108 protein-coding genes and 2 tRNA genes (1 of these 110 only partly in view) are annotated in these 115,343 nt (G+C 44.5%); 45 read left to right on the top strand and 65 right to left on the bottom strand.

Going from position 1 to position 115,343, the window contains the following annotated elements; all coding sequences use genetic code 11:
* Positions 1-142: 142 nt before the first annotated feature.
* From ABDV94_RS09790 to ABDV94_RS09775, 4 genes are all read left to right on the top strand, one after another.
* Positions 143-1,264, top strand: coding sequence for an N-acetyl sugar amidotransferase (locus ABDV94_RS09790; protein ID WP_343606937.1), 1,122 nt, complete (start codon positions 143-145; stop codon positions 1,262-1,264).
* Positions 1,265-1,266: 2 nt separating this feature from the next.
* Entirely contained in the window at positions 1,267-2,199 is a 933-nt protein-coding gene (locus ABDV94_RS09785) for an NAD-dependent epimerase/dehydratase family protein (RefSeq protein WP_343606935.1), read from the top strand.
* A 12-nt stretch (positions 2,200-2,211) separates the two neighbouring features.
* Positions 2,212-3,429 carry a glycosyltransferase gene (locus tag ABDV94_RS09780; protein WP_343606933.1) on the top strand — a complete coding sequence of 406 codons (1,218 nt, stop codon included), beginning with the start codon at positions 2,212-2,214 and terminating at the stop codon, positions 3,427-3,429.
* 165 nt (positions 3,430-3,594) lie between these two features.
* Entirely contained in the window at positions 3,595-4,671 is a 1,077-nt protein-coding gene (locus tag ABDV94_RS09775) for a glycosyltransferase family 4 protein (protein WP_343606931.1), read from the top strand.
* Between the two features lie 102 nt (positions 4,672-4,773).
* Here ABDV94_RS09775 and ABDV94_RS09770 read toward each other — a convergent pair whose 3' ends face one another.
* Both ABDV94_RS09770 and ABDV94_RS09765 read right to left on the bottom strand, forming a co-directional pair.
* Positions 4,774-4,944: a hypothetical protein gene (locus ABDV94_RS09770; RefSeq protein ID WP_343606930.1), complete on the bottom strand. Its 171-nt coding sequence runs from the start codon at positions 4,942-4,944 to the stop codon at positions 4,774-4,776.
* Between the two features lie 211 nt (positions 4,945-5,155).
* Complete coding sequence (locus ABDV94_RS09765; protein ID WP_343606928.1) at positions 5,156-5,449, bottom strand: GIY-YIG nuclease family protein; 294 nt, start codon at positions 5,447-5,449, stop codon at positions 5,156-5,158.
* Positions 5,450-5,713: 264 nt separating this feature from the next.
* On the opposite strand from ABDV94_RS09765, the gene asnB reads away from it, so the two are divergent.
* From asnB to ABDV94_RS09720, 9 genes are all read left to right on the top strand, one after another.
* Complete coding sequence (gene asnB / locus ABDV94_RS09760; protein WP_343606926.1) at positions 5,714-7,612, top strand: asparagine synthase (glutamine-hydrolyzing); 1,899 nt, start codon at positions 5,714-5,716, stop codon at positions 7,610-7,612.
* A 20-nt stretch (positions 7,613-7,632) separates the two neighbouring features.
* The gene (locus ABDV94_RS09755; RefSeq protein WP_343606924.1) at positions 7,633-8,499 is read left to right on the top strand and encodes an SRPBCC domain-containing protein; all 867 of its coding nucleotides are present in this window, start codon (positions 7,633-7,635) and stop codon (positions 8,497-8,499) included.
* Positions 8,500-8,543: 44 nt separating this feature from the next.
* Positions 8,544-8,840 (top strand): GNAT family N-acetyltransferase, encoded by a 297-nt coding sequence (locus tag ABDV94_RS09750; protein WP_343606922.1) that lies wholly within the window; start codon positions 8,544-8,546, stop codon positions 8,838-8,840.
* Positions 8,841-9,018: 178 nt separating this feature from the next.
* Complete coding sequence (locus tag ABDV94_RS09745) at positions 9,019-9,834, top strand: oxidoreductase (RefSeq protein WP_343606920.1); 816 nt, start codon at positions 9,019-9,021, stop codon at positions 9,832-9,834.
* 100 nt (positions 9,835-9,934) lie between these two features.
* Entirely contained in the window at positions 9,935-10,744 is an 810-nt protein-coding gene (locus ABDV94_RS09740; RefSeq protein WP_343606919.1) for an AraC family transcriptional regulator, read from the top strand.
* 32 nt (positions 10,745-10,776) lie between these two features.
* Positions 10,777-11,358: an RdgB/HAM1 family non-canonical purine NTP pyrophosphatase gene (gene rdgB, locus ABDV94_RS09735; protein WP_343606917.1), complete on the top strand. Its 582-nt coding sequence runs from the start codon at positions 10,777-10,779 to the stop codon at positions 11,356-11,358.
* Between the two features lie 267 nt (positions 11,359-11,625).
* Positions 11,626-13,854: an NADP-dependent isocitrate dehydrogenase gene (locus ABDV94_RS09730; protein WP_343606916.1), complete on the top strand. Its 2,229-nt coding sequence runs from the start codon at positions 11,626-11,628 to the stop codon at positions 13,852-13,854.
* Between the two features lie 361 nt (positions 13,855-14,215).
* Entirely contained in the window at positions 14,216-15,619 is a 1,404-nt protein-coding gene (locus tag ABDV94_RS09725) for a DUF4403 family protein (protein WP_343606915.1), read from the top strand.
* A gap of 97 nt (positions 15,620-15,716) precedes the next feature.
* Positions 15,717-16,901, top strand: coding sequence for an OmpA family protein (locus tag ABDV94_RS09720; protein WP_343606913.1), 1,185 nt, complete (start codon positions 15,717-15,719; stop codon positions 16,899-16,901).
* Positions 16,902-17,038: 137 nt separating this feature from the next.
* Here the strand turns inward: ABDV94_RS09720 and ABDV94_RS09715 are convergent, their stop codons facing one another.
* The 37 genes from ABDV94_RS09715 to rpsL all read right to left on the bottom strand — a co-directional run bounded on the left by ABDV94_RS09715 (position 17,039) and on the right by rpsL (position 42,643).
* Positions 17,039-19,048, bottom strand: coding sequence for a urocanate hydratase (locus ABDV94_RS09715; protein ID WP_343606911.1), 2,010 nt, complete (start codon positions 19,046-19,048; stop codon positions 17,039-17,041).
* A 289-nt stretch (positions 19,049-19,337) separates the two neighbouring features.
* Positions 19,338-21,944: a gliding motility-associated C-terminal domain-containing protein gene (locus tag ABDV94_RS09710; RefSeq protein WP_343606909.1), complete on the bottom strand. Its 2,607-nt coding sequence runs from the start codon at positions 21,942-21,944 to the stop codon at positions 19,338-19,340.
* 5 nt (positions 21,945-21,949) lie between these two features.
* Positions 21,950-22,312, bottom strand: coding sequence for a hypothetical protein (locus ABDV94_RS09705; protein WP_343606908.1), 363 nt, complete (start codon positions 22,310-22,312; stop codon positions 21,950-21,952).
* A 274-nt stretch (positions 22,313-22,586) separates the two neighbouring features.
* Positions 22,587-23,870 (bottom strand): phosphopyruvate hydratase, encoded by a 1,284-nt coding sequence (gene eno, locus ABDV94_RS09700; RefSeq protein WP_343606906.1) that lies wholly within the window; start codon positions 23,868-23,870, stop codon positions 22,587-22,589.
* A 20-nt stretch (positions 23,871-23,890) separates the two neighbouring features.
* Complete coding sequence (gene carA, locus ABDV94_RS09695; protein WP_343606904.1) at positions 23,891-24,994, bottom strand: glutamine-hydrolyzing carbamoyl-phosphate synthase small subunit; 1,104 nt, start codon at positions 24,992-24,994, stop codon at positions 23,891-23,893.
* A gap of 117 nt (positions 24,995-25,111) precedes the next feature.
* Entirely contained in the window at positions 25,112-25,675 is a 564-nt protein-coding gene (rplQ, locus tag ABDV94_RS09690) for a 50S ribosomal protein L17 (RefSeq protein WP_343606901.1), read from the bottom strand.
* 95 nt (positions 25,676-25,770) lie between these two features.
* Entirely contained in the window at positions 25,771-26,763 is a 993-nt protein-coding gene (locus ABDV94_RS09685) for a DNA-directed RNA polymerase subunit alpha (RefSeq protein ID WP_343606899.1), read from the bottom strand.
* A 155-nt stretch (positions 26,764-26,918) separates the two neighbouring features.
* Positions 26,919-27,527, bottom strand: a complete 609-nt coding sequence (gene rpsD / locus ABDV94_RS09680; RefSeq protein ID WP_343606897.1) for a 30S ribosomal protein S4 — start codon at positions 27,525-27,527, stop codon at positions 26,919-26,921.
* Positions 27,528-27,610: 83 nt separating this feature from the next.
* The gene (gene rpsK, locus ABDV94_RS09675) at positions 27,611-27,997 is read right to left on the bottom strand and encodes a 30S ribosomal protein S11 (protein ID WP_343606896.1); all 387 of its coding nucleotides are present in this window, start codon (positions 27,995-27,997) and stop codon (positions 27,611-27,613) included.
* Between the two features lie 59 nt (positions 27,998-28,056).
* The gene (gene rpsM / locus ABDV94_RS09670; protein ID WP_343606894.1) at positions 28,057-28,431 is read right to left on the bottom strand and encodes a 30S ribosomal protein S13; all 375 of its coding nucleotides are present in this window, start codon (positions 28,429-28,431) and stop codon (positions 28,057-28,059) included.
* Between the two features lie 2 nt (positions 28,432-28,433).
* Positions 28,434-28,550, bottom strand: a complete 117-nt coding sequence (rpmJ, locus tag ABDV94_RS09665; RefSeq protein ID WP_090248872.1) for a 50S ribosomal protein L36 — start codon at positions 28,548-28,550, stop codon at positions 28,434-28,436.
* Positions 28,551-28,584: 34 nt separating this feature from the next.
* Positions 28,585-28,803 carry a translation initiation factor IF-1 gene (gene infA, locus ABDV94_RS09660; protein ID WP_343606885.1) on the bottom strand — a complete coding sequence of 73 codons (219 nt, stop codon included), beginning with the start codon at positions 28,801-28,803 and terminating at the stop codon, positions 28,585-28,587.
* A 3-nt stretch (positions 28,804-28,806) separates the two neighbouring features.
* Positions 28,807-30,150 (bottom strand): preprotein translocase subunit SecY, encoded by a 1,344-nt coding sequence (gene secY / locus ABDV94_RS09655; RefSeq protein ID WP_343606883.1) that lies wholly within the window; start codon positions 30,148-30,150, stop codon positions 28,807-28,809.
* Positions 30,151-30,173: 23 nt separating this feature from the next.
* Positions 30,174-30,620 carry a 50S ribosomal protein L15 gene (gene rplO, locus ABDV94_RS09650; RefSeq protein ID WP_343606881.1) on the bottom strand — a complete coding sequence of 149 codons (447 nt, stop codon included), beginning with the start codon at positions 30,618-30,620 and terminating at the stop codon, positions 30,174-30,176.
* 20 nt (positions 30,621-30,640) lie between these two features.
* A complete protein-coding gene (rpmD, locus tag ABDV94_RS09645) occupies positions 30,641-30,817 on the bottom strand; it encodes a 50S ribosomal protein L30 (RefSeq protein ID WP_343606879.1) in 177 nt (58 codons plus the stop codon).
* 13 nt (positions 30,818-30,830) lie between these two features.
* Complete coding sequence (rpsE, locus tag ABDV94_RS09640) at positions 30,831-31,349, bottom strand: 30S ribosomal protein S5 (RefSeq protein ID WP_343606877.1); 519 nt, start codon at positions 31,347-31,349, stop codon at positions 30,831-30,833.
* 5 nt (positions 31,350-31,354) lie between these two features.
* Positions 31,355-31,708: a 50S ribosomal protein L18 gene (rplR, locus tag ABDV94_RS09635; RefSeq protein ID WP_343606875.1), complete on the bottom strand. Its 354-nt coding sequence runs from the start codon at positions 31,706-31,708 to the stop codon at positions 31,355-31,357.
* A 12-nt stretch (positions 31,709-31,720) separates the two neighbouring features.
* A complete protein-coding gene (rplF, locus tag ABDV94_RS09630; RefSeq protein ID WP_343606873.1) occupies positions 31,721-32,278 on the bottom strand; it encodes a 50S ribosomal protein L6 in 558 nt (185 codons plus the stop codon).
* Between the two features lie 208 nt (positions 32,279-32,486).
* Positions 32,487-32,885 (bottom strand): 30S ribosomal protein S8, encoded by a 399-nt coding sequence (gene rpsH, locus ABDV94_RS09625; RefSeq protein ID WP_343606871.1) that lies wholly within the window; start codon positions 32,883-32,885, stop codon positions 32,487-32,489.
* 81 nt (positions 32,886-32,966) lie between these two features.
* Positions 32,967-33,236: a 30S ribosomal protein S14 gene (rpsN, locus tag ABDV94_RS09620; RefSeq protein WP_309282391.1), complete on the bottom strand. Its 270-nt coding sequence runs from the start codon at positions 33,234-33,236 to the stop codon at positions 32,967-32,969.
* Positions 33,237-33,240: 4 nt separating this feature from the next.
* A complete protein-coding gene (gene rplE / locus ABDV94_RS09615) occupies positions 33,241-33,792 on the bottom strand; it encodes a 50S ribosomal protein L5 (protein WP_343606870.1) in 552 nt (183 codons plus the stop codon).
* Positions 33,792-34,109 (bottom strand): 50S ribosomal protein L24, encoded by a 318-nt coding sequence (gene rplX / locus ABDV94_RS09610; protein ID WP_343606868.1) that lies wholly within the window; start codon positions 34,107-34,109, stop codon positions 33,792-33,794. Before rplX ends, rplE begins: the two co-directional genes overlap by 1 nt.
* A 13-nt stretch (positions 34,110-34,122) precedes the next feature.
* Positions 34,123-34,491 (bottom strand): 50S ribosomal protein L14, encoded by a 369-nt coding sequence (gene rplN, locus ABDV94_RS09605; protein WP_013685545.1) that lies wholly within the window; start codon positions 34,489-34,491, stop codon positions 34,123-34,125.
* A gap of 12 nt (positions 34,492-34,503) precedes the next feature.
* A complete protein-coding gene (gene rpsQ, locus ABDV94_RS09600) occupies positions 34,504-34,761 on the bottom strand; it encodes a 30S ribosomal protein S17 (protein ID WP_124747812.1) in 258 nt (85 codons plus the stop codon).
* Between the two features lie 25 nt (positions 34,762-34,786).
* Complete coding sequence (rpmC, locus tag ABDV94_RS09595; RefSeq protein WP_343606864.1) at positions 34,787-34,981, bottom strand: 50S ribosomal protein L29; 195 nt, start codon at positions 34,979-34,981, stop codon at positions 34,787-34,789.
* Positions 34,982-34,988: 7 nt separating this feature from the next.
* Positions 34,989-35,417 carry a 50S ribosomal protein L16 gene (gene rplP, locus ABDV94_RS09590; protein ID WP_124744427.1) on the bottom strand — a complete coding sequence of 143 codons (429 nt, stop codon included), beginning with the start codon at positions 35,415-35,417 and terminating at the stop codon, positions 34,989-34,991.
* 23 nt (positions 35,418-35,440) lie between these two features.
* Positions 35,441-36,190, bottom strand: coding sequence for a 30S ribosomal protein S3 (gene rpsC / locus ABDV94_RS09585; RefSeq protein WP_343606862.1), 750 nt, complete (start codon positions 36,188-36,190; stop codon positions 35,441-35,443).
* Positions 36,191-36,202: 12 nt separating this feature from the next.
* Positions 36,203-36,598 (bottom strand): 50S ribosomal protein L22, encoded by a 396-nt coding sequence (rplV, locus tag ABDV94_RS09580; protein WP_343606860.1) that lies wholly within the window; start codon positions 36,596-36,598, stop codon positions 36,203-36,205.
* 17 nt (positions 36,599-36,615) lie between these two features.
* Positions 36,616-36,894 (bottom strand): 30S ribosomal protein S19, encoded by a 279-nt coding sequence (gene rpsS / locus ABDV94_RS09575; protein WP_309282384.1) that lies wholly within the window; start codon positions 36,892-36,894, stop codon positions 36,616-36,618.
* Positions 36,895-36,897: 3 nt separating this feature from the next.
* Positions 36,898-37,722 (bottom strand): 50S ribosomal protein L2, encoded by an 825-nt coding sequence (rplB, locus tag ABDV94_RS09570; protein ID WP_343606858.1) that lies wholly within the window; start codon positions 37,720-37,722, stop codon positions 36,898-36,900.
* A 10-nt stretch (positions 37,723-37,732) separates the two neighbouring features.
* Positions 37,733-38,026, bottom strand: a complete 294-nt coding sequence (rplW, locus tag ABDV94_RS09565; RefSeq protein WP_343606856.1) for a 50S ribosomal protein L23 — start codon at positions 38,024-38,026, stop codon at positions 37,733-37,735.
* A 6-nt stretch (positions 38,027-38,032) separates the two neighbouring features.
* Complete coding sequence (gene rplD / locus ABDV94_RS09560) at positions 38,033-38,659, bottom strand: 50S ribosomal protein L4 (protein WP_343606854.1); 627 nt, start codon at positions 38,657-38,659, stop codon at positions 38,033-38,035.
* Complete coding sequence (gene rplC, locus ABDV94_RS09555; protein ID WP_343606852.1) at positions 38,659-39,273, bottom strand: 50S ribosomal protein L3; 615 nt, start codon at positions 39,271-39,273, stop codon at positions 38,659-38,661. The genes rplD and rplC overlap by 1 nt, the downstream gene beginning before the upstream one ends.
* 73 nt (positions 39,274-39,346) lie before the next feature.
* Complete coding sequence (rpsJ, locus tag ABDV94_RS09550) at positions 39,347-39,652, bottom strand: 30S ribosomal protein S10 (protein ID WP_013685556.1); 306 nt, start codon at positions 39,650-39,652, stop codon at positions 39,347-39,349.
* Between the two features lie 12 nt (positions 39,653-39,664).
* Positions 39,665-41,770: an elongation factor G gene (fusA, locus tag ABDV94_RS09545; RefSeq protein ID WP_343606849.1), complete on the bottom strand. Its 2,106-nt coding sequence runs from the start codon at positions 41,768-41,770 to the stop codon at positions 39,665-39,667.
* A gap of 6 nt (positions 41,771-41,776) precedes the next feature.
* Positions 41,777-42,247: a 30S ribosomal protein S7 gene (gene rpsG, locus ABDV94_RS09540; protein ID WP_343606848.1), complete on the bottom strand. Its 471-nt coding sequence runs from the start codon at positions 42,245-42,247 to the stop codon at positions 41,777-41,779.
* A 15-nt stretch (positions 42,248-42,262) separates the two neighbouring features.
* Positions 42,263-42,643 carry a 30S ribosomal protein S12 gene (gene rpsL / locus ABDV94_RS09535; protein ID WP_124744417.1) on the bottom strand — a complete coding sequence of 127 codons (381 nt, stop codon included), beginning with the start codon at positions 42,641-42,643 and terminating at the stop codon, positions 42,263-42,265.
* Between the two features lie 120 nt (positions 42,644-42,763).
* On the opposite strand from rpsL, the gene ABDV94_RS09530 reads away from it, so the two are divergent.
* Entirely contained in the window at positions 42,764-43,870 is a 1,107-nt protein-coding gene (locus ABDV94_RS09530; protein ID WP_343606841.1) for a transglutaminase domain-containing protein, read from the top strand.
* Between the two features lie 38 nt (positions 43,871-43,908).
* Here ABDV94_RS09530 and ABDV94_RS09525 read toward each other — a convergent pair whose 3' ends face one another.
* A complete protein-coding gene (locus ABDV94_RS09525; protein WP_343606839.1) occupies positions 43,909-44,376 on the bottom strand; it encodes a hypothetical protein in 468 nt (155 codons plus the stop codon).
* A 375-nt stretch (positions 44,377-44,751) separates the two neighbouring features.
* On the opposite strand from ABDV94_RS09525, the gene ABDV94_RS09520 reads away from it, so the two are divergent.
* Complete coding sequence (locus ABDV94_RS09520; protein ID WP_343606837.1) at positions 44,752-46,857, top strand: hypothetical protein; 2,106 nt, start codon at positions 44,752-44,754, stop codon at positions 46,855-46,857.
* An 83-nt stretch (positions 46,858-46,940) separates the two neighbouring features.
* Here ABDV94_RS09520 and ABDV94_RS09515 read toward each other — a convergent pair whose 3' ends face one another.
* The 3 genes from ABDV94_RS09515 to ABDV94_RS09505 form a co-directional block, all read right to left on the bottom strand.
* Positions 46,941-47,870 carry a T9SS type A sorting domain-containing protein gene (locus tag ABDV94_RS09515; protein ID WP_343606835.1) on the bottom strand — a complete coding sequence of 310 codons (930 nt, stop codon included), beginning with the start codon at positions 47,868-47,870 and terminating at the stop codon, positions 46,941-46,943.
* Positions 47,871-48,024: 154 nt separating this feature from the next.
* Positions 48,025-48,945 carry a T9SS type A sorting domain-containing protein gene (locus ABDV94_RS09510; RefSeq protein ID WP_343606833.1) on the bottom strand — a complete coding sequence of 307 codons (921 nt, stop codon included), beginning with the start codon at positions 48,943-48,945 and terminating at the stop codon, positions 48,025-48,027.
* A 93-nt stretch (positions 48,946-49,038) separates the two neighbouring features.
* Positions 49,039-50,100, bottom strand: coding sequence for a ketoacyl-ACP synthase III (locus ABDV94_RS09505; protein WP_343606831.1), 1,062 nt, complete (start codon positions 50,098-50,100; stop codon positions 49,039-49,041).
* A 215-nt stretch (positions 50,101-50,315) separates the two neighbouring features.
* Between ABDV94_RS09505 and ABDV94_RS09500 the strand changes: the two genes are divergently transcribed.
* Positions 50,316-52,946 (top strand): glycoside hydrolase family 3 N-terminal domain-containing protein, encoded by a 2,631-nt coding sequence (locus ABDV94_RS09500; RefSeq protein ID WP_343606993.1) that lies wholly within the window; start codon positions 50,316-50,318, stop codon positions 52,944-52,946.
* 118 nt (positions 52,947-53,064) lie between these two features.
* Here the strand turns inward: ABDV94_RS09500 and ABDV94_RS09495 are convergent, their stop codons facing one another.
* On the bottom strand, positions 53,065-54,498 hold the full coding sequence (locus ABDV94_RS09495; RefSeq protein ID WP_343606829.1) for an alpha-L-fucosidase: 1,434 nt from the start codon (positions 54,496-54,498) through the stop codon (positions 53,065-53,067).
* Between the two features lie 186 nt (positions 54,499-54,684).
* On the opposite strand from ABDV94_RS09495, the gene ABDV94_RS09490 reads away from it, so the two are divergent.
* From ABDV94_RS09490 to ABDV94_RS09460, 7 genes are all read left to right on the top strand, one after another.
* Entirely contained in the window at positions 54,685-56,004 is a 1,320-nt protein-coding gene (locus ABDV94_RS09490; protein ID WP_343606828.1) for a TolC family protein, read from the top strand.
* A 7-nt stretch (positions 56,005-56,011) separates the two neighbouring features.
* Positions 56,012-57,217, top strand: a complete 1,206-nt coding sequence (locus tag ABDV94_RS09485; RefSeq protein WP_343606826.1) for an efflux RND transporter periplasmic adaptor subunit — start codon at positions 56,012-56,014, stop codon at positions 57,215-57,217.
* 2 nt (positions 57,218-57,219) lie between these two features.
* A complete protein-coding gene (locus ABDV94_RS09480) occupies positions 57,220-57,966 on the top strand; it encodes an ABC transporter ATP-binding protein (RefSeq protein WP_343606824.1) in 747 nt (248 codons plus the stop codon).
* Complete coding sequence (locus tag ABDV94_RS09475) at positions 57,963-59,183, top strand: ABC transporter permease (RefSeq protein WP_343606822.1); 1,221 nt, start codon at positions 57,963-57,965, stop codon at positions 59,181-59,183. The genes ABDV94_RS09480 and ABDV94_RS09475 overlap by 4 nt, the downstream gene beginning before the upstream one ends.
* 1 nt (position 59,184) lies before the next feature.
* Positions 59,185-60,234, top strand: coding sequence for a histidine kinase (locus ABDV94_RS09470; protein WP_343606820.1), 1,050 nt, complete (start codon positions 59,185-59,187; stop codon positions 60,232-60,234).
* Complete coding sequence (locus ABDV94_RS09465; protein ID WP_343606818.1) at positions 60,224-60,973, top strand: LytTR family DNA-binding domain-containing protein; 750 nt, start codon at positions 60,224-60,226, stop codon at positions 60,971-60,973. The genes ABDV94_RS09470 and ABDV94_RS09465 overlap by 11 nt, the downstream gene beginning before the upstream one ends.
* A gap of 78 nt (positions 60,974-61,051) precedes the next feature.
* Positions 61,052-63,379 (top strand): UvrD-helicase domain-containing protein, encoded by a 2,328-nt coding sequence (locus ABDV94_RS09460; protein ID WP_343606817.1) that lies wholly within the window; start codon positions 61,052-61,054, stop codon positions 63,377-63,379.
* 55 nt (positions 63,380-63,434) lie between these two features.
* On the opposite strand, the gene ABDV94_RS09455 is transcribed toward ABDV94_RS09460, so the two are convergent.
* The 5 genes from ABDV94_RS09455 to ssb (ABDV94_RS09435) all read right to left on the bottom strand — a co-directional run bounded on the left by ABDV94_RS09455 (position 63,435) and on the right by ssb (ABDV94_RS09435) (position 68,101).
* Positions 63,435-64,163: a GLPGLI family protein gene (locus ABDV94_RS09455; protein ID WP_343606815.1), complete on the bottom strand. Its 729-nt coding sequence runs from the start codon at positions 64,161-64,163 to the stop codon at positions 63,435-63,437.
* Complete coding sequence (locus ABDV94_RS09450; RefSeq protein ID WP_343606813.1) at positions 64,144-66,900, bottom strand: outer membrane beta-barrel protein; 2,757 nt, start codon at positions 66,898-66,900, stop codon at positions 64,144-64,146. Before ABDV94_RS09450 ends, ABDV94_RS09455 begins: the two co-directional genes overlap by 20 nt.
* Before the next feature lie 178 nt (positions 66,901-67,078).
* Positions 67,079-67,387, bottom strand: coding sequence for a single-stranded DNA-binding protein (locus ABDV94_RS09445; RefSeq protein ID WP_343606811.1), 309 nt, complete (start codon positions 67,385-67,387; stop codon positions 67,079-67,081).
* Positions 67,388-67,390: 3 nt separating this feature from the next.
* Positions 67,391-67,705, bottom strand: a complete 315-nt coding sequence (gene ssb / locus ABDV94_RS09440) for a single-stranded DNA-binding protein (RefSeq protein ID WP_343606990.1) — start codon at positions 67,703-67,705, stop codon at positions 67,391-67,393.
* A 39-nt stretch (positions 67,706-67,744) separates the two neighbouring features.
* Positions 67,745-68,101 carry a single-stranded DNA-binding protein gene (gene ssb, locus ABDV94_RS09435; RefSeq protein ID WP_343606809.1) on the bottom strand — a complete coding sequence of 119 codons (357 nt, stop codon included), beginning with the start codon at positions 68,099-68,101 and terminating at the stop codon, positions 67,745-67,747.
* 239 nt (positions 68,102-68,340) lie between these two features.
* On the opposite strand from ssb (ABDV94_RS09435), the gene ABDV94_RS09430 reads away from it, so the two are divergent.
* The 4 genes from ABDV94_RS09430 (at position 68,341) to ABDV94_RS09415 (ending at position 73,217) form a co-directional block, all read left to right on the top strand.
* Positions 68,341-68,802 (top strand): GyrI-like domain-containing protein, encoded by a 462-nt coding sequence (locus ABDV94_RS09430; protein ID WP_343606807.1) that lies wholly within the window; start codon positions 68,341-68,343, stop codon positions 68,800-68,802.
* 5 nt (positions 68,803-68,807) lie between these two features.
* Complete coding sequence (locus ABDV94_RS09425) at positions 68,808-69,431, top strand: NAD(P)H-binding protein (protein ID WP_343606805.1); 624 nt, start codon at positions 68,808-68,810, stop codon at positions 69,429-69,431.
* A 267-nt stretch (positions 69,432-69,698) separates the two neighbouring features.
* Positions 69,699-72,464, top strand: a complete 2,766-nt coding sequence (locus ABDV94_RS09420) for a histidine kinase (RefSeq protein WP_343606804.1) — start codon at positions 69,699-69,701, stop codon at positions 72,462-72,464.
* A 21-nt stretch (positions 72,465-72,485) separates the two neighbouring features.
* On the top strand, positions 72,486-73,217 hold the full coding sequence (locus ABDV94_RS09415; RefSeq protein WP_343606802.1) for a LytTR family DNA-binding domain-containing protein: 732 nt from the start codon (positions 72,486-72,488) through the stop codon (positions 73,215-73,217).
* On the opposite strand, the gene ABDV94_RS09410 is transcribed toward ABDV94_RS09415, so the two are convergent.
* The 11 genes from ABDV94_RS09410 to ABDV94_RS09360 all read right to left on the bottom strand — a co-directional run bounded on the left by ABDV94_RS09410 (position 73,214) and on the right by ABDV94_RS09360 (position 85,033).
* Positions 73,214-75,337, bottom strand: coding sequence for a DNA topoisomerase 3 (locus ABDV94_RS09410; protein WP_343606800.1), 2,124 nt, complete (start codon positions 75,335-75,337; stop codon positions 73,214-73,216). The genes ABDV94_RS09415 and ABDV94_RS09410 overlap by 4 nt on opposite strands.
* Positions 75,338-75,502: 165 nt before the next feature.
* Complete coding sequence (locus ABDV94_RS09405) at positions 75,503-76,012, bottom strand: dihydrofolate reductase (RefSeq protein ID WP_343606798.1); 510 nt, start codon at positions 76,010-76,012, stop codon at positions 75,503-75,505.
* The gene (locus tag ABDV94_RS09400; RefSeq protein WP_343606796.1) at positions 76,009-77,376 is read right to left on the bottom strand and encodes a CapA family protein; all 1,368 of its coding nucleotides are present in this window, start codon (positions 77,374-77,376) and stop codon (positions 76,009-76,011) included. Before ABDV94_RS09400 ends, ABDV94_RS09405 begins: the two co-directional genes overlap by 4 nt.
* The gene (locus ABDV94_RS09395) at positions 77,377-78,006 is read right to left on the bottom strand and encodes a DUF4230 domain-containing protein (protein WP_343606794.1); all 630 of its coding nucleotides are present in this window, start codon (positions 78,004-78,006) and stop codon (positions 77,377-77,379) included.
* On the bottom strand, positions 77,996-78,571 hold the full coding sequence (locus tag ABDV94_RS09390; protein WP_343606793.1) for a DUF4230 domain-containing protein: 576 nt from the start codon (positions 78,569-78,571) through the stop codon (positions 77,996-77,998). Before ABDV94_RS09390 ends, ABDV94_RS09395 begins: the two co-directional genes overlap by 11 nt.
* Positions 78,572-78,574: 3 nt before the next feature.
* Complete coding sequence (locus ABDV94_RS09385) at positions 78,575-79,768, bottom strand: M20 family metallopeptidase (protein WP_343606791.1); 1,194 nt, start codon at positions 79,766-79,768, stop codon at positions 78,575-78,577.
* Between the two features lie 267 nt (positions 79,769-80,035).
* Complete coding sequence (locus tag ABDV94_RS09380; protein ID WP_343606790.1) at positions 80,036-81,010, bottom strand: acyl transferase; 975 nt, start codon at positions 81,008-81,010, stop codon at positions 80,036-80,038.
* A 147-nt stretch (positions 81,011-81,157) separates the two neighbouring features.
* Positions 81,158-82,501, bottom strand: coding sequence for a HAMP domain-containing sensor histidine kinase (locus tag ABDV94_RS09375; protein WP_343606788.1), 1,344 nt, complete (start codon positions 82,499-82,501; stop codon positions 81,158-81,160).
* A 104-nt stretch (positions 82,502-82,605) separates the two neighbouring features.
* On the bottom strand, positions 82,606-82,923 hold the full coding sequence (locus tag ABDV94_RS09370) for a rhodanese-like domain-containing protein (RefSeq protein WP_343606787.1): 318 nt from the start codon (positions 82,921-82,923) through the stop codon (positions 82,606-82,608).
* A gap of 207 nt (positions 82,924-83,130) precedes the next feature.
* Positions 83,131-83,862: a DUF4197 domain-containing protein gene (locus tag ABDV94_RS09365; RefSeq protein ID WP_343606785.1), complete on the bottom strand. Its 732-nt coding sequence runs from the start codon at positions 83,860-83,862 to the stop codon at positions 83,131-83,133.
* A gap of 160 nt (positions 83,863-84,022) precedes the next feature.
* Entirely contained in the window at positions 84,023-85,033 is a 1,011-nt protein-coding gene (locus ABDV94_RS09360) for an NAD(P)/FAD-dependent oxidoreductase (RefSeq protein WP_343606783.1), read from the bottom strand.
* 296 nt (positions 85,034-85,329) lie between these two features.
* On the opposite strand from ABDV94_RS09360, the gene ABDV94_RS09355 reads away from it, so the two are divergent.
* Positions 85,330-87,264, top strand: coding sequence for a hypothetical protein (locus ABDV94_RS09355; protein ID WP_343606781.1), 1,935 nt, complete (start codon positions 85,330-85,332; stop codon positions 87,262-87,264).
* Here the strand turns inward: ABDV94_RS09355 and ABDV94_RS09350 are convergent.
* The gene (locus tag ABDV94_RS09350; RefSeq protein WP_343606779.1) at positions 87,261-87,791 is read right to left on the bottom strand and encodes an RNA methyltransferase; all 531 of its coding nucleotides are present in this window, start codon (positions 87,789-87,791) and stop codon (positions 87,261-87,263) included. The two genes, ABDV94_RS09355 and ABDV94_RS09350, sit on opposite strands and share 4 nt — an antisense overlap.
* A gap of 131 nt (positions 87,792-87,922) precedes the next feature.
* On the opposite strand from ABDV94_RS09350, the gene ABDV94_RS09345 reads away from it, so the two are divergent.
* From ABDV94_RS09345 to ABDV94_RS09335, 3 genes are all read left to right on the top strand, one after another.
* Positions 87,923-88,633 (top strand): hypothetical protein, encoded by a 711-nt coding sequence (locus ABDV94_RS09345; RefSeq protein ID WP_343606778.1) that lies wholly within the window; start codon positions 87,923-87,925, stop codon positions 88,631-88,633.
* Positions 88,634-88,737: 104 nt separating this feature from the next.
* Positions 88,738-91,362 carry a DNA mismatch repair protein MutS gene (gene mutS, locus ABDV94_RS09340; protein WP_343606776.1) on the top strand — a complete coding sequence of 875 codons (2,625 nt, stop codon included), beginning with the start codon at positions 88,738-88,740 and terminating at the stop codon, positions 91,360-91,362.
* Positions 91,363-91,469: 107 nt separating this feature from the next.
* Positions 91,470-92,888, top strand: a complete 1,419-nt coding sequence (locus ABDV94_RS09335) for an alpha-L-fucosidase (RefSeq protein ID WP_343606774.1) — start codon at positions 91,470-91,472, stop codon at positions 92,886-92,888.
* A gap of 102 nt (positions 92,889-92,990) precedes the next feature.
* Here the strand turns inward: ABDV94_RS09335 and ABDV94_RS09330 are convergent, their stop codons facing one another.
* The gene (locus ABDV94_RS09330; protein ID WP_343606772.1) at positions 92,991-94,889 is read right to left on the bottom strand and encodes an SBBP repeat-containing protein; all 1,899 of its coding nucleotides are present in this window, start codon (positions 94,887-94,889) and stop codon (positions 92,991-92,993) included.
* A 330-nt stretch (positions 94,890-95,219) separates the two neighbouring features.
* Here ABDV94_RS09330 and ABDV94_RS09325 point away from each other — a divergent pair.
* The 6 genes from ABDV94_RS09325 to fabD all read left to right on the top strand — a co-directional run bounded on the left by ABDV94_RS09325 (position 95,220) and on the right by fabD (position 101,421).
* A tRNA-Gly gene (locus ABDV94_RS09325) sits at positions 95,220-95,295 on the top strand.
* A gap of 71 nt (positions 95,296-95,366) precedes the next feature.
* Positions 95,367-95,450 (top strand) — tRNA-Leu (locus ABDV94_RS09320).
* A gap of 74 nt (positions 95,451-95,524) precedes the next feature.
* Positions 95,525-95,824, top strand: coding sequence for a GIY-YIG nuclease family protein (locus ABDV94_RS09315; protein ID WP_343606770.1), 300 nt, complete (start codon positions 95,525-95,527; stop codon positions 95,822-95,824).
* 616 nt (positions 95,825-96,440) lie between these two features.
* Positions 96,441-98,189: a T9SS type A sorting domain-containing protein gene (locus ABDV94_RS09310; RefSeq protein WP_343606769.1), complete on the top strand. Its 1,749-nt coding sequence runs from the start codon at positions 96,441-96,443 to the stop codon at positions 98,187-98,189.
* A gap of 319 nt (positions 98,190-98,508) precedes the next feature.
* On the top strand, positions 98,509-100,356 hold the full coding sequence (locus ABDV94_RS09305; protein ID WP_343606768.1) for a T9SS type A sorting domain-containing protein: 1,848 nt from the start codon (positions 98,509-98,511) through the stop codon (positions 100,354-100,356).
* 180 nt (positions 100,357-100,536) lie between these two features.
* Positions 100,537-101,421, top strand: coding sequence for an ACP S-malonyltransferase (gene fabD, locus ABDV94_RS09300; protein WP_343606766.1), 885 nt, complete (start codon positions 100,537-100,539; stop codon positions 101,419-101,421).
* A 102-nt stretch (positions 101,422-101,523) separates the two neighbouring features.
* Here the strand turns inward: fabD and ABDV94_RS09295 are convergent, their stop codons facing one another.
* A complete protein-coding gene (locus ABDV94_RS09295; RefSeq protein ID WP_343606764.1) occupies positions 101,524-102,504 on the bottom strand; it encodes a pyruvate dehydrogenase complex E1 component subunit beta in 981 nt (326 codons plus the stop codon).
* A gap of 260 nt (positions 102,505-102,764) precedes the next feature.
* On the opposite strand from ABDV94_RS09295, the gene ABDV94_RS09290 reads away from it, so the two are divergent.
* The 5 genes from ABDV94_RS09290 to ABDV94_RS09270 all read left to right on the top strand — a co-directional run bounded on the left by ABDV94_RS09290 (position 102,765) and on the right by ABDV94_RS09270 (position 108,543).
* On the top strand, positions 102,765-103,505 hold the full coding sequence (locus ABDV94_RS09290) for an electron transfer flavoprotein subunit beta/FixA family protein (protein WP_343606762.1): 741 nt from the start codon (positions 102,765-102,767) through the stop codon (positions 103,503-103,505).
* 20 nt (positions 103,506-103,525) lie between these two features.
* Positions 103,526-104,476 carry an electron transfer flavoprotein subunit alpha/FixB family protein gene (locus ABDV94_RS09285; protein WP_343606760.1) on the top strand — a complete coding sequence of 317 codons (951 nt, stop codon included), beginning with the start codon at positions 103,526-103,528 and terminating at the stop codon, positions 104,474-104,476.
* Positions 104,477-104,575: 99 nt separating this feature from the next.
* The gene (locus ABDV94_RS09280) at positions 104,576-105,151 is read left to right on the top strand and encodes a bifunctional nuclease family protein (RefSeq protein ID WP_343606758.1); all 576 of its coding nucleotides are present in this window, start codon (positions 104,576-104,578) and stop codon (positions 105,149-105,151) included.
* 26 nt (positions 105,152-105,177) lie between these two features.
* Positions 105,178-106,437, top strand: coding sequence for a nucleoside permease (locus ABDV94_RS09275; RefSeq protein ID WP_343606756.1), 1,260 nt, complete (start codon positions 105,178-105,180; stop codon positions 106,435-106,437).
* A gap of 48 nt (positions 106,438-106,485) precedes the next feature.
* A complete protein-coding gene (locus ABDV94_RS09270; protein WP_343606754.1) occupies positions 106,486-108,543 on the top strand; it encodes a CotH kinase family protein in 2,058 nt (685 codons plus the stop codon).
* A gap of 155 nt (positions 108,544-108,698) precedes the next feature.
* On the opposite strand, the gene ABDV94_RS09265 is transcribed toward ABDV94_RS09270, so the two are convergent.
* Positions 108,699-109,076, bottom strand: coding sequence for a hypothetical protein (locus tag ABDV94_RS09265; RefSeq protein WP_343606752.1), 378 nt, complete (start codon positions 109,074-109,076; stop codon positions 108,699-108,701).
* A gap of 129 nt (positions 109,077-109,205) precedes the next feature.
* Here ABDV94_RS09265 and ABDV94_RS09260 point away from each other — a divergent pair, with 129 nt between their 5' ends.
* A complete protein-coding gene (locus ABDV94_RS09260) occupies positions 109,206-110,000 on the top strand; it encodes a thymidylate synthase (RefSeq protein WP_343606750.1) in 795 nt (264 codons plus the stop codon).
* Positions 110,001-110,131: 131 nt separating this feature from the next.
* On the opposite strand, the gene recQ is transcribed toward ABDV94_RS09260, so the two are convergent.
* The gene (recQ, locus tag ABDV94_RS09255) at positions 110,132-112,312 is read right to left on the bottom strand and encodes a DNA helicase RecQ (protein WP_343606749.1); all 2,181 of its coding nucleotides are present in this window, start codon (positions 112,310-112,312) and stop codon (positions 110,132-110,134) included.
* 197 nt (positions 112,313-112,509) lie between these two features.
* Here recQ and tatC point away from each other — a divergent pair, with 197 nt between their 5' ends.
* Positions 112,510-113,280, top strand: coding sequence for a twin-arginine translocase subunit TatC (tatC, locus tag ABDV94_RS09250; RefSeq protein ID WP_343606748.1), 771 nt, complete (start codon positions 112,510-112,512; stop codon positions 113,278-113,280).
* Between the two features lie 54 nt (positions 113,281-113,334).
* Positions 113,335-115,343: the 5' portion of a DUF5686 family protein gene (locus ABDV94_RS09245; protein ID WP_343606746.1), read on the top strand. The gene runs 451 nt beyond the window's last position; only the first 2,009 of its 2,460 coding nucleotides appear in the window; it begins with the start codon at positions 113,335-113,337; the stop codon falls past the right edge of the window.

The following is a 115,343-nucleotide window of genomic DNA, read 5'->3' as shown; positions in this document are numbered from 1 at the left end:
GCCATTGATCCTGTTTTTAAGAAATCTAAACTCCGATTTAAAACGTTCGTATAATTACACTAAATACTCGCTCAGTAGATGTACTTATTTTTTAGGACGGAAAAAATAGTGATTTCCTTCATGGTTCTGTTAATTTTGTAATATGCTCGGTTCTCAATATCAACAATGCACCAGATGCGTCATGGACACCAGTGATCCTGACATCCTCTTCAACCCGGATGGAACCTGCAATCATTGTACGGATTACTTACTGAGAATCAGCCCGCTTTACAACGACCCCCTAAAGAACGAAACCGCTGTACGCCACCTGATTGATAAAATTAAAAGCAAAGGAGCCGGAAAAGCATACGATTCCATTATCGGTATCAGTGGTGGCGTGGACAGTTGCTACACGGCATATTTCGCAAAAATCAACGGATTAAATCCCTTATTGGTGCACCTGGACAACGGCTGGAACACCGAAGTTGCGGTTGAGAATATCCGGAAAGTGGCTTCCAAACTGGATCTCGACCTGGAAACTGTGGTTCTAGACTGGTCTGAATTCCGGGAAATCCAACTGGCCTTTCTCCGTTCTTCGGTGGTCGATATTGAAATCCCGACAGATTTGGCGATTCCGGCAGCACTGCATCAAATGGCAGAAAAACATCGGATCAAAACCATTCTTTCGGGTGGAAATTATTCTTCCGAAGGAATTTTGCCGCTGCAATGGGGATATCACGTGATGAAGGACATGAAGTTGTACCGCCACATTGTGCGTACCTTCAGCAAGGTACAACGAAAAAAAACACCGGATTTCGGACTTTGGAAAGAGTTCCAGTACAAAATACTCAAAGGTATCAAAACGTACTATCCGCTCAACCTGATCAATTACAACAAGGATGAAGCGAGGTTGCTGCTGGAAAAAGAACTGGGCTGTCAATTCCCGGTGAGGAAACACCACGAATCCCGCTATACCAGCTTCTGGCAGTCGTACATTATGCCGGTCAAATACGGTTTTGACTACCGCCGGGCTACTTTTTCAACGCAAATCTGTTCCGGACAGATTACCCGGGAAGAAGCACTCGAACACTTAAAAACGCTTCCATACAACCCGGAAACCATTGAGAATGAGAAAGGGTTCATCTGCAAAAAACTACAAATCTCTCCGGCAGAATTTGATCAGATCCTGCAAAAAAAGCCTTTGACGTATAAAGACTTTCCAAATTCAAAAAAGGCCATTAAATTCGTGTACAGGACTTATCGCTTTTTATTTCCAAAAAAATAAGCATGACACCAACCAAAACAAACATATTGATCACCGGAGGAGCCGGATTTATCCCGTCTTCCCTGGCTGACAAACTGCTTCAGAATCCGAACTATTTCGTGGTGCTGGTAGACAATTTCCTGACGGGAAGAAAAGAAAATATTCCCCAGCACGAAAACTGCAAGTTCATTCACGGCGATGTCAATAATTTCGATGACATCTCCCCGATTTTCAGTTTGTATAATTTCGACTATGTGTTCCATTACGCGGCAGTGGTTGGAGTGAAACGCACACTGGAAAACCCGATCATGGTTCTGGACGATATTTACGGTATCCGGAATATCCTTGACCTGTCTAAACGTACCGGGGTGAAACGCGTGTTCTACGCCTCTTCCTCGGAAGTATACGGCGAACCGGTTCACCTGCCGCAACACGAAACCATTACGCCGTTGAACTCGCGGCTTCCGTATGCGGTTGTGAAGAATGTGGGAGAATCTTATTTCCGTTCCTATCAGCAGGAATACGGCCTGGATTATACTCTTTTCCGTTTTTTCAATACCTACGGACCAAAGCAAAGTACCGATTTCGTGATGTCGCGCTTTATCAAGCTGGCATTGGCGAATCAAGATATCCCGGTTTACGGCGACGGTTCCCAAACCCGCACATTCTGTTACATCGATGACAACCTGGATGCCTGCATCAAAGCCATGGAATCGGGGCAATTGATCAACGACGTGGCGAATATCGGAAACGGGAATATCGTCACGATCCTGGAATTGGCACAGACCATTATCCATCTCACGAATTCCCAATCGAAGATCGTGCATTTACCGCCATTGGAAGAAGGCGACATGACCCGCAGACAACCCGATATTTCTAAAATGAATACGCTGCTGGGGCGACCTTTTACCGAACTGGAACAAGGAATCAGCATTATTTTGAAGCAGCTTCACTAACATTCCCACCGGATGAAGAACGTTCTTTACTTGTCATACGACGGAATGACGGATCCACTGGGACAAAGTCAGGTGCTTCCCTACCTCATCGGTCTGAGCCAGAAAGGATTTTATTTCACTTTGATCAGCTTCGAAAAACCGGAGCGTTTTGAACAGGAACGGGCAAAAATCCAGGCGCTTTGTGATGAACACCATATCGACTGGAAACCCCAGGTATATACTAAACGACCTCCGGTTTTGTCTACATTACTTGATGTCCGGAAAATGAGCAAGATTGCATTTGCACTACACCGGGAGAAACATTTCCAGTTGGTGCATTGCCGGAGTTACATCAGCGCTCTGGTCGGAATGAAACTCAAGCAGAAAAAGGGAGTCAGGCTGCTTTTTGATATGCGCGGTTTTTGGGCGGATGAGCGTATTGAAGGTGGAATCTGGAGCATTCAAAATCCGGTATTCAAAGCCATTTATTCGTATTTCAAGAAACAGGAAAAACGCTTTTTTGAGGAAAGCGATGCAATCGTGAGCCTAACGGAAGCCGGAAAAGAAGAAATTCTGAACTGGAAACTTTCGTCCGTTACCTCTGAAAAGATCACGGTAATTCCCTGCTGCGTTGACCTGAAATTATTCGATCCGAAAAAAACAGACGAAGACCTCTTACATCAGAAAAGAAATGAATTCCAACTCAAAGGTAAATATGTAGTAGGCTATGTCGGTTCAATCGGAACCTGGTATCAATTGCCGGAAATGCTCTTGGCGTTCAAACGGATCAAGCACCTGAAACCGGATGCTGTTTTCCTGTTTGTAACCAAAGAAGTTCCTTCGTCCATCTTGCTGGAAGCCAAAAAACTGGAAATTGACCCAGCATCGATCCGGGTTGTTTCGGCACAGCACCAGCGCGTTCCGCTGTTCATTTCCCTGTTCGACTGCTCCATTTTCTTCATCCGTCCCACGTTTTCCAAAAAAGCCTCTTCTCCTACCAAACAGGGCGAGATCATGGCAATGGGAATTCCGCTGATCTGCAATGCAGGAGTTGGAGACACGGATGGAATCGTGAACCACTATCACGCGGGATTGGTACTGAAAGATACCAAAGACGAAACCATTTCGGGTTTCGAACTCGATTTTTCCGGTTTCAACAGGGAAACCACCATGGAAGGTGCTAAAACGTATTTCGGGCTGGAACGTGGGATTGATGCTTACTTTTCGATTTATGATCGATTTGTCGGATAAGATAAGACACTTTGTCGATGACCTGAACCCTGCACTGCAACCGGGCAAATCCCGCACGTGCGGGATCCATCCTTTTTAAGTTACAAGGTGAATCAGGATGAAAAAAATCGCATCACTTGTTTTAATTAGCGAAATGTCTTCAAAAAAAAGCCCACTTTTGCTCCTGTGAATCCGAAGAAGATCCATATCATTGCCCCTTATCCGAAAGGTGAAGCTCCCTCTCAGCGTTTCCGCTTTGAACAGTACCTCGGATTCCTGGAAGAACATGCCTGTGAAATTCATTATCACGCTTTTCACACGCAAAAAAGCTGGGATCGTCTGTATCAGAAAGGACAATTTTTCCGGAAATTCCTGGATCTGAATTACAATTTTCTGCGCCGCTGGGCACTCCTCTTCAAACTGGCCGGAGCAAAACACATTTTCATGCACCGCGAAATGGCACATGTCGGCCCACCCGTATTTGAATGGTTCCTGGTGAAAGTCATGCGCAAAAAATACACCTACGATTTCGACGATGCCATCTGGATTCCGAACTACAGCTCAGTCAACGCGCGTTTTCAGAAACTGAAATGCTACTGGAAAGTACCCTATCTGATCCGCTGGGCAGAGCAAATCAGTACCGGAAACGAATTCCTGGCAAATTATGCCCGACAGTTCAATCCGAATGTGCAGGTCATTCCAACGACAATTGATACCCGAAACCAGCATTCCAAACTGGTCGATCATCACCGGAAACCTATTGTGATCGGCTGGACAGGAACGCACTCTACGATGCATTACCTGGATTTTATAGTTCCCATTTTGCGGAAACTGGAACAGGAATACACCTTTGTGTTCAAGGTCATTTCGAATAAAAAACCGGATTACCAGCTCCAATCGCTCGTTTACCAGGATTGGAAAGAAGAAACAGAAATTGAAGACCTGGCCGAAATTCAGATCGGTGTCATGCCACTGGTACTCGATGCCTGGTCGGAAGGAAAATGCGGATTCAAGGCACTGCAATACATGAGTCTCGGAATGGCGAGTATTGTTTCTCCGGTTGGTGTGAATACCAAAATTGTTGAGCAGCAGGAAAACGGACTGATTGCAGATTCTGCCGAAGAATGGGAAGCAGCCTTGAGGCAATTACTCCGGGATGAAACACTCCGAAGCAAATTGGGGGAAAAAGCCCGGAAATCAATCATTGAAAACTGGAGCGTGGAAGCCTGGAAAGAAAACTACCTCAAGTTACTGAGAGTATAACATATTCCGCTGCCCGTTTAAAAACGCCTTCTGAAAACTAAAAAAGGTGTCTTTCACCTTTTCGGATCCGGACACCTTTGCTTTTGTGTGATGTAAATTCAGTTACGAACCACAGCCTACGCATTCGATGTAACTGTCCATCGGACGTACACCTTCCAGCTTCATTTTCAGGTTATGGATTTGATCTTTGATGTCCATATCTGCAAACATGTCACCCGTCAACTGTGCTTCCAGCACTGCGATTTCTTCTGTCAATTGTTGTTTGTTTTCCATTATTTGAAGGGTTTAAAATGATTCATGCAAGTTACGAAATTAACCCTTTTCAACAACGGCGGGGAGTTCCGAATTTATGAAGAGAGTTTTGAACAATGTTCTTTATTCCACGAAGCCCCTACTTCGACTCCGCTCAGTAAACGGGGCAGTTTCATCATAGAACAATCCGTAGCGGGTTTACTGAGCGGAGTCGAAGGCAACATTCAACATGTCATTCTTTGTATTTAAAATGGCTCAAATTCTGACATTCGGCAAATTGTTTCAAATCAACTGGTCTGCTATTGATTAAAGCTTCCTTTTTTCGCCGGCTCCATCCCTGAACCTGTTTTTCCCGATAAAATGCCCAATCAATCCGTGTAAATTCTTCGTAATAGATCAATTCAACCGGTCCGAATTTCCGCGTATGATTTGCTCCTTTCCCGGATTGATGCTGTTCTAATCTCCGTAAGAGGTTTCTGGTACTTCCAGTGTAGTAGCTGTCGTCTGCACAGCGTAAAATATACATATACGCATTCATCCCAAATCAGTTATTCTATTTAAGTTACAAATCAATTTGATCACTACCAAATCTGATTTAACACCCTAATCCGACTGTTGATCAAACGATCTGTTTTAAGTTGACTGAACGACTTGTACTCTGTTGACTGAGCGGAGTCGAAGGCAACACTCTACTAATTTCTTCTTTTTATAACACTTCGATCAAACGAAGAGCCCGCTTTTTCGTTATCTTTACTATTTACGACCAAATTGTTCGAAACGGGATAACTATATGTGCGGAATTACGGGTTTTATTGATTTCAACGGGGCATCTTCAGAACACGACCTGGAGCAGATGACCCATTCACTGGAGCACCGCGGGCCGGATGGCTTCGGGACATTTATTCATGGAACCGCACACTATAAAATCGGACTTGGACACCGCAGATTATCTATTCTGGAACTTTCCGAACTGGGGAAACAACCCATGAACTGGAACCAGTACACGATTGTCTTTAACGGCGAGATTTACAACTTCTCAGAGATCAAATCCGACCTCCAAAAACGGGGACACCAGTTCCTTTCCGAATCGGATACGGAAATGATTCTGCATGCTTATGGAGAATGGGGCGAAAAGTGCCTGGATCGTTTTATCGGGATGTTTGCTTTCGTGATCTACGATGCCGACAAGGAAGCCATTTTCATTGCCCGCGACCGTGCCGGCGTGAAACCGCTTTTCCTGTATCAAAACAACGGTTTGTTCCTGTTTGCCTCCGAGTTGAAGGCATTTCACCAACACCCGGATTTCGAAAAACACATCAGTATTCCGGCTGTTCAGGCGTTTTTACAATACGGAAGCGTTCCAACGCCGCATTGCATTTTTGAGCATTGCCGGAAACTGGAACCCGGACATTTCATGCGCTCTTCTTTGAAGAATTTCCAGCCCGAAACCGTTCAATACTGGAACGTATACGATTATTACAATCAACCGAAACTGGATCTTTCGGTAGAAGAAGCTAAAAATCAAACGGAAGAACTGCTCAAATCGGCCTGTGAATACCGCATGGTATCAGATGTTCCGGTGGGCGTTTTTCTAAGCGGAGGTTATGATAGCACCTGCGTAACGGCATTGTTGCAGAAAGAGCGCACGGAAGCATTACGAACCTTTACGATCTCTGTTCCCGACATCGGGTTGAACGAAGCTCCTTATGCGAAAACTATTGCGGAAGTATTGCAAACCAATCATACGGAAACGGAGTGCAGCGCGCGCGAAGCCATCGACCTCATTTCCGAATTGCCTTATTTTTACGACGAGCCTTTTGCGGATTCGAGTGCTATTCCGACTACCCTGGTGTCGAAAATTGCACGTCAGCATGTAACCGTTGCACTGAGCGCAGATGGCGGAGACGAGGTTTTTGCCGGTTACAACCGCTATGAGATGATCCTCAAATACGGCGAAAAACTCAATAAAATTCCGGCATTTGCCCGCAAAAGTATGGCTGGAGTCATGGACCGGATTCCTGCTGATTCGATTCCTGTGCTCAAAAACAAGTACAACTTTGCACAGCGCTACGAAAAGACCAAAGCTATTTTACGCAATACCAGCGACCGGAATATCATGCTCAGCGTAAGCCAGTTGTTCACCGATGAACAAATCGAAAAACTGAGCACGCATTCGTTTGAAAAACTGTCCAGTTACTTCGATAGTACCGAGCTCACGAATTACAGTCCGCTGGCTTTTGCCCAGGCAATGGATTACCAGACCTACCTGCTGGACGATATCCTGCAAAAGGTAGACCGCGCATCCATGACGGTGAGTCTCGAAAGCCGGGAACCGCTTCTCGACCATCGTTTGATCGAATTTGCGGCGCAGCTTCCCGATGATTTCAAATTCCGGGACGGCTCCAAAAAATGGTTGTTGAAAGAAATTGTACACCGCTATATTCCAAAATCGGTCATGGACAGACCCAAAATGGGCTTTGCCATTCCGATTGAATCCTGGTTGAGAAATGAACTCCGGGATCTGCTCGAAACTTACTTATCCAGGGAACGCATCACTGAAACCGGGCTTTTCCACTGGTCCGAAATTGACCGGCTGAAAACGGCTTTCCTTTCCGGAAGGACTGAATTCGGGGTGAAGATCTGGTACCTCCTGTCTTTCATGATGTGGTATGAAAAGTGGGGAAAATAAATAGAACCAAAACAACGATTATGACAAATACGGCAATTGAAACTGTAATGGATTTTGACGTTCCCGCAAGAGACCTTTGGGAAGCAATTACGAATCCTTCCAATTTTAAGAAATGGTATTTTCATATACCACATTTCACAACAACGGTTGGCGAAAGCTTTGATTTCTATGAATCCGAAGCACGTAAATTTCTGCACCACTGCACGGTTCTGGAATTTGAAAAGGGAACAAAATTCGTTCATACCTGGGAACATCCGCAACAGTCGAAAGGTTCATCCGTTGTGAGTTGGCTGGTAGAACCGATCGACGATCACCATTCCCGGTTGACCCTGCGCCACGAAGGATTGGAAGCCTTTGCAGACGCCGGACCGGAATTTACTCCTTCCAATTACCAAATGGGCTGGGATGCAATCATCAAGACCTCCCTGCGCAATTACCTGTACCTCATCGAAAAACTGCATTTCTCCATCAATATCAACTCGCCGCAAAACCACGTTTGGCAGACACTTTGGGGAAAAGAAAGCTATACCGAATGGACTACTCCTTTTTGCGAAGGCTCTTATTACGAAGGTGAAATCAAACCCAACGGACGCATTCATTTTTTGATGCCTGGCGGAAGTGGCATGTACAGTGATATTGTATTCTTTAAAGAAAATGAACTGGTGATCTTCAAACACATCGGAGAGGTGCTTGATTTCAAAGAACAGGAACTCAATGAAGAAACAAAGCACTGGACCGGTTGTTTCGAAATTTACCGCTTAATGGAAATCAATGCGAACACGACCGAACTGGAAGTAGAGGTCGACGTGACGGATGCACATATCGAATTCATGAAAAAGAAGTTTCCGCTCGGACTGGAAAAACTCAAGGCTCTGTGTGAAGGTTAACCCCGGTTCAAACTGAAAATTGATTCCTTCTAAAACAAACAAGTATGAGCGAACCTCTGAAAATTACACATAACGAAGAACTACAGCAATTTGAATACCGGGAAGGGGATGTTCTCGCAACACTGACCTACAAGTTTTACAAAAAAGACATTGCGTTTATGCACACGGATGTTCCCGAATCACTGGCAGGAAAAGGAGTTGCAAGTGCGCTTGCATCGGCAGCTTTTGAATATGCCCGGAAAATCAAAAAGCTGGTGATGGTGTATTGTCCGTTTGTGGCATCTTATGTCAAACGGCATCCGGAATTGAAAGACCAGATTGACAAGCAATACCTGGGATAACAGCTGTTTTTCAATGGAAAAGTTAATTTTGGTGGATAAGTGTACACTTACCCACCATTTACCCGGGTAGATACCGAAAAGCCATCCTTTCGTGAGCCTGTGAGCAAACTATTTTGAACTTCTGAGCAAAATCAGTAACTTGTGAATGAACCAACTTTGCTGTATCAAATTCACAACGATGAAACACGTTATTTTAATTACAGGCGCTTCTTCCGGGATGGGAAAAGTATTCGCCAGAGACCTCGCGAAAGAAGGTCATATTGTTTACGGCGCTGCCAGAAGAACTGATTTACTGAAATCCCTGGAAAAAGACGGAGTCAAAACCATTGCGCTGGACGTAACCGATGATGCTTCCATGCGATCCTGCGTGCAGACCATTCTCGAACAAGAAGGCCGGATCGATGTATTGGTCAACAATGCCGGATACGGTTCCTACGGTACAGTTGAAGACGTTCCAATGGAAGAAGCAAAACGCCAGTTTGAGGTAAATGTCTTCGGATTGGCGCGGATGACTCAGCTCGTACTTCCTGCCATGCGCAAACAGAAAAGCGGGAAAATTATCAATATTTCTTCCATTGGAGGGAAAATTGCCACACCATTCGGAGCCTGGTACCATGCCAGCAAATTTGCAGTAGAAGGTATGAGCGACAGCCTCAGATCAGAAGTCAAACCTTTCGGCATTGATGTAGTTGTAATCGAACCGGGAGGAGTGAAATCCGAATGGGCAGAAATTGCACAGGAAAACTTCGTGAAGCAGACTAAAAATACGGCTTACGGCGAAATGGCCAAACGCTTCAAAAAAGCATTCGAAACGACGCTTTCTAAAAATGCGGAACCGGAAGTTATTTCCCGGTTGGTTTCAAAAGCCATTGCTTCTTCCCGTCCGAAGACACGTTATTCAGGTGGGTACATGGCCAAACCCGCACTATTTCTTCGCCGCTGGACAGGAGACCGCACGATGGATAAAATATTGTTGAGCCAACTTCCAAAGTGAGAACAAACGTTCAAATCGTATAAACGCAACATTGAACTATTGAACTATTGAACTATTGAACTATTGAACTATTGAACTCTCCAAATAAAAAAACAACTCCATGAGTGATATTCTTCAGCAAAACATCCTGCTTTCTTGTGTACACAACCAACATTACGGTACCGAACAACTCGTTCCGCACCACGTTCTCGGGATCATCATTTCAGGAGTGATGGAAGTCTTCACTTCCGAAGGAACCATTTTCCTGGAACCCGGCAGTATCGGTGTAATGCGAAAAAACACGTTACTAAAAACGAAAAAGCATCCGTCGGCAGACGGGAAACCTTTCAAGTCCATTTCTCTTTTTCTGACGGAAGACGAATTGAAATCATTTGCGTTGAAGAACAACATTCCGGGCCAGGAACGCTTTACCGAAAATCCCCTGTTTGAAATCCCCAAAAAAGGGCTCTTTGCCGGTTTCTTCCAATCCGTGATTCCCTATTTTGATCAGCCAGATTATTTCACTCCCAGCATCGCGGCGTTAAAAACCAACGAAGCCATTGAATTACTGCTTCAGCTCAATCGTTCCTTTTTCCTTCCCTATTTGTTCGACTTCAGCCAACCGTATAAAATCGATCTGGAAGGCTTCATGCGGAAGAACTTCCTGTTCAACATCCCCTTATCGGAATTCGCCCGGCTTTCGGGCCGCAGTCTTTCGACTTTCAAGCGGGATTTTTCCAGGATTTTCCGCGAAACACCTGAAAAATGGCTCAAGCAACAACGCCTGCAGGAAGCCAAAAGTCTCCTGCAATCAACCGAACTGAGACCATCCGACGTGTACCTGCTGGTGGGCTTTGAGAACTTTTCGCACTTTTCAAACGCTTTCAAAAATTATTTCGGTTACAACGCCTCGCTTGTCCCCAATTCGTAGAAAAAAACGTACATTAACGCAAAATTCGATGCATGAAACTACTTTTTGCCTCTTCCAACGAGCATAAAATTGCTGAAATCAAAGCTATCCTGCCACCCGGTTTCCAGTTGATTTCGCTGAAAGAGATCCAGTTTCACGACGAAATTCCCGAAACCTCCGATACCATTGAAGGAAACGCGATCCAAAAGGCCACGTTTCTGGCGGATAAAATGCACATTCCCTGCTTTGCAGATGATACCGGTTTGGTCATTCCAAGTCTAAACGGAGAACCCGGAGTGTATTCTGCCCGCTATGCAGGAACACAGCGCGATGCAGATGACAACATGAACCTGGTGCTTGAAAAACTGAAAGATCAAGAAAACCGCCACGCGTACTTCACAACGGTCATTGCGCTTTACATCAATCACAAAGTACATGTGTTTGAAGGGCGCATCGACGGAACGATTATCAACGAAAAGCGCGGACAGAACGGTTTCGGTTACGATCCTATTTTTATACCTGAAGGAAGCGAAAAGACCTTTGCGGAAATGTCTGCCGACGAAAAGAACGGGATGAGCCACCGCGGAAGATCACTCGCCAAAATGACGGAGTATCTCAAATTGGTAACACACTAAACAAGTCAGACTCCAGGTACTTTTTTGTTTTAACGGGCACGTATTTCACTTGCCGGAAAAAGCTGTTTTTATTCGAAAATGAACAGATCGAAGCGCCATAAACCGCTATTTCACAGCCGGTGTATACCAACTTTGCACAAATATCCCGAAAGAGGGAAAATTAAGCTTCTGATTTGTTGATATTCCAAACCTCAACCATTAAATTTGCCATCGTTCGTTAAGAATCTTTCTTAGCGGTAATAACTCAATAATTAGAATCAAAAAATTATGGCAGACTCACATTCAACCATTCTGTATACACTTACCGATGAAGCACCGGCATTGGCAACGTATTCGTTTTTACCGATCGTTAAAGCGTTTGCGGCAACTGCGGGCATCGATGTAGAATCAAGAGATATTTCCCTGGCAGGGCGTATTCTTGCAACATTCCCGGAATGCCTCACAGAGGAACAGCGTATTCCCGACGCATTGTCTGAATTGGGTCGATTGGCCACTACACCTGAAGCAAACATTATCAAGCTTCCGAATATTTCCGCTTCTATTCCCCAGTTGAAAGATGCCATCGCTGAATTGCAGGCTTTGGGGTTCAAGGTTCCGGATTACACGGAAACACCTGCTACTGAAGAGGAAAAAGCAGCAAAAGCAAAATACGATAAAATCAAGGGAAGTGCTGTAAACCCGGTACTTCGCGAAGGAAACTCTGATCGTCGTGCTCCGAAAGCGGTGAAAAATTATGCAAAGAAACACCCGCATTCCATGGGGGCATGGAGTGCTGATTCCCAAACCAACGTAGCAAGCATGCCGGAAGGTGATTTCTACGGAAGTGAGAAATCCGTGGTTGTTCCTGCTGCTACCGACGTGAAAATCGAATTGGTCGAAAACAACGGAACCACACAGGTTCTGAAAGAAAAAACTTCATTGAAAGACGGGGAAATCATCGATGCATCGGTGATGAGCCAAAGAGCACTTCGCGCTTACATTGCAACAGAAATTGAAGAAGCAAAAGCGAAAAACCTCCTGCTTTCCGTTCACCTGAAAGCAACCATGATGAAAGTTTCCGACCCGATTATTTTTGGAAATGTGGTTTCGGTTTACTTCCGGGATGTCTTTGAAAAACACGCTGCTGAATTTGCGCAATTGGGAATCAACCCGAATAATGGTTTGGGAGATTTGTATGCAAAAATCGAAGCACTTCCTGCTGATCAGAAGGCAGCTATTGAAGCAGATATCCAGGCGGTTTATGCAAAGAATCCTGCTTTAGCAATGGTGAATTCCGATAAAGGAATTACCAACCTGCACGTACCAAGTGATGTGATCGTAGATGCATCCGTACCGGCTGCAATCCGTACTTCCGGAAAAATGTGGAACAAAGAAGGTCAGTTGCAGGACACCCTGATGATCATCCCGGATCGTTCTTATGCAGGAGTTTACCAAACAGTGATCGACTTCTGTAAAAAACACGGTGCATTGGATCCAACAACGATGGGTTCTGTTCCGAACGTAGGTTTGATGGCTCAGGCTGCTGAAGAATACGGTTCTCACGACAAAACATTCCAGATTCCGGCTGACGGAAAAGTACGTGTTACAGACGCTGCCGGAAACGTATTGCTGGAGCACAATGTAGAAGCTGGTGATATCTGGAGAATGTGCCAGACCAAAGATGCTCCGGTTCGCGACTGGGTGAAACTGGCTGTAACAAGAGCGCGTTTGAGCAACACTCCTGCTGTATTCTGGCTGGATAAAAACCGTGCTCACGACCGTCAATTGATCGAAAAAGTAGAATTATACCTGAAAGATTACGATCTGACAGGATTGGATATCCGTATTCTTTCTCCTTCCGAAGCAACCCAGTTCTCACTGGAGCGCATTGTGAAAGGTTTGGATACGATTTCCGTTTCAGGAAACGTATTGCGCGATTACCTGACAGATTTATTCCCGATCCTGGAAGTGGGAACTTCAGCGAAAATGCTTTCCATCGTGCCGTTAATGAACGGAGGAGGATTGTTCGAAACAGGTGCAGGTGGTTCTGCTCCGAAACACGTAGAGCAATTCCTGGAAGAAGGCTACCTGCGTTGGGACTCTTTGGGAGAATTCCTGGCACTGGCGGTTTCTTTTGAGCACTTGTTCAACACAACCGGAAATGCAAAAGCAAAAGTATTGGCTGAAACATTGGATGCCGCTACTGAAAAATTCCTGGAAAACGATAAATCTCCTGCTCGTAAGGTTGGGGAAATCGATAACCGTGGAAGTCACTTCTTCCTGACATTGTACTGGGCACAAGCTTTAGCGGCGCAGAACAATGATGCGGAATTGAAAGCGAAATTCACACCTGTTGCAGAAGCATTGACCAACAGCGAAGAAAAGATCAATGCTGAACTGATCGGAGCGCAGGGACACAAAGTAACTATCGGCGGGTACTACAAACCAAACGCAGCAGAAGTTTCCAAAGCCATGAGACCGAGTGAAACTTTCAACCACATCATTGATGCAATTTGAGAATAAATCCTTTTGACTCATAAAAACAAGTCGGGGCGAAAAATTTTTCGCCCCGACTTGATTATTTATAATCAGAATTCAGCGCCACGAATAAATACTTTTGATTCGGGAAAGCCTTCAATAAAAACGTGGTTAATTCGCAGCCTCGCAAGTAACCGTTTCGGTCGTATACTTACTACATGCTTCCTTCAGTGTTTTCTTAGATGTGTCAACACTGAAACTATGTCCGTCACTGCATTTGCAGGTTGTCGATTTCTGGCAGGACAAAACTCCGAATAAAGGAATAACAAAATAAAAAATCCGCTTCATGATTTGAAGTTAATACTAATTTTGAAATGTCCATCATGAAATTTTCGTTGCTGTGCGTATTCTACAACTGAAATCCGGGTTCATCGCATTGTTGGTGCTTGTCTCCTCCTGCCGTTCCATTCAGCCGGAAGCGCCGGTTACCGGAAATTTGGCAGAAACACCACCTCCTGTCAATTCCTTAACGAACAGTATTGTCGTTCCGATCGAGATCAATCTTGCCGGTTATTTCAAACAAGCCGACAAGTCCGTTCCAACCGTTACGACCGGCTCCGACAATCCGTGCAGCGGCATCCGCTACCAGTTCCGGTTTCAGAAAGACTCATTCGGGATTGCAACGATTAACAATCAATTACTGGCGGAACTGATCGGGTCTTACTGGATCAAAATGGAATACTGTGCCGGCTGTTCGGACATGTTCACCGCAAAACCGGTCTGTGTTTCTCCTTTGGTTCCTTTTTCCTGCGGAATCAACGAACCGATGCCTTCGCTGAAAATCCGTTTTGCAACCGACCTCACAATCAATGAAAATTATGGTTTGGAAACCAAAACCCGGGTTCAGGAATTGAAACCACTGAATCCGTGCGAGGTGACGATTTTCCGGTTTGATGCGACCGGTGAAGTGATTAAAGAAGTACGCAAAACACTGAAAAAACAGTGCGAGGAAACCGACAAACAGCTTGCTTCTATTTCCTTTCAGAAAGATGCGGCGGAACTCTGGAAAAACATGAATCAGACAATGCTGGTTCCCTATCTCGGGTACATCCACTTCGAACCCTTGTCTCTTTCCTTGGTGAAACCACGACTGGCAGATAATAAACTCTATACGACTCTGGTTTTGAACTGCAGAACCTACCTCAACCAGGATGCAGCAAAAACCACCCTTCCGGAACTTCCCAAACTTTCGGTCATTCCCAAAGCTCCGAAGGACACCTTTGAACTGATGACGGATTTTGAACTCAACTACGATTCGATCTCCCAGCTCTTCACCAGTCAGGTCAAAGGGAAATCGGTTCAGATCGATAAAAACCACTTCGACTTTGAAACCGTCACAGTAAGCGGACTGGATCAGAAACGAATCTCACTCGAAATCACGTTTGGCGGAACAAAGAAAGGAACGCTTTACCTCGTTGGAGTTCCTGTATTCGACAATGAAACCAAAACATTGGAGCTAAGCGGTCTTGCATACGATCTGAAAACCAAAAGTCTGCTTCTCAAAAGTGCCAAATGGCTTTTTTCAGACCGGATTTACAACGAACTTCAAAAATCGACCCGGATCGACTTTTCCAAGGAATTCAACGATTTGAAAAAATCGATCGATAAAAACATGCAGCAAAAAAACGGGGATTTCTACCTTGCCGGAAAAACGCACGAAATAAACGTTGTCCATATTTTTCCAACAATCGAGAAATTATACCTCAGAACCTGTTTGAATGCACAACTAAATGTTAAACAGTAACTAAGAAATACAGTTAGTCTGCTCATTTAATCCGTTCAGAAAGAAGAAAATCTGGTTATTTTTAGTTAATTCGCGAAAAACCTATATTTGCTGAATAATGAAATTTAAGCTCCTATTGTTTCTTCTGTCCGTGATTTGCATGGACGCATCCGGGCAGCAAACAGCTGAAAGTTCGGAAGCGATATCAGATTGCACAGGAGCTGTCACTATTTTAAAAAACGGAGATTACAAACTGCAATTTCCGGGAAAAGGCGGAAGTGTAAATGATTTTCAGGCATACGCTACTCTGAAAGACATTCCCGACAAAAACACCGTATTCTGCTCTTTCAAAGCATCCTCCGACGGCAGGTTTACGCTCCATGCCAAATGCGAGCAACCTATCCAGATGATTATTTTCGAAGGAGAAACCAAATATCCGTGCGAAGAAATCCGAAAAGGAGCCGCAGAGATCAAGCGTATCATTTCAAAACCATCTCCCGAACTGGGACTCGGTCTCATTGTTTCCGACAAAGCACTTTACCCGATTGATCTGAAAGCAGGACAGGAATTGATCGTCTGTTTTATTGCTCCTCCAAAAACGAAAGAATACCTGGATGTGAACTTTGTATTGGAGCCGACCAACGGCGAATTACAGGAAGCATCGGACGGAGGAAAATTGATCGATGCCAGAACGACACGTGAACCAGGCTTAAAAATCATGATCCGGGATTACGAAACCGGAAAACCGGTCATTTCAAACATGACCATCACGGGAATAAAAGGCATTAAAGGAATCACAGCGGCTTACCAGGGATCAGATTTCCTGATTTCCATAGACCACTCCGGACGGGTACAGCTCAAAGTCGATGCGGAAGGTTATTTCTTCACCGATCGCGAAGAACCGGTTTCTGCCAATACGGAAACGGAAATCGTTGTGTGGATTGAACCGCTGGGCGAAGGAAAAAGCATGCAGATCGATGAAATAGAATTCCTTCCGGGAACCTCTGATTTTCTACAAAGTGCGGAACCGAAACTCCGGAGACTCCGCGACTTTTTAGCACTGAATGCCGGGGTAAAAATTGAAATCCAGGGACACGTACATTCCAACGGAGACAATACGTTTGAAGCTCAAAAACTATCTGAAGCACGCGCCAAACGCGTATACAATTACTTAGTAGATAACGGAATCGATAAAAACAGGATGACGACCGTCGGGTTCGGAAACACCAGGCCGATTTTTCCCAATGCCAAGTTTGCTTCCGAAGAACAGGCCAACCGGAGGGTAGAAATCAAAGTTTTATAAAATTGAAAAGATTCTGAGCATATCAAAACCTTTTCAATTCTCCATTATTTCAAGTCGACTTCGATTACTTTATCAGCTTGATTTACTTTAAGAATCATTGAAAATGGGCATTGAGCTGAGTCGAAATGCCTTTTCAATTATCCATTTTTAATTTTCAATTGTTTTAACAGCGTTTCATCAACCAATTCAGGAATTGTTACCTTCAGTTTCGGTTCAGCTTCCATGGCGCGTTTGATTGCGAAAATTGCTCCTTCGTTACGTGCCCAGTTACGGCGTGCAATTCCGTTATTCACATCCCAGTGAAGCATGGATTTCAGTCTGCGGGATGCGTCGTCAGAACCGTCAAGCAACATTCCGAAACCACCGTTAATTACTTCTCCCCAGCCAACGCCACCACCGTTGTGAATCGAAACCCAGGTTGCCCCGCGGAATGAATCTCCGATCACGTTTTGAATCGCCATATCAGCTGTGAAACGGGAACCATCGTAAATATTCGACGTTTCGCGGTATGGTGAATCTGTTCCGGAAACATCGTGATGATCTCTTCCGAGAACTACCGGCCCGATTTCACCGTTTTTAATGGCTTCATTGAACGCAGAAGCAATCTTGGTACGTCCTTCGGCATCTGCATACAGAATACGCGCCTGAGAGCCTACCACGAGCTTGTTTTGCTGCGCTCCTTTGATCCATTGAATATTATCTGCCATTTGCTGCTGGATTTCATCCGGACTGTTCTTCCGCATTTCTTCCAAAACAGCACAGGCAATCTCATCTGTTTTTTGCAAATCTTCCGGATTTCCGGAGGTACATACCCATCTGAACGGACCAAAACCATAATCGAAACACATCGGTCCCATGATGTCCTGAACATAAGACGGATATTTGAAATCAATTCCGTTTTCAGCCATCACATCCGCTCCCGCCCGGGAAGCTTCCAGCAAAAAGGCATTTCCATAATCGAAGAAATAAGTTCCTTTCGCGGTGTGCGCATTGATCGCAGCAGCATGTTCAATCAATGATCGGCGAACCAATTCTTTGAACAGTTCCGGATTGTTAGACATCAGTTCGTTCGCCTCCTCAAACGTTATACTTACAGGATAATAACCACCTGCCCACGGGTTGTGAAGCGAAGTTTGGTCTGATCCCAAATCAATGTGTACATTTTCCTGATCGAACTTCTTCCATACATCGACTACATTGCCTAAATAGGCAATCGATACCGCTTCTTTGTTTGCCTGAGCTTCACGAACACGTTTTACCAATTCATCCAGGTCTTCAATCACTTCATGAACCCATCCCTGCTCGTGACGGATTTTAGTGATCTTCGGGTTTACTTCCGCACAGACCGTCACACAACCTGCAATCGTTCCTGCTTTTGGCTGCGCTCCACTCATTCCCCCCAAACCGGAAGTCACAAAGAGCGACCCTTTCGGATCTTTTTTAATTTTCCGGAATCCGTTCAATACCGTAATCGTTGTTCCGTGAACAATTCCCTGCGGACCGATATACATGTACGAACCTGCTGTCATCTGGCCGTACTGCGTTACTCCCAGTGCATTGAATTTCTCCCAATCATCCGGCTTGGAGTAATTCGGGATCATCATACCGTTTGTTACAACCACACGCGGCGCATCTTTATGAGACGGGAACAATCCCATCGGGTGTCCGGAATACATCGCCAGCGTTTGGTCGTCTTCCATTTCGGACAAGTATTTCATCGTCAAACGGTACTGGATCCAATTCTGGAAAACCGCTCCGTTTCCACCATAAGTAATCAATTCATGCGGGTGTTGCGCAACAGCGTAATCCAGGTTGTTCTGAATCATCAGCATAATCGCTTTTGCCTGCTGAGATTTTCCGGGATATTCATCAATCGGACGAGCATACATGCGATAGTCCGGTCGAAAACGATACATGTAAATACGTCCGTATTTTTCCAGTTCCTCAGCGAACTCCACAACCAGTTCCGCATGATGTTCTTTCGGGAAATAGCGCAGAGCATTTCTCAAAGCCAGCACCTTTTCCTCTTCCGAAAGAATTTCTTTTCGTTTCGGGGCATGATTAATCGCCGTTTCATAGGCTTTCTTCGGAGGTAAAACTGCAGGAATTCCTGTTCTTATATCGTTTTGAAAATCTTCTAAATTCATAAATATCCGGTTATGCTGCGAAATTAAGAAGAAAAAGCATAGCTTTTGAAGACCAAATTATGACAAACGTCGGTGCGAAAATAATTTGGGAGTATCGCTTTTGAAACCCAAATGATTTCCGATCGTTCGCGATACGCTTCGCACTCGAACAGACCGGAGATTTTCCGCTTTTGTCGGTTCGAGAATCGGAGTGAAACGGAGCTATATCGAGAACTGACACAGCGGTTAAAAACAATAAGGGGCTGTTTGAAATTCAAACGGCCCCTTATCATTCGGATCAATTATCTACTTAATAAATAATCGTTACTGTTCCATTCCAGACATACTTCTTGTCGGAAATAACTTCCCGCGTACGGATTACCCAGGTATAAGCTCCCTGAGGCACCGGTACTCCATTGTACGTTCCATCCCAGGATGCATTGGAATCATGTGATTCCCACACAATTTCTCCCCAGCGGTTGTATACATGCAATGAAAAATCATATTCATCGATCCCTTCGATGTGAACTCTCCAGCTTTGGTTGAATTCATCTCCGTCAGGTGTAAAGGCATTCGGAGCATACAGAATCACTTCCGGAAGAATCACCACCTGCTTGGTCACCGTATCGGTACATCCCAGGTAGGATTTCGCAATCAACGTGACGTAATATGTTCCCGTTTCGCCATCAGGGTAAAGCACCATCTGATCGTTATTCGTAGACGTAGACGGAGTAGCTCCCGGGAAGCTCCATTCGTAGCTGTCCGCGTACAAGGCGTACTCAGAGAAAAGCACTTCGGTATTGAACATCGTGATCGGATCCGGACTCCATTTGAAATCTGCAATCGGAGTCTGCATCACGGTCAGGAATGCCGGCCAGGTGGTTGAATCGATACATCCGTCAGGAGAAGTAACAATCAATTGCACATCGTAACTTCCATTCATTGTTGAGGAAGTCAGGAAGGAGTTTGCATCGATAAATTCATCCCCATTGCTGATTCTCCAAATCGAACTCATCGTATTCAGGGAATCCGGGTTATACATTTCAAAAATTGCCGGCTCACATTTGGTTGCCTGATCCACCGCTATCTGCGGAACAGGAAGCGCGTATGCATTGATCACTCCTGTTAAGGTAATCGGTGTGGTTTCACATGCATCGTCGATAGTCACTGTATACGTAGTTGTCTGCTGCGGATTATCTCTCAGTGTACTGACAGATCCGACATCCGTTTGCCCGGTCGACCAGGTAATCGTATACGGAGCTCCGATACCACCCGAAGCTGCAACCATAATCGAATCCATGTATCCCGGACAGGTATAGGCATCCGGCGACATGATTCCGGACAACACCGGGTTCATCATCACGTAAATGGAATCTCTGTTGGACCAGCACCCCAAATTACTTTCAGCTTGTACCGGATAATAGGTATTTACCGTTGGGTTCACCTGTGTTACCGCAACCAAAGTAGGGCTGTGATCCCAATGATAGGAATACGTTGAACCCCCTGTTGCAGAAGCCCAGATGGTTGCCGTTCCGTTTTGACAGATGACCGTATCATTCGAAACCGTCATAACAATTTGTGCCGGATTCGTTAAAGTCGCAGTAGCACACTTCTGACATCCCAATGCGTTTTTAGCACATACAGTATAGGTTCCTGCTGCAAAACCTCCCTGTGTATTGGAAGCCTGCCAGCTTACTCCGTTATCAAAGCTATACTGAGTTGCCCCAGTACTGTTGATGGTAATGGTTCCGTCTGCAGCACCGTAACATAACGGGTTTGTTGTAGCGGCAGTCAATGTCAACTGTGAGACAGTCACAACAACTGTATCTCTGATCACACCACACACCGCGCTGGTTTCTCTCAAAACAAACTTATAGGTTCCGGGCTGATTCACATTCACCGTAGGTGTCAATGTAGAAAAGTTAGGTGAAAAAGTTGCTGCAGCCGGCGGTGTCATCCCGGTTGGAACAATTGCCTGCCAGTTGGAGGTATTTCCCGCACTTCCGATGGATCCTGACAAGGAAATCGGCTGTCCCAGACACACTGTTTGATCCGGTCCTGCATTCGGTGCAGGAGGGTTTGCTACGGTAATCGTAAATGTTGCGGTATCCTGAAGCGGCGGAGACGCCTGTGTCACTACTACCGAATAAGTGGTCGTTACTGTTGGAGTCACAGTCACATTCGATCCTCCCGTAGGGTTCGAAACACCTGTTGTTACCAACCAGTTGAAAGTCGGGTTCACATATCCCGGAGTTGCAATCGTTACGTTTGCGGAGTTTCCTAAACAAATGGTCTGATCAGCTGCCGATACTCCACAAACAACCGCTGCGGTACCGAAGAAGTTCAGGTTTACGTTTTGGTTCGTGAAACTGTAGTTCGACAAACACAAGATGAATGATTGTCCTGCCGTTACTGTTAAAGGCGGTTGATAACTGGAGCTGGAAGCACTCGGCGGGTAATTTGCCGGTGATGACATTCCTGTATTTCCGTTACATGACCCGTTCCAGTTACAGGAAACAGGCGGCAAGGTATTTCCGTTGATTCCCGCACAACCGTTGTTGTTGACATTCGGCCACATGATCCAGTCAAAACAACCGGAACCGGAAGGGCTGCCTGAAGCATTCAATCCGATCAGGGACCACTCCAGTGTTCCGTTGGATACCACGTTGATCGTAATGAATGTGGAAACCGTTTCACCGGAAAGCAAACAACCACTGTTTACCCCTTGTGGATTGGAACTCGGATTGGAAATGGTTCCTGTTCCGAAATCCTGTGTATTGTATGACGGGTTTGATCCTACAATTGGAAACTGGGGTGTCGAACATCCGGATACTGCCAGGTTACAGTTTACCGGAAGCTGTTGTGACCAAACTCCGAATGAGCTAAACGCCAATAATGTATATAAAAGCTTTTTCATCGGTTCTAGTTTTCTGGACAGTTAGTAAATGGATACGGGTTGATCGGGTCAACTCCCTGCAAACCTATTTGAAGACAGCTGTAAGCTGAAGCGTATGTTCCCATCCAGGAAATGAATTCCGTTTCAGAAAAGGAAGAGATGTCTTTTGTAATCAGGAACAACCGATGTGTTGGAATATCCACCCGAACTACCTGAACATAAGGGATCGTGCGTAGTTGGTTTTCCAAAGTTGTCAATTCCGTCTGATTCCCCACATTGACCATACATTGAGCAAAAAAAGCCGGTGCGTTTGCCTGATTGTTGCCCGTTTGAGCCATTCCTAAAAAGGAACCCAATACAAAAGCGAAACTTAGTAATAATGTCTTCATAATTATAGCTTTGATTTTTAAACGCTTTGAAAACAATAAGGTTGCCTACTGATAATAAAAACAACCAATTATGAACAATTTGTTAAAAAAGTGTTTTACGCTTAATTCCTTAGGTGATCCGTTTTTACTCTTCATGGGAAGCAAACACCAGCAAATACGTACGTCGAGGTCTGCAATCTGATGTAAAAGGTTCCGAATCATCCACTGGAAACCACAATATACGAAAAACAAAAAAGGGAGCCAAAGGCTCCCTTCCATTTCTATAAAGATAAGATTACAAGAATCGGAATGATTTTCCCGGGTAATATGCTGTTTCCCCCAATTCTTCTTCGATGCGCAATAATTGGTTGTATTTCGCCATACGGTCGCTTCGGGAAGCAGAACCGGTTTTGATCTGACCACAGTTCAAAGCCACTGCCAGGTCAGCAATCGTATTGTCTTCCGTTTCACCACTTCTGTGCGACATCACGGATGTATAGCTGTTACGTGTTGCCATCTGAACCGCTTCAATCGTTTCGCTCAATGAACCGATCTGGTTCACTTTCACCAAAATGGAGTTTGCAATTCCCTGCTCAATTCCCTGAGCCAGACGCTTGGTGTTTGTTACGAACAAGTCGTCACCTACCAGCTGTACTTTGTTCCCCAGCTTTTCAGTTGCTGTTTTCCAACCAGCCCAGTCGTCTTCCGCCAAACCATCTTCGATGGAAACGATCGGGTATTTCTGACACCAGTCGGCCCAGAAATCTACCATTTCAGAAGAAGTGCGTGATTCTCCGGTTGACTCGAACAGGTACAATCCTTTTTCAGCGTTGTAAAACTCGGAAGATGCTGCATCCAATGCGATGTGTACATCATGTCCCGGTTTGAATCCTGCTTTTTCAACTGCCTGCAATACAACCTGGATTGCTTCTTCATTAGATCCCAAATTCGGTGCAAAACCTCCTTCGTCTCCAACGTTTGTAGACAAGCCTTTGTCTTTCAAAACGGATTTCAGATGGTGGAAAATTTCCGTTCCCCAACGCAATCCTTCAGAGAAAGAAGACGCACCGAACGGCATCACCATGAATTCCTGGATATCGATTAAGTTATCCGCATGTGAGCCTCCGTTCAGGATGTTCATCATCGGAACCGGCATCGTAGTTGCGCCCACTCCGCCAACGTATTTAAACAAGCTCAAACCTGCCTCCTGTGCCGCTGCTTTCGCTACTGCCAGAGAAGTACCCAGGATCGCATTTGCCCCCAGCTTGGATTTGTTCGGAGTACCGTCCAATTCCTGCAATACACGGTCGATCAGTTTTTGATCGAAAATATCCATCCCGATCAGCTCTTCAGCGATAACTGTATTGACATTTTCTACCGCTTTCAAAACTCCTTTACCCAGGTAAACGGATTGATCACCATCACGTAATTCAACAGCTTCGTGGATTCCGGTTGAAGCTCCCGAAGGAACTGCCGCTCTTCCAACTGCACCGTTAGTGGTGTAAACATCTACTTCTACCGTAGGGTTACCTCTTGAATCTAAAACTTGTCTTCCGACAATGCGTGCGATATAACTCATGTGTTGTTTTATTTAGAAGCTTAATGCTTCGCCTGTTTCATATTAGAAATAAACTGATCGAACAAATAACGGGAATCATGTGGTCCTGCAGATGCTTCCGGGTGGTATTGTACCGAAAATACCGGTTTGTCCGTCAACATAATTCCGGCAATGGTCTGATCGTTCAAATGCTCATGTGTCACTTTGATTCTCGGATTAGACTGTACGCTGTCCTTTGCAATCACAAATCCGTGGTTTTGAGACGTGATCTCTCCTTTTCCGGTCAGCAGGTTCATCACCGGGTGGTTAATCCCTCTGTGACCGTTAAACATCTTCTCGGTTTTCAATCCCTGGCTCAATCCCAGGATCTGGTGTCCGAGGCAGATTCCGAAGATCGGTGTTCCGAGTTCTACCAGTTCTTTCACCAACGCAATTTCTGTCGGCATCGCTGACGGATCACCGGGACCATTAGACAACATGTATCCGTCCGGGTTGAATGCTTTCAATTCATCCAGCGTGGTATTCAGCGGGAATACTTTCACGAAGCATCCTCTTTCTACCAGACAACGGATGATGTTTTTCTTCACACCGAAATCCAGCAGGGCCACTTTCCATTCAGCGTCCGGGTTTCCGGATTCGTAAGCTTCTTTGGTTGCAACTTTGGATGACAGCTCCAGTCCGTCCATTGAAGGAACGTCTTTTACTTGTTTCAGCAATTCTTTCTCATCCAGCAATTCGGAGGAAATAATCGCATTCATCGCTCCTTTGTGGCGGATGTGACGAACCAGGGCCCGTGTATCGATATCCGTGATTCCCACTTTTTCATTCTCTTCCAGGTAATCCTGCAATCCGGACGTTGCCGAAGTTCTTGAGAAATTAGTTGCGAATTTTTTGGTTACCAATCCGGCGATCTTAACAGATTCGGATTCTACTTCTTCCGGGGTCACACCGTAATTCCCGATGTGGGATGTCGTCATGACTAGTATTTGTCCGTAATATGAAGGATCTGTGAACACTTCCTGATAACCGGTCATTCCGGTGTTAAAGGCGATCTCTCCGGTTGTTGTACCTATCTTACCGGTAGCTTTGCCGTAAAAAACTGTTCCATCCTCCAGGACCAGGAGCGCAGGCTTGCGTTCTTCCATATACTAAAATGTTTTTGCAAAATTAGGATTTCTCTTTCAACTTCAAAAATATCGTGCATAAAAAAGGGTAACCGTTTATAACCGGCTACCCTTTTTCTATTTTAAAAACGAAAATGTTTACTCTTCATCTTTCTTTTCTTCAGTAGAATCTGCTTCTTCAGAAGGCGTTTCTGTTGCCTCTTCAGTTGCTTCAACAGCTGGTGTTTCTTCAACAACCTCTGCTACTTCTACAGCTTCAACAGCCTCTGCTTTCTTCGTTGCTGAGCTTCCTCCGCGACGGGAACGACGAGTTGTTGTTTTCTTCTCTCCTGAAGTGTATACTTCGTTGAAATCAACCAACTCGATCAAACACATTTCAGCGTTGTCACCTAAACGGTAACCTGTACGGATGATACGTGTGTAACCTCCCGGGCGATCTGCAATCTTAGGAGCGATTGTTCTGAACAATTCAGATACAGCCTCTTTGCTTTTCAGGTAAGAGAATGTAGTACGACGATTGTGAGTTGTATCGTCTTTGGATTTTGTCAAGATAGGCTCAACATATACACGCAAAGCTTTCGCTTTTGCCAAGGTAGTTGAAATACGCTTGTGTTCAATTAATGAACAAGCCATATTCGACAACATTGCTTGTCTGTGTGCAGATTTTCTGCCTAAATGATTTACTTTTTTTCCGTGTCTCATGATATTAAATTTCGTAAGTAACGGTTAGCCGGAATTTGTATCGCTTCCTTCCGGCCACCTATTACGACATTGTATTTAAAAACTATTCCGCGATCCTAGTCTTTGTCTAATTTATACTTCGCAACGTTCATTCCGAAGTTCAATCCTTTGGAGTCAACCAGATCTTCCAACTCTGTCAATGATTTCTTACCGAAGTTACGGAACTTCAATAAGTCATTTTTGTTGTAAGAAACCAGGTCACCCAATGTTTCAACGTCTGCTGCTTTCAAACAGTTCAGTGCACGAACCGAAAGATCCATGTCTACCAATTTTGTTTTCAGCAATTGACGCATGTGCAATGATGTTTCATCGAACTCTTCTGTCTCAGATTTCACTTCACTATCCAACGTGATGCGCTCATCGGAGAAGAGCATAAAGTGATGAATCAAGATTTTTGCTGCTTCCTTCAAGGCATCTTTCGGGTGAATAGACCCGTCAGTTGTCAATTCCAAAACCAATTTCTCGTAATCCGTTTTTTGCTCTACACGGTAGTTTTCGATCGTGTATTTTACGTTTACGATTGGCGTAAAGATGGAATCGATGAAGATTGTTCCGAACGGTGAGTTACCGGTTTTGTTCTCTTCAGCAGGAAGGTATCCGCGTCCTTTGATGATTGTCAGCTCCATCTCCAGTTTAACGGAAGATTCCATGTTACAAATCACCAAGTCCGGGTTCAACACCTGGAATCCTGAAGTGAATTTACCTAAATCACCAGCAGTCAGTTTATCCTGTCCGGAAACAGAAACCACTACTGTTTCGTTGTCAGTTCCTTCGATTTGTTGCTTGAAACGAACTTGTTTCAGGTTCAACACGATCTCAGTTACATCTTCAACAACACCTTTCAACGTTGCGAACTCGTGGTCTACACCTTCGATACGCACGGAAGAAATAGCATAACCCTCCAATGATGATAGTAAGATACGACGCAATGCGTTTCCTACCGTAATCCCGTAACCTGGTTCAAGCGGACGGAACTCAAATTGTCCTTTACGCTCATCAGATTGGATCATAATTACCTTGTCAGGCTTCTGAAAATCTAAAATTGCCATTTGTTTTTCTTCTTTTTAATTGTTTTGCAGTTGCGCGGTATGAAAGATTGAAGAAAAGTCTAACAAACCCTTTGGCTGCAATCCAATATTAATAATTAATTTAAGGAGTCGAGCAGACTCCAAAATCTTAACCCCGTACTTACGGGATCGGCTTATTACTTAGAGTATAATTCGACGATCAATTGTTCCTTGATGTTTTCAGGAATCATGTCGCGGGATGGTACACTCAAGAGCTTACCTGATTTTTGAGAAGCATCCCAATCCAACCAGTCGTAACGTTTGTTAGACGCAGTCAAAGAAGATGTAATTGCTTCCAAAGATTTTGATTTCTCACGAACGCTGATCACATCACCAACACGCAAAGTGTAAGAAGGAATGTTTACCACTTCTCCGTTTACCACGATGTGTTTGTGAGTAACCAACTGACGAGCCGCACGACGAGAAGGAGCAATTCCTAAACGGTATACGGTGTTATCCAAACGCGTTTCGCACAATTGCAACAAGTTTTCACCTGTAATCCCTTTCATGCGGGATGCTTTCTTAAACAAGTTAGAAAATTGACGCTCCAAAATCCCGTACGTGTACTTCGCTTTTTGCTTCTCACCCAACTGGATTGCGTATTCTGATTGTTTACCTCCTCTACGTTTTGCAGGACCGTGTTGTCCTGGTCCGTAGCTTCTTTTGTCCAGCGCTTTGTCTGGACCGAAAATCGGGTCGCGGAAACGACGAGCGATCTTCGATTTTGGACCTGTATATCTTGCCATACTATAAAATATAAAAAGGGGGATTATGAATTAAGGCTTTCCTTCGATAATCACTGTCCCCTTTTTGATTAAAATACTAAAAATTAAACGCGACGTCTTTTTGGCGGACGACAACCATTGTGCGGAAGTGGAGTCACGTCAATGATCTCTACTACTTCGATTCCATGATTGTGAATTGCACGGATCGCTGATTCACGACCAGCTCCGGGACCTTTCACAAATACACGAACTCTACGTAATCCGAAGTCATGTGCTTCTTTAGATGCATCCTCAGCAGCAACTTGTGCAGCATACGGAGTGTTCTTTTTAGAACCTTTGAAGCCCATTTTTCCAGCGGATGACCAGGAAATAACCTGACCAGCGTTGTTTGTCAAAGAAATAATCACATTGTTGAAGGTAGCTTGGATATGCGCTTCACCCGCTGCGTCTACTTTGACCTGTTTCTTCTTCTTTTGATTTGCTTTTGCCATTTCTAATAAATTTAAGCCGCACTAACGTTTGCTTGAATCAACCGCTAGTTCGCGGTTTCTTATTTAGTCGCTTTCTTCTTGTTAGCAACTGTTTTTCTTCTACCTTTTCTAGTACGAGAGTTGTTTTTCGTACGTTGACCTCTCAATGGAAGACCAGCACGGTGACGAATTCCACGTGTACATCCGATATCCATCAAACGCTTAATGTTCAATTGGATTTCAGAACGCAACTGTCCTTCTGTCTTAATTTCAGAAATGGATGTACGGATCAAAGCGATCTGATCATCATTCCAATCCTGTACTTTGATGTTCTCATCAATTCCATTTGATGTTAACACTTTCTTAGCCGTGCTGCGGCCAATTCCGAAGATGTAAGTCAACCCGATTACACCTCTCTTGTTTTTTGGTAGATCAATACCTGCAATACGTGCCATAATTACCCTTGTCTTTGTTTTAGTTTAGGATTCTTCTTGTTAATCACGTAAACTCTTCCTTTTCGTTTAACGATCTTGCAATCTGCAGAACGTTTTTTTACTGAAGCTCTTACTTTCATCTTTTGCTTTTTTATCGGAGTTCTTTCTTACAAATTATTTGTAGCGGAAAGAAATACGTCCTTTAGTTAAATCATAAGGAGACATTTCCACCTTCACACGGTCTCCAGGTAAAATCTTAATGTAGAACATTCTCATTTTTCCTGAAATGTGAGCCGTGATGACGTGTCCATTCTCCAACTCGACACGAAACATTGCATTTGACAATGCTTCGATAATCGTTCCATCTTGTTCGATTGATGATTGCTTAGCCATAATCTAGAAACCTGATGACATTTCGTTTATACTTCTTCTTCCTCTCACGCGGGAACCTTCCATCAAACCATCCATGTGACGGTTCAACAAATAAGATTCGATTTGCTGAAGGGTGTCCAAAACTACTCCTACCATGATTAACAACGAAGTTCCTCCGAAGAAATACTCAAAACCAGAAGTAATATTACAAGCATATGCTATTGATGGCAAAATCGCGATCAGAGCCAGGAACATAGATCCGGGCAATGTGATTCGGGACACCAATGAGTCAATATACTCAGCTGTTTCCTCTCCCGGACGAACGCCTGGGATAAATCCTCCACTGCGTTTCAGATCATCTGCCATCTTACGAGGGTTGATCATGATCGCCGTGTAGAAGTAAGTAAATACGATAATCAAAAGCGCCAACAATGCGTTGTAAGGAACGCCGTGCGTATCCCCCAAAGCATACTGGATCATTCCACCATCTTTTTGCTGTGAGAAAATCATTACAGGGATGGTCATAATTGCCTGAGCGAAAATGATCGGCATTACTCCCGAAGCATTTACTTTCAAAGGCAAGTAGTTTCTTGCTCCCTGTGCATCTACTGCTCTTGCACCGACAACACTTTTTGCTGTATTTAAAGGAACCTTACGAACTCCCTGAACAACCAAAATCGTTCCTAGTACAATCAACATGAAGACAATGATTTCCAAAACAATTTTCAATGGAAAATCTTTGTTAGCAGCCATTTCAGACAAGAACGAAGATGGGAGTCTTGACAAGATACCTACGGTAATCAACAAGGAGATCCCATTTCCAATTCCTTTATCTGTAATGCGTTCACCTAACCATACAGCAAACATTGAACCGGCAACCATACAAGACACTGCTGTTGTCCACCATAACATGGATTGATCAGCAGGTAATGCACCTTGGATACTCGAAGCGTACAATGAAATATAACTTGGTGCCTGAACAGCACAAATTATAATTGTCAGGATACGCGTGTACGTATTGATTTGTTTTCTACCGGACTCTCCTTCATTCTGCATTTTCTGAACAGCAGGAACTGCCATCCCCAATAACTGCATAATGATCGATGCACTAATGTAAGGCATGATCCCTAATGCCATAATTGACACGTTGGTAAATCCACCTCCGGAGAACATCGATAGCAGAGACTCAAGTACATTGTCGCCTCCTTTGCGGGATGCGTTTGCCAGAATGGCATCAGCATTCACACCAGGCAACATGATAAACGATCCGATACGGTACACAAGAATTAAGAAAAGCGTCAATAAGATACGCTTTCTTAACTCTTCTACTTTCCAGATGTTTTTTATGTTTTGTATAAACCGTTTCATAAAAAAAATGTCGGCAAAGTTAATTAGATTTCTGAAATACTACCACCTTGAGCTTCAATTCCTACTTTCGCAGAAGAAGAAAACTTGTGTGCGCTTACGTTTACTTTGGATTTCAATTCTCCGCGGCCCAGGATTTTCACCAGGTCATTGCGGGAAACCAACCCATTTTCACGTAGTACTTCAATAGTAATGTCAGTGATATTTTTTCTTTCAACCAATGATTGAATAGCATCCAAATTGATTGCTTTGTATTCAACGCGGTTGATATTTTTGAATCCGAATTTAGGCACACGGCGCTGTAAAGGCATCTGTCCTCCTTCGAAACCAATTTTCTTTGAATAACCGGAACGGGATTTCGCTCCTTTGTGACCGCGTGTAGCAGTACCGCCACCACCTGAACCGTGTCCACGACCGATTCTCTTATCACTCAGGACGGATCCTTTCGCTGGTTTTAAATTATTTAAATTCATGGATAATTCGTTTTAAAGTATTAATCTACTACTTGTACCAAATGCGCCACTTTCTTGATCATACCAAGAATCTGCGGATTTTCTTCTTTCTCCAGTACCTGGTTCAAACGGCTAAATCCTAACGCCTTGATCGTGTCTTTCTGATCTTGCGGGCGTTTGATAGCACTGCGAACTTGTTTGATTTTAATCGTTGCCATACTATTTCTTTAATTAACCGTTAAACACTTTGTCCATACTGATACCACGCTGACGTGCAACTGTTGCTGCATCACGCATAGAAGCCAATGCATTCATCGTTGCTTTCACTACGTTGTGCGGGTTAGAGGATCCCTGGGATTTTGCCAATACGTTGTGAACTCCTACGGACTCCAACACTGCACGCATCGCACCACCAGCGATAACTCCTGTACCATTTGTAGCAGGTTTCAATAAAACTTCTGCTCCACCGAATTTTCCTTTTTGAGCGTGAGGAACCGTACCTTTCAGGATCGGAACTTTGATCAGGTTCTTTTTCGCATCATCGATTCCTTTTGTAATCGCTTCTGTTACTTCTTTCGCCTTTCCAAGTCCGTGACCTACGATACCGTTTTCATCCCCAACAACTACGATAGCTGAGAAGCTGAATGTACGACCACCTTTTGTTACTTTGGTCACACGGTTCACAGCTACCAATTTATCTTTAAGCTCAATATCTGAAGCTTTTACTCTGTTTCCTATAATTGCTGCCATGATGATTAAAATTTAAGTCCTCCTTCTCTAGCTGAATCAGCCAATGATTTAACACGACCGTGGTACAAGTACCCGTTACGATCGAAAACAACTGATTCTACACCAGCTTTAACTGCTTTCTCAGCAATTTCTTTACCTACAACAGCTGCTTGTTCTGATTTGCTTTTGCTTTCAGCAGCTTTGTTTTTGTAAGAAGATGCAGCAGCCAAAGTTACTCCTTTCGTATCATCGATCAACTGAGCATAAATCTGCTTGTTTGAACGAAATACTGATAGACGAGGCACGGAAGTTGTACCAGAAATTTTCTTTCTGATTCTTCTCTTAATTTTTGCTCTTCTGTTGATTTTACTAAATGCCATAACTTTCTAAAATTATTTTTTACCTGCAGATTTACCAGCTTTTCTTCTAATCTCTTCGCCGACAAAACGAATACCTTTTCCTTTATAAGGTTCAGGTTTACGAAGGGAACGAATCTTGGCAGCAGCCTGACCCAAAAGTTGCTTGTCGTGTGACTCTAAAGTCACAATCGGAGCTTTACCTTTTTGAGTATCTGCAGATACCTTAATTTCTTTCGGGAATTCGATTGCAATCGGGTGAGAGTAACCTAATGCCAACTCCAACAGTTGTCCTGTTGCAGTTGCACGGTAACCTACTCCGATTACTTCCAACTCCTTTTTGTACCCTTCGGATACACCGATAACCATGTTTTGAACCAATGCGCGGTATAAACCGTGCTTGGAACGATGATCCGGCGCATCAGACGCGCGGCTAAAAGTGATCTCAGAACCTTCGATGTTCAATGAAACAGCTGTTGTATCAAACTCCTGCTCCAATGTACCTTTGGATCCTTTTACGGAAATAACTGATCCGTCCACCTTTACTTCTACTCCACTCGGGATTGTTACTGGGGATTTACCTATCCTTGACATTGTTTATTTAATTACGAATTACGAAAACGAGCGCAAAGGTACAACAATAAAAGATACGAGTCAAGCTCCTATCTTTTTTGTGTCCCTAGCACTCAGAAATCTGCATTCTAGTTTCTACTTAATTGACCATTAAAAATGAAAAATTGAAAAGGTATCTTGATTTACTCAGCGATCAGCCTTTTCAATTTTAAATTCTCAATTTCCTTTTTTAATATACGTAGCAGAGTACTTCTCCACCTACGTTTTCTTTTCTTGCTTCTTTGTCAGTGATTACACCTTTGGAAGTAGAAACGATCGCAATACCCAAACCGTTCAATACACGTGGCATTTCATCAGCACCACTGTACTTACGAAGACCTGGACGAGACGCACGCTCAATCTTGGTGATCGCAGGAACTTTGGTAGAAGCATTGTACTTCAAAGCGATTTTGATGATTCCTTGTTTGTTGTCATCTTCGAACTTGTAGTTCGCGATGTAACCTTGATCAAACAAAATAGCTGTAATTGCTTTTTTAACATTCGATGCAGGAATTTCGACTGTTTTCAAACGTGCAGCATTCGCGTTACGGATGCGTGTCAAAAAGTCTGCAATAGGATCTGTTAACATGTTTTTATTGTTTTTTAATGAATACTCGGTAGAGTTTCTAAGCCCCCGACGTTCCTTACGGAAGTCGGGGTATCTAGACTTTTACCAACTTGCTTTTTTAACTCCCGGGATTTTTCCTGCCAGAGCCATTTCACGGAAAGTAACACGTGAAACTCCAAACTGGCGCATATATCCGCGAGGACGACCAGTCAAACCACAACGGTTGTGTACACGAACCTTAGATGAGTTCGCTGGCAACTGCTGTAATTTATCCCATTCGCCGGCAGCTTTCAACTCTGCACGTTTTGCAGCGTATTTAGCAACCATTTTTTCTCTTTTGCGCTCACGCGCTTTCATTGATTCCTTAGCCATTGTCTTATTTTTTGATGAATGGGAATCCGAAGGCATCCAGCAATGCTTTTCCTTCTTCGTCGCTTTCAGCTGATGTAACAAAAGTGATATCCATACCCAAAATCTTGCTTACCTTGTCGATATCGATTTCAGGGAAAATGATATGCTCCTTCACTCCTAAGTTGAAGTTTCCGCGTCCGTCAAATCCTTTCGCGCTAACTCCACGGAAGTCACGGGTACGTGGCAAAGCTACAGAAATGAAACGATCTAAGAAATCGTACATTTTGTCTCCGCGCAACGTTACTTTCGTTCCGATTGGCATTCCTTTACGCAGTTTGAAGTTAGATACGTCTTTTTTAGACGTAGTAGCTACTGCTCTTTGTCCTGCAATACGGGAAACGTCAGCGATCGCGTTATCAATGATTTTTTTGTCAGCAACCGCATCACCCAATCCCTGGCTGATGACGATTTTCTGCAGTTTAGGTACACGCATAATGGTTTTGTACCCAAATTTCTCAGTCAATGCAGGAATGATTTCCTCTTTGTACTGTTTCTTTAATCTTGGTGAATAACTCATTACTTGATCTCCTCTCCTGATTTTTTAGAATAACGAACTAACTTACCCTTCGCATTTTCCTTACGTCCGATGCGAGTCGCTTGTCCTTTAACAACCACCATTAAGTTGGAAATATGAATAGTTCCTTCTTTTTCGACGATTCCGCCTTGTGGTTCAGACGCGCTAGGTTTTGTGTGGCGTTTTACCATGTTCACTCCACCTACAGTAGCTCTTTCTTTGTTTCTGTCAATAGTCAGTACTGTTCCTTCCTGACCTTTAGACTCACCGCTTAATACTTTAACAGTGTCGCCTACTTTGATGTGTAATTTCTTTTGCATGACTTCACTAATATTAAAGTACTTCGGGAGCAAGTGAAACAATTTTCATGTAATTGTTTTCACGCAGCTCACGAGCTACTGGTCCAAAAATACGGGTTCCTCTCATCTCCCCCGCCTGATTCAAGATAACACATGCGTTATCATCGAAACGAATGTAAGAACCGTCCGGACGGCGAACCTCCTTGCGTGTTCTTACAACAACCGCCTTGGCAACCGATCCTTTTTTAACGGCTCCAGAGGGCATTGCGCTCTTAACAGCTACTACGATTTTATCTCCTACTGAAGCATAACGACGTTTTGTACCACCCAATACGCGGATACACAACACCTCTTTTGCTCCGGAGTTATCTGCAACTGCAAGTCTTGATTCTTGTTGTATCATTGCAACTAATTATTATTTAGCTCTTTCTAAAATTTCTACTAATCTCCAGTTCTTGTTTTTAGACAAGGGACGAGTCTCCATGATCTTAACGGTGTCACCAATGTTACAGTCGTTATTTTCGTCGTGGGCCACAAATTTAGTAGTTTTTTTTACGAACTTACCATATTTCGGGTGTTTTACTTTTCTTTCTACAGAAACCACGATAGATTTTTCCATCTTATCACTGGTAACAGTCCCGATACGTTCTTTTCTTAAATTACGCTTTTCCATTTCAAGCTTCTTTTACTTTCAAGCGTTACGCCTGAATTTCACGTTTTCTCAATTCTGTATTCAAACGAGCAATTTGCTTGCGAACGTCACGAATTTGAATCGGGTTCTCCAATGGAGTTACTTTGTGTCCGATTTTCATTTTCGCCAACTTTTCTGTTTCGCTTAACAATTGCTTTTTCAAATCGTCAACTGAAAGTTTATTAATTTCCTGTCCTTTCATGTTTCAACTATTTTCCTGGTATAACATAATCATTACGAACGATGAACTTACATTTTACTGGAAGTTTTTGAGCAGCTAAACGAAGTGCTTCCTTAGCTACTTCATAAGGAACTCCGTCCGCTTCGAACATAATACGACCTGGTCTTACAACTGCCACCCAGTGGCTAGGAGCTCCCTTACCTTTACCCATACGTACCTCTGCTGGCTTGGATGTGATCGGTTTGTCTGGGAAGATACGAATCCACACCTTTCCTTCACGCTTCATGTAACGCGTAACTGCGATACGGGAAGCTTCAATCTGGCGTGATGTAATCCATCCCGGCTCCAATGTTTTCAGTCCAAAAGATCCGAATGCAATCGTAGATCCGCGTTGAGCTTCACCACGATTACGACCTTTCTGAACTCTTCTAAATTTGGTTCTCTTTGGAGATAACATCTTCTGAAAATTTTAATGTGTTTTTACTTCTTTTTACGGTTGTTTCCACCTTTTCCTCCAGCCGGACGACGGTTTCCTCTGTCACCAGACGGAGCACCACCTTTCGCTGCAGCCGCAGCCATTCCAACATTCGGAGAAAGATCACGACGACCGTAAACTTCACCTTTACAGATCCATACTTTGATCCCGATCAAACCGTAAGTAGTCAATGCCTCACCTACTGCGTAATCGATATCAGCTCTGAACGTATGTAACGGAGTACGTCCATCTTTGTACATTTCTGAACGAGCCATTTCAGCTCCATTCAAACGACCTGAAATTTTCACTTTGATACCTTCGGCACCCATTCTCATGGTTGAACCGATAGCCATCTTGATAGCACGACGGAATGAAATACGAGCCTCGATCTGACGAGCGATACCATCTGCAACCAAACGAGCATCCAATTCAGGACGTTTTACCTCGAAAATGTTGATTTGAATCTCTTTTTTCGTCAATTTCTTCAACTCTTCTTTCAATTTGTCGACTTCCTGACCACCTTTACCGATAATCACACCCGGACGAGCCGTGTTGATTGTTACAGTAACGAGCTTGAGGGTACGCTCGATGATGATTTTAGAAATACTTGCTCTGGATAAACGAGCGTGAAGATACTTGCGGATCTGATCGTCTTCAACGATTTTATCGCGGTAGTTATCTCCACCGTACCAGTTAGATTCCCATCCGTGGATGAAACCTAGTCTATTACCAATTGGATTCGTCTTTTGTCCCATTTTCCTTTACAATTATTTTGAACCATCAACAACGATAGTCACGTGGTTTGATCTTTTACGAACTCGGTAAGCTCTACCCTGTGGAGCAGTCTGAATACGCTTCAGCATTCCCGCACTACCTACTTCGATAGATTTCACCACTAATTTCTCATCCTCAATGCTTTTACCTTCGTTTTTAGCTTCCCAGTTAGCAATTGCAGAACGCAATAACTTGGATAAACTAAGCGATGCGTCTTTCGCATTGTGTTGCAATATGTTTAGAGCTTTGTTTACTTCTACTCCACGTACAAGATCTGCAACCAATCTCATTTTACGAGGAGAAATCGGAGAATTGTTCAACTTAGCGAATGCCGTTGTTTTCTTCTCTTCTTTAATTTGATCAGCTCTTAATTTCTTTCTAGCGCCCATGTCACTTGAATTTTAAACTATCTTTTTTTATCCTTTTTGTTAGCACCATGCCCACGGAAGTTACGCGTCGGAGAGAATTCTCCCAATTTGTGACCTACCATGTTCTCTGTTACAAACACAGGAATAAACTTATTCCCGTTATGCACTGCAAACGTCAACCCAACAAAGTCAGGAGTGATTGTAGAAGCGCGGGACCATGTTTTGATTACCGCTTTGCTTCCGCTTGTTTGTGCCTCATCCACTCTTTTTGTCAACTTGTAGTGTACAAACGGTGGTTTTTTCAACGAACGACTCATACCTTATTTCTTTCTTCTTTCGATGATAAACTTATCTGAATACTTCTTTTTCGAACGCGTCTTGTATCCTTTAGCAGGCATACCGTTACGTGAACGAGGGTGACCACCGGCGTTACGCCCTTCACCACCACCCATCGGGTGATCTACCGGGTTCATCACAACACCACGTACACGTGGACGACGACCCAACCAGCGTGAGCGACCAGCTTTACCAGAAACTACCAATGAATGTTCTCCATTCGATACAGCTCCGATTGTAGCCATACAAGTAGTCAAAATCATACGAGTCTCACCAGAAGGCAATTTGATAATCGCGTAACGACCATCACGAGCGTTCAATTGAGCATATGTTCCTGCACCACGAGCGATTGCACCACCTTTTCCAGGCTGCAGCTCGATGTTGTGGATCACAGATCCAAGAGGAACATCGGATAAAAATAATGCGTTTCCAACGTTCGGAGCAGCACCAGCACCGGATACTACTGTATCACCTACTTTCAATCCTTCAGGTGCAACGATGTAACGTTTCTCACCATCCGCATAGTAAAGCAATGCAATACGTGCAGTTCTGTTCGGATCGTATTCGATTGTCTTAACAACCGCAGGAACACCATGTTTCTCACGTTTGAAGTCAATAATACGATACTTTTGCTTGTGTCCACCACCGATGTAGCGCATGGTCATACGACCATCATTGTTACGACCACCAGACTTGCTTTTCTTCGCAACCAAGCTCTTTTCAGGAACATTCGTTGTTACTTCAGCATACGTACTGTTGATCTTGTGTCTTTGCCCTGGAGTAATAGGCTGAAATTTTCTAAGACCCATCAGTTTTTACTTAAAAATTATTAAACAAATCAATCGTTTCTCCTTCGGCAACAGTTACGATGGCTTTTTTCCATACGCGGCTCTGTTGCTCAACGACACCTCTATTTGTATATTTCACAGAGGATTTTCCACCGCCATAAGTGAGTGTGCGTACATTCACAACGTGAACTCCGTACATCTTTTCGACAGCGCTTTTAATTTCCAATTTATTCGCCTTGCGATCTACTTCGAAAGCGAAGCTGCCGTTATCGTTTGCAGCTGTTGCTTTTTCTGTAATGATTGGCTTTTTGATAATTGTACTCATCATCAATTAGTTTAGAATCTTTTCGATTACTTCGATTGAACTTTCTGTTAATACAACTTTCTTCGCGTTCAACACATCAAATGTGTTTACGGAATCAGCAGATACAACTTTAACGCGTTGCAAGTTACGTGAAGACAAGTAAACATTGTCGTTACCCGCTCCTACGATCATCAACACCTTCTCGTTTAACAAGTTCAAGTTCGATAACATCGATTTGAATTCTGCTGTTTTTGGTGTTGCAATAGCTACATCTTCTACAACAACAATTGAATCTAATTTTGCTTTGTAAGCGAAAGCTGACTTACGAGCCAGACGCTTCAATTTTACATTCAATTTGAAGTGGTAGTTACGCGGGCGTGGTCCGAAAATACGTCCTCCACCTACACGTGTACCAGATTTAACACTACCGGCACGAGCACCACCCGTTCCTTTTTGTTTTTTCAATTTTCTGGTAGATCCTGCTACTTCGTTACGCTCTTTTGATTTGTGAGTACCTTGACGACGATTTGCCAGGTGCTGTTTCACATCTAAATAGATTGCGTGATCGTTCGGCTCAATTCCAAAGATTGTCTCTGACAAGGTTACCTTTTTGGAAGTAGCCTTTCCTTTGCTATCAATTACTTTTACTTCCATTATTTCTCAATTGTTACGGTTGAACCTTTAGGCCCTGGAATAGAACCTTTTACTACGATTAAATTTCTGTCAGCCAAAATACGCAATACTTGCAGGTTCTCTACAGTTACGCGTTTGTTACCTGTCTGACCCGCCATGCGCATTCCTTTGAATACACGTGCAGGGTATGAACAAGCACCAATTGAACCCGGAGCACGCAAACGGTTATGCTGACCGTGTGTTGATTGACCAACTCCACCGAAACCATGACGTTTAACAACCCCCTGGAAACCTTTTCCTTTAGATGTTCCAACAACTCCAACAAACTCTCCTTCTTCGAAAAGTGTTGCGTCTACTACATCTCCGAGATTAAGTCCGTCAAAGCCTTTAAACTCCACCAATTTAGATTTTGGTGTTGTGTTTGCTTTTTTGAAGTGACCTTTCAATGCATTTGGAGTGTTTTTTTCTTTACGCTCTCCAAATCCTAACTGAATTGCCTCATACCCATCTCGATCTTGTGTTTTAACCTGCGTTACGACACAAGGACCAGCTTCTATTACCGTGCATGGTGTTGCCTTACCCTCGGCACTGTAGATGCTAGTCATTCCGATTTTTCTACCAATAATTCCAGGCATACTTTTGTTTATTATAAATTATAAATTATAAAAGGAGACAGAGCCCCCGACTGTAAACGTCGGGGGAGTATCATCACACTTTAATTTCTACATCAACTCCGCTAGGAAGTTCCAATCTCATCAACGCATCAACAGTCTTGGAAGAAGAACTGTAGATGTCCAACAAACGCTTGTAAGAACACAATTCGAACTGCTCACGCGCTTTCTTGTTAACGTGCGGTGAACGCAATACGGTGTAAATACGTTTGTGCGTTGGAAGTGGAATTGGACCACTTACTACTGCTCCTGTTGCTTTAACCGTTTTCACGATTTTCTCAGCCGACTTGTCAACCAGGTTGTGATCGTACGACTTTAATTTAATTCTAATTTTCTGGCTCATTACTCGTTTGTATTAAGCGGATACTTTTCCATTTGATTTTGCAATAACATCGTCTGCAACGTTCTTAGGAGCCTCAGCAAAGTGAGAGAATTCCATAGAAGAAGTTGCACGTCCTGAAGACAAAGTACGCAACTGAGTTACGTAACCGAACATTTCAGATAAAGGAACGTCAGCCTTAACAACTTTAGATCCTGCTTTATCATCCATTCCACGAACGACAGCGCGACGACGGTTCAAGTCACCTACGATATCCCCCATGTTTTCTTCCGGTGTAACCACTTCAATTTTCATGATCGGCTCCAACAAGATCGGACGACATTTCTTCAATGCTTCACGGTATGCCATTTTAGCAGCCAATTCGAAAGACAATGAATCTGAATCGACCGCGTGGAATGAACCATCAATCAATTCAACTTTCAATGCTTCAACCGGGAATCCTGCCATCACACCGTTCTTCATAGACTCTTTGAAACCTTTCTCAACAGAAGGGATAAATTCACGTGGAATGTTACCACCTTTGATTGAGTTGATGAACTCAAGTCCTGTTTTCTCCTGGTTATCCTGAGGAGAGATTTTTACGTAAATATCCGCAAACTTACCACGACCACCAGACTGTTTTTTGTACACTTCACGGTGCTCGATAGAAGCTGTAATATCTTCACGGTAAGAAACCTGAGGAGCTCCCTGGTTTACTTCTACCTTGAACTCGCGACGCAGACGGTCAACGATGATGTCCAGGTGAAGCTCACCCATTCCGGAGATAACTGTTTGACCAGTTTCTTCGTCTGTGTTTACACGGAATGTCGGATCTTCTTCAGCCAATTTGTTCAAACCAATACCTAAACGATCCTGGTCAGCCTGAGTTTTAGGCTCAATTGCGATTCCGATTACCGGCTCAGGGAAGTTCATAGACTCCAATACGATTGGGTGCTTCTCGTCACACAAGGTATCTCCTGTACGGATATCTTTAAATCCAACCAAAGCAGCGATATCTCCTGCCCCCAGTTCTTCAATTTGATTTTGCTTGTTTGCGTGCATCTGGAAGATACGTGAAATACGCTCTTTGCTGTTTGTACGTGTGTTCAATACGTAAGAACCTGCTGGCAATTTACCAGAGTAAGCACGTGTAAAGCACAAACGACCTACAAACGGATCCGTTGCAATTTTAAATGCCAAAGCAGCAAACGGCTCATCGTAAGATGGTTTGCGGGAAGTAGGCTCATCCGTTTTCGGATCAGTTCCTTCGATTGCTTCGATATCCAATGGAGAAGGAAGGATTTCCATCACCATATCCAACATGGCCTGAACTCCTTTGTTTTTGAAAGAAGAACCACACATCATCGGAACTACTTTTCCTGAGATTGTAGCCTGACGCAATGCATCCAGGATTTCACGCTCAGTCAAAGAGTTTTCATCTTCGAAGAATTTCTCCATCAATGTTTCGTCGAATTCAGCCACTGCTTCCAACAATTCGGAACGCAATCTGCGTGCATCGTCAATAATATCTGCAGGAATTTCAACTTCTTCGAAAGTCATCCCCTGGTCAGCATCGTTCCAAACGATTCCTTTCCAGTTGATCAAATCCACAACACCTTTGAAATGATCTTCATCACCGATGTTGATTTGTAATGGCAAAGCGTGGCTTCCCAACATTTCTTTCACCTGCTTACACACGTTCAAGAAATCAGCTCCCTGACGGTCCATTTTGTTCACAAAACCGATACGAGGAACATTGTAGTTATTCGCCAAACGCCAGTTTGTTTCAGATTGAGGCTCCACTCCGTCTACTGCAGAGAACAAGAACACCAATCCATCCAATACACGCAAAGAACGGTTTACCTCTACGGTAAAGTCAACGTGTCCAGGAGTATCAATAATGTTGATGTGGTATTTTTGACCACGGTAGTTCCAGTTTACTGTTGTAGCAGCAGAAGTAATGGTAATACCACGCTCTTGCTCTTGCTCCATCCAGTCCATGGTAGCACCACCGTCGTGTACTTCACCAATTTTGTGGTTTACACCTGAGTAGTACAAAATACGCTCAGTTGTAGTCGTTTTCCCAGCATCAATGTGAGCTGCGATACCAATGTTACGTGTAAATTTAAGATCTCTTGCCATGACTTATTAGAATCTGAAATGTGAGAATGCTTTGTTAGCTTCAGCCATACGTAGTGTATCTTCTTTCTTCTTGAAAGCAGCACCTTCTTCTTTCGAAGCAGCGATGATTTCAGAAGCCAATTTACCTGCCATTGACTTTTCGTTACGTTTACGAGCGTAACCAATCAACCATTTCATAGCCAATGATTGTTTACGACCTTCACGAACAGGAGTTGGGATTTGGAAAGTTGCTCCACCAACACGACGGGAACGAACTTCCACAGATGGAGTTACGTTTTCCAATGCTTTTTTGAACACTTCCAATCCTTCTTGATCTTCAATTTTCTTGTCTACGATTTCCAATGCATCGTAGAAAATTTTAAATGCCAAATTCTTTTTTCCGGAGTACATCAAGTTGTTAACGAACTTGGTTACCGTAACGTCATTAAACTTCGGATCCGGGAGGATGGCAATCTTTTTCGCTTTTCTTCTTCTCATCTCTTAAAAGTTTAATTATTTCTTAGCTTTTGGACGTTTTGTTCCGTACTTAGAACGACGTTGTGAACGGCCTTCAACACCTGCTGTATCTTCCGCACCACGAACGATGTGGTAACGAACCCCAGGCAAATCTTTCACCCTTCCACCACGCACAAGAACCAAAGAGTGTTCTTGTAAGTTGTGACCTTCACCTCCGATGTAAGCATTTACTTCCTTACCGTTGGTCAAACGAACACGCGCTACTTTACGCATCGCTGAGTTCGGCTTCTTAGGCGTAGTGGTGTACACACGTACACATACTCCTTTGCGCTGCGGACAAGAATCCAAAGCCGCTGACTTGGATTTCTTAACTACCGCAGTCCTTCCCTTGCGCACTAACTGTTGTATAGTTGGCATACAGTACTCAAATTTTGTTTGTTAATAAATATACTTTTACCCCAAAGAACACACTTTGAGGGGTGCAAAGATAGATAGAAAAACTTACAATGCAAGTGTTTCTGGAAAAAAGTGCTGTTTTTGAACAGATTAATGTTCATATCACATTCCGAAGTGATCAAAAAGCAACAGATCATTTTTGGAGTATTTGATTTAATTTTGCATTCAATTTTTAATAATCTCATGCGATTTTTAGCAATCACCTTGTTTCTATCCATTCTACAGCCGGTTTATGCACTTGAAAAACTAAATCTGAAACTTTACAATTATGCAAAGGCGTGTCCTGAAAATTCCGCTAAGAATTTAAATAGCCTGGTTGATTATCTATATAAAGGAGGAAATAACCAGACACAGCGAGTTGAATTGTTCTGCTATTGGATCGCTGAGAATATTGCTTACGACACCGAAGCATACGAATCAGGAAAGAAAACAGATACGGATAAAATTCTCAGCTACAAAAAAGGCGTTTGCCAAAACTACGCAGAACTGTTACAAAAGATGTGTAACGCTGTCAGAATTGAATGTCATTTGATTTCCGGTTACTCAAAAGGATACTCTTATTTCAAAAACAAACCGTTTCCTGATACTGATCATTCGTGGAACATCGTTAAGGTTGATGGAAAATATCTTTTTATCGACGCCACCTGGTCCAGCGGATATGTTGAAAAAGTCAGCGGCTCACTTACTTTTTTTAAAAAACTCAAAATCAAAGAAATTTTTGCTGACCCCAATTATTTCCTGACGACCCACCTTCCAGGCGATCCCAGATGGCAACTACGTGATAATCCCATCACACTAAAAAGTTTTTCAAACAATGACTCTATTAAAGAGATGCTAAAATTCACCATCTCAAAGTATACATATTTAGATAGTCTAAAAACATACTTGGTTGCTGACAGTATAGATCAGAAAATAATCTCATTACGCAGCACCTACAATTTCAACCCTGTCAGCAGCCACCTAAAAAGCCTCGCTGATACTTACTTCAACAAAGCATGGAAAATATCACATGATGCAAAAGAAGCAAAAGACTATGAATCTGCCATTGACTGGTATAACCAAACCATCAATCTTTATTCAAAACTGAATAATTCGCATGGGGTGAAATGGATTGGCAATGCAAAGAAAAACATCAATTACTGTAATAGTAAAATCAAAGCTTTAAAAGAAATACAGCGGACGAACTAGAGAACCTCTCTCTGATTGAGGCGCTACCGCACCCCCTATCAACTTTTATACTTCCCGATCAAACGCTCCAGTTCTTTTGTTTTCAGAACCAGCAACAACCCGATCACTACTTTTGAAAGTGAAGCCATGAATAGCGGCAGGGTCACATTTCTGCTCAATACCACTCCCAGAAATTCCGGGATGCTTTCGCTCAGGGAATAAAGCCCGATGATCACCATAACCAAACCAAGGGTGTTCGCCACGGTAAGATTAACCGGAAACTCCTTTTCTTCCATCCCCTTTTCCAGTTTGAATGCGTGAATAACGCGCTCCGTGCGGAATAAGCAGAGAAAAGCGATCAACCCATCAATCAGCAGGACCAGGATAAACGAAAGGGAAACCGGATTCTGATGTGAAGACCCGGAAAATGGAAACTGAAGTAATACAGCCGTGCTCTGAACAACAGCAAAGAAATACCAGATTCCGATGATTTTAATAATGATCGACCAAAGGGTTAGCAATTTCATATGAATGATTTCGGTTATGATGTTTGCAAACAAAAGTAAGAAAAAGCTTCCGCTTGTATAGCCCGTCGGATCAAAACAAAAGAAAGCAACGAATGACTGCCTTCAGATGACACCCTGACAGATCATTGGTACAACTGAACTGACCAGAAAACAAGTTCTCCGCTCGTACAAAAGCATTCATTTTGAGTCGTTTTATATTCCTTTTGAAAATTTTTAAAAAATAATTCACTCAAATTTCAGTTTTTCCGAACACAACTAAATCGTTTTAAAACTGAATTTTCCGATTTTCAGTCAGTTACCTTCAGAAAAAATTAACCCTGGCTTAACTTTGACTTGTTCTCAGCCGCCGTACTTTAGCCGAAATTTTACTACAACATGAAGGTAATTCTCTCCACTTGCCTATTCTTTATTTTTGGCTGTGCTTCAGCTCAAACAACCATCGCCATCCAGGATTTTGATGGCGGAACGCCCACCTGGGTTTACACCAATACAAACGGTGCAACCGTTACCGGAAACTCCGCTGCGGGCGACCGCCCTGCTTCATCTGCCGTCTATACCAGTGCAACAACGGCTTTCGGAACAGTAAACACCACTTCGACATTAGTCTTTAGTAATATTACCGGGTTGGCAAGCTATACGTCCAAGTATGTCGAGTTTCGTTTGGCCTCCTGGTCAATCGGGTCAACAGCTAATGGCGCAGAAACTTCGGACGCAGTGAATCTGGACATTTCCTTTGACGGTGGAACGACTTACTCGAATGAAATCCAGGTTACCGGAAACTTAAACGCTTATTGGCACTATACTACCGGAACAGGTTTGGCAACGACGGTTTATGATGGAAATAATGTCCCAAGTACTTTTGCTCCTGGAGGAACAGCAGGTAACAAAACAACCGATGGTTACTCAACAGTTCACCTGGATTTGCCGAACTCATGTACACAGGTACGCATCCGTATTCGCGCAGTCAACAATGCTGCCGCAGAACGCTGGACTGTAGACGATGTGAAACTGATCGGAACACTGACAACTCCCTGTTCTCCGGGAGCAGCACCAACGACCAATGCCAGTGCAATTACTTCCGTTAATTTCTGTACCAGCGCGCAATTGAACTTTACAGCGGGGAACGGAGCAAACCGCATCGGAGTGATCTCTCTGAACAATTTTTCCAATACCCCTGTTAACGCGACGAACTATGCTGCAAATGCCGCTTACGGATCAGGAGCAACGCTTGGTGCTGGAAATTATGTCGTAATGAACGGAACCGGGAACACTGTTACCGTAACAGGTCTTACCGCCGGAACAACCTATTATTTCAAAGTGTTCGAATACAACGGAACCGGCACCAACTGTGATGAATCGTACCAGACAGCTTCCGTGGCAAGTTATTCTTTCACTACACAAACCAATTGTAATACTCCTCAGATTCGCTCCATCCTGGCGGATGCCTGCTCCAGTGTGGAAGGATTGGACGAACAGGTTATCATCGAAAACGGTTCAAATCCGCTATCGATCAGCGATATGACACTCGCATTTCCTTCAGGAGGAACGTATTGCAACTCGGGGTGCGGAACCAATACCCTGGGCAACAATGCAAGTTACATCACGCAATTGAACACGGCAGCCGGTTGCAACCTCTTTACATACGCAGATCCGATTCCTGCCGGCGCCATCATTGTGGTGTTTACCGGACAAACACCTTCCTACGTATTCGATTACTCTCCTCAATGCCCTTCCACCCAGCAATATTATGCTGTGTTCTGTAACAACACCAGTACCGCCGGACGTTTTGCGAATAGCGGAACCGGGACGCGCACCCTGGATGCCACATTTGCTGGAGTTAGTGAATCGGTCAGTTATGCTCCGAACTCACTTGGAGGAAACGGAAGTTTCATTGATTTCGACGATCCGGGAAATCCGACTTACCGCGTTGAACCAAGTTGTATTTATCCCCTGGGTGTGGAACTGCTGAACTGGCAGGCATCCATGCTGGACAATGACGTATTATTGACCTGGATCACACTTTCTGAAACCAACCTGGGTAAATTTGAAGTGTTGCGCGTGGATCCGTTCAATCAAACGGAAAGTGTGATTCAAACCATTTATGTGAATGGGAATGGAAATTCCGATACCCGACACGATTATTCGGCAATAGACCAGGCTCCGGAACCTGGATTGAATTATTACCAATTGGTATCTGTAGATCGCGACGAACAACAACAGCGCAGCCCGATGATTGTTTTGAATACCCATTTCTCCGATCAATATGCAAGCTATCATTCGGGAACAGTGCAATTCGGGCAGGCCTTGAAACACGGAGACCAGTTGACGTTCTACAATTCCGAAGGAAAGGAACTCCACTCCTTCGAGGTTCATGAAACAACCAACTACGTCATGCAGGAACTCACTGCCGGGGTTACATTGATTCGTATCACACACCGAAACGGTTTTTCAGAAACAGTACGACTCCTGGTGATCCATTAATTGGCACGATTACACCAAATAATTAAACACATCAAAGCGGCTTTATAATCTTGGTAAAGTCGCTTTTTTATTAATACCTTGCATTATCTCCCTGAAATTTGAACCGACTTCACTGTCTGTTCTCCGTTTGCGTTTTCAATATCCAGGTAATAGGTTCCCTGCGGCAATCCCGATAAATCAATTTCGGTCAATGTGAGGTTTGTATCAAACGCTTTCAAGACAGCTCCCAGCACGTTCATAACTTTGATCTGCTTCAAGGGAACTTCAGACAGCAATTCAATTTTTCCTGATGAAGGATTCGGATAAACGGAAACAGATTGCTTCACCGATTCATCCAATCCCAAATAATATTCACAAGCTCCTCCGCTCGGGTTGTAGTACAAGCTATCATCTTCAAAACAGAGAAAACTAACCTGATCCAAATCCAATGCTCCCCATTCTTCACACGTATTATCGAATGGAAACAGGTAGCATTCGGTTGTTCCAAAACGGGAATTTGTTTTACCATTCAGACTTCTAAAGGAATCTGCTGTCTTCCCCAAATTCAGCTCCACCGCATTTTGTCCACCGATCATCAACGATCCGACAGATTGGACAACACAGACAGACGTATCGTTACATGACATATATTCCGTTGGGGTGATATCCAAAATCCAGTTGTCATTTGGCTGAGCAGAAAAATCAAACAATACAAAGAATTGTTCCAGATCTCCATTCCAATAAAAAACGGTATCATTCGAATGGTAAATAATTCCTCCTTTATAATCCGAAATCGTTTCGAAAGGAGGACCAGTCGGACCCGACATGATGAAACTATGTCTCTTTGCCTTGATCTCCTTACATTGTTTACCCAAAATGGTTGTGTCGCCACTTTCCCACACTTTGATATATCCTTTTTCTCCGACATTAAAAAAACTGTAATGCCAGACCGCATGTCCTTTTGTCCAAATAGAAGATTGAGCCAGTGAATGCAAACTGATCACCGCAAACAGCATGAGTAACCCTTTTCTCATAGTAGTGGAGTTTAGAAAGTTATATTACCATGACGCGTTTTTTAGAAAAAAGATGCTCTCAATGAACAACTTAAGGTCAATTCATCCATGTTGAGACATAAAAAAACGACCCGAAAGTCGTTTTTACACTGGTTGCAGCGTATGTGTTTAGTCATTATCTCCCCGAAACCTGAACCGACTTCACAGCCTTTTCTCCGTTCCGGTTTTCAATATCTAAGTAATAAGTTCCCTGCGGCAATCCCGACAAATCCACTTCTGTTAAGGTCAAATCGGTATTTACTTGTTTGATCAGCGTACCGAGAATATTCAGCACGTTGATCCGCTTCAAAGGAACTTCCGACAAGACTTCCACTTTTCCCTGTGAAGGATTCGGGAAAACAGCAACCGATTTCTTTACCGCTTCATTCAGTCCCAGGTGGATTTCACAGCCCTGACCACTCGGATTATAGTACAAGCTGTCGTCTTCAAAACACGCAAACTGCACCTGATCCCACTCAACGATCACCGAGCTGTCGCAACTCGCAGGAAACGGAAACAAATATCCCAAACTTCCAAAACGCGCATTGGCTTTACCGCTGATGTAATATCCGGAACCCGGTGAACTACCCACAGTCAATTCCGGATAGTTTTGTCCCCCCAGATTGATGGTTCCAACCGATTCTACCATCGCTACGGAAGTATCGTTGCAGGAAAAAGGCGGATTCCCTCCGGTTTGCAACAACCATTCGTCACCCACCTGGGCAGAAAAGTCATACAACACGGAGAAATGATCCTGGTCCCAATAAAAAACGGTATCATTCGAAACGTAGACACTTGCGGAAATGTACCCACTTGTGGATTCAAAATACGGCCCGTTGGGGCCAACCAAAGAAAAACTGTGCCGTTCGGAACGCATCTTCGTGCATTGTTTTCCCAAAAGCGTCGTATCGCCGTTTTCCCACACTTTGATGTACCCGCTTTCGCCGACATTCGTGAACCGGTAATGCCACACAGCGTTTCCTTTTGTCCAAATCGGTGATTGAGACAACCCAGAGAAACTGATGATTGCAAAGAAGATGAGTAATGTATTTTTCAAGACTAAACAGATTTATGAGGTTAATACCTACTAAAACGCTTCTTCTCAAAAAAGGTTGGAAAAATCTTGCAAATGAATCATTTACCCGCTGCATCAAACCCGGTAACAAACTGCATTGATATTCATTCCGGCTCCTACCGAAGCAAACAACACAATATCGCCTTCTGCAATTTTATACCCGTTCATTTCTTCCCGCTTCACCATACTGAGCAAAGTCGGAATCGTTGCCACCGAACTGTTTCCCAATTTGTGGATGTTCATCGGCATCAGGTGTTCTGGCATTTCGGACACTTCATACAATTTGAATAGTTCGCGGACAATGGCTTCATCCAGTTTTTCATTCGCCTGGTGAATGAAGATCTTTTTCACATCCGTAATCGATACTCCTGCTTTGTCAAGGCAGTCCTTCATTGCTTCGGGAACATGCTTCAAGGCGTATTCGTAGACTTTTCGTCCTTTCATTTTGACGTAGCGGATACGCGGGTCGGATTCCGGGAAATTGGATTTTCCCAGATTGAGATAGGTCACCTCATCTTCGCAATGGCTTTGCACACTGAACGACAAGATTCCCGATTTCGAATCATCCGATTCCACGATGGTTGCTCCTGCTCCATCGGCAAAGATCATGCTGTCGCGGTCATACGGATCTAACACGCGACTCAGCGCTTCCGCCCCGATAACAAGGCATTTTTTCGCCATTCCGCTTTGAATAAACGCATGCGCCTGGATCAGTCCCTGGAGCCATCCCGGACAACCGAAAATCAGGTCATAAGCCACACAATTCGGGTTTTTGATTCCCAAACTATGTTTCACACGGGAAGCGATTGAAGGAATCATATCGGTTTGGATCGTATGCTTGATGACATCTCCGAAATTGTGCGCCACAATAATCTGGTCGATTGTTTCGCGGTCACAGTTTGCATCCCGGATGGCATCTTCGGCGGCAATGGTTGCCATATCCGAACAATTCAGATCAGAGGTTGCATACCGGCGTTCTTCAATTCCGGTAATGGATTCAAATTTTTGGGCAATGGCTTCCGGTTTCAGGTTGATTCGATTTTGGTACTCATCATAAAACTGATGAATCATGAAGTCACCGTTGGTTTTAACAACAGACGGGATATAACGTCCGATACCTGTAATTACACTTTTCATGCTTAACTGAATAAACTGTTTATTAAATAATTACAGAAGTTCTGGGGATGTTGTTTTTCCTTGTGGAAGGAGGGGCGCTTAAAGCAAAGATAGAAACTATTCTTTCAGAATGATTTTTTTTAAACTTTCTTGGCAAGTTCTCCCGAAAATAACATCTTTCGCCCATCTGTTACAGCTAATCCGCAAAACTACTCTATTTTTAGAGCGTGAAAAAAATGCTGTTCCTCCTGTTTGCTGCAATGCCGCTTGCCCCGGTATTCGGTCAGCCATACAAAGATTCCACACTGGCAATCGACTTGCGGGTAAACGACCTGCTCAACCGCATGACCCCGGAAGAAAAATTCTGGCAGGTCTTCATGGTTCCGGCCGACCTCGACTCCAGCAACGCACATTTATTTCAACACGGAATTTTCGGGATTCAACTCAGTGCTTCGGCGCAGGGTGATGCCGGCGGACAATTACTTTCCTACAATACGTCAGACAACGCCGCATTGCTGGCGCGCAAGATCAACCAGGCACAGCGTTTCTTTGTGGAGCAAACGCGATTGGGCATTCCGATCATTCCATTCGACGAAGCGCTGCATGGTTTGGTACGCAGTGATGCAACCAGTTTTCCGCAATCCATTGCAATGGCTGCTACCTGGGACACCGCGCTCGTCAAACAGGCTACCGGGCACATTGCTTCGGAATGCCGGGTACGCGGCATCCGGCAGATTTTATCTCCGGTGGTGAATCTTGCAACGGATGTCCGCTGGGGACGCACTGAAGAAACCTATGGTGAAGATCCGTTTTTGACCTCGCAAATGGGGTTGGCTTTTGTTCGCTCGTTCGAAACCCGGGGAATCATCACGACACCCAAACACTTTGTGGCCAATGTGGGTGACGGCGGCCGCGACAGCTACCCGATTCATTTAAGCGAACGGGCACTGGAGGAAACGCATTTCGTTCCGTTCAAACAAACCATTGCTTTTGGAAAGGCGCGATCCATTATGACCGCATACAATTCCCTGAACGGAACAGCCTGCTCTTCTAACCCGTGGCTTTTGACCGACAAACTGAAAAACGAGTGGAAATTCTCCGGTTTCGTGATTTCGGATGCCAATGCGGTGGGAGGCGAACTGGTACTTCACAAAACAGCCAAAGATTACGCCGAAAGCGGTGCACATGCCATCAATGCCGGAATGGATGTCATTTTCCAGACAGATGTCAATCACTCCGTCTTGTTTTATCCGGCTTTTGCAAATGGACTCATTAATAACGACCGCCTGAATGATGCTGTTTCACGGGTGCTTCGCGCGAAATTCGAACTAGGCTTGTTTGAGCATCCTTACATTTCCGAACAGATTGACGAAAAAGGACTCCATACCGAAGGAAAAAAACTGGCACGGAAAGTGGCGGAAGAAGCCATTGTACTGCTCAAAAACGAGCAAAATACCCTTCCGCTTGCTGCAGGAACCAAAAACATCGCTGTTTTCGGAACTGATGCCGTTGAAGCCAGACTCGGCGGATACAGTGGGCCGGGGTATCACAAAATCAACATCCTCGAGGGAATCAAAGAACTTGCCGGGAAAAATACCACGGTATGGTATTCAGAAGGGAGCAATCGAACTACCGACGAACTGGAACTTATTCCCCTCAAATATCTTGAAGCCAACGGAATTCCGGGATTAAATGGCGTTTATTTCGACAACCCGGAACTGAACGGAAATCCCGTTTTTGAACGCCGGGACGAACAACTCAATTTTCACTGGACTTTGTATTCCCCTCATGAAAAACTGCAGGCCGATCATTACAGCGTTCGCTGGACGGGCGAACTAACAGCTCCGAAGAGTGGTGAGTTCCGCATCGGGCTGGAGGGAAATGATGGGTTTCGCCTGTATCTGAACGACCAATTGCTCATTGACCGCTGGGAAAAGCAGTCTTATCATACCGATCTGGCAACGTATTCCTTCAAAAAAGGACAGAAATACACACTTCGGGTTGAATTTCGCGAAACACAGGGTGACGGAAAAATCCGCCTGGTGTGGAATGCCGAATCAGCAGACTGGAAGAAAAAAATCGACGAGAGTATTAAATTGGCTAAAAAGGCCGACGTAGCAATTGTTGTAGCCGGAATCACGGAGGGCGAATTTCTCGACCGGGCTTCATTACAGCTTCCGGGACACCAGGAAGAGTTAATCAAACGCTTGAATGAAACGGGGAAACCGGTCGTGGTGTTGATCGTCGGTGGAAGCGCCGTAACAATGAATCACTGGATCGGGGAAACAGAAGCGGTTGCCATGTTGTGGTATCCGGGCGAAGAAGGAGGTCGTGCAGTAGCCGATATCCTTTTCGGAAAAGCAAATCCGGGCGGTAAACTCCCGATTACCTTTCCGGTGAGTGAAGCACAGCTTCCGTTGGTGTACAATCATCAGCCGACCGGGCGTGGAAACGATTACAACAACCTGAGCGGACAACCTCTGTTCCCGTTTGGCTATGGATTGAGCTACACCCAATTTGCGTATTCAAATCTGCGTTTGGATCGCGCGGTGATCGGAAGCTCGGAAAAGACGTTTGTACGTTTCACACTTAAAAATTCGGGAAAATTCGACGGCGACGAAGTGGTTCAACTATACATCAAAGATGTGTTAAGTTCCGTTGTACGACCGGTGCAGGAATTGAAAGGCTTCCAACGCATTCATCTGAAAGCAGGTGAAGAAAAAGAAATCGTTTTTGAGATCTCCCCGGAAATGCTGGAACAATTGAATAACGCATTACAGCCGGTCGTTGAACCCGGGATATTCCGCATCCTAATCGGGTCTTCTTCCCGGGATTTACACCTGAAGGCAGACCTGGAAGTAAGATAGGTAATCATTCAATGGTTCAAAAGACTTAAAAAGTTCAATTTGAACATTTGAACGGACTCTTTCCATAGCATCCATTATCAGTTAGGCAAAGCATGAACCTTCTCGTAGAGCGTTTAAATTAATTCATTTCAAAAGCAAATGCCCACACCGGGTTTCCGGTTGCTGTTAAGGCAGATTTCGGCAGTTGTACCTCTACCCGGTTGTTTTTGATTTTCCATTTCACCTTTTCTCCGGTCGGGAGATAGACCAGCTGCGATCCTTTTTTCGGCAGGTTGACCGACCAGGAAACCGTTCCTGCTTTCCGCAGTTCTTCGGATTGCACTACTAATGCGTAGGTTTTCTTTTTCTTCTGATTCGCGGTGAAGAAAACAGCATCTTCCCGGTAATGTTCCAGGCTTCGCGTTTCGTAAATCGCTTCTTTGTTTGCATCCATCCATTTTCCAATTTCGAGCAGGCGTTGTTCCACATTTTCCGGAATCGTTCCGTCGGCTTTCGGCCCAACTCCTAAGAGCAGGTTGCCTCCTTTCGCCACTACTTCGACCAACGTATGGATTACTCGTTCTGTTGATTTGATTTCATCATTCGGCACATAACCCCAGTTTGTACAAAGCGGCATGCAGGTTTCCCACGGATTGTCGATTCGTTTCTCCGGAATGGTGTGTTCCGGGGTTTGATAATTCTCATAAGGTCCCTGCACCGTTCTGTCGACCACGATCATTCCCGGTTGATGCGAACGCGCCATTCCGGCAATCCGGTCAATATTCAGTTCCTGGTTCCACTGCGGAATCGGTGCTCCCCAGGAAAGGACTTCCTCATCAATGGTATTCTTCGGGCGCACCCAGCCTCCGTCGAGCCACAGAATATCTACACTTCCGTAACCAGTGGCAATTTCCTGGATTTGTTTGTAGGTATATTCTTCAAACTGCTGCCAGCGCCACGGATGTTTTCGGGTATCGTAATTGTTATTTCTGTCGGGAGTTGCATACAAAGGCCACCAGTAATTTTCACTGTGCCAGTCGGGTTTTGAAAAATACGCCCCGATCATAAATCCCTGCTTGCGGTATGCATCAAAGACATATTTCAGCACATCTGCTTTCGGATTCGACGCAAAAGGCCCGGAAGTAATCTTGAAATCGGTCTGCTTCGTATCAAACATACAGAAACCGTCGTGGTGCTTGGTGGTAAAGACGAGGTATTTCATCCCGGCTTTTTTCGAAACATCCGCCCATTTTTCCGGGTTAAAGTTGACCGGGTTCAGCTTTTTGCTCAATCCCCAATACCATTTTTTGTACTCGTCATAACTGGACGTTGAATCCCGGGTAATCCAGTCTTCCGAACAAATCGACCACGATTCCACTATTCCGGGAACGGCATACAAGCCCCAGTGAATAATCACTCCAAATTTCTGATCCTGCCACTTTTCCAGTTTTTCCAGTACCAGCGGATCAGTTGGCTTTTGATAGTCATTCGATACGGGGTGAACTCCGAGGTTTTGCCCGGATGCAAAAACGGACAACAACATCAAAGCGGGTAACAACAATTGCTTCTTCATATTCTACTTCGATCGGGGCCAAAATTAACAGGAATCCTTTTGACTCTTACCTGAAGCCGAACTTTCTTCAAAAAAACGGTCGGTTAAATTTCCCGGATTGCAGTGAAAATTGTTCCGAACATCGATTTCATTTAAGCATGTGCTGTCATCGTTTCAATTTTGCCTTAAACCCATATTTGATGCAATATGATACGAAAATCATTGGCACTGGCATTCATCATTCCCGGCTCATTTTCTTCATTCGCCCAGGACGCGAAAAGCACGGTCTGGAGCCTGGAAAACTGCCTGACTTACGCGGTTGAGAACAACATTACCGTCCAACAGGCTGTACTCACCGGAAGCAGTGCAGAACTGGATTACCAGCAGGCGAAGATGAATCGTTTTCCAAACCTGTTTGCCAGCGCTTCACAATCTCTTACAAACGGACGCAGTATCGACCCGATCACCAGCGACTTTGTTTCCCAAACGATCCACAGTACGAGTTTCGGGGTTACTTCGCAAGTGGCCTTGTATAACGGCGGGAAGTTGAACAACCAGGTCAAACAGCAAAAACTGGTTTCCGAACAAAACGTGTTTTACGTCCTGGAAGCCCGGAACAACATTTCCCTGAGTGTAACGGAAGCCTATCTTCTAGCCGATTACTATTACGAAGGAATCAAGGCGGCTCAAAATACCCTGGCACTTTCCCAACAGCAACTGGAACAGGGAAAAGGAAAACTGGCTGCCGGAGTTTCCACCAAAAGCGCGATCGCGGAACTGCAATCACTGGTTGCACAGAATCAACACACGCTGGTTCAGACAAAAAACCAGTATGCACAGCAGTTATTGACGCTCAAACAGCTTTTGGAACTCGATCCCGGAACAGAGTTCGATATCCAGCACACCGATCTGAAAGGAAGCATTTCAATCATTCCCGACAAGCAGACCGTTTACACTGCCGCGCTCGGAAATATGCCCGAAATCAAGGCGGCCGAACTTCAAAAAGAAGTAGCGGAACTGGACAAGAAGATTGCCTTTTCGGGCTACCTGCCGAGTTTGTCTTTATCCGGATCATTGGCAACCGGTTACACCAATACGCAGGCTTATAATTTCAGCAACCAGATCGGGAACAACTTCAACCAACGGATTGCTTTGTCACTCAACATCCCGATTTATTCCCGCAACCAGAACAAAACCAACATGGAAAAGGCCAAAATCAGCCTTCAAAATTCGGAGTTGCAGCTGACACAGGAACAAAAGGACTTGTTCAAGAAAATTGAAACCGCGTGGCAAAATGCCGTGGCAGCACAGGCCGAGATGGAATCTGCAACTGCTGGTCTGGATGCTGCTCAAACGGCGTACGATCTCGTACAGGAACAATTCAACCGCGGGGCAACCGATGCGGTCAGCCTGGCAGTTAGTCAAAATACCTTACTCAATGCACAACAAAGTTTCCTTCAGGCAAAATACATGCACATCCTGTATGTGAACCTGCTGCATTTTTATCAGGGAACAACGATCAAATGAATCCATTATGAAAAAGAAAAGCATTAAAAATCTCCTTCTCGGAGTCCTCCTCCTCCTCGTCGTTTTTGTCATTGTGAAATTGATTCCGGGTAAAAAAGAAGCCCCGGTCTCATTGGAAACAACCCTTGTTGAAACAGGCGATGTAACCAGTGTCGTTACTGCAACGGGAACCATCGAACCGACCAAACAAGTAGAAGTCGGAACACAGGTTTCCGGGGTCGTGAAGAAAGTCTACGTCGACTACAACAGCGTGGTAAAAGCCGGGCAGTTGATTGCCGAACTGGACAAAACGACTTTGTTATCTGTATTGGCAGAAGCAAAAGCAAGTTACCGCATGGCTCAAAACGAACAGAGTTACCTGCAGAAAATTTACGAACGTCAGAAGGGATTGTTTGCAAATAACCTGATCAGTGAGGCAGATTACGAAGAAGCGCTTTACAAACTAAATGCTGCCAAAGGAACTACTGAACAACGGTTATCCGACCTGGAAAAAGCGGAAACAAATCTCAGTTATGCCAGCATTTATTCCCCGATCGACGGAGTAGTACTCGGAATTGATGTGGAAGAAGGACAAACGGTGGCGGCAAGTTTCAGCACACCTACCCTCTTCACCATTGCACAGGACTTGACGAAAATGCAGGTAGAAGCAGATGTGGACGAAGCCGATATCGGGAATGTGCAAACCGGACAACGGGTTACGTTTACCGTAGACGCCTATCCGGAAGAAGAATTTGCCGGAACGGTCACACAGGTTCGTCTCAATCCAACGGTAACTTCCAATGTCGTAACCTACACGGTAGTTGTGAAAGCAGACAACCCGGAACAACGACTGAAACCGGGATTGACGGCAACGATCAACATTTTCACCAAAGAACTCAAAAACGTGCTGACGGTGAAGGAAAAAGCATTGGCGTTTGTTCCCGACCAGGAATTGCTGAACACGTATTACAAACAACACCAGATTCATGCCGGCAGTGGAACATCCAAAAAGTCAACGGCAACGGAAAAATATGTGTGGATCGTTCAGAAAAACGGCGAACTGGCACAACAATCCGTCAAAATCGGTGATAGCGACGGCATCCAGGCCCAGGTACTGAGCGGTTTGACGAAGAATGACAAGATTGCAACAAGCATCACGGCAGTATCAGAAGAAGCAGTAGCGGCTTCAGGCGGTAGTCCGTTTATGCCCAAACCTCCCGGAAAAAAGAAATAGTCATGGAAACAGCAATTATTCACATCGACAACATCCAGCGTGACTTTCTCATGGGAGGAGAAATGCTGAAAGCACTGAAAGGGATTTCATTCGATATCATGCCGGGAGAATTCGTGACCATCATGGGATCAAGTGGTTCCGGAAAATCGACCCTGCTCAACATCCTGGGCTGCCTGGATCAGTCGAGTTCGGGAGTTTACGAGATTGACCAGGTGAATGTAGGGAATTTATCCCGCAATGAACTGGCAACGATCCGCAATCAAAAAATCGGGTTTATTTTCCAGGCATACAACCTGCTTCCGCGGACAACGGCCATCAACAATGTGGAACTTCCCTTGCTGTATAACAAAACCGTCTCCGCCAAAGAACGCAGGGAACGCGCACTGGAAGCTTTGAACCTCGTTGGTTTGTCGGAACGTTTACACCACACTCCGGCGCAATTATCCGGAGGACAACAACAACGCGTAGCGATTGCACGTGCTTTGGTCAACGATCCGGTGCTCATCCTAGCCGATGAGGCGACAGGAAACCTGGACACACGCACCTCTTACGAGATCATGGCCTTGTTCCAGGAATTGAACCAGAAAGGAAAAACCATTGCATTCGTAACACACGAGCCAGACATCGCCGCATTCAGCAGCCGCACGATTGTATTGAAAGACGGATTGGTCATCAGTGATGCTCCCGTTCAATCACCGCTTTCGGCGAAACAGGCATTGGAAACACTTACAACAGATCACAGCTTATGAGTTTGCTCAATTTATTCAGAATTGCACTGCGGTCACTTTCCCTGAACAAGTTTCGGGCGTTTCTGACCATGCTCGGAATTATCATCGGGGTGGGTGCGGTGATTACCATGCTCGCCATCGGGGAAGGTTCGAAAGCAAGCATCCGCAGCGAGATTTCTTCGATGGGATCCAACATGATTACCATTCGACCGGGAGCAGATCAACGTGGAGGCGTGCGCATGGATGCAAGCAACACCCAAACCCTGACGCTCGACAACCTGGAAACGATCCGGAAAGAGTCTCAATACCTGAGTGCCGTTTCTCCCCAAGTCATGGGAAGCGGACAAGTCATCAACGGTTCGGACAACTGGCCCTCCAGCATTTACGGGGTCAGCCCGGAATATTTATCGGTTCGCATGCTGGAGGTCGTAAACGGAAACATGTTTACAGAAAGTGCGGTGACTTCCAATGCAAAAGTCGCGGTCATCGGGCAAACGATTGTCGAAAACCTCTTTCCTTCCGGGGAAGATCCGATCGGGAAAACGATCCGTTTCAACAACATTCCGTTCAAGATTATCGGCGTACTGGGTGAAAAGGGTGAAAACACCTTCGGCCAGGATCAGGACGATATCATTTTGGCGCCATACACAACCGTTCAAAAACGGATTCTTGCGACCACATACCTGCAATCCATCGTTGCATCAGCAACCAGCGAAGATACCGCACCCAAAGCGGTAGAAGAAGTTACAGCACTTTTGCGCAGCGCGCATCACCTGAAAGAAAGTGATGACGATGACTTCAATGTGTTTTCCATGGAAGAATTAATCAGTACATTTAGTGCAACAAGTGAAATGCTGACCCTATTGCTGGTTGCAATCGCCGGAATTTCATTACTCATCGGGGGAATCGGAATTATGAATATCATGTATGTTTCAGTCAAAGAGCGCACACGGGAAATCGGGTTGCGGATGGCAGTCGGCGGAAAAGGCCGCGACATCCTGCTTCAGTTCCTGGTGGAATCCATTCTCATCAGTGTGACCGGCGGATTGATCGGGGTTTCTCTCGGGCTTGGCGCCACCTACCTGATTGCGACCTTTGCTTCGTGGCCGGTTTCGGTAACAGCGTCTTCGATTATCATTTCCTTCGTTGTATGTGTCATTACAGGAATTTTCTTCGGATGGTATCCTGCCCGAAAAGCCGCGGCCCTGGATCCGATTGCCGCTTTGCGTTATGAATAGTATGAATCTGAACAATAAATGGCTGGTCGTATTGCTTCATGCGATGGTTTGGGGAACTTTATTCGGTTTTCCCTACCTGCTCACGACTGGTCAGGGGCCAGACCTGCGTGAGATCATGCAGCATTCCTGGATTCCGCTGATCAGCTACATGGTGATTTTCTACATCAATTATTCCGTGCTGATCGAACGCTTACTTTTCCGCAAGAAACTGGTTCTCTACATTGTATTGAACATTTTATTGTCGGTCGGATTGGTTTTCGCTACTGCGTTTATCCGCTTCACATTCTTCCAGGATCATCACGATCCGGATCGTCCGCCGCCCCTTCCCTGGAAGTTCTTCTTTTACATGGAGTTCCTCTCTACCCTGATTCCATTATTCTTTTCCATCGCCGTACGCATTCTGATTCGCTGGATGCAGGCACGTGCTAATGAGCAGGAACAAGCGGCTTATCGTTTCCAGTCGGAATTACAGCATCTGAAATACCAGCTTCAGCCACATTTCTTTTTCAATTCGCTAAACAACATTTACTCACTCGTGGATCGTTCGCCGGAAAAAGCGAAAGAGAACATCCATGCATTGGGGAAACTGATGCGTTATTTCCTCTACGAATCCGATACCGAGTTGGTGAAATTGTCCAACGAAATCGACTTTATGCGGAAGTACATCGAATTGATGGAAGTCCGGACTGCAGACCGCACCAAGGTATTTGTCGAATTCCAGGAGGTCAAATCAGACATTCTGGTTCCACCGCTCCTGTTTATTTCATTGATTGAGAATGCATTCAAGCACGGTATTTCTGCCAAAGAAGTAACTCCCTTATTCTTTCAGTTGCAGATTACCAACAATCGGCTATTGTTCACAAGCCGGAATGCCTACCTTCCCAAAATGAAGGAAGACCAAAGCGGTTCGGGAATCGGGCTCAACAACCTGGAAAAACGCCTGAAACTGCTTTATCCCGGAAATTACCGGTTTGAAACACGCATTGAAAACGGGCAGTTCTTTATCGTGGAACTGTCCATTCACTTAGACGGATTACATCATGAAAAATGAACTCATTCGCTGTATCATCGTTGACGACGAACTCATGGCCCGAAGGCTGATAGAGGATTACGTAGCCAAAACACCGTTCCTGAGTTTTTGCGGAAGTTTCGGAAGCGTTGTTGAAGCACTGACCGTGCTCAATGCTGAGCAGATCGATTTGGTGTTTTTAGACATTCAAATGCCGGAAGTAAACGGCATCGAATTGTCGCGGATGCTCCCGAGATCCACACGAGTCATTTTCACCACAGCGTTTGATCAATACGCCATTGAAGGTTTCCGGGTCGAAGCACTTGATTACCTGCTTAAACCTTTCAATTACCAGGAATTCCTGGCAGCTTCCAACAAAGCACTGGAATGGTTTTCCCTGACGCGAAATGCTTTGAAAAGTGAAGATTTGAAAAGTGACCCGGCAGAAAACCCGGAATTCATCTTCGTGAAATCGGAATACAAGCAGCTCAAAATTGCTCTGAATGAAGTCCTCTACTTCGAAGGCTGGCGCGATTACGTCAAAATCTGGTTATCCGGACACCCTAAACCCGTTCTGAGTATTTTAACCCTGAAATCCCTGGAAGAAACGCTCCCTGCCGATCGCTTCATGCGCATCCACCGGTCGTTTATTATCAACCTGAACCAGATTGAGGCCATTGAGCGGAGCCAGGTACTGATCGGTTCCGAACGGATCACAGTAGCGGAACAATACAAAGTGCGGTTCGCCAAATACATCGCTGACAATTCTCCGGAAGCATAAATCGGATTTGTTTAAAATTAACGACTGATCCGCCGTTTTGTAATCAGCCGATACTCCATAGTTTACTATCTTTGCTTTATGGATTATCTAGATGGATTAAACGAAAGCCAACGCGTTGCAGTTGAGAATTTTGAAGGCCCTACGATGGTTATTGCCGGAGCAGGTTCCGGGAAAACACGGGTTCTGACCATGCGGATTGCATATATGATTGACCGGGGAATTGACCCATTCAACATTCTTGCTCTGACTTTTACCAACAAAGCAGCAAAGGAAATGACCGAGCGGATTGCTTCGATCGTGGGATCAAGTGAGGCTAAAAACATTACGATGGGAACCTTCCACTCCGTTTTCTCACGTATTCTCCGAATCAATGCAGACAGGCTGGGTTACCCTCAGAATTTCACTATCTACGATACACAAGATACCAAAAGCTTACTGAAAGATATTATCAAAGAGTTGAACCTCGATGATAAAATATACAAGCCGAGTATGGTTTACGGCCGGATTTCCGCTGCTAAAAACAACCTGCTTTCCGCTGACGATTATGCCCTGAATCCTGAAATCATGGAGGAAGACAAGATCAGTCAGCGCCCGGAACTGGCACGCATTTACAAAGCTTATTCTGTTAGGTGTTTCAAAGCCGGTGCAATGGATTTCGATGATTTATTGTACCAAACCAATGTGCTTTTGCGCAACTTTCCGGATGTACTTTCATACTACCAGCACAAATTCAAATACATCCTGGTGGATGAGTACCAGGATACGAACTACGCGCAGTACCTGATTGTGAAAAAACTGGCTGCGGTTTATGAAAACATTTGTGTAGTCGGTGATGATGCGCAGAGTATCTACTCGTTCCGCGGGGCAAACATCCAGAACATCCTGAATTTCCGGAACGATTACCCGGATTACAGCCTGTACAAACTGGAGCAAAACTACCGCAGTACCCAAACCATCGTTGACGCTGCAAACAGCGTGATTTCGAAAAACAAGGAACAAATCAAGAAAAGCGTCTGGACACAAAACGATAAAGGAAACCCGATCCGTGTCATTCGCGCAATGACCGATAACGAAGAAGGGAAAATCATTGCGAATAAAATTTTCGACCTGAAACACCAGGAAAGCGGTGATTGGACAGATTTTGCAATTCTGTACCGCACCAACCGCCAGTCGCGTGCATTCGAGGAAGCCTTGCGGAAAATGAATATTCCGTATAAGATTTACGGCGGACTTTCCTTCTACCAGCGAAAAGAAATCAAAGACTTGTTGGCGTATTTCCGACTGACCGCAAACCAACGGGATGAAGAAGCGCTGAAACGTGTGATCAACTACCCGAAACGCGGAATCGGGAAAACATCCTGGGAAAACATCATCATTGCTGCCAATCAGTATGATGTGGCTATTTGGGATGTCATTTCGGAATTCGGGAAATACCCGGTTTCAATTCCCGGACCTACGAAACAGAAAATTTCAGATTTCGTGACCATGGTTCAGAGTTTTTCCGCACAACTGAGTACACAGAATGCCTATCAGCTTGCTCAAACAATTGCAAAAAGTTCCGGAATTCTGAAAGAACTCTATTCTGAAAAAGACAAAGGGCCGGAAGAAGTGGAACGCTACCAGAACATCGAGGAATTATTGGCTGCGATCAAGGAATTTACTGTTCAAAGCGGTGACGATACGCCGGCTACGCTTTCCGACTTTATGATCGATGTAGCGCTCTTAACGGATGCTGACAACGAAAAAGAAGAAGATAAAAACAAAATTAGTCTGATGACTATCCACTCCAGTAAAGGACTGGAATTTAGACACGTGTATCTGGTCGGACTGGAAGAAAACCTCTTCCCTTCACAGTTGTCTGTCAATTCCAGAACAGAACTGGAAGAAGAACGACGGTTGTTCTACGTAGCAGTGACACGCGCCGAGAAGAACTGTACGATTTCATACGCCGCGTCGCGGTTCCAGTGGGGAAATCTCATCACTTCTGAACCAAGCAGGTTTATTTCGGAAATCGATCCGGACTACCTGAGTTTTGAAACTGCATACGGAGCACCAAAGTCAGGCGGACGTTCATTGAGTTCCGGAAGAGCCGGCAGTAATTTCGACAGACCTTTCACCGGCGGCTTAAACCGTATGCCAGGAAGCTCACCATCTGCATCGTCTTCATCCGGTGCACCACGCAGCCTGAAAAGCATGTCAGAGCTCAATTCCAAAAGCGGAGGCGGTGATGCCAACATCGACATCAAAGTCGGTTACAATGTAGAACACGAACGATTCGGAAAAGGAAAAGTGACCAAACTCGAAGGAAGCGGCGTTGACCGAAAAGCAACCATTTTCTTCCCGCATGCAGGAGCAAAAACGCTGCTGCTCAAATTTGCGAAACTGACCGTCATTGATATGGATTAAACAAAAAAGAGGTTGTACGCTGTACAACCTCTTTTCATTTATGCTTTCACCGGATTTACCAGTAGAACATCCCTATGATGATTTGATCACCGAAAGGCTGTCCTTTCAATTTCTGTTTTAATTCAGCAATTAATTCTGCTTCGGTATACTGCTTTCCTTTTTTCTTCGGCTGGGCAATTTGTTCCGGAGTCGGAGCGATGACCTCTACTTTCTTCGCAAAATAAACGATACTTCCGTCTTCCGTTGCCAATCCCAAAACCGCTCCGGGCAGTCCCTGGATATTCTCAGGCCCTACAGTCGGTATAATATCTGTCGTGAACCACGCATAAATTCGCGTTGAATCGTCTTTCTGCCAGATTACGCGCGTACATTCATAGCCTGCGATCTTACGTGTTTTATCCGTAATTTTCCAGGTATGCTTTTTCAACGAATCACCAACAGTCATTGAATTTCCCATCATGTCCATATAAACGAAACGCTGCCCTTTCGGAAACAGGTTGTAAACCGTATTTTTCATCGTCAGGAAACTCTGTGGATCCGGTTGTTCAGGAGCAATGTAGGAAAACAAAGACGCCGAATCATTAAAATAAAGCGAAAATTCTTCTGTCTTGATTTTATTCTTCTCCCCCACAAATTGTCTCATGCGGTCGTCTTCAAAAATCTTCCACAGGTTTGTTCTTCGTTCATAAGTGATTTTTCCCTCACGAACCAGCTGAGCCTGCACAGTACCGCCGAGAAATAAGAGCCCCAAAAGCATCCACGTTTTAATACCAATCGTTCCCATCTGCTTCTTTCGTTTTATAATTATTGAATCTCAAAGTTAATTTTGCCATGAAATAACGGCGAATGATGCTTGTACGCTGATCGACAATCACGTTGTTATTGACCGTACGGTAGTTACTGACATTCTGGTTCAGGATATCGTATGCTTCGATTCCAAACAACAAGTTTCCGGTTTTCAGGAATGCTCGTTGAATCGAGGCATTCCAGATAACGTAATTGATGTTATATCCGCTTGTGCGTCCTGTGTTGATATTGTAGGTCGCATCCGATTTAATAACCAATCTGAACGGTAAGGTCCAATCAATTTCCGCATTCAGGTTATACGTTGTATACGGTTGGTTCGACTGCGTTGTCAATGAATTGTACGGAACGTTGTAATTAAATCCACCGCCGATTTCAAAGCGCAACGTATCGCCATTGTAGTTCAGGGACAAATCCGATCCGATTCCGGTGTTACGGGTATCGTTATTCACTGAATTGACCTGGTTCATACTGGACGTAAAGTTTCCGTTCGCATTCACACGCAACTGCAGGTCTTTGACGTTTTTGATCGGAATTCCGGCTCCTGCCCAATAGTAAAGGAAATCGGAATTCTTCACGTTGATCGCCTGGGAAACGGATCCTCCGACAGGAGTAAACGTGGTGTTCGTACTGAAGTTATCCTTGATGTGCATATAGCTGAACCCAGAGTAAATATACAATCCGGACAATCCTTTCCAGGTATTGAAGCTACCGGTGATCGTATGTGTGTAGTTTGGTCTCAGTCCGGAATTACCGATCTGGATAAAGTTCGGGTTCGAGTTGTTCAAAACCGGTTGCAACTGGTCGATAGACGGCAAACTGGAGTTGGTATTGTACTGCAGCATCAAACGGGTTGTCTGGCTGAATTTGTATCGGAACACCACGCGTGGCAATACGTTACTCATGTTTTGTTTGATCAATGAGTCCGTAAAGATGTTTACGTTATCAATGTCGATGTTTCTCACACGTGAACCAACAGACAAGCGCAGTTTTGCATTTTCATAAATCAGGAACGCTCCCAAACGGTGCTGTGTACGGTCTGATTTGAATTTATTGGAATACATCGTATCTACTTCCACAAATTCTCCGTTGAGTGGATTCAATGTAGTCTTTCGCTGCGAGTTATTGTTTCGGTAAAATTCGTAATCAAACTCCAGTTTCAATCGTTTGGAGATTGGCTCCACGTAATCCGCGTAAGCCGTATGTGCCAGTGAGTTGCTTCGGTTCTCTTTCAACTGATCGAACCGGTAATTCTGAGCATTTGTTACCGCGTTGGTATCAGCGGAATGCAGGTAACCGTCCGAGCGGTTGTCTGTTCCAACGATGTTATAGCGTGCAATCAATTTCCGGTTTTTCTTTTTGAAATCCTTGAAGAAACGTACTGTTCCGTTCAAGTTTGTTCCAAAAGCATTTGCAGAGTTGTCGATTGTCGTTGTACGGGTCAATGTATCACGCTGAGACAGGAAGTCGGTTGTCGAGAATGAGTTCTGATCCGTTTTATTGAATGTAATCTTCGGCTCGATTTCCAGGCGGGTCAGCGAGTCAATCTGCTGCGTGAATTTGATCCCGATTTGATTTTGCAAGTATGATTCTTTTGTCAAACTGTTCACATCCGTCGTATACGAAGTATCGGACAACAAATACTGGGAGCGGCTGTTCGATTTTGTCGTTACACTGTATTGAGCCATGGAGTAGTTCAACCGTACACGTGAACCTTTTCCGAATTTTTGATCCAGGTAAAATCCTGCTTTGAACGTGGATGGAATCCCTTCGTTTTCGTTTGGATTACTACCTCCGCTATACGATTGGATATCGTCATTTTCAGCCATCCAGTCAAATCCATCAGACAATCCGAACTTGAACAAATCACTCCCGTTAATATTGGTTTTAGGTGTATTTGATCCAAGGGCATAAACTGCCAGTTTTTGGTTCTTATTATAGGAGTTGAATAACATCTCTCCTTCATAAAACCCGCGATTGGGGGAAGTGAATTGATTGAGGCCACCGGCCAGATTGACCTTCCCGAAATATCCCTTCTTGGCTTCCTCCTTGAGTTTCAGATCCAATACCTGGACCTTTTCATCACTTCCGTCTTCGGCATCTTTTTCATATACTTCAACGGTTTGTACTCCTTTTGCCGCTAAGTTTTTTGTCGCAATCGTTGGGTCATTTCCGAAGAATTCATCTCCATCAACCAATACCTGCCCGATTTCCTTCCCCTGGTTCTTAATCTTCCCGTTTTCATCAATGGTCATTCCCGGAAGTTTTCGGATCAAATCCTCAACCACTGCATTCTCCTTCACTTTAAAAGAATCAGCAACGTAAACCAGGGTATCACCACGATAATAAATCGGGTTTCGGTTCGCATAGATGAGTACCTCATCCAGTGCGGTGCTTTTATCCGGAAGCGCTAACGTGTCCAGGATAAAGGCATTATTATCTTTCGAACCGAAGAAGAAAGATCTGAACACACCGTAATCCGGGTGGATGACGGTAAATTCAATGGTATCAATCGGAAGATTGAATTCCATGTGACCGAATTTATCCGATCGTTTGAAATCAAGCAGAACAGAATCACGAACCCGCTTTACAATACCAACCGCATTTCTTACAACGGTTTGAGAATTCGTGTCTACTACATTAGCCTTGATCTGCATATTCTGGGAATGTCCCAGATATGAAATCAGGATGAAGAACAGAAGTACAATTTTTTTCAATACTCAAAGTGTTTAGATGGTACAAAATTAGACGTAAATTCTTCGGTTTAATAAAAAAAATGCGAAACGTTACACAAACGAGATGAATGGCTGAGAATATCCTTCAACGGAGGAATAAAAGCGGGGATCAATCGATCCCCGCATACTGCATATCGTTAAGAAACTATTGATTATGGAACTAAAACTTAACGACTTGCCTCACTTCCACTTCGGTAATCCGTTTTGTACTGCCGTCCTTATCTACATAAGTCCGGTTCACCAGTCTTCCTGAAACAGCCAGTTTGCTTCCCTTCCGGCAATAATTCGTCAGGAAGCTTGCGGTATTTCCCCAGGCAAACATGCGGTACAAAGCGGCCTCGGATTCGGCTTGCTGTTTATAACGATCTACTGCAAATTGAAATCGGGCAACGGTAGATCCGTTTTCGAATGTGGTGATGGCGGCGTCTGATCCCAGACGCCCCACCAGGGTAACTTGGTTTCTCAGCATATCCTACAGAATGATTAAATCATTGACTTCGATTTCCGAGAACATCTTCCGCTCTCCGGATTCCGTTCTGTAAAAACGGCTCACCAACTTACCTTCCACCGCCACATTCATTCCTTTCGGACACAACTCTTCCATGATACTCGCCCATCGTCCGAAAGCAGTCATTCGATGCCAGTCCTGTTTCACCCGAAGGTTCCCTTCCTGGTCCAGGTAATGTTCTTTCGTTGCAAGGGAAAAATTCACGACCCGTCGTCCTCCCGGTAATAAACTCACCTTCGGATCTGAGGTGATTTTTCCTATCATATTTACATGATTCATGTGCAAAATCTGATTCTGTTTCGTAGTGGTATTCATAACTTATGCTTTAGCGGTTTCTTGTCTTCTGGAACTTAACACCACGAACTCACACAATTCGATCTCCGTCACCATGCGTTTATCGCCGTCTTTGGTTTCGTAGTTGCGGTTCACAATTCTTCCTTCAATAACCACTTCGGTTCCTTTGTCCAGGATTTTTTCTACACGATCACATAGTTTACCCCACGCAATCACCGTGTGCCATTGAGTATTGTCTACCCAATCACCTTTTTTATCTTTGAACCGTTCGTTGGTTGCTACGGACAAGCGCACTTTCTTTGCTCCTGAGTCGAAAATTTGAGCAACCGGTTTTGATCCGATGCGTCCGATTAAATTCACTTTGTTTTTCAGCGTATTCATACTTGTTTGTTTTAAACGTTTGTAAAATTTTGATTCGATTGGCTTTCAACCGATTGGATGCTGCAAAGTTGATTCGGGAGTAAAATCTTTTTTGGTTATTAACTAATTACTGTCGAATATTTTTCGGTTGTAACCGGTTGCTATCGTTTTTACAACTGATTATCAATAAGTTATTTTATTCAAAATTTTAAACTCTCCAATTCAATAAATTCCTTAATTTCAATCCTAAAAGCAGTTTCATGACACAACAAAACGGATTTCATTTAATCGGGATTTCGACCGTGACTTCTAACCTGGACGGAAAGGCCGCTTCAGATATCGGGGCTTTGTGGGGACGTTTCATTTCCGAAAACCTCCTGGAAAAAATTCCCAATCAAACGGATCAGGATATCGTGTGTGTTTACACCGATTACGAAACAAACTATACCGGAAAATACACATGCATTCTCGGGCTGAAAGTCAACTCATTGGACACCATTCCTGAAGGATTGACTGGTCGTTCGTTTACCGGCGGCACATTCCGTCCCTTTTTGGCTTCCGGAGAATTGCCTCAGGCAGTAGTCGATACCTGGCAGAAAATCTGGGATCAGGATCGTAGTTTGAACAGAAGCTACACCTATGATTACGAAGTGTACGACGAGCGTTCTCGGAAAGGGGACGAATCGGAAGTTGCTATTTTTATTGCGACAAACAAGCATTGACAGGCATGACGATTTGTATTTCCGGAGCGAGCGGTTTGGTTGGAAATGAATTACTCATTCAGCTTTTAAACAAACCGGAGGTTGAGAAAATCCTGGTACTGAGCAGAAGTGCCCTGGCATTTAATCATCCCAAAATGCAGGTTGCCCTAATTGCTTTTGAAGAATTGGACCAGATCGAAGTTGCTGAAAAAATTGATGCGGGGTTTTGTGCATTGGGTACAACATTAAAAAAAGCAGGAAGTAAAGAACGGCAACAACAAATTGACCGGGATTTCGTGGTCGCGTTTGCTGCATTTTGCAAACGTTCGGGGGCAGAAAAAATAGGTATTGTTTCCTCCATCGGAGCAGATGCACTTTCATCCAACTTCTACCTGCGCACAAAGGGAGAAATGGAAAAGGGAGTATCAGCAATCGGTATTCCTCATACTGTTTTTATCCATCCTTCGCTACTGGTTGGTCAGAGAAAGGAATTCAGACTCAGTGAAAAAATTATTACACCGCTGAGTTTCATCATCAATCCGTTTCTCTTTGGTAAAGCCAGAAAATATCGAAGTATCCGCGCATCAGTCGTTGCACAAAAACTGATCGACGCCACCCTCACAAATTCCAGCGAAGTTGGTCAACTATAAAGTTCGGGAAAATTGATTTAGGAGTGTTACCTTAGCAAAATGGGGACTAAACTGAAATACTTTTGGGAAAGACAACGAAACCGATCGCTGTTTCTTTGTCTTTTTTTTGTCCTAATTTCCAGTTATCCCCTTCTTGCCCAATCCCTCGGTAAACTCATTGAATCCACATTGAATTCCGATGCTCCTTTCACGATTCGGGTTTTCGGAACGGAAGATGGAATTCCTCAACACCAGATTTCAACTATGATCTCAGGTAAAACGGGGAATATGATCATCGCAACCGCCAATGGATTGGTAGAATTCAACGGTCAAAACTTCACCGACATCAACCCTACCGATGAAAGCCGGAAAATCCTCTGCACTGAACTTTACCTGAACCAGCAGACAAATCAACTCTACGGACTGAATAATAAATCCGAGTTCTACCAGATTTCGCCGGTAACCAGATGCATCAGCAAGGATTTTCTCCATGCATCTTTTTATCACGATTCGATCATTTACGTTGATAAAAACGGGGATATCCGGATCGCACGGATCGGATCTTCCAAAAGTCGTTTTATTGCAAAAATGCCCCAGCAGGAAGAATTGTCCAGTATTGGAATGATCGATGGAAATATCTTCTATTCCAATGAACTGGGAACTTACCTTTTAATCGGAAAAAAATGGATTCAGCTCAGTAAAGAAACCTACTACCGTTGCAAAACAGACCCATATACCGGAACGATTTATTTACTGGGAATCAGCAATATTGCTATCTATAAAAAGGAGAAATTATTCATCGAACAGTTCCCCGAAGGAATATCCGGTTATTATTTTACCGACATGGCTTTCAGCCCGCATGGAGAAATTTTTCTTTCCTCACACAAGGGAATTCTGTATAAAAACGCCTACCACCATGTTTACCAATCATTGAATTCCAACCTGCCATCCAAGATTATTTTATCACTGTTCTTTAACAAAGACGAGAATTTCCTGTTTGCTGGCAGCAACGACAAAGGGCTTCTGCAGTTAAAACAGAAACACTGCATAACCTTCTTCGATGAATCTGTTTTAAAGGAATCCTCCCTCAGCTCCATTGTCAAATACAACAAGCATTTATTGGTCTCCGGAAGTTACAATGCCATTTTCGATTTCAAGCAGCGCCGGATTTCTCCGTATTTAACTTACCCGGCATCATTTTCCTGTTTAGCAAAAATCAACAAGGAACTTTGGGCCGGAACCTGGGGAGAAGGAATTTTGACCTTTAAAAATCAGCAGCTCACCGGACGCATTGAATCGAAGGCACTGCCCAATCCGTATGTTCACGCTATGTTCCAGGACCGCAAACGACGAATCTGGATCGGTACCGAAAGCGGAGTGGCATTCGGAGAAACCGTCAAAACCATTCACCCGGTTTTCAGTTCCCTCAAAATGGGGCTGATCATCTGTTTCTATCAAATGAGAAACGGGAATATCCTCATTGGCGGCGAACACGGATTTTGCATCTTTTCCGAAGACCTGAAACTCATCCGCCAATTCAGCATCCGCAACGGATTAAACGGGAAAGAAGTCCGTTGTTTTTATGAAAAGAAAGACGGAACACTACTGGTTGGCACTTACGGCGGCGGGTTGTATTACTGGAACAACAAACGACTACTTCCTCTCAACCGGATGAAGAACTGTCTGCTAGATAACGACATTTTTACACTGGCTCCTGATACAAGAGGAAACCTCTACATTTCCTCTAATCACGGACTCTATGTCATCAACGAACAAAAAATCGATGATTTCATTCATCAGAAAATCAATTTCCTGGTTCCTTTTCGTTTAGGACAGGAAGACGGAATCCTGAACACCGAATTCAACGGCGGATTTCAAAACAATTATTACTCCGAAGACCAGAAGCATTTCTATTTCCCGACCATCCAGGGAATTCTCACCAGCTTTTTTGAAATTCCGAAGTACCGGAAACTACGGCCATTTCTGAAAGAAGTCATTGTCAATGACGAAATCCAGAAGCTCTCCGACCGCGTTTTTCCACGAAATACACACACGATCAATATCCAATTCTATTGTCCCAATTTTACCCCGTTCTACAACCTGCATTACCAGTACAAACTGGCTGGACCGGATATCCGGGAAGAATGGAGTAGCCCAACTAAACAAGGAACAATCAGCTTTAAAATGCTCCCTCCAGGCGAGTACAAGGTGTACATGCGCGGAATCGACGGCTTCAACGATCACAATCCAAACGAAGTAGTCTATGAATTCAAGATTGAAAAACACATCTATGAAACGCTTTGGTTCCGTCTGCTTGCCTTCGGATTGGTATTCTTACTCATATTCCTGCTGACTTACAAGCGGATCCAGGTTTCAAAAGACCAGGAACTCAAAGACAGTGAACACAAAAACACCATGTTTGAGTTGAAACTCAAGGCAATACAGGCCAAAATGAATCCACACTTCATTTTCAACTGTCTGAACAACATTCAATACCTCATCGTGATGGGAAAACAGGAGGAAGCAGAATATGCTTTGAGTGATTTCTCCATTTTGTTGCGGAAGTTCCTCCAACAAAGCGACAACTCCTTCATTACGCTCCGGGAAGAAATCGAACTGCTAAAATCCTATATTTCCGTAGAGCGTTTCCGTTTCGAAGAAAGCCTGGAAGTAGAAGTCAATATTCCCGAAAACCTGCTTCACCTCAAAGTACCTACGCTGCTGGTCCAGCCAACCGTAGAAAATGCCATTGTTCACGGCCTGACGCATAAAAAAGGAGCTAAAAAGCTAATCATTGAGGGGCATCGGGAAGACGATTCGATTATCTTGCGGATTGAAGACAATGGAATCGGCCGGCAGGAAGCGAAACGAATCAATACTTATCGTGCAAACCACATTTCACACGGTTGGAACATGGTTCTCGACAAGATCAATTTACTGAAAGCAAAATACCAATATTACGTTATCTTTGAGATCATTGACAAGCCTGAAAACAATGGAACAACCGTTATTTTTAAAATTCCGCTGGTCCATGAAGAAATGCTGGAAAACTAATTCAATTTAACACCAAAACACGTGAAAGCTCTTATTTTAGACGATATTCGCATCAGCAGAGAAGGTTTGGCAGCATTGCTAAACAAGATCGATCCGGACATCGAAATTGCAGCAAGTGTGGCTACCACGGAAGAAGCCAAACAGGTTTTCGACGAAATGAGCATCGATGTTGCCTTTTTAGACATCCAGCTGCAGGCAGGAACCAGCTTTGATTTGGTAGATGAAATTCCGTTTGAAACCAAAGTAGTTTTCATTACCGCTTATGACGAACACGCTATTTCTGCCATCCGGAAGGGGGCCTTTGATTATTTGCTAAAACCGATCAATTCGTCGGATCTCCGGAACTGTATTCAGCGTATCCGCGATGTTGACTCTCAAATGGCAGAATCAAATTATACCGGCAATGGAAAAAACGACGATGCACGTGTCAATTCGGATTTAATCGGTATCACCGGGCTGGATTCGATCATTTTCCTGAAAATCGACGACATTGTTTACCTGAAAGCGGACGGAAAATACACAATGATCCAAACCACCACAGAGCACATCACCAGTTCAAAAAATTTAAAGGTATTTGAAACCATGCTTCCGGAATCCAAGTTCATGCGGGTACACCACTCGTTTTTACTGAACCTGAAATACATTAAGAAGTTTCAGAAAGAATACAACACGCTGGTTTTGGAAAACGGTGCTCAGATTCCGGTGTCCAAATCACGAAAAGACCTGCTCATGCAGCGCTTGATGCATGTTTAGCCAACCGTCACATTGAAGTTTTCATCCAACACAATGGAACCTTCGATCACTTGGTGAGACCCCGGGATCAATAAACCTTTCATCTTGGTGGTTTTCCCCTTGGAAAGCAGGTCGATCATTTGCTTGTCGGTCAATTTTTTGCCAAGTATCTCGAACGGAATCATGAATCCGCAGACTTTGAAATTACTACAGCCTACCCCGGTTTTCCCCGTCATCAGCTTGTGACTTTTGCATTTCGGGCAGTTCAGATCTCCGATATGTTGCTTTTCAGCTTTTTTACGTTCCTTTTTCTCTTTCACAACTGCAACCGGCTGATCGGTGTGCAGCTGAATCCGTGTCGGCGCCTGGGAAAAGATGACTTCGTCCGTGAGTTCACGTACCATTACCATCAATTCGCGCTTGAACTGCTCCAGGTCATACTCCCCCTTTTCAATCAGGCGCAGTTTCCGTTCCCATTGACCGGTCAATTCCGCACTTTTCAGCAACTCATTCTGAATCGTATCAATCAATCCCACTCCGGTTGACGTTGCAATGAGGTTCTTCCGTTTTTTTTCAATGTATTTCCGCTTAAACAACGTTTCAATGATATTTGCACGGGTTGCCGGACGACCGATTCCGTTTTCCTTCATCATGTCGCGCAGCTCTTCATCATCGACCATTTTCCCCGCAGTTTCCATTGCACGTAGCAAAGTTGCTTCCGTATACGGTTTCGGCGGACTTGTTTTTCCCTGGTGGATAAACGGCTGATGCGGTCCGCTTTCACCTTCTTCAAAGTGGGGCATGGTTTGTTCCGGTTTTTCAGCGGTTTTCTTTCCTTCTGCCTCATTTTCCTTCACCTCTTCCCAAACAACTCTCCATCCGGGTTCGATGATCTGTTTTCCGGTTGCCTTGAATTCAATCTGGCCTACTTTTCCCAAAACGGTTGTATTTGAAACCTTACATTCCGGGTAAAACGCCGCAATGAAGCGACGTGCAATCATATCGTAAATCTGCTGTTCCGGGTGGCTGATGCCACTTGGCTGAACTCCGGTCGGAATAATTGCGTGGTGATCCGTTACTTTCTTATCGTCAAAAACGGTTTTCAGTTTGGGAATCGGTTTGGATAAAACAGATTCCGTAAATCGGGAATAATAAGTCATTCCCTTCATGATCCCTTCGATCTTCGGATGTAAATCCTCACTCAGATAAGTAGTATCAACCCTCGGGTAGGTAACCAGTTTCTTTTCATATAAACTCTGAACCAATTTAAGCGTTTCCTCTGCCGAATTCCCGATTTTCTTATTCGACTCAACCTGTAAAGAGGTCAAATCGAACAAGCGCGGGTTTCCTTCTTTCCCTTCCTTTTGTTCAAATGAAGTGATTTCGAACGGATGCTCCTGCAAATATGCCAGTCCTTTATCTGCTCTTTCCTGCGACTGCAATCGGTCGATTGTTGCGGAGAATTCTGTTTCGCGGTAAAGCGTTTTCAATTCCCAATACTCTTCTGCGCGGAAAGCTTCAATTTCTTTCTGCCGGGTCACAATCATTGCCAAAGTCGGCGTTTGCACCCTCCCGATTGATAAGGTAGCTTTTCCCTGTCCGAATTTCTTGGTAAACAGGCGGGTTGCATTCATTCCAAGCAGCCAGTCGCCAATGGCGCGCGCGCTTCCCGCTGCATACAAATTCTGGTACTGTTCTCCCGCTCTAAGCGATTGAAATCCATCCCGGATCGCTTCTTCCGTCAGGGAGGAAATCCACAACCGCTTCAGCGGAACACGGCATTTTGCTTTGGAAAGTACCCAGCGCTGGATTAACTCTCCCTCCTGCCCGGCATCGCCGCAGTTGATGACTTCCGAACAAGAAGCAACCAATCTCTCGATCACGGAAAACTGTTTTTTCACCCCGGAATCGTCGATGAGTTTGATTCCGAATTTTTCCGGGATAATCGGAAGATCTTCCAGTTTCCAGTATTTCCATTTTTCATGATAATCGTGTGGTTCCTTGAGCGTGCAAAGATGCCCGAAAGTCCAGGTTACCCAATAGCCGTTTCCTTCATAGAAACCGTCATTGCGCTGTTTCGCACCAATTACTTCAGCGATATCTTTCGCTACGGAAGGCTTTTCGGCAATACACAATATCATAACTTGCAAAGTTAGTCAACTCGCAACGGCAAGACAAGACGGTTTTAAACAAAATCCGGAAAATATTTCAACAATTCAGGAAATCACCTACTCAGAAAATCGGCAGGAATTCCCCAAAAACACTAAGGATTCGTAATATTGCGAAATCGCAAAATCACCTACTTATCAGAATCTCTTCGTATATCTTTTAATCCGGAAACCGGCCTCATGCTTCTCATCTTTTCCCTGCTCCAAAATCGTTTCCACATTCCATTCCGACTCGTCGAAAGCAGGAAAAAACGTATCGGCTCCGTACCGGTGATCCACCTGTGTGATATACAGTTCATCCACCACTCCGGCATCCATCGCTTCTTTGTAAATCTGTCCACCGCCAATGATGAAAACAGTCCGTTCCGTTTCATCCGCATAATGTTTCAGACACGCCTCCAAAGAAGGAAAAACAAGAGCTCCGGGAGCTTCGTATGCCGCATTTCGCGTCAACACTGCATTTTCACGGTTGGGAAGCGGGCGAAATCTTTCCGGAATCGAATCGTAGTTTTTACGTCCGGTTACCACTACATGACCACTGGTCGTGTCCTTAAAAAACTTCATATCCACCGGTAAATGCCACATCAGGTCATTGTTCTTACCGATTCCACGTTCGTTGTCCATCGCAACGATCAGTGCTGTTTTCATGGGATAACTTTATAACTAGTTGGTGAAATAAATACACATTTGGGCTGGGCGATAAACGCTTCCGGAACCCGGGCTTTTTTCACATCCGATTCGGTTTCAAAATAACCCACCACCCAGTGATATTGTCCATCCGCACCGAGCACTTTATGCATCAATGCTTTAAATCCGGGTTCTATAATTTCTGCATTCTTATAAACCTCAACCGGGTATTCCTGGGCATAATATCCCTTCAGCAATTTTTGATAATAACCGGTAATGATTTGGTCTTTGCCAAGGTTCATTTCCTGAGTACCCTTCGAATGCTGTTCGAACAAACTTCTGGAATCAGCAAAAAACAAATCATATTTGGCTTTGGAATCCGTATCGAAGAAATCCGGGCGGTAATCCGAATACGGAAACTCCGGAAGGATGTAAAATGGCTTCACTACTGCTTCCTGACGCGGATAAACCCAGGTAAAAACATGTTCGGTATTTCCAAGCGTTGTTTTTCCGTTAACCTTTTGAACCTGCGCCATCAAAATCATTCCGCCGTCTTTATACCGATCGCGCTGATTCGATACAAAATTCCCAAGCGACCAGGCTGTCAGTTTCTTTTCTCCGCCCACTTCTTTCACTTCTACCGGCTGCAACACATGCGGATGGCCTCCGATAACCATATCAGCTCCCTGGTCGTAGCAAAACTTTTCCCAGTTTTTCTGGTAGGCATTCGGAAGTGATTGGTATTCCGTTCCCCAGTGCAGCATACAAACGATCAAATCCGGTTTCATGTCACGAGCCTTCTTGAAATCCGCAAACATGACTGCGCTATCGATGTAATTAATGATCAGCGGCTTTGCAACCGATAACCCGTTTGTACCGTAGGTGTAATTTAAAATCGCAACTTTCAATCCATTTTTCTCGACTATCAGCGGATAATTTTTGTCGCGCTCTTCTTTGCTCCGAAAGGTTCCGGTGTGTTTCACGCCCAAACGATCGAGCACATCCAGTGTTTTAACCACCCCGTTCGAACCTCCGTCGCAGCTGTGATTATTTGCTGTTATGATCACATTGAAACCCGCATCAACCAAACTTTCCGACAATTCGGGTGGAGCAGAAAACTGCGGATACCCTTTGTAGGGTTTTCCGGCGTGTGTCACTTCCAGGTTTGCAATCGAAATATCTCCCCGTTGAATGGCCGGCTTAACGAATTGAAAACAATCCCGGTAATCATAGGCATCTTTCTTCTCGTTGTAAGCTCCCGCAATTTGTCCGCCGTGCTGCATGATATCTCCGACAAACACAAACTGCAACCTGGCCGTATCTGCCTGTGAAAACGAAACAGAAATTCCGAAAACCGCCCCTAAAAATCCTCCAATCAACCGCATTTATTCTTCAAATTTGATGATTAACTTTTTGTCTGTCCGAACCAAAGACCTCAATGCTTTTTCCAAAGGAGCTTTGGCACGTTCCGGCAATTTCAGCCGGTCTCCGGTCGCGATCATTTTCTTCCGTGCTTTGCGCTGCAAGTACAACCGTTCGTAATCCTGCCAGTCCCCGTTTTCAATATAGACCTCTGTTCCTTTCGGATTCAACGATACAGAAAGCAATTCCGGTTTCGGAATCACGATAATCAACGAATCCGGTTTCGAAATAAACTGGAAATCCTTTCTTTTCAGGTCGACACCGTAAAGCAATTCACCTTTCATGATCAGCGTCAAACGGCGTTTGGTTCCATCCGCTTTGAGACCATGCTTAAATTGATCCGGATCAATCAATTTATTAAGCGAACCCAACAGCACTTCGTTCCCGGTTTTGTAATATTCCACCGTATCAACAACTGCCTCATCCTGGAATTTGAGCGTATTCAGCTCCAGGATGGAACGGATTTGTTCTACCTTCAGAGGAGTTTCGTCCAGGATGATTTCGTCCTCACCGGAAGAGCCCTTAAAAAACAGCTGGTAAACCCAATAACCGGCAAATGCGATCAATCCAATAATCGCCAGCCTAATGATCAAGGTTTGTATTTCTTTTATCTTTTGGAGTTTCATGTACGATTACTTGTTCAAATCCCTGGTTCTTATAAAAATCGATTAGAAATGTTTTGGCATTTCGTTCTGCTTCGTCTAACACATTCAGTTTTTTCAAATCTTTCCGGATGGATTCTTCGCCCTTTTGAAGCACTTTCGCTTTGTCTTCCTGGGAAAAATCAGATCGAAAACCGTTTACCTCTGTCATTTCCGTCCGGATCAATTCCGGATCCATTTCAAACGAAACAATTTCCGGTGGAGGCAGCTGAATCGTGATCGTCTTTCCTTTCACGGAAATATCGGAATCTTTGATCGTATTGAGGTTAATTCCTGCTTTCACCCGTGCTTTGCAACTCAGTAAAATTTTACGGTCTCCGAATTTATACCACTCTCCTTCGTCGTTCCACTTGATAATTTTCCCAAGCGTGTACTCCGTTGTAGAAAGCGTTCCCACAGAACGAATCTGGTACACTTCCGTTTCGGGCACTTCCTCTTTCTCTCCACAGGAAGCAGCGAAAAACGAGAGCAGAATCAAAAAACACCAATTTTTCATAGTCTATAATTCAAAAGCGGCCAAACACATGGCCTGCATTCCAACAATCAGCGCCTGGCTGTCGATATCAAATTTCGGATGATGCACTCCATAAACAATGCCTAAATCTTCGTTGCGCACTCCCAGACGGAAAAAACACACCGGAATCTCCTGCGCATAAAAGGAAAAATCTTCCGACGTTAAGCGGATCGGCAATTCTTCTACCTGATCTTTCCCAAAGAAAACCTCGCTTCGGGAAGTCATTTTCTGAGTCAGTACGGGATCGTTTTCCAGGTACGGATATCCTTTTGAAATTTCCAAATCGGCCGTTGCTCCAAATTGCCGGCAGGTCATGTGCACGTGTTCAGCAATCATTTCAAGCGCTTCTTTCCGCCACGCTTCATTCATCGTTCGGAACGTTCCTTTCAAAATAGCCTTTTCAGGAATGATATTCGTTGCCCCGAGTGCTTCAAAATGCCCGAAAGACAAGACACACGGCACTTTGGGATCGCATTTCCGGCTCACGATCTGTTGTAAACCTGTCAGCAATTGCGCTCCGATCATAATCGGATCAATCGTTTGATGCGGCGTTGCACCATGCCCCCCCTTTCCGTTGATGGTTATGTAAATTTCATCACAGGAAGCCATGTACAAACCTGGTCTGAAACCCAATTTCCCCACTTCCATTTCTGGAAACACATGAAGCGCATACATTTCATGCACCGGGGGATTTTTCAATGCTCCGTCGGCAATCATCAGGGAAGCGCCACCCGGATTTTTCTCTTCTCCCGGCTGAAAAAACAACTTCACCGGATGCTCCAGCCATTCGCGGTTTTCCCAGATAATTTCAGCTGCACCCAGCAAAATGGCTGTATGTACATCGTGTCCGCAGGCATGCATCACGCCCTCATTCACCGATTTATAGACACAATTGTTCTGTTCGGTAATCGGCAAAGCATCCAATTCGGAACGCAAACCGATACACGAAGCATGTTCTTTGTGCTTTTCGGAGCGGATGATTCCCAGAATTCCGGTTCCGGCTACTTCTTTCTGGTAGGGAATCCCGATTTTTTCCAACTGCTGCGCCACAAAACTCATGGTATTGTATTCCACATAGGACAATTCGGGGAAACGGTGCATGTGTTCCCGGTACTCTTTGACCTTGTCGAATAATTCTGTGGAACGGGTGCGGATGATATGTTGAATGGTCGAATCCATTTGCTGTTATGAGTGTTATTCAAAAATACGAAACTATCGTTAATTCCTAATTCCTAATTCCTAATTCCTAATTCCTAATTCCTAATTCCTAATTCCTAATTCCTAATTCCTAATTCCAAAACAAAATTATTTTCAATTCCTGTTTCAAGTCAGTTCGAGTACCGTAGTGAAACGAAGGTGTATTGAGAAAGACTTGAAACTCGCTAGTCATTCTCGATACGCTACGCACTCGAATTGACGAAAATGGGTCATTCGTAATTCAAAAAATCAATTCCCCACCAACAGATTACACCCCCGCACATCGGAGTGATCGAAGCGTCCCATCAGGCGGAGTTTTCCGTCTTCCAGCCGGCCCAAATCCTGGGTTTCGATGAAAGCACAAGAGTATAAATTTGCCAGATCGGTTACGTTTACGCCGCCGGTTTTTTCGTTAGTCAGCAGTTCAAAAGGATCGTTCACTTCCCGAAGGGAAATCCGCATCCAGGGCGGCAATTCAAATAAGCCGTTTTTGTCGCTGTAGGCCTGGGAGAGCAATTCGCACATCCCGTATTCCGATGCGATGTATTCACAACCGAAACCTGCAATCAATTCGAGGTGCATCTCTTCTTTGGTCATTTCTTTCCGGCGACCTTTCATTCCTCCGGTTTCGATCACCGTCACATTATGAAGATCCGGTTTCAATTCTGCCAGATCCAGCAAAGCATATGAAACACCGAATAAGACGAGTTTCTTGCCGGTTTTTCGTCCTTCGGAAATAGCCTGCAGTAAACTTTCTGCACTGTCGAGGTAGTAACCGGAAAGGCGATCTCCTGTCAGAGTAATCAACTTATCAACCATATAAACCAGGCTGGATTCGCCCTGCGAGACATAATTCGGCAATAAGGCAAAAATGATCTGATCCTCAAGCTTTCCGAGAAATCGTTCGTAAGTCGGCACAAAAGAACGTTCGTAGATGGAAACGTCTGCCACGTAGTGTGTGCTGCGCGTCATCCCGGTTGTTCCGCTGCTTTTAAAAACCTGCTGCACGTCCATTCCTTCCGCCAGAATTTGGTGTGTTTTGAAAAAAGGAATCGGCAAATGCGGAATTTCCAGGTAATGTGTAGGTTCCGGCCTGCGCGTCAGCTCCAGGTAGGTTTTGTAAACCGGCACATGTTCTCTCTGGAATCGAAACACTTCCAGCGCACAGGTATTGAAATCCGCTTCTGTCTGGATGGAAAAAATGCGATCAATCAGTTCTTGCATACCACAAAGATACGCTGTTTTTTATTCAGCTACTCTCTGCTCTTCCTTCTTGCCAGACGGAGCCTCAGTCTTCGCCAGCTAACGCTTTCCCTCAGCTTTCCCGTCTTTCCAGACGGAGCTTCGGTCTTCGCCAGCTAACGCTGGCTCTTACTTCAGGGGGAATTTCATCGTGAAAGTCGTTCCTTTCCCCAACTGGCTTTTCACCTGGATGGTTCCGCCGTGTTCTTCCACGATCAGTTTCACGTAATACAAACCAAGTCCAAAGCCCTTTACGTCGTGGATATTCCCCGTTGGAACGCGGTAGAATTTATCGAAGATCATTTTGATATCGTCCCGCTTGATCCCGATTCCGTTATCGGAGATTGATAAACAGAAACAATTGGCATCATTCCAGGTACGGATCACAATCTGCGGACGCACGTTACAGTATTTCACAGCATTGTCGAGCAGGTTGTAAATCACATTGGTAATGTGTACCTCGTCCATCATCAGGATGTCTTTTTCTGCATCCATCACCAGTTCAATCTCTCCGCCCAAATCCGTTTGATTGATCTCAAAACTGTCTTTGGCCTCCAGGAGCAAGTCGTGGATCGAACAGGATTCTTTCTTGAGCGTGAGTTTTTCTTTGTCGAGTTTCGCCACGTTCAATACGCGCTCCACCTGGTTCTCCAGGCGTTTATTTTCCTTGTAGATAATTTCCGCATAGCGTTTCAGGCGATCCGGTTCTTCCTTAAAATCTCCGCGCAAAAGCAGTTCGCTGGACAAGCCGATCGTTGAAATCGGTGTTTTCAGCTCATGCGTCATGTTGTTGATGAAATCTGTTTTCACTTCCGACAAGCGCTTTTGCTTGAGGATTACGTTCAACGTAAACAGGAAAAAGAGGAACAAGAGCATCAAAATCACGAAGAGGTAAATCCACGGGGAAACGTTCGTCCGTTCAATATCAATCGAGGAAGAACTCACATTCGGGAAAAGCACCGTGAAGTAATGTCCGTCGTTTTTCCATTTCAACTGGTTGGATGTTTTCCGGATTGAATCGCTGGCCTCAACGGAATAGGATGAGTCTTTCGTATACTTGATCATGTTCCCGAAAACAATCGAATCGGAGTAACAGTCGTAAATTCCGTATACGAAATCCTGGTTCAGACTTTGGTTATCGAATTCGCGCTTCAACAACTGTTCCAGGTAATACGGATGCAGTTCTTCTTCGATATCGACCGAAAAGTAATTCGAGCGAAGTTGTTTCACCGCGCCGTACAGATTCGCACTGATATCGTCGTGGGTATTCAATTCCCGCAACACATCACGCAGGGCAATATGTGCCCGTTCCGAAAACTGCTTCAGGTTCAAACTATCTTCCCGTTCCTGGATCTGCACGGTAATCCGCTGGGCTTCATTGGTTTTATGAATCCAAAACAACTGAATACTCAGAACACTCAACAGCGAGAGTATTCCAAGAATAATTACCGTATTAATCGTCTTGCGATTCAAGAATCTAAATTGAGAATGTATATTAATGGAGAATTGAAAATTGAAAAGTCAAAAATGCTTCCCGAACCAATCAACCTTTTCAATTCCCCATTTTCACTTTTAAATTAATATGCTTCCATGGAAGGATCAATTTCCTCGATCCATGCCAGGATTCCACCTTCCAGGTTGTACAGGTTCGTGTAACCGTGCTGCTGCTCCAGGAATTGGATTACTCCTGCGCTGCGTTTTCCCGAACGGCAATGAACCACTACTTTTTTGTCTTTGTCGATTTTTTCAACTTCTCCCGGAACAGTATTCATCGGAATCAACAATCCGTTCAGGGTACAAACATCATTTTCAGAAGGTTCACGAACGTCAATCAACTGGAAATCTTCGTTCCCATCCATCCATGTCTTCAATTCTTTTACTGTAATGCTTTTCATTTGTCTGTTTTGTTTAAGAAGGTTCAAAAGTTTAAAGCGTAAAAAGGTTCAACGTTTCACCGGGATCATTACCAGGCCCAACTCCCCCTTTTTTCACTACTTGTTTTCGTATTTAAATCTACGAAAAAAGCGACCAAACCGATCGCTTTACAAATTTACAGAAAACAGCTGTAGAAATCATTCTTCCACAGCCGGTTTAACCATTTTTTAGCCTTTTCCGAATACTTTCTGAAGAAGTGCAGTGACCTGGGCCGCAGGATCCTTGCGGATTTTTGCTTCCTGTTCGCTGATCAACAGCATCAACCCATTGATTGCCTTCGCAGTAACGTATGCTTCCAGATCCGGATTTTGCTTCGTTACTCCCGGAATTTTATTGTATGCCGTAACCAACGGGTTCCAATATTCCGTCACGCGTACTTTTTCCATTGCAGTTTTAATAATCGGGGTAAATTTCTCCGTCAAAGCAGGTGTTGTTTTTTCACGCAGGTAGTGCGTTGCAGCTGTATCTCCTCCATTCAGTATCGCAAAACCATCGGTAACCGACATCCCTTTTACTGCTCCCGCAAAGATATCGAAGGCGCTTTTCGCCGCTTCTTCTGCCGCACGGTTCATGGATTCTTCAAATTCCGTTACCTGTTTCTGCATTCCCAATTTCACCAAACGGTCTTTCATGGAAGCTGCCTGAGCCGGCCACGGAATGAAAATATTCTGGTTCTTGTAAAAACCATCTACCACACTTGCCGAACTTGCCGCTGTTTTCGCTCCGGTTGTCAGCGCTTCACGCAAACCACTCACCACTTCGTCATTCGTCAAGGAACTTTTACCTGATGACGATGTGGTAGTCAATTCTTTTCCTTTTGAAACTATTTTTCCCAGTGTTTGAGCCGATGCCAGGTAGCTCGTACTGATAAACACTGCTATTGCGATACTGATTTTCATACTATGTGATTTAATTCCGTTCTATTTGGAAGCAACGATCCCGGAAAGGTTTAATTACTCCTGCGTTTATTTAACGTTTGATAACACCAAAAATTGTTCCATAAAAGAAAGGGGACGTGATGCGCCACGTCCCCAACCCTTACATAAATATCATTCCAGGTTAGAATCCCTGTACCCCATTTACGGTTGTATACTTGAGGATATTTTTCTTATCCGGGTAAATGCGTGCAAATGCAGACTGAACCGCCAGTGTTCCTTCATGGAATCCGCACAGGATCAGTTTCAGTTTGTTTTCATATGTATTCACGTCGCCGATCGCATAGATTCCCGGGATATTCGTTGAATAATCCAGTGTGTCTACTTTGATGGCGTTCTTCTCGATTTCCAGTCCCCAGTCCGCAATCGGTCCCAAAGACGGTTTCAATCCGAACAATGGAATGAAGTGATCCGTTTCGCGGATGATCTCTCCCTGCGTATTGTGCTGGATTTTCACATGCGTCAGTGAATCTCCCCCTTCCAATCCGACCACTTCTGCTTCAGTGATCAGGGTAATTTGTCCGCTTTCCGCCATATCGATGACTTTCTGAACCGAATCCAGGTGACCACGGAAGGAAGCACTTCGGTGTACCAACACCACTTCTTTCGCGATTTTCTTTTCAGCCAGGAAAATAGACCAATCCAATGCAGAATCTCCACCTCCGGCGATCACACAGCGTTTTCCGCGGTAGAACTCCGGATCTTTGATGATGTACTCAACTCCTTTATCCTCAAAATCTGCAATGTTTGCAATAGGCGGTTTACGCGGTTCGAACACTCCCAATCCTCCCGCGATCATCACAATCGGAGCTTTATGCTGCGTTCCTTTAACGGTTGTTACGATAAACTGATCGTCTTCTGTTTTATCGATCGTCATGGCAGCTTCCCCCAGGGTGAATCCCGGTTTGAATGGCGCTGCCTGTTCCATCAGGTTATCAATCAGGTCTCCTGCCAGTACCGACGGGAACCCCGGGATGTCGTAAATGGGCTTTTTCGGATAAATCTCCGAACACTGCCCTCCGGGTTGCGGCAATGAATCAATCAAATGACAGTGCAGCTTCAACAAGCCTGCTTCGAAAACGGTGAACAATCCAACCGGACCTGCACCAATTATTATGATATCTGTTTCAATCATTATTGCTATAAAAAGTGTTGCAAAAATAACGATAGTTTGTCAGATTCTGATCGCTAAAACGAGGTAAAATCCATCGGAAATAAGAAGTTACTTCCGGATTCAGGTGCTCGTAAACGGATTCCATTTCAGAAAGGATGAAAAGGTTGATTTCGGCTATTTTCGGCGCTATAGCGCAGTCATATCAAGGGGTTCGTAATATGGCGATATGGGAATTTGACTCTTCAAAACATACGCGTTCGGAAAGTTTATCCATCCAGTTTCACCAGCTTTCTTACCTTTGTTTGAAAGGGTTATTCATGATTCGATCGAAAATCAATCTGTTTGTTCAAAAGCTGAAACAGCACTTCCTGCTGGTCTTAATCCTGTTGATCGCGGTGGCTCTTCGATTCTATCACTGGAGCGAAATCCCCTACATGCACGACGAACTCAGCGCCCTGCTCCGCACCGAATTCGACAATTTCTCCGACCTCATCAACTACGGAGTCAAATACCGCGACACGCACCCGGCGCTCATCCAGGTTTTCCTGTATTACTGGACTGGGATCTTCGGTTACTCGGCGTGGATTGTCAAACTGCCGTTTATTCTCTCCGGGATTGGGAGCGTTTATTTGGCCTACAAAATCGGACTAAGATGGTCGAACAAAACAGCGGCTCTGATCATTGCCTCCATCATGGCCTGCTCGGAATACACCCTGATGTACAGCCAGATCATTCGTCCCTACACCAGCGGGTTGTTTTTCACCCTCTTGATGGTTTATCACTGGAGCGAACTGGTTTTCTATAAAAATTACCTGTTGAAGCACCGGATTTACTTCGTACTGGCAACGGTTCTCTGTGCCTACAATCACCATTTCAGCTTGTTCACCAGCGGATTGATCGGACTGTCAGGGTTATTTTTTGTCGACCGGAAATTCATTTGGAAATACCTGCTGCTTTGTGCCATAGCCGTAATCGCCTACATCCCGCATTTACACATTTTCTTCAAACAACTCGGTGATGGCGGCGTGGGAGCCTGGCTTGGAAAACCGGAGTCGGACTTCCTGTTCCAGTTTATGTTTTATGTGTGTCATTTTTCGCTGGCACTAGTCATTTTACTAGCCGTGATCTGGTGTTTTTGCCGCATTTCCGGACGAAGCACTCCCAAACAGCGAAAACCACTCTATTTCTCAGGATTCCTGTTCTTTATCGTATATTTCACTGCTTATTTCTATTCCATTTACGGTTCCGCCGTACTTCAATACTCGGTACTCATTTTTGTATTTCCATTTCTGCTTCTCTTTATTTTCGGCTGGATCAAGGAACAAGCTCCCATTGCGAATGTGGTAATCACGAGCTGCATTTGTATCGGGTTTACGAGTACACTCATTTTCAGCAGGAATTACTATTCCATTTTTTATGTGCCGATTTTCGAACAATTGGTAACGGACGCGCACGATGCAGAGAAAGAAGGTCCAAAAACACTCACTATTCTGTATACCGACGAACCGAAAACACGCTTTTACGAAAGACATCTGAGCGTATCTATTCCGAAATCCTGGCTATTTATCAACAACCCGGCATTTACGGAAAAGGAGCTAACCCGTTTATTGGATGAAAAATCCAGGAATTACGACCGTATTTACCTGGGAGCAATCTGTCAAATCCCCCCGAATTTTAGAGCGATTATTCTTTCCAGGTATCCGCACATTCTCTGGCAACGCAATTATTTTTCGGCTTCATCCCTATTGGTATCGCAAGGTGATCCGAGTGAAAAACCAATCGCGGATTTGGCAAAAACACCACAAGCTTTCAACGGATACGATCCGAACAAATGGTACGATCATACCTATCATTTCCGGCAGGATGAAGAATGGGGACCCGGATTCTCCAAACCGCTGAGCGAATTAATCAAGCGACCTTCTGATGTGGTGGATGTGGTTGTCAAACTGAAACTGTCCGATTTCGAACACAATCCGTTGCTGATCATCACCGCACAGTCGAACGATTCAATTATTCAGTTTAAGGGAACGGAAGCGAAATTCAATTGGATCAACCGCACAGACAGCACCGTAACGCTGGTTCAATCCATCAGATTCATTGATCTGAACTACCAGCATTTCGACAAACCGTTTTTGAGCACTTATATTTGGAATCGCGACCGAAAACCATTGCAGGTTTTAGCATTCCAGGTCATCTACAGAAAAGACAATCCGTTTGTGTATGCCCTGAACGAGGATTTTCAGATGCCTTAAATGTATCGCTTGGCAAACTCCCACAATACAATTCCGGCGCAAACGGATACATTCAAACTGTGTTTGGTACCGAATTGCGGAATTTCCAGGATGTAGTCGGATGCATCGATCACGGATTGATCCACCCCATCGACCTCGTTTCCAAAGACCAATGCGAAGGTTTCGTTTTCCAGCGAGGAAATTTCGTGAAGCAAAACAGTTTTTTCAGCTTGTTCGATACTGCAAACCGCCACTCCTGCAGCTTTCAATTCCGAAACCAGTTCGTTGATGTCTTTCCGGTATTCCCATTCGATGGTTTCCGTTGCTCCGAGTGCCGTTTTGTGGATTTCGCGGTGCGGCGGCTGGGCAGTAATACCGCAGAGGTAGATTTTCTCAATATTGAACGCATCTGCCGTGCGGAAAAACGAACCGATATTGCTCAAACTCCGGATATCGTTCAGGATAACAATCAGTGGAAATTTCTCCTGCTGCTTAAACGTCTGCTCGTCCACCCGGTCGAGTTCCCACAATTTCAATTTTCGGTTCATGGGACAAAAATACCGATTTGAACCATTCTTTTACAGAACAAACCAATTCCTTCCGAAACTTTATAAAAAGACACTAAAAAATTTCGACAATTCATTAAAAATGAATACCTTTCACCAAACCCTACTATCACATGAAACAGAAAATCTCGTTATTTATTTTTATCACTTTTACCCTATTGCTTGTTCCCGGCTGTACCATTGAAAAGCGTTTGTTCCAGCCCGGCTACAACATTGAGTGGAAGAAAAAAGTACAATCTGATAAGCCATCCAATGAATACCATTCATTATCCCAGGTTTCTAACATCCCTTCTGAAAAACAAGTACCGGAAGAAATAACGATACAGAGCCAGAAAGCAGAGAATAATCCTCCGACACCGGAAAAAAACGAACTGGAGGCACTGGTAAAACCTGAAAGCAAACCGGTAATCTCTGCAAACCAGGCCAGCTCAACCGAATTGGCTTCCGTAAAAGTTGCAGCGCAGAAAAAAGAACATATTTCAGCAGAACAAAGTAACGATGACGATGAACCGCAAATCATTCCTAAAAAATTTGAACCGTTAGGAATTGCCTCATTTACGATATACTTCTTCGGGCTGGCACTGGCATTGTTAGCTATTATTGCCACTAACCCGGTAGTTTTTATTTCGTTTGCAGCACTTCTCTTCCTGCTGTCATTGACTCTGGGAATTGTCTCCGTGGTTAAATCCCATCGGAACAAAGCACTTTATCGCCGGAATTTTTTCGGGTATTTTGGTTTGATCGCCTCTGCGAGTTCGCTGGTTATAGGATTATTTCTGCTGCTGGTTACGGCACTCATCTTTCTGAGCGGATGGCCGGAATAAAACGTAACACAAATTGAATCATTGTTGAAAACTATCAGGCACAAAAATTAGTGTCCGTCTGACTTTGATTGTAAATTTGGGGTCTACGATAATTCAGAAAATCCGTGTCAAAAAAAGAGAAAGATCCGGCGGAAACGCCCCTGATGAAGCAATATAACCAGATTAAAGCAAAACATCCGCAGGCTTTATTGCTCTTCCGGGTCGGAGATTTTTATGAAACTTTCGGGGAAGATGCCGTGACGGCTTCAAAAGTACTGGGAATCGTTCTCACCAAGCGCGGAGCAGGTTCTCCTTCCGAAGTAGAATTAGCAGGATTTCCGCACCATTCGCTGGAATCTTACCTTCCGAAACTGGTTCGCGCCGGACACCGCGTGGCAATCTGCGACCAGCTGGAAGATCCGAAAATGACCAAAACCATCGTGAAGCGTGGTGTAACGGAATTGGTCACTCCCGGAATTGCTTTCAGCGACAAGATTCTCGACGGACATCAAAACAACTTCCTTGCTGCCATTCATTTCGGAAAAGAAATCCACGGAATCGCATTCCTCGACGTGACCACCGGAGAGTTCTTCACCGCACAGGGAAATACGGAATACATCAACAAACTGATCCAGGGTTTCGAGCCGAGCGAGATCATTTTTCAAAAGAATAAGCATCAATTGTTCCAGGAATTATTCGGAACGAAATACTATACCTTCCGCCTGGAAGATTGGGTTTTCACACCGGATTTCGGGAAGGAAAAACTCACCGGGCATTTTCAGACCAATTCCCTGAAAGGGTTCGGGATTGAGAACCTGGAGCAGGGAATCGTGGCTGCGGGAGCGATCCTGCACTACCTGGGCGAAACCCAGCACGACAAACTCGGACACATCACCCAGATTCAGCGTATCGAAGAGGAAAAATTCGTGTGGCTGGACCGGTTTACGATCCGGAACCTCGAATTGATTGCTCCCCTGAACGACGGCGGAAAAACACTCTACGATGTCATCAACGGAACCAAAACCCCGATGGGTGACCGTTTATTGAAGCGCTGGATTGTGATGCCGCTCAAAAACACAGAGCAAATCAACCTCCGCATTGATGCAGTGGCAGACCTGGCACAAAAACACCCGCTTCGTGCAGAAATCGACCACGAACTAAGTGAAATCGGTGACATGGAGCGTTTGATTTCGAAAGTAGCCGTGGGACGCATCCATCCGAAAGAACTCCGCGTATTGTCGCGCATCCTGGAACACATGTCTCCCCTGCGCGATGCTTGTTCACACAGCGAAAGCGATTTATTGCAGCAATTGTCCAAACGCATCGAACCGTGCGAGGAATTCATTCTCCAGGTTGAAAAATACATCCAGAAAGAACCTGCCGTGATGCTGGGCAAAGGCCCGGTCATTGCTTCCGGAGTACATCCCGAACTGGACGAACTGCGGGCTATCGCAGACAACGGAAAGGAATACCTGGAATCCATGCAGGAACGCGAATCCGAAAAAACGGGAATTCCAAGTCTGAAAATTGCATTCAACAACGTGTTCGGGTATTACCTGGAAGTTCGAAACACACATAAAGACAAAGTTCCGGAAGAGTGGATCCGCAAACAGACACTCGTTAGTGCCGAACGATACATCACCCCGGAACTGAAGGAATACGAAACGAAAATCCTTGGTGCGGAAGACAAAATCGCTTCCATTGAAGCACAGCTTTACCAGGAACTCGTTTTAAAACTGGCCGCATTTGTAGGCGAAATCCAGCGCAACGCTTACCTCATCGCTCAACTCGACTGCCTGAGTGGTTTTGCCGAAATTGCCGTGAAAAACCATTACGCGAAACCATCTGTGAACGACAGTTTTGTGATCGACATCAAAAACGGAAGGCATCCCGTGATTGAAGGACAGCTGAAACCGGGCGAAAATTACGTCCCGAATGATGTGTATCTCGATAAGGAAGAGCAACAGATCATTATGATCACCGGACCAAACATGTCGGGAAAAAGTGCGTTGCTCCGCCAAACGGCATTAATCGTTTTAATGGCACAAATGGGAAGTTTTGTCCCTGCCGATGCCGCTATTTTAGGAATTGTCGACAAGGTCTTTACCCGCGTCGGAGCTTCAGACAACATTTCTTCCGGGGAATCTACTTTCATGGTGGAGATGAATGAAACTTCCAGCATTTTGAACAATCTTTCAGACCGGAGTTTGATCCTCCTGGATGAAATCGGACGCGGAACCAGTACTTACGATGGCATCTCCATTGCGTGGGCCATTGCCGAATACATTCACGAATTCCCACAGGCGAAAGGAAAAACGCTGTTTGCAACGCACTACCACGAATTGAACGAAATGGCTGTTCAATTTCCGCGCATCCACAACTACAATGTGAGCGTAAAAGAAGTGGGGCAGAAAATCATCTTCCTGCGCAAACTGGTTGAAGGCGGAAGTGAACACAGCTTCGGAATCCACGTAGCAAAACTGGCAGGAATGCCTTCCAAAGTAATTCACCGCGCCGAACTCATGCTGGAACAACTGGAACTGAATCACCGTTCAAGCGAGGTGCAATCGGTAAAAGATGTGGTTGTACAAGCAGGAAATGCCTCCGATATGCAACTAAGTTTCTTCCAGCTGAATGATCCGGTTCTGGAGCAAATCCACGACCAGTTGGTTTCGATCGACATCAATACACTGACTCCTGTTGAAGCCCTGATGAAACTGAATGAAATCAAAAAGTTAACCGGGGGATAAAATACACGTAAAACAGGTTCAAACAAGGTTAAAAACGTTCAATGGATTCAACGAGTTAAAATCAATTTGAACTATTGAAAAAGGTTAGAAAGTAAATCTGCAAAGTGATGAAAAAGTGTTTTTTCCTGTTTCTGCTGGTATCAGTCGGTGTTCAGTCTCAAACAGATTCTACGCGCCTGCAATGGTTCAACGATGCCAAACTCGGTATTTTCATCCATTGGGGAATGTATGCTGTTAACGGCACTTCGGAAAGCTGGTCTTTCCACAACGGAACCGTTCCATACGACACCTACATGCACCAAATGAAAGGCTTCACCGCCAACCGATTTGATCCGGAAGCATGGGCTGCACTGATTCAGGAAAGCGGCGCCAGGTATGCAGTCATTACTACACAACACCACGACGGATTAGCTTTGTGGAATACCCTGGAATTAACACCCTACCCTTCCAAATCCGATTGGAACACCTCCTTTCCCAACAGTACTTATCCGGCAGCCAAAAACGCACTCTGGGACGCCAAAAAACCATTGAGTACCATTTATCAAACACCTGCAGCACGCGATTTGATCACTCCGGTTTCCAATGCACTTCGCAAAAAAGGAATCCATTTCGGGGCGTATTATTCGCTCCTGGATTGGTCGCACGGAGATTACCCGAAATTCCTGAAGGAAACAGACCGCTATCAAATCACACAAGATCCGCAGCGCTGGAATCGTTTTCTGCGTTTCATGCACCGGCAGATTGCAGAAATCAATACACAATTCTCTCCCGATTTGTATTGGTTCGACGGCGACTGGGAACATACGGAAGCTGAATGGGGCGCTTCCACCATCGATTCGATTATCCACACATCGAATCCAAAAGCTATTTTGAACGGTCGCCTGCCTTCTTACGGAGATTATTCGACCCCGGAACAAAACATGCCAATCACCCACCCGGAGAAAAAGAGCTGGGAATTGTGCCTGACAAGCAACGAAAGCTGGGGATATCAGCCAACTGACACCCATTACAAAACAACCAACGAGGTGCTCCGGATTTTCACCGAATGCCTGAACATGGGTGGAAATCTACTCCTGGATATCGGCCCGAAAGCAGACGGAACCATCCCGGAAGAGCAAGTGCGTTTGTTGAAAGAAATCGGTCGGTGGACAAACAAACATGCGGAAGCAATCTATGGAACAAACGCCGGATTACCTTACGGACATTACCACGGGAATTCCACGTTGAGCAAGGACCGGAAAACGCTCTACTTGTTTGTGAATGCTGTTCGTCCGGACGGAACACCCGCACAAGCAAGCATTGATCTGATGCTGAAAGGGGTAAAAAACCAGGTAGTCTCTGCCGAAGTATTGGGAACGACAACCAACGTTCCGGTAAAAACGGTCGGAAAAATCTCCTGGAGCCGGGTTCCGGGAACGCTTTTTCTAAATGTACCGGCAGAAGCACTGGACGCCGAAATTACGGTCGTTAAAATTGTACTGGACACTTCGCTGGACTTGTACCGGGGCCAGGGTGGCTTTCACTGATCTGTTTTCAGTCAAGAGTTTCTTTTGCTAAAGATCAGTAAATAGGGAAACGAGCCTTTACAAGCTCATTTCCCCATGTTCATTATTCAAAATCTCATCGGATCAATCCACTTTCTCAATATTCTGCGAGAATACCAGACCGTTGGAAGCAATCAATTTTACAAAGTAGATTCCGGATTGGTACTCAGAAATGTCAACCATCTTCAAATCGCTGCTTTGCTGCTTTAATAATTGTCCCTGCAAATTGTATACTTCGATCATCGAAATCGTTTCATCCGAAGTAATATTCAAGATTCCGGATGTCGGGTTCGGATAAAACGTGATGTTAGCCGAAAATGAGTTTTCTTCCAAGCCTAACCAGCTAATAGTAACACAGTTTGAGGTCATAGAACACGTTCCACTTGTCACAATAACAGCGTAACTTCCGTTAACTGTTGGCGTGTAACTTTGGGATGTTGCACCTGATATCGGAGCATTTCCGTTATTACAGTTTACCCATTGGTAGGACGTTCCTGTATTATTTGAAGTGATCGTATTATTCGTCACGGATGCCGTTACGTTCTCACAAGGCCCCATTTTCAATACAAACACATCAATATTTCCTGCTGTAAGATTTGCTGTACTTGCCCCCGGATCAAAATCAACTGTTCCCTGAAAAGTCCCAGTGGCATAGACATTACCCGACGAGTTGGCATAAATTCCTTTTCCTCTGTCTTCACCCACTCCACCGATTGATTTTGCCCATACGACGTTTCCAGCAGAAGTATACTTACAAACATATACTTCGCTAAGCCCCTGGGAAGTTAAATAACTGGTACCTGCATTCGGATCAAAGTCTACGGTTTCGGCATAATAACCCGTTACGTACAAAGCTCCTGAGTTATCCACTGCAATGGATAAACCCTGGTCATCTCCGATCGAACCCATTGCTTTCCCCCAAACATAATTACCAGAAGCATCCATTTTACTGATAAACAAATCATTAAATCCTGCTCCGTTAAAGTTTCCTGCTCCTGAACTGGGATCCAGGTCTATATCTCCCCAAAAATAACCTGTTATGAAGACATTTTCCGAAGCATCTACAGCGATCCCTCTTCCGATATCCGTATTACTTCCCCCGAACGTTTTTGCCCAGATAAAAGTTCCCGCAGAAGACAATTTACTAATGAACACATCTCCTGCTCCTACTGAGGTCAGGGAACTCGTACCTGTTCCCGGATCAAAATCTGCTGTTGCATTGAATGAACCTGATGTGTAGACATTTCCGGAAGCAGAAACCTGAATTGCATATCCACGGTCATCCCCGGAACCTCCAAGCGATTTACCCCAAACAAAATTTCCGGAGGCATCTAACTTTGTAATAAACACATCATAACTTCCCTGTGAAGTGATATTATTCGTTCCGGACCCGGGATCGGAGTCAATTGTTCCTTGATAATAACCTGTAAAATAAACATTACCGGAAGCATCCAGGGCAAGTGCCCTTCCATAATCAGCATAAGAGCTTCCTATTGTTTTTCCCCAGACAAAATTACCAGCATTGTTTAACTTGCAAACAAAGACATCAGATGTGCCATTCGCTGTAAAGCTGCTTGTTCCCGGTCCCGGATCCAAGTCAATAGTTCCTTCAAAATCCCCGGTTACGTATACATTTCCGGAAGCATCCAGGGCAATAGAATAGGCATAATTGGCTCCATATCCACCCAATATTTTTGTCCAGACCAAATTACCGGAAGCATTTAACTTCGAAATAAAAATATCCGTAGCCCCATTGGAGATCACAGAATTCACTCCCGGCCCCGGATCAAAATCAACTGTTGCTTCAAAATACCCCGTAGTGTATACATTTCCCGATGCATCAACGGCAATAGATTGACCCGAATCATTCGATCCTCCTCCCAAAAACGGCTTTGCCCATGAATAATATTGGGAGTAGCTGAGGTTGAAACATAAAGTAGTCGAAAGAAAAATAAGATAAGTAGTAACAAAGACGTGTTTCATAATTTAGGTATTAATTTGACCGCAAAAATAGCAATTATTCTAATTTTGAAAGGCTTATACGCATTCCTCCCGAAAATCATTTGAATAGCATGACTTCTAACACTCCCCGTTTTTACAGCACTTTTTACTCCTTGTATCTTATTAAATGACAACGAATTATTAAGAAAGAGCTAATTTTATTCCATTTTACTTCAAAAAAATAGTTCCATATTTTAAAAAAACTTTATACATTTGTCGCCCGTAATCGAAGTAAAGTTCATTTCAACTAATGATCAGCTTCATGCGATCTGATTGCTAACGAGCAGTTTGACAGATTAAAAAATGACATACGCGAGAGTAGCTCAGTTGGTAGAGCACGACCTTGCCAAGGTCGGGGTCGCGGGTTCGAATCCCGTCTCTCGCTCCAGAAAAAATCCCGCATCTCGACTCCGCTCGATGATCGGGATTTTTTTTAAGTCCGCTCGCAGTGCGAGAAATGCTCGAATGGTGGAATTGGTAGACACGCCGGACTTAAAATCCTGTGACCATTTGGTCGTGCGGGTTCAAGTCCCGCTTCGAGTACAATGAGTGCTTCCAACTCATAAGATTAAGCCTTGATTTTCTTCGGAAAGTTGAGGCTTTTTTGATTTTATACCATGGCTACTGTTTACATCTTATATTCCTCAAGTATCGATCAATTTTATATTGGTAGCTGTTTAAACCTCGAACAACGTCTCGAACAGCATTTAAACAAATCATTTGAAATCGGATTTACTCATCGGACAGATGATTGGGAATTATTCTATTCCAAAGATGACCTGGAATATCAGATGGCCAGACAAATTGAAATGCACATCAAGAAAATGAAATCCAGAAAATACACTCAGAATCTCAAAAAATATCCGGAAATCATGGAAAACTTGATTGAGAAATACCGTGCGGATTCATCCCGATAGCTATCGGGACCCGCTTCGAGTACTTCCGATAGCTATCGGAAGAGTGCCCAACTCATAAGATTAAGCCTTGATTTTCTTCGGAAAGTTGAGGCTTTTTTGGTTATCTTCCTCCCACTATGAACTTCTATCACAAAAACAAGCAGGACTTTTGGGTCATCGTCATTTTTATCATGGGGTTTATCTCGATTTATAGCTTTCTTCAAGTGGCTTTTATCAAGACTGAAGTGGTCTGTGGGAAGGTAACAAGGGCATCTCACTCCAAAAGCACCTATTCGCTGATTTACTGGTATGAGTATCAAGGAACGGTTTATGAAGGCAGTTTTTCCGCTCAGGGCTCCATGTGCGCGAGGGCAGATTGCTATGAAAATCGTTGCGTTGATATCGAAGTATCGACCTGGCTTCCCTGGATGAGCAGACTGAAAGAATACCATTCAAAATAAGGAGTACCATTCCGACACTTCCGGTGGAAAACTCCATTTCGACTGAAAAATTTTTAAAAACCACTTTTTCAGCTTACCTTACCAACTGATACTAAACATTATACAAACATCACTATTCACTTCGTTTGCTATATCTGCTTTCGAATCCAGTGCCGCAAACACAATACTACTATCCTATGAAAACATCCAACACCCTATTCCGGAATCACGGAAAACCAGCCGCTCAAGCTCATTTTTTAGTTGCATTCCTGCTGTTTGCGACTTTTGCAAAAGCGCAATACGGCACTTATTCCGATGGAATCAATGATCACATTTACACGTCAACCGGAACCATCCCCAACACCTTCCCCAGTTTGTACGGCCCCGGTTATGCAACGGCATCTACCGCTCTGAATCTAAAACGATCCGTCCCCATGAAGGGAGCAATCAGCCGTTATCAATCAACGGGAAGTTTATCCTGGACAAATTATTACACCACGGCCGGTGCAGAAATCCGGTTTAATCATATCGAGGTATTCCAACAAGCAGGACAACTCCGATACTTTGTTGTAGGAAGCGTCAAATCTTCTTCCGGAGACCGCATGCTGGTTGCCATTGTAGATGACAACGGAAATCCACTGGTATCAAATACCCTGTCGTCCGCAGCTTTTCCACACCTGCTTGGCGTCAAGGGCATTTACCTGAGCGACGGAAACTTTGGCGCAATAGGCGTTTCCAGCACCGGTTTTTTGAACACAGACAAACGAAACATCACGATCTTCAAACTGGATCCGACTTTAAACATCATACAGAGTTACGCATACAGCAGTCCCGCCGGAGCAAGCCCTAATGATTACGACACCCCGGCTGATGTGGTTGAAGGAGCAACACCCAATGAGTTTTTCATCACCGGTGCCTGCAATCCGAGTCCATCCGTGTCAAATGCCCTGATCGACATGACCACGGGTACTGTGATTTGGGCCAATCAATGGACAACCTCTTCCAAATACCCGGCAGTAGGTGCCGATGCGTTGTACGATCCGGCATCTTCCAGCATCTGGATTTTAGCCAACGCTTCCGGATCACACAATACACACCTGATCCGGGAAGATTACTCCACCGGAACGGTGTTGTCTCATCACCGATTCAACCCTGCCAACAACTGCTATTCCTATGAAATGAAACCTTCGCTTTACAATCCGGATGCACTTGTAATTGCCGGATATATGCCAACCGGTTCAGCACTTCAACCATTTATGCTGGAATACGATACCGCTCTTGACGCTGTATTGTGGGGGAAATTGTACCCGGGCTCTAACAACGGAATGAGACTTTACAATGAAAACAATTGGTTAAAAACATCCGCTGCAGGACCGTACGGGTATTATTACAACCGGATAATGGGGTATAATACAGATCAAACGGCATACGTTCTTATTGGCAGCGATTCCGCAAGTACCAGTACCGAAAACATCCGGCTGTGGCGGGACATCAGTTCTATCGGAGAAAACCGCTGTGGCAGCGCAACGTCTTCGTTTTCCACAACACCGTTCACCCTGCTAACCGGCTTCCTTCTGGAAAGCGTGAGCGATCTGTTTTCCCAAAATCCGCTTCCGATCATCCAGACCCCAATCACGAACTCCAGTTCATTCTGCATTCAGGAAGCATGGAGAACAGACACCCCGGAAACGGACCTTGCCGGACAATTCTCCATATCACCCAATCCGGCAAATGATCAGCTAACGATTGTCCTTCCGGAAGCAACAAGCAACGGCATCATTGCTATTTATGACGTGGCAGGGCGGAAAGTGTATGAAAAAACCATCACACCAACATCAACAACAGAATCAGTAACCATTTCAGACTGGACACCGGGTATTTACCTGATCAACCTGGAAAAGCCCGGAACGCAGCTGCTCTCTAAAAAAGTGGTGATTCAACCATAAAAAACACGAAAAAGGAAACGGGAGTTCCGCATCTGAGAGCTCCCGTTGTCAGATACTAAACCGATCTAAACACCTCATATTACATCATTTCCGTATTGAAATAGAAACAAAAAAATAACATTCTCTTATTTTCCAATTTAAGATTCACTTGACGCAACAACCGGCTTCAAGCCCGCGTAAAACCTGCGACTCAAGAATATTTTTACAGAATAAAACCACACACACCTTCAGCCTGTCATCCATTTATTTTACCGCTCATACCAACATTTTGTTTTTTATTTCATTTTCAATTGTTTATTTTTACCTCAAACAAAAAACTATGAAAAAAGTATACTTAGGTTTATTTTCAATGGCTTTGACTACCCTGGCGACTGCTCAGGTAAGCAATTCGATTGTTAGCGTAAAACAGAGTCGTTATGACAATTTCAAAGTTGGTGCTAAAACAGAAACTCCGTCTACTAAAACTGAAGGAGACATTTTGTGGACCAACGATTTCTCAACCACATCTGATTGGACTATCGGAAACAATCCGGGAGGAACACCACCGCACACTTCAGGAGACTGGGCGATTGTGGGCGCATTGCCAACTTCGTTGACGTCTCAGGCGGCAACTTACGGTTTCCCGACTACTATCGGTACAGGAAACTTCGCGTTGGTGAACTCTGATGCTGCAGGAAGTGGCCAAACTCAAAATGCTTACATTGAAACAACTGTAGCATTGGCAAACCTTCTGACAGCTAACGGAAGCGCACTGAACACTCCAATGTACCTGAAATTCACGGAGATTTATCGTCACTTCTACGATAAGAATTTCGTTCAGATTTCAAATGACAACGGTGCAACATGGGTAACTATCGAAGTGAACCCGGTTTCAGAAGTTCCGGTAAACACCAACTCTGCAAACCCTGAATTTGAAACAGTAAACATTTCTGCTGTATTGGCTGGTGGAAACTGGTCAAACACTGTGAAAATCCGTTTCTTGTACCAGGGAGATTACGATTGGTTCTGGGCAATTGACGATGTGAAGTTGGTTGAAGCATTCGCAAACGATGCGAAATTCACCAGAATCACTCAGGCTACAGCACTTGCATCCACAGAAGGATTGGACTACTACCGTGTAGCAGCTTCCCAAACATCTTTCCCAGGATTGACTTTCGGAGCTCTTGCTATGAACAATGGAGGTTCTAACCAGCCAAACGTTACATTGAATGTAACTGGTCCGGGATCATACAACCAAACAAGCAGCGCCGTATCTATTGCCGTAGGAGCTACAGATACCCTGGAAATCACAACACCTTGTGCTATTCCAACTGCAGCAGGAAGCTACACCATCAACTACACAACTGACCTTGGCGCAGGTGTAACCGACGGTGATTTGGCAAACAACACCAGAGCAATCACAGTCGTTCGTGACCAGTACCTGTACGGTCGTGACGACAACACTATCAAAGGTGGAATTGCTCAGGTAACAAGCCAGGATGGTGCTGAATTGAGAATCGGTAACCTGATGGAAGTATTCAACACTATGGAAGTAACTGGTGTTCAGGTTCGTTTGTTGAACCAATCTACAGCAGTGGGACAAGAAATCAACTGTGTGATCGAAATCTTCAACACAACTACTCAGGAGTTTGATTACTTGGGTGAAACAGTATACCACCCGATCGTACAGTCTGAATTGAACACATTCATTACTATTCCAATCGACGGAGGTTCCGTATCAATTCCTCAGGGAAGCCTGATCCTGGTTATGGCGCACCACTTAGGTGGAGCAAACGAAGTAGGATTCGGATATGCACAGCCAACTTTCCAGGGAACTGTATTGGGTTACACAGCTGACGGAAACAGATTCCAATTGACAGATCCGGGAGCAATCATGATCCGTCTTTCTGAAGACCCATCTTTGTCAGTAGCTCAAAACATCGCTAACGTAGACGTAAACGTATACCCTAACCCAGTTGTAGGTGAAGCCACAGTTGAGGTAAACGGAGCAGTTGCTTCTACAATCGCAGTAGTTGATCTGACAGGAAAAACAGTTTACACAACAACAGCTTCTGAAGGAACTTCTAAAGTATCTTTCTCTACAGCTCATTTCGCTGCAGGAGTTTACACCGTAAACGTTTCTACAGACAAAGGAACTGTTAGCAAGAAAATGGTTGTTAAGAACTAATCGTTCTTTCTAAATAACAATTTCTACCCCGATTCCGGTTCCGGAGTCGGGGTATTTTTATGGGTACCGTTTCAGGCAGAAACAACTAAGAGGTTGATCAAAGACTTTTCACTTCTCCATTTTCACTGATCACTTATTTCATGAAGTTACTATATTTGCCTGCTCATTGAAAATGAAATTATGAAAAAAGCATACGTATTTCCGGGACAAGGTGCCCAGTTCTCAGGAATGGGAAAAGACCTTTACGAAGCGTCTGATTTAGCAAAAGAACTGTTCGCAAAAGCGAATGAAATCCTGGGTTTTGACATCCAGAAAATCATGTTCGAAGGATCTGACGAAGAGTTGAAGCAAACCAAAGTGACCCAGCCGGCGATCTTCCTTCACTCCACGATTCTTGCGGCGTGTTTGGGCGATAGCTTTCAACCGGATATGGTTGCAGGTCATTCCCTGGGAGAAATCTCTTCATTGGTTGCCAACAAAACACTTTCTTTCGAAGACGGTTTGCGCCTGGTATCCAAACGCGCACTGGCAATGCAGGCTGCGTGTGAAGCTGTTCCTTCTACCATGGCGGCTATTTTAGGCCTGGAAGACGAAGTGGTAGAAAACGTGTGCAAATCCATCGATGGAATCGTGGTAGCCGCAAACTACAACTGCCCGGGACAATTGGTAATCTCCGGAGCAATTCCTGCGGTAGAAGAAGCGTGTGCCAAATTGACGGAAGCAGGTGCAAAACGCGCCATGATTCTGCAAGTGGGTGGAGCTTTCCATTCTCCTTTGATGGAACCGGCTCGTGAAGAACTGGCAAAAGCAATCGAATCCACAACATTCAATACACCGATTTGTCCGGTATATCAAAACACAACAGCTGCTGCGGTAACCAACCCGGAAGAAATCAAGAAGAACTTGATTGATCAGCTGACAGCTCCTGTTCGCTGGACACAGACGATGCAGCAAATGATCGCTGACGGTGCAACAGAAGTCATCGAAGTCGGTCCTGGAAAAGTATTGCAAGGTTTGTTTAAGAAAGTAGACCGTGCATTCCCAACTTCCAGCGCAGAGATTTAAAGATCAGAACGCCATGCATGGCGTTCCATTCCTATACCAATAAAAAAGTCGGGGTGAAAAATTTTTCACCCCGACTTTTTTGTTTATTAACTACGTATCTTCTTAGTTTCTGTACAACGTGCTTTTCACAGCTTTCACCAGTTTTTCAACGTTCGGCAATGCTGCGTCGATCAAAGTCGGTGAAAACGCAAACGGCGTATCTGTCTGAGTCACGCGTTGCACCGGTGCATCCAGGTAATCGAATGCATAACGTTGCAAATGGTACGCGATCTCAGAAGAAATCGAAGCCAGCGGCCAGGATTCTTCCAGAACCACACAACGGTTTGTTTTCTTAATAGATTCCACGATCAACGGGTAATCAATCGGACGAATCGTTCTCAAGTCGATGATCTCGATAGAAATTCCTTCTTTCGCCAATACTTCTGCAGCTTCGTGAGCCACTTTGATAATTTTCCCGAAAGAAACAACGGTTACATCCGTTCCCTTACGCTTGATATCTCCCACTCCGATCGGAATGATGTATTCTCCTTCCGGAATTTCACCTTTATCACCGTACATTTTTTCAGACTCCAGGAATACTACCGGGTCGTTATCGCGGATTGCCGCTTTCAACAATCCTTTTGCATCATATGGAGTAGACGGAGTAATCACTTTCAACCCCGGTACATGCGAGTAAAATGCTTCAAAACTCTGAGAGTGCGTTGCTGCCAACTGACCTGCAGTTCCGTTTCCACCGCGGAAAACGATCGGACAACCGTATTGTCCTCCGGACATTTGCAACATTTTAGCAGCAGAGTTGATAATCTGGTCAGCAGCCAAAATCGCAAAGTTCCAGGTCATGAACTCAACAATCGGGCGAAGACCATTCATCGATGCTCCAACAGCAATTCCGGCAAATCCCAACTCAGCGATCGGGGTGTCAATCACACGTTTCGGGCCAAATTCATCCAACATTCCCTGAGACACTTTGTATGCCCCGTTGTATTCAGCAACTTCTTCTCCCATCAAAAACACACCTTCATCACGGCGCATTTCTTCTGACATAGCTTCACGAAGGGCTTCTCTAAATTGAACTGTCTTCATTCTTATCGTTTTTTATTTCGCTTAAAAGCAGCACCAAAATTAATCAAAATTCGTTTCTGGCACACTAAAATGAGGTGCAAGAACACACATTTTAAGGAAATGGTGAACAAATTGTTCAAAACCCATCATATTATGCGTACATAATATTTTTGAAAATAGGAGGATTTGATTATTTTTGCTTCCGAAAGGATGTTTAACAAGCAAATACTGTACTTGTATAATTTTACACGCTCGCAGTCTTACGTTTAAATAAAAAAGATATGAAAATTCTTGTATGTATCAGTAAATCTCCGGATACTACATCAAAAATTGCTTTCACAGACGGGAACAAGCAGTTTGATGAGAATGGAGTTCAGTACATTGTCAACCCATACGACGAGTGGTATGCACTTGTGCGCGGATTGGAATTGAAAGAAACCCTTGGCGGTAACTTGACTATTATTACTGTCGGAAATGCAGCTGATGAAGCAATTATCCGCAAAGCGCTTGCAATCGGTGCAGATGACGCAGTACGCATCGATGCGGATCCGAAAGACGCTTACTTCACTGCAATCCAGATCGCTGAATATGCAAAATCAAACGGTTTTGACCTGGTATTGACAGGAAAAGAAACCATCAACTACAATGGTTCACAGGTAGCTGGAATGATCGCTGAAGCAATGGACCTTCCATTTGTTTCCCTGGCTACAAAACTGGATATCAACGGAACAACTGCACGATTGGAGCAGGAAATCGTTGGTGGTGTTCAGGTAGTGGAAGCAAACCTTCCATTGGTAGTTTCCTGTGCTAAAGGAATGGCGGAACAACGCATTCCGAACATGCGCGGAATCATGGCAGCACGTACCAAACCGCTTACAGTGGTAGCTCCTGCAGCTGTTGACGATCTGACATCTTACGTTGAATACGGATTGCCTGCGGCGAAATCAGCTGTGAAGATGATCGATCCGAACAACATGGACGAATTAGTTGCTTTGTTGCACAACGAGGCGAAAGTTATTTAATCTAGAAGAACAAAGGAATTATGAATATTTTAGTTTATATCAATTCATCCAACCACCTGGCAAAAAGCGCGCTTGAAGCAGTGACTTATGCAAAGAAAATCGGTGGTTCGATTACAGTTGTTGCAACGGGTTCTGTTGACGATGCTACATTGGCAACATTGGGAGAATACGGAGCAGAAAAAGTATTGGTAGACCGCCATGTATCTACGGAAGATTCTCAGCAGGTAACGCGTTTGGTAGCAAAAGCCGCTGAAACAACCGGAGCTGAACTGATCATTTTCTCTCACGACCTGGTAGCGAAAGCAGTTGCTCCGCGCTTGTCCGTTCGTTTGAAAGCAGGATTGATCTCCGGAGCAGTTGACGTTCCGAACACAGCAAACGGTTTCGTGGTAAAAGTGAATGTATTCTCCGGAAAAGCATTCGGTTTTGTATCGGTAAACTCAGCGAAAAAAATTATCTCCCTGCTTCCGAACTCATTCCAGCCTGAAAAATCAGGTTCGGCATGCAGCGTAGAAGCATTCGACGGAGCGGCTGGTGCTTCTGCTATCAAAGTGGTTGAAACCAAAATGCCGGAAGGTGAAATTCCATTACCGGAAGCAGAATTGGTTGTTTCAGCAGGTCGCGGATTGAAAGGTCCTGAAAACTGGGGAATCGTTGAAGACCTGGCAAAAGCATTGGGTGCTGCAACAGCATGTTCCCGTCCGGTAGCAGATATCGGTTGGAGACCTCACCACGAGCACGTAGGGCAAACGGGTGTTGCCATTCGTCCGAACCTGTACATCGCAGTCGGAATCTCCGGTGCTATCCAGCATTTGGCAGGAGTAAACGGTTCAAAAGTGATCGTAGTAATCAACACGGATCCGGAAGCTCCTTTCTTCAAGGCTGCTGACTACGGAGTGGTTGGTGACGCATTCGACGTATTGCCGAAATTGACGGAAGCTGTAAAAAAATTCCGTTCAACAGCACACTAAGATTAATCTATTTAGTTATTTTTACGAAAGTAATCCGGGGAGGGAAGCACGTACACTGCTTCCCTCCTTATTTAAACCCTTCGTAAGGAAAACGTTCGAATGGACAAGATTAAACTAGACATTATCGGGCTGTCATACAGTCAGACACAAAGTGGTGCTTATGCATTGGTTTTAGCAGAATCGGGCGGAAAACGCCGTTTACCGATCATTATCGGCGGTTTTGAAGCTCAGGCCATTGCCATTGAACTCGAAAAAATGACCCCAACCCGGCCACTGACCCACGATTTGTTCAAATCTCTGGCTCAAACCTTCTCCATTCAATTAAAAGAAGTGGTTATTTACAACCTGCAGGAAGGTATCTTCTTTGCCAAGCTGGTTTGCGAAAAAGACGGTGTTTATTCGGATATCGATGCACGCACTTCGGATGCCATTGCTTTAGCTGTTCGTTTCGACTGCCCTATCTATACGTTTGAATCCATTCTTTCTTCTGCCGGAATCCTTTCCGACGAATTTCTCGATGAAGAAGACGAAATCGAAATCGCAGATTCGGACGACAATGAATTCTCCAAAATGACCAAATCAGAACTGGAAGAACAGTTGCAAAGCGCTATTGAACAGGAAGATTACGAATTGGCTTCCCGTATCAGAGACGAAATCAAGAAGCGCGGAGCGTAATCAAATCAACATCAAATAATACTGTTATGGGGAATTCCATCAAAGTTCGATTGACCGTCATGAGTTTTCTCCAATTTTTCGTTTGGGGAGCGTGGCTCATTACCATTGGCAACTACTGTACGAAAACCATGAATTGGGATTTCTCCGAATTCGGAGCTATTTTCTCCACGATGGGAATTTCGTCGCTTTTCATGCCGACCATCACCGGAATCATCGCCGACCGCTGGATCAATGCCGAAAAACTCTATGGGATTCTTCATTTACTCGGAGCCGTTGCATTGGCCTCCATTCCTTCTGTCAGTGATCCGAACACTTTTTTCTGGGTCATTTTCGGCGCCATGCTTTGTTACATGCCCACCATTGCATTATCCAATTCCATCGCCTATCACGTCCTCAAAAATCATCAATACGATGTCATCAAGAGCTTCCCTCCCATCCGGGTTTGGGGAACAGTAGGGTTTATTCTCGCGATGTGGACAACAAATCTTTGCGGCTTCAAAACCACAGAAGGCCAATTCTACATTGCAGCTGCTTCGGCAATCATCCTGGCAATATACGCATTCACCCTGCCTGCATGTCCGCCGCAGCACCACAACCTGGAAGAAAAAAATTCAACCAAAGAAGTGATCATCAATGCATTCAAGTTGTTTGCAAACTACAAAATGGCGGTGTTCTTCGTGTTTTCCATGCTACTTGGCGCAGCGCTTCAGCTCACGAACATGTACATCGATACCTACCTGGAAGGCTTTTCCAAATTCCCGGAATATGCCGATTCCATCGTTGTGAAATATTCGACCATCATCAGTTCCATTTCCCAGATTTCAGAAACACTTTTTATCCTGGCGATTCCTTTCTTCCTGAAGAAATTCGGAATCAAAAAAGTGATGCTGATCAGCATGCTGGCCTGGGTGCTTCGTTTCGGACTGCTTGCATACGCAAATCCTTCCGACGGGCTTTGGATGATCATCGTTTCTTGCATCGTTTACGGTATGGCGTTCGACTTTTTCAATGTATCCGGTTCGCTGTTCGTGGAAACGTCCTGTAATCCGCGTATCCGCTCCAGTGCACAGGGAATGTTTATGATGATGACCAATGGTGTGGGAGCGATTCTCGGAAGCTACATCAGTGGAATTGTGATCGATTCGTACTTCAGCAACGGCGATCGTTTGAACTGGACAGGGATCTGGCTTACGTTCTCAGCTTATGCATTGATTGTAGCCGTGTTATTCGCCATTCTTTTCCGCCACAAACACAACCCGGAAGATTTGTCAGATATTTCACATTAATTTTGTTTCATTCAAATTAATTGTAACTTAACATTCAGATAATACTGAATGAAAGCTATACTCTCCTCTCTGGCACTTATTGTAAGTGCTGTTTCCTGTGCGCAAACCTTTAACGGAACTTCCGGGAATATTCTCGACAACCAGGAACTTGTCAACACGATCTCGGTGAACGGTTTACCGGCCGTCATAGATCAAACAACTTTTGGACTGGAACAGGTTTGCCTTTCCATTACCCATACCTGGGATGCCGATGTCACAGCCACGCTGGAAGCTCCGGACGGAACCCAAATTGTGCTCTTCTCTGCCGTAGGCGGAAGCGGAGACAACTTCACCGGAACCTGTTTTCGCGGAGACGCAACGATCTCGATTGTTACCCAAGGTGCACCATTCAGCGGAACCTTCAAAGCCATGAATCCACTTGGTGTTGCGAACAACAATCAAAATCCCAACGGAACCTGGAAACTGCGTGTTTTCGACTCGGCAAGCGGTGATGAAGGAACCCTGGACTCCTGGTCGATTACCTTCGGCTCGAACCCGGCAACTTATCAGCCGTTCAGCAACAGCAACCTCCCGATCGTGATTCTGAACACGAACAACCAGGGCATTCCCGACGAGCCCAAAATCCAGGCCCACATGAAAATCATTAATAACGGCCCGGGAAACATCAACCACGTAACCGATTTTCCCAACGCATACAACAACCTGATCGGGATTGAACGAAGAGGATCCACTTCCGGAGATTTCCCGCAAAAGTCTTATGCGCTGGAAACACGCGATGTCAACGGAACAACGAAAGACACGGTTCTGCTCGGGCTCCCGATAGAACATGACTGGATTTTGTATGCGCCATACAACGATAAAACCTGCATGCGCAACATTCTGACGTATGAACTGGCCAATCAAATGGGGCATTACGCTTCCCGCACCGTTCTCTGCGAATTGGTGCTGAACGATCAATACCAGGGAATTTACACGTTGATGGAAAAAATCAAGCGCGATCCGAACCGTGTAGCTATTGCAAAACTTCTTCCGACAGATATTTCCGGCGACGACCTGACCGGGGGGTACATCGTTAAAATAGACAAAACAACCGGATCTTCTGCCGATGGATGGGATTCCCAATACACCGCATCGGATAACACGCCGATTCACTTTCTGTACCATTATCCGAAGCCGGGCGACATTCAGCCACAGCAAAGAGATTACATCCAGGCGTATGTCGATTCATTCGAAACTGCATTGGCAAGCCCGTCTTTTGCCGATCCGAATACCGGCTACCGGAAATACACCGTTCCGGAGACCTTTATCGATTTCCTGATCCTGAATGAACTCAGTAAAAACGTAGACGGTTACCGTCTGAGCAGCTTTCTTCACAAAGAAAAAGACTCCAAAGGCGGCAAACTGCGTATGGGCCCGGTGTGGGATTTCAACATTGCCTGGTGGAACGCCGACTACTGCGCAGGGGACGATTATACCGGCTGGCAATACGAATTCACGAATACCTGTCCGGGCGGTGATTGGCAAGTTCCGACCTGGTGGTCGCGCCTGATGGAAGATCCGTGGTTCCAGGATGAAGTCAAATGCCGCTGGACAATTCTTCGCCAGGGCGTTCTTTCCAACAACGCGCTTTTTGCCAAAATTGATTCCATTGCGCAATACATCAACGTTCCGAAAGACCGGCATTTTGACCAATGGCCTTTACTGGGGATTTACACCTGGCCCAATCCAAGCCCGATTCCAGCGGATTACCCGGGAGAAATTTCAGCACTCAAAACGTGGATTTTGAACCGCACTTCATGGATCGACAGCAGCTTGACCGGAACCTGTCACTTGGGATTAGTCAGCCAGGAAATTGCATCCTTGTCCGTTTATCCCAATCCATTTAGCGAAGTACTGACTGTTTCGTGGTTCTCGACAGGAACTTCCGATGCTCAAATCAGTTTATTCGACCTCCAGGGAAACCAGATCAGTTCGGCAACAAAAGTCCCTTCTTACGGAATGAATGAGTTCAACGCAATGCCTTTCAATACCCTTTCAGCGGGAATTTACTGGATTGAAATCCGGGAAGGAGCAGCTGTCAGCAGGGTCAAAGTGGTCAAAAACTAAGCTCGTTTTACTACTAAGAACATCAGGAGGAACTTTAATCTCATCTGGGAACAGATACATCCATTTCCTCGTGTGTTTCGTGAGCCTCTTGGTAGAAGAAAGCCAACTATTTTACCACTAAGATTACGAAAGAAATTCTTTCCCTGAATAACGGCTTAACTCTTTTTCAGGAACACATCCGGCTGGGGATAGATTCCTTTTCGTTCAAGGCGCTTGTCTTTTTTGTACAACACATAGCTTTCGGGAATGTACTGTCCGTCCAGTTTGACTTCGAGGTAAACGGTATTTTTGTCTTCTTTCAGAATCAGGTAAGTGCCTTTTACGGCTTTGGAGTCGATTGTTTCAAGTAAGGTTCCGTCGGCATGCAATTCGACCTGGATTGCCGCTTTGTCGACCTGGAAAACTTCCTCTCCCAACTCCAGTGCATAGGAAGGAATTTCTCCCTGGTAAATACCCAGGGTTTTCTTCTTCAGAACCTGCGAATGAACAGACAGTGAGATCAATAACAGCCATACCGGTAATAAAAAACGCATCTCTCAGTTTTAAACAAAAATAGAGAAAGGAATCAACAAAGCAACCGAATTATTAACCAAAGCAATCTGCCTGTCATTAAAATCCCTAACTTCGAAGCGTATATTCCAATCCTCATTTCAGAAGGTAAAATGAAACAATATCACGATTTATTACAGCACATTCTCGACAAGGGCACATTTAAAGGAGACCGGACAGGTACAGGAACACTCTCCGTTTTCGGATACCAGATGCGTTTCAACCTGGAAGAAGGTTTCCCTGTTTTGACGACCAAAAAATTACACCTGCGTTCGATCATTCATGAATTATTGTGGTTTTTACAAGGAGATACAAATATCCGTTACCTCAAAGAGAACAATGTTTCTATCTGGGACGAATGGGCAGATGAACAGGGTGACCTCGGGCCGGTTTACGGTTACCAGTGGCGTTCCTGGCCGACTCCTGACGGCGGGTCTATTGACCAAATCTCCAACCTGATTGAGCAGATCAAAAAAAATCCGAATTCCCGGAGACTGATTGTAAATGCATGGAACGTTGCTTATGTGGACAACATGGCGCTTCCTCCGTGTCACACCATGTTCCAGTTCTATGTAGCTGACGGGAAATTGAGCTGCCAGTTGTACCAGCGCTCGGCAGATACATTCCTCGGCGTTCCGTTCAATATTGCTTCTTATGCGTTATTGACCATGATGGTGGCGCAGGTTTGCGGATTACAACCGGGAGAATTTATTCATACCCTGGGAGATGCACACTTGTATTCCAATCATTTGGATCAGGCAAAATTGCAATTGACCCGCGATTTCCGTCCATTACCGACTATGAAGATCAATCCGGAGGTGAAAAACATTTTCGATTTCAAATTTGAAGATTTCGAATTGCTGAATTACGATCCGCATCCGCATATTAAAGCGGAAGTAGCAGTATAACTTTCGAAGACTTCGAGAGTCAGGACATGGAGACAACAGAATTGTATATAACTAAAAAAACGGATGATTGCTCATCCGTTTTTTGTTTATACAAACTTGTCTTATGTCTTTTTCGTCTATCAGTCCTGGCTCTAATTCGCCATCTCGCTCATAAACTTTATTCGCATAAGACGCAATTCTTCTTCGGTGTAATCACCATCAAATTCATGATACGCAGTTGTTAGATCATCTGTTTCAGCTTCGGAAAAATAGTCGTAGATTTCTTCCTGATTATCCGGATCCAGGATATCATCAATGTAGTAGTTGATGTTTACCCGCGTGCCGGAAGAAACAATTGCCTCGATTTCTTCAATCACCTCATCGAGCGATTTCCCTTGTGCTCTTCCAATATCTTCCAACGGAAGTTTCCGGTCGATATTCTGGATGAGTTGTACTTTCAGTACGGATTTATTGATCAGTGATTTTACCACCAAATCCTGCGGACGGTCAATGTCATTTTCCTCCACATAGCGCTGGATCACTGCAATAAACGGTTCTCCGTAACGCTGTGCCTTTCCGCTTCCCACTCCCTGACAGTTTGTTAACTCGTCAATGGTAATCGGGTACTGGAAACACATGTCTTTCAAGGAGGGTTCCTGGAAGATCACAAACGGAGGAATGTTATTCTGCTTAGAAAGCGATTTTCTCAAATCCAGCAGCATATCGTATAATGCTTCGTCAAACGCACCGCCTTTTCCTGGAGAAACAGCAATATCGTCATCATCAGAAGCCGAATAATCGTGTTGTTTCAGGAGCGTGAATGAAACCGGATTCGCCAGGAATTCTTTTCCTTTTTCGGTAAACTTCAACGTTCCGTATGTTTCAATGTCTTTGTAAAGCAAGCCGGCAACCACTGTTTGACGAATCACTGCATTCCAGAAGTGTTCGTCTTTATCTTTCCCAACCCCGAACAACGGAGCCTGGTCGTGTCTGTAGCTTTTAATCTCTGCTGTCACACCACCCGACAAGAATGCGCATACGTGTTTGGATTTCTGTTGTTCCTGCAGGTAATCCACCGTCTGAAGCAGTTGGTAGACGAATTCTTTTCCTTCGAGTTTTTCTCTCGGGTATTTGCAGTTATCACACATGTCATTGCATTCCTTTTCATCGAATGATTCTCCGAAATAATGCAGGATAAACTTCCGGCGGCAAACAGATGTCTCCGAATACGACACGATCTCACTCAGCAACTGCTTCCCGATTTCCTGTTCGGAAACAGGTTTTCCCTGGAGGAACTTCTCGAGTTTTTCGATGTCTTTGTACGAATAGAACGTGATGCACTCTCCGACTCCGCCGTCTCGTCCTGCGCGTCCGGTTTCCTGGTAATAGCTTTCCAGGGATTTCGGAATATCGTGGTGAATCACAAAACGCACGTCCGGCTTGTCAATTCCCATACCGAAGGCAATAGTTGCCACAATCACGTCTACTTCTTCCATCAGGAACATATCCTGATGTTTGGCACGCGTCACCGCATCCAGTCCGGCATGGTAAGCCAACGCGTTGATTCCGTTCACCTGGAGCAATTCAGCCATTTCCTCTACTTTCTTTCTTGAAAGACAATAGATAATGCCCGATTTACCTTCCCGCTGACGGATATATTTGATGATTTCCTTTTCCACATTTCGCTTCGGGCGAATCTCGTAGTATAAATTATCGCGGTTGAACGACGATTTAAACACGTACGCATCCATCATGTTCAGGTTTTTCTGGATATCAGCCTGAACTTTCGGCGTTGCTGTGGCCGTCAGCGCAATGATCGCTACATCGGAGATTTTCTCGAAGATTTCGCGCAGGCGTCTGTACTCCGGACGGAAATCATGTCCCCATTCCGAGATACAGTGTGCTTCGTCGATGGCAAAAAACGAAATCGGCACAGAAGTCAGGAAATCAATGTTTTCCTGTTTGGTGAGCGATTCCGGCGCTACGTATAGCAGTTTGGTTTTTCCGGAAAGGATATCATCCTTCACCCGGTTAATTTCCGATTTGCTCAGGGAAGAATTCAGAAAGTGTGCTACCGAGTTGTGGTCGCTGACATTCCGTATTGCATCCACCTGGTTTTTCATTAATGCGATCAGCGGAGAAACGATAATTGCCGTTCCTTCGGACAACAAGGCGGGAAGTTGGTAACAAAGAGACTTTCCACCGCCCGTCGGCATAATTACAAACGTATTCTTCTTTTGCAACACATTGGTAATTATACTTTCCTGCTGTCCCTTAAACTGATCAAAACCAAAAAACTTTCTTAATGCGTCTTTCAGATCATTCTGATCCATAAAGTTTGAATATTAGAGGATTACCTAAATTTTACTAAATATCGAAATTACTGATAATAAAACGCATAGGCGCTATAAAATCGGCAACTACACTAAAATACAAGATAAATGAATAAAAAACAACTATTAACATTTCGTTACGCCTATTTTTTGATGAATTATTAACTTTGCGCCCACGTATGGAGGAAGAAAAAAACATGTCATTTCTACAACATCTCGAGGAATTGAGATGGAGGCTGGTTCGTTGCGCAATCGTAATCCTTGTGCTTGCGGTTGTTATCTGGTGGTACCAGGACTGGATCATGAACCACATTTTTCTATCCATGAGCAAGGCCGATTTCTTCACATTCGACTTCTTCTGCAGAACCATGAACTTCATGTGTGTGGACGAGATTCCAATCAACTTCCAGTCCACCACCATGGGCGGACAGTTCTCTTACGCTTTGTGGATGAGTTTCCTGGGCGGTGTGGTAGTTGGGTTTCCATACATTTTCTACCAGCTCTGGTCTTTTGTAAAACCAGGTCTGAAACAGAATGAAAAGAAAATGGTGAAAGGAATCGTATTCTACGTGAGTGTTCTGTTCTTCCTCGGAATTCTCTTCGGATATTTCATCGTAGCACCGATGAGTGTACAATTCTTCGGAACGTACCAGATTTCACGTGAGATTAAGAACGATTTCACGATCAATTCGTATATGAGTACGGTTTTATCAACTGTTTTCTATTCCGGCTTATTCTTCCTGCTTCCGATTGTGGCTTACCTGCTCGGAAAACTGGGTGTTGTTTCATCCGGTTTCCTCATCAAGTACCGGAAACACTCCATCGTAGTGGTATTAATCCTGGCAGCAATTATCACTCCTCCCGATATGATCTCCCAGATTATCGTCAGTATTCCTATTTTACTGCTCTATGAAATCGGGATTTTTGTCGTTAAACGTGTAGAGAAGTCGCGCCTGTTAAACGAATAATCTGACCCTTTCGGCGTTGTTATTATCCTAGTTTTAATTAGATTTACGATATCTATGCTCAAACTAAGGATTCTGTTTCTACTCTGCCTGACTCAGCTTTTGGTCTACTCCCAGCAGACGAAAGTTTCAGGTCGTGTAGTAGATGCCGCAACCGGTGAAGGTATGCCGGATGTCCGGGTACAGTTTCAGTTTTCGAAAATCGGAACACTGACTGATAGCCTTGGATTTTACACCCTGCAATCGTACTACGCAACGGACAGCATCACGTACTTCATGCCGGAGTTTGTCCTGGTGACCAAAGCCGTTAAAAAAGACACTGAGCAAACGATCGATGTGGCGTTGAAAGAACTCATCACGGACATCATTGAGGTAACGGTGAAACCTCCGGATGAATTCCCGTCGACTACGCTGCACAAGAAGGTTATTGCCCACAAAGACATCAATAACAAGGAGAAGCTCAAGTCATACGATTACGAATTGTACAACAAGATCCAGATCGATCTGAACAACATCGGCGACAAATTCAAGGACCGGGACATTGTCAAGCGTCTCGATGTGGTCATGAACTACCTGGATTCAATCGACGGGGGAAAGACCTACCTTCCCGTCATCCTGTCGGAAAACATCTCGGAATTCAGCTTTAAAAACAACCCCAAGAAAAAGCGCGAGCTGGTTACCGCAACCCGGATTTCAGGGATAGAAAACCTGCAGTTGAATCAGTTTTTGGGTGAAATGTACCTCGATTTCAACATCTACGACAACTACCTGAATATCTTCCAGAAAGCCTTCATCAGTCCGGTGGCGAATTTTGCGCGGAATTACTACAAGTTCTATCTCGAAGACAGTATGTTCATCGATAACAACTGGTGTTACAAACTGCGTTTCGCGCCGAAAAGAACCGGCGACATGACTTTTGAAGGAGAAATGTGGATCAACGATACGACCTACGCCGTCAAAAGCTTCAAGGCGAAGTTGTCGCCCTGGGCCAACATCAACTACGTGCAGGATCTGTACATGGAACATCATTTCGACCAGGTAATTCCGGAAGTGTGGATGCTCACCGAAGAAAAGATGATCCTCGATCTGAAAGTGACGAAGGGAACCAAACTCTATGGTTTTTATGGCCGCAAATATTCTTCCCGCAAGAATTTTGTGATCAACAAAGAACGCCCGGACGATTATTACAAAAGCGATTTCACCGTTGAATTTGCCGATAGCGCCAAGGTTCGCGATAAAAACTACTGGGCCGCCCACCGGCACATTCCGCTCAATGACCAGGAAAACGGGATTGATCAGATGGTCGATTCCCTGAACCAGGATCCGTTCTTCAAATTCCTGAAGAATTCCACCTATATGCTGGCATCGGGTTATTACCCGATCGGGAAAATTGAAATTGGCTCCATCTACTCGCTCATTTCGGTGAATCCGGTAGAGAAATTCCGTACCGGATTGGCAATTCGCACGTCCAATGCCTTTTCGAAGCGCATTGAATTCGGCGGAAGACTTTATTACGGTTTCGGGGATCAGCGCTTCAAATACGGATTAACAACCCGGATCAACATCACTCCGAAAAAGCGTGGAATGTTGATCATTTACGGGAATCGCGACATTGAACAGATTGGAATTTCGCCCACTGCTGCTGCCGTCGGATCTACATTCAGTTCCCTGCTTCGTACCGGTCCGCTCGATAAGCTCACCTTCGTAGACAAAGCCGGGATCAACCTGGAAAAAGACCTCGGGAAAGATTTCGTTCTTTTCGGCGGATTCGAATGGAAAGAGTATACTCCTTTGGGATTGGCAACTTACGAACGCAAGAACGAATACGGTACACTGGATACATTGAGACACATTCAAAGTGCTGAGGTGACACTGCGTTTCAGATGGTGTAAGGACGAAGAGTTTATTTCCGGGAATTTCGACCGCACCACACTTCCTTCCAAATACCCGATCTTCTCTATCCAGGGAATTTTTGGAATCAAAGGCGTATTCGGAAGTGATTATAATTACCAGAAGATTGAGTTTGCGATGGAACACAACCGGAACATCGGAGTGTTGGGACGAAT

Source organism: Fluviicola sp. (assembly GCF_039596355.1).
In the GTDB taxonomy this organism is placed as follows: domain Bacteria; phylum Bacteroidota; class Bacteroidia; order Flavobacteriales_D; family Crocinitomicaceae; genus Fluviicola.
Note: the sequence above shows the minus strand (reverse complement) of the source record. Positions and strands in the feature narration are given on the sequence as shown.

Excerpts from the sequence above, each read along its gene's own strand:
- ABDV94_RS09790 (WP_343606937.1), top strand. The coding sequence starts at position 143 with ATGCTCGGTTCTCAATATCAACAATGCACCAGATGCGTCATGGACACC.
- ABDV94_RS09785 (WP_343606935.1), top strand. The coding sequence starts at position 1,267 with ATGACACCAACCAAAACAAACATATTGATCACCGGAGGAGCCGGATTT.
- ABDV94_RS09780 (WP_343606933.1), top strand. The coding sequence starts at position 2,212 with ATGAAGAACGTTCTTTACTTGTCATACGACGGAATGACGGATCCACTG.
- ABDV94_RS09770 (WP_343606930.1), bottom strand. The coding sequence starts at position 4,944 with ATGGAAAACAAACAACAATTGACAGAAGAAATCGCAGTGCTGGAAGCA.
- ABDV94_RS09765 (WP_343606928.1), bottom strand. The coding sequence starts at position 5,449 with ATGTATATTTTACGCTGTGCAGACGACAGCTACTACACTGGAAGTACC.
- asnB (WP_343606926.1), top strand. The coding sequence starts at position 5,714 with ATGTGCGGAATTACGGGTTTTATTGATTTCAACGGGGCATCTTCAGAA.
- ABDV94_RS09755 (WP_343606924.1), top strand. The coding sequence starts at position 7,633 with ATGACAAATACGGCAATTGAAACTGTAATGGATTTTGACGTTCCCGCA.
- ABDV94_RS09750 (WP_343606922.1), top strand. The coding sequence starts at position 8,544 with ATGAGCGAACCTCTGAAAATTACACATAACGAAGAACTACAGCAATTT.
- ABDV94_RS09745 (WP_343606920.1), top strand. The coding sequence starts at position 9,019 with ATGAAACACGTTATTTTAATTACAGGCGCTTCTTCCGGGATGGGAAAA.
- ABDV94_RS09740 (WP_343606919.1), top strand. The coding sequence starts at position 9,935 with ATGAGTGATATTCTTCAGCAAAACATCCTGCTTTCTTGTGTACACAAC.
- rdgB (WP_343606917.1), top strand. The coding sequence starts at position 10,777 with ATGAAACTACTTTTTGCCTCTTCCAACGAGCATAAAATTGCTGAAATC.
- ABDV94_RS09730 (WP_343606916.1), top strand. The coding sequence starts at position 11,626 with ATGGCAGACTCACATTCAACCATTCTGTATACACTTACCGATGAAGCA.
- ABDV94_RS09720 (WP_343606913.1), top strand. The coding sequence starts at position 15,717 with ATGAAATTTAAGCTCCTATTGTTTCTTCTGTCCGTGATTTGCATGGAC.
- ABDV94_RS09715 (WP_343606911.1), bottom strand. The coding sequence starts at position 19,048 with ATGAATTTAGAAGATTTTCAAAACGATATAAGAACAGGAATTCCTGCA.
- ABDV94_RS09710 (WP_343606909.1), bottom strand. The coding sequence starts at position 21,944 with ATGAAAAAGCTTTTATATACATTATTGGCGTTTAGCTCATTCGGAGTT.
- ABDV94_RS09705 (WP_343606908.1), bottom strand. The coding sequence starts at position 22,312 with ATGAAGACATTATTACTAAGTTTCGCTTTTGTATTGGGTTCCTTTTTA.
- eno (WP_343606906.1), bottom strand. The coding sequence starts at position 23,870 with ATGAGTTATATCGCACGCATTGTCGGAAGACAAGTTTTAGATTCAAGA.
- carA (WP_343606904.1), bottom strand. The coding sequence starts at position 24,994 with ATGGAAGAACGCAAGCCTGCGCTCCTGGTCCTGGAGGATGGAACAGTT.
- rplQ (WP_343606901.1), bottom strand. The coding sequence starts at position 25,675 with ATGAGACACGGAAAAAAAGTAAATCATTTAGGCAGAAAATCTGCACAC.
- ABDV94_RS09685 (WP_343606899.1), bottom strand. The coding sequence starts at position 26,763 with ATGGCAATTTTAGATTTTCAGAAGCCTGACAAGGTAATTATGATCCAA.
- rpsD (WP_343606897.1), bottom strand. The coding sequence starts at position 27,527 with ATGGCAAGATATACAGGTCCAAAATCGAAGATCGCTCGTCGTTTCCGC.
- rpsK (WP_343606896.1), bottom strand. The coding sequence starts at position 27,997 with ATGGCAAAAGCAAATCAAAAGAAGAAGAAACAGGTCAAAGTAGACGCA.
- rpsM (WP_343606894.1), bottom strand. The coding sequence starts at position 28,431 with ATGGCACGTATTGCAGGTATTGATCTACCAAAAAACAAGAGAGGTGTA.
- rpmJ (WP_090248872.1), bottom strand. The coding sequence starts at position 28,550 with ATGAAAGTAAGAGCTTCAGTAAAAAAACGTTCTGCAGATTGCAAGATC.
- infA (WP_343606885.1), bottom strand. The coding sequence starts at position 28,803 with ATGGCTAAGCAATCATCAATCGAACAAGATGGAACGATTATCGAAGCA.
- secY (WP_343606883.1), bottom strand. The coding sequence starts at position 30,150 with ATGAAACGGTTTATACAAAACATAAAAAACATCTGGAAAGTAGAAGAG.
- rplO (WP_343606881.1), bottom strand. The coding sequence starts at position 30,620 with ATGAATTTAAATAATTTAAAACCAGCGAAAGGATCCGTCCTGAGTGAT.
- rpmD (WP_343606879.1), bottom strand. The coding sequence starts at position 30,817 with ATGGCAACGATTAAAATCAAACAAGTTCGCAGTGCTATCAAACGCCCG.
- rpsE (WP_343606877.1), bottom strand. The coding sequence starts at position 31,349 with ATGGCAGCAATTATAGGAAACAGAGTAAAAGCTTCAGATATTGAGCTT.
- rplR (WP_343606875.1), bottom strand. The coding sequence starts at position 31,708 with ATGGCATTTAGTAAAATCAACAGAAGAGCAAAAATTAAGAGAAGAATC.
- rplF (WP_343606873.1), bottom strand. The coding sequence starts at position 32,278 with ATGTCAAGGATAGGTAAATCCCCAGTAACAATCCCGAGTGGAGTAGAA.
- rpsH (WP_343606871.1), bottom strand. The coding sequence starts at position 32,885 with ATGTTAACAGATCCTATTGCAGACTTTTTGACACGCATCCGTAACGCG.
- rpsN (WP_309282391.1), bottom strand. The coding sequence starts at position 33,236 with ATGGCTAAGGAATCAATGAAAGCGCGTGAGCGCAAAAGAGAAAAAATG.
- rplE (WP_343606870.1), bottom strand. The coding sequence starts at position 33,792 with ATGAGTTATTCACCAAGATTAAAGAAACAGTACAAAGAGGAAATCATT.
- rplX (WP_343606868.1), bottom strand. The coding sequence starts at position 34,109 with ATGCAAAAGAAATTACACATCAAAGTAGGCGACACTGTTAAAGTATTA.
- rplN (WP_013685545.1), bottom strand. The coding sequence starts at position 34,491 with ATGATACAACAAGAATCAAGACTTGCAGTTGCAGATAACTCCGGAGCA.
- rpsQ (WP_124747812.1), bottom strand. The coding sequence starts at position 34,761 with ATGGAAAAGCGTAATTTAAGAAAAGAACGTATCGGGACTGTTACCAGT.
- rpmC (WP_343606864.1), bottom strand. The coding sequence starts at position 34,981 with ATGAAAGGACAGGAAATTAATAAACTTTCAGTTGACGATTTGAAAAAG.
- rplP (WP_124744427.1), bottom strand. The coding sequence starts at position 35,417 with ATGTTATCTCCAAAGAGAACCAAATTTAGAAGAGTTCAGAAAGGTCGT.
- rpsC (WP_343606862.1), bottom strand. The coding sequence starts at position 36,190 with ATGGGACAAAAGACGAATCCAATTGGTAATAGACTAGGTTTCATCCAC.
- rplV (WP_343606860.1), bottom strand. The coding sequence starts at position 36,598 with ATGGGCGCTAGAAAGAAATTAAGAGCTGATCAAATTAAAGAAGAGAAG.
- rpsS (WP_309282384.1), bottom strand. The coding sequence starts at position 36,894 with ATGAGTCGTTCGTTGAAAAAACCACCGTTTGTACACTACAAGTTGACA.
- rplB (WP_343606858.1), bottom strand. The coding sequence starts at position 37,722 with ATGGGTCTTAGAAAATTTCAGCCTATTACTCCAGGGCAAAGACACAAG.
- rplW (WP_343606856.1), bottom strand. The coding sequence starts at position 38,026 with ATGAGTACAATTATCAAAAAGCCAATCATTACAGAAAAAGCAACAGCT.
- rplD (WP_343606854.1), bottom strand. The coding sequence starts at position 38,659 with ATGGAAGTAAAAGTAATTGATAGCAAAGGAAAGGCTACTTCCAAAAAG.
- rplC (WP_343606852.1), bottom strand. The coding sequence starts at position 39,273 with ATGCCTGGAATTATTGGTAGAAAAATCGGAATGACTAGCATCTACAGT.
- rpsJ (WP_013685556.1), bottom strand. The coding sequence starts at position 39,652 with ATGAGCCAGAAAATTAGAATTAAATTAAAGTCGTACGATCACAACCTG.
- fusA (WP_343606849.1), bottom strand. The coding sequence starts at position 41,770 with ATGGCAAGAGATCTTAAATTTACACGTAACATTGGTATCGCAGCTCAC.
- rpsG (WP_343606848.1), bottom strand. The coding sequence starts at position 42,247 with ATGAGAAGAAGAAAAGCGAAAAAGATTGCCATCCTCCCGGATCCGAAG.
- rpsL (WP_124744417.1), bottom strand. The coding sequence starts at position 42,643 with ATGCCAACTATACAACAGTTAGTGCGCAAGGGAAGGACTGCGGTAGTT.
- ABDV94_RS09525 (WP_343606839.1), bottom strand. The coding sequence starts at position 44,376 with ATGAAATTGCTAACCCTTTGGTCGATCATTATTAAAATCATCGGAATC.
- ABDV94_RS09520 (WP_343606837.1), top strand. The coding sequence starts at position 44,752 with ATGAAGGTAATTCTCTCCACTTGCCTATTCTTTATTTTTGGCTGTGCT.
- ABDV94_RS09515 (WP_343606835.1), bottom strand. The coding sequence starts at position 47,870 with ATGAGAAAAGGGTTACTCATGCTGTTTGCGGTGATCAGTTTGCATTCA.
- ABDV94_RS09505 (WP_343606831.1), bottom strand. The coding sequence starts at position 50,100 with ATGAAAAGTGTAATTACAGGTATCGGACGTTATATCCCGTCTGTTGTT.
- ABDV94_RS09500 (WP_343606993.1), top strand. The coding sequence starts at position 50,316 with ATGCTGTTCCTCCTGTTTGCTGCAATGCCGCTTGCCCCGGTATTCGGT.
- ABDV94_RS09495 (WP_343606829.1), bottom strand. The coding sequence starts at position 54,498 with ATGAAGAAGCAATTGTTGTTACCCGCTTTGATGTTGTTGTCCGTTTTT.
- ABDV94_RS09490 (WP_343606828.1), top strand. The coding sequence starts at position 54,685 with ATGATACGAAAATCATTGGCACTGGCATTCATCATTCCCGGCTCATTT.
- ABDV94_RS09485 (WP_343606826.1), top strand. The coding sequence starts at position 56,012 with ATGAAAAAGAAAAGCATTAAAAATCTCCTTCTCGGAGTCCTCCTCCTC.
- ABDV94_RS09480 (WP_343606824.1), top strand. The coding sequence starts at position 57,220 with ATGGAAACAGCAATTATTCACATCGACAACATCCAGCGTGACTTTCTC.
- ABDV94_RS09475 (WP_343606822.1), top strand. The coding sequence starts at position 57,963 with ATGAGTTTGCTCAATTTATTCAGAATTGCACTGCGGTCACTTTCCCTG.
- ABDV94_RS09470 (WP_343606820.1), top strand. The coding sequence starts at position 59,185 with ATGAATCTGAACAATAAATGGCTGGTCGTATTGCTTCATGCGATGGTT.
- ABDV94_RS09465 (WP_343606818.1), top strand. The coding sequence starts at position 60,224 with ATGAAAAATGAACTCATTCGCTGTATCATCGTTGACGACGAACTCATG.
- ABDV94_RS09460 (WP_343606817.1), top strand. The coding sequence starts at position 61,052 with ATGGATTATCTAGATGGATTAAACGAAAGCCAACGCGTTGCAGTTGAG.
- ABDV94_RS09455 (WP_343606815.1), bottom strand. The coding sequence starts at position 64,163 with ATGGGAACGATTGGTATTAAAACGTGGATGCTTTTGGGGCTCTTATTT.
- ABDV94_RS09445 (WP_343606811.1), bottom strand. The coding sequence starts at position 67,387 with ATGCTGAGAAACCAAGTTACCCTGGTGGGGCGTCTGGGATCAGACGCC.
- ssb (WP_343606990.1), bottom strand. The coding sequence starts at position 67,705 with ATGAATCATGTAAATATGATAGGAAAAATCACCTCAGATCCGAAGGTG.
- ssb (WP_343606809.1), bottom strand. The coding sequence starts at position 68,101 with ATGAATACGCTGAAAAACAAAGTGAATTTAATCGGACGCATCGGATCA.
- ABDV94_RS09430 (WP_343606807.1), top strand. The coding sequence starts at position 68,341 with ATGACACAACAAAACGGATTTCATTTAATCGGGATTTCGACCGTGACT.
- ABDV94_RS09425 (WP_343606805.1), top strand. The coding sequence starts at position 68,808 with ATGACGATTTGTATTTCCGGAGCGAGCGGTTTGGTTGGAAATGAATTA.
- ABDV94_RS09420 (WP_343606804.1), top strand. The coding sequence starts at position 69,699 with ATGATCATCGCAACCGCCAATGGATTGGTAGAATTCAACGGTCAAAAC.
- ABDV94_RS09410 (WP_343606800.1), bottom strand. The coding sequence starts at position 75,337 with ATGATATTGTGTATTGCCGAAAAGCCTTCCGTAGCGAAAGATATCGCT.
- ABDV94_RS09405 (WP_343606798.1), bottom strand. The coding sequence starts at position 76,012 with ATGAAAACAGCACTGATCGTTGCGATGGACAACGAACGTGGAATCGGT.
- ABDV94_RS09400 (WP_343606796.1), bottom strand. The coding sequence starts at position 77,376 with ATGCGGTTGATTGGAGGATTTTTAGGGGCGGTTTTCGGAATTTCTGTT.
- ABDV94_RS09390 (WP_343606793.1), bottom strand. The coding sequence starts at position 78,571 with ATGAAAAATTGGTGTTTTTTGATTCTGCTCTCGTTTTTCGCTGCTTCC.
- ABDV94_RS09385 (WP_343606791.1), bottom strand. The coding sequence starts at position 79,768 with ATGGATTCGACCATTCAACATATCATCCGCACCCGTTCCACAGAATTA.
- ABDV94_RS09380 (WP_343606790.1), bottom strand. The coding sequence starts at position 81,010 with ATGCAAGAACTGATTGATCGCATTTTTTCCATCCAGACAGAAGCGGAT.
- ABDV94_RS09370 (WP_343606787.1), bottom strand. The coding sequence starts at position 82,923 with ATGAAAAGCATTACAGTAAAAGAATTGAAGACATGGATGGATGGGAAC.
- ABDV94_RS09365 (WP_343606785.1), bottom strand. The coding sequence starts at position 83,862 with ATGAAAATCAGTATCGCAATAGCAGTGTTTATCAGTACGAGCTACCTG.
- ABDV94_RS09360 (WP_343606783.1), bottom strand. The coding sequence starts at position 85,033 with ATGATTGAAACAGATATCATAATAATTGGTGCAGGTCCGGTTGGATTG.
- ABDV94_RS09355 (WP_343606781.1), top strand. The coding sequence starts at position 85,330 with ATGATTCGATCGAAAATCAATCTGTTTGTTCAAAAGCTGAAACAGCAC.
- ABDV94_RS09350 (WP_343606779.1), bottom strand. The coding sequence starts at position 87,791 with ATGAACCGAAAATTGAAATTGTGGGAACTCGACCGGGTGGACGAGCAG.
- ABDV94_RS09345 (WP_343606778.1), top strand. The coding sequence starts at position 87,923 with ATGAAACAGAAAATCTCGTTATTTATTTTTATCACTTTTACCCTATTG.
- ABDV94_RS09335 (WP_343606774.1), top strand. The coding sequence starts at position 91,470 with ATGAAAAAGTGTTTTTTCCTGTTTCTGCTGGTATCAGTCGGTGTTCAG.
- ABDV94_RS09330 (WP_343606772.1), bottom strand. The coding sequence starts at position 94,889 with ATGAAACACGTCTTTGTTACTACTTATCTTATTTTTCTTTCGACTACT.
- ABDV94_RS09315 (WP_343606770.1), top strand. The coding sequence starts at position 95,525 with ATGGCTACTGTTTACATCTTATATTCCTCAAGTATCGATCAATTTTAT.
- ABDV94_RS09310 (WP_343606769.1), top strand. The coding sequence starts at position 96,441 with ATGAAAACATCCAACACCCTATTCCGGAATCACGGAAAACCAGCCGCT.
- ABDV94_RS09305 (WP_343606768.1), top strand. The coding sequence starts at position 98,509 with ATGAAAAAAGTATACTTAGGTTTATTTTCAATGGCTTTGACTACCCTG.
- fabD (WP_343606766.1), top strand. The coding sequence starts at position 100,537 with ATGAAAAAAGCATACGTATTTCCGGGACAAGGTGCCCAGTTCTCAGGA.
- ABDV94_RS09295 (WP_343606764.1), bottom strand. The coding sequence starts at position 102,504 with ATGAAGACAGTTCAATTTAGAGAAGCCCTTCGTGAAGCTATGTCAGAA.
- ABDV94_RS09290 (WP_343606762.1), top strand. The coding sequence starts at position 102,765 with ATGAAAATTCTTGTATGTATCAGTAAATCTCCGGATACTACATCAAAA.
- ABDV94_RS09285 (WP_343606760.1), top strand. The coding sequence starts at position 103,526 with ATGAATATTTTAGTTTATATCAATTCATCCAACCACCTGGCAAAAAGC.
- ABDV94_RS09280 (WP_343606758.1), top strand. The coding sequence starts at position 104,576 with ATGGACAAGATTAAACTAGACATTATCGGGCTGTCATACAGTCAGACA.
- ABDV94_RS09275 (WP_343606756.1), top strand. The coding sequence starts at position 105,178 with ATGGGGAATTCCATCAAAGTTCGATTGACCGTCATGAGTTTTCTCCAA.
- ABDV94_RS09270 (WP_343606754.1), top strand. The coding sequence starts at position 106,486 with ATGAAAGCTATACTCTCCTCTCTGGCACTTATTGTAAGTGCTGTTTCC.
- ABDV94_RS09265 (WP_343606752.1), bottom strand. The coding sequence starts at position 109,076 with ATGCGTTTTTTATTACCGGTATGGCTGTTATTGATCTCACTGTCTGTT.
- ABDV94_RS09260 (WP_343606750.1), top strand. The coding sequence starts at position 109,206 with ATGAAACAATATCACGATTTATTACAGCACATTCTCGACAAGGGCACA.
- recQ (WP_343606749.1), bottom strand. The coding sequence starts at position 112,312 with ATGGATCAGAATGATCTGAAAGACGCATTAAGAAAGTTTTTTGGTTTT.
- tatC (WP_343606748.1), top strand. The coding sequence starts at position 112,510 with ATGTCATTTCTACAACATCTCGAGGAATTGAGATGGAGGCTGGTTCGT.